The 115343-nt window shown below is 44.4% G+C and carries 99 protein-coding genes and 2 pseudogenes; 60 read left to right on the forward strand and 41 right to left on the reverse strand.

Translation table 11 applies throughout. The features are described 5' to 3' along the window. Both BCT34_RS24435 and BCT34_RS13615 read left to right on the forward strand, forming a co-directional pair. Positions 1-424, forward strand: a pseudogene (locus tag BCT34_RS24435) (hypothetical protein); the annotation flags it as partial. A 2-nt stretch (positions 425-426) separates the two neighbouring features. Then, a complete protein-coding gene (locus BCT34_RS13615; protein ID WP_076654961.1) occupies positions 427-2106 on the forward strand; it encodes a BatD family protein in 1680 nt (559 codons plus the stop codon). Positions 2107-2208: 102 nt separating this feature from the next. Here BCT34_RS13615 and BCT34_RS13620 read toward each other — a convergent pair whose 3' ends face one another. The 5 genes from BCT34_RS13620 to BCT34_RS13640 all read right to left on the reverse strand — a co-directional run bounded on the left by BCT34_RS13620 (position 2209) and on the right by BCT34_RS13640 (position 8271). Continuing rightward, a complete protein-coding gene (locus BCT34_RS13620) occupies positions 2209-4353 on the reverse strand; it encodes a GGDEF domain-containing protein (RefSeq protein ID WP_076654960.1) in 2145 nt (714 codons plus the stop codon). Between the two features lie 336 nt (positions 4354-4689). Then, on the reverse strand, positions 4690-5439 hold the full coding sequence (pstB, locus tag BCT34_RS13625; RefSeq protein WP_004732036.1) for a phosphate ABC transporter ATP-binding protein PstB: 750 nt from the start codon (positions 5437-5439) through the stop codon (positions 4690-4692). A 90-nt stretch (positions 5440-5529) separates the two neighbouring features. After that, positions 5530-6393, reverse strand: a complete 864-nt coding sequence (gene pstA, locus BCT34_RS13630) for a phosphate ABC transporter permease PstA (RefSeq protein ID WP_017064256.1) — start codon at positions 6391-6393, stop codon at positions 5530-5532. A gap of 15 nt (positions 6394-6408) precedes the next feature. Continuing rightward, the gene (gene pstC / locus BCT34_RS13635; protein WP_017064255.1) at positions 6409-7338 is read right to left on the reverse strand and encodes a phosphate ABC transporter permease subunit PstC; all 930 of its coding nucleotides are present in this window, start codon (positions 7336-7338) and stop codon (positions 6409-6411) included. Between the two features lie 111 nt (positions 7339-7449). Further along, positions 7450-8271, reverse strand: a complete 822-nt coding sequence (locus BCT34_RS13640; protein ID WP_076654959.1) for a phosphate ABC transporter substrate-binding protein — start codon at positions 8269-8271, stop codon at positions 7450-7452. Between the two features lie 463 nt (positions 8272-8734). On the opposite strand from BCT34_RS13640, the gene BCT34_RS13645 reads away from it, so the two are divergent. Next, positions 8735-10378 (forward strand): methyl-accepting chemotaxis protein, encoded by a 1644-nt coding sequence (locus BCT34_RS13645; RefSeq protein ID WP_076654958.1) that lies wholly within the window; start codon positions 8735-8737, stop codon positions 10376-10378. A gap of 91 nt (positions 10379-10469) precedes the next feature. Here the strand turns inward: BCT34_RS13645 and BCT34_RS13650 are convergent, their stop codons facing one another. Further along, positions 10470-11378: a lipase secretion chaperone gene (locus BCT34_RS13650; protein ID WP_076654957.1), complete on the reverse strand. Its 909-nt coding sequence runs from the start codon at positions 11376-11378 to the stop codon at positions 10470-10472. A 34-nt stretch (positions 11379-11412) separates the two neighbouring features. Then, complete coding sequence (locus BCT34_RS13655) at positions 11413-12354, reverse strand: triacylglycerol lipase (protein WP_076654956.1); 942 nt, start codon at positions 12352-12354, stop codon at positions 11413-11415. A 477-nt stretch (positions 12355-12831) separates the two neighbouring features. Here BCT34_RS13655 and BCT34_RS13660 point away from each other — a divergent pair, with 477 nt between their 5' ends. After that, positions 12832-14079 carry an SGNH/GDSL hydrolase family protein gene (locus BCT34_RS13660; protein ID WP_076654955.1) on the forward strand — a complete coding sequence of 416 codons (1248 nt, stop codon included), beginning with the start codon at positions 12832-12834 and terminating at the stop codon, positions 14077-14079. Positions 14080-14191: 112 nt separating this feature from the next. Here the strand turns inward: BCT34_RS13660 and BCT34_RS13665 are convergent, their stop codons facing one another. Beyond that, positions 14192-15523, reverse strand: coding sequence for a DEAD/DEAH box helicase (locus BCT34_RS13665; RefSeq protein WP_076654954.1), 1332 nt, complete (start codon positions 15521-15523; stop codon positions 14192-14194). A gap of 361 nt (positions 15524-15884) precedes the next feature. On the opposite strand from BCT34_RS13665, the gene BCT34_RS13670 reads away from it, so the two are divergent. Further along, on the forward strand, positions 15885-16151 hold the full coding sequence (locus BCT34_RS13670) for an Lpp/OprI family alanine-zipper lipoprotein (protein ID WP_076654953.1): 267 nt from the start codon (positions 15885-15887) through the stop codon (positions 16149-16151). A 184-nt stretch (positions 16152-16335) separates the two neighbouring features. On the opposite strand, the gene BCT34_RS13675 is transcribed toward BCT34_RS13670, so the two are convergent. Beyond that, positions 16336-17310, reverse strand: coding sequence for a L,D-transpeptidase family protein (locus tag BCT34_RS13675; protein ID WP_076654952.1), 975 nt, complete (start codon positions 17308-17310; stop codon positions 16336-16338). Positions 17311-17656: 346 nt separating this feature from the next. On the opposite strand from BCT34_RS13675, the gene deoD reads away from it, so the two are divergent. From deoD to BCT34_RS13695, 4 genes are all read left to right on the forward strand, one after another. Further along, on the forward strand, positions 17657-18367 hold the full coding sequence (gene deoD, locus BCT34_RS13680) for a purine-nucleoside phosphorylase (RefSeq protein ID WP_048661021.1): 711 nt from the start codon (positions 17657-17659) through the stop codon (positions 18365-18367). A gap of 82 nt (positions 18368-18449) precedes the next feature. Then, a complete protein-coding gene (locus BCT34_RS13685; protein ID WP_048661020.1) occupies positions 18450-19919 on the forward strand; it encodes a lactate dehydrogenase in 1470 nt (489 codons plus the stop codon). 186 nt (positions 19920-20105) lie between these two features. Further along, positions 20106-21575, forward strand: coding sequence for a hypothetical protein (locus tag BCT34_RS13690; RefSeq protein WP_076654951.1), 1470 nt, complete (start codon positions 20106-20108; stop codon positions 21573-21575). Continuing rightward, positions 21575-23155: a GGDEF domain-containing protein gene (locus BCT34_RS13695; RefSeq protein ID WP_076654950.1), complete on the forward strand. Its 1581-nt coding sequence runs from the start codon at positions 21575-21577 to the stop codon at positions 23153-23155. The genes BCT34_RS13690 and BCT34_RS13695 overlap by 1 nt, the downstream gene beginning before the upstream one ends. A gap of 29 nt (positions 23156-23184) precedes the next feature. Here the strand turns inward: BCT34_RS13695 and BCT34_RS13700 are convergent, their stop codons facing one another. Further along, positions 23185-24087: a DMT family transporter gene (locus BCT34_RS13700; protein ID WP_076654949.1), complete on the reverse strand. Its 903-nt coding sequence runs from the start codon at positions 24085-24087 to the stop codon at positions 23185-23187. 248 nt (positions 24088-24335) lie between these two features. On the opposite strand from BCT34_RS13700, the gene BCT34_RS13705 reads away from it, so the two are divergent. From BCT34_RS13705 to BCT34_RS13730, 6 genes are all read left to right on the forward strand, one after another. Beyond that, positions 24336-24731 (forward strand): DUF3302 domain-containing protein, encoded by a 396-nt coding sequence (locus tag BCT34_RS13705; protein ID WP_076653453.1) that lies wholly within the window; start codon positions 24336-24338, stop codon positions 24729-24731. Further along, positions 24731-25861: an HlyD family secretion protein gene (locus BCT34_RS13710; RefSeq protein WP_076677400.1), complete on the forward strand. Its 1131-nt coding sequence runs from the start codon at positions 24731-24733 to the stop codon at positions 25859-25861. Before BCT34_RS13705 ends, BCT34_RS13710 begins: the two co-directional genes overlap by 1 nt. A 355-nt stretch (positions 25862-26216) precedes the next feature. Next, positions 26217-26765 carry an ECF-type riboflavin transporter substrate-binding protein gene (locus BCT34_RS13715; RefSeq protein WP_076653460.1) on the forward strand — a complete coding sequence of 183 codons (549 nt, stop codon included), beginning with the start codon at positions 26217-26219 and terminating at the stop codon, positions 26763-26765. A gap of 6 nt (positions 26766-26771) precedes the next feature. Continuing rightward, positions 26772-28466: an ABC transporter ATP-binding protein gene (locus tag BCT34_RS13720; RefSeq protein WP_102300651.1), complete on the forward strand. Its 1695-nt coding sequence runs from the start codon at positions 26772-26774 to the stop codon at positions 28464-28466. Beyond that, positions 28463-29302 (forward strand): energy-coupling factor transporter transmembrane component T, encoded by an 840-nt coding sequence (locus BCT34_RS13725; RefSeq protein ID WP_102300652.1) that lies wholly within the window; start codon positions 28463-28465, stop codon positions 29300-29302. The genes BCT34_RS13720 and BCT34_RS13725 overlap by 4 nt, the downstream gene beginning before the upstream one ends. Before the next feature lie 224 nt (positions 29303-29526). Beyond that, on the forward strand, positions 29527-30003 hold the full coding sequence (locus tag BCT34_RS13730; RefSeq protein WP_102300653.1) for a TetR/AcrR family transcriptional regulator: 477 nt from the start codon (positions 29527-29529) through the stop codon (positions 30001-30003). A 62-nt stretch (positions 30004-30065) separates the two neighbouring features. Here the strand turns inward: BCT34_RS13730 and glgB are convergent, their stop codons facing one another. The 3 genes from glgB to BCT34_RS13745 all read right to left on the reverse strand — a co-directional run bounded on the left by glgB (position 30066) and on the right by BCT34_RS13745 (position 37244). Continuing rightward, positions 30066-32246: a 1,4-alpha-glucan branching protein GlgB gene (glgB, locus tag BCT34_RS13735; protein ID WP_076653509.1), complete on the reverse strand. Its 2181-nt coding sequence runs from the start codon at positions 32244-32246 to the stop codon at positions 30066-30068. A 175-nt stretch (positions 32247-32421) separates the two neighbouring features. Beyond that, positions 32422-34602, reverse strand: coding sequence for a 4-alpha-glucanotransferase (malQ, locus tag BCT34_RS13740; RefSeq protein ID WP_102300654.1), 2181 nt, complete (start codon positions 34600-34602; stop codon positions 32422-32424). A gap of 188 nt (positions 34603-34790) precedes the next feature. Continuing rightward, positions 34791-37244: a glycogen/starch/alpha-glucan phosphorylase gene (locus tag BCT34_RS13745; protein ID WP_069597239.1), complete on the reverse strand. Its 2454-nt coding sequence runs from the start codon at positions 37242-37244 to the stop codon at positions 34791-34793. A 567-nt stretch (positions 37245-37811) separates the two neighbouring features. Here BCT34_RS13745 and malT point away from each other — a divergent pair. The 7 genes and pseudogenes from malT to sstT all read left to right on the forward strand — a co-directional run bounded on the left by malT (position 37812) and on the right by sstT (position 46901). Next, the gene (gene malT / locus BCT34_RS13750; protein ID WP_102300655.1) at positions 37812-40520 is read left to right on the forward strand and encodes an HTH-type transcriptional regulator MalT; all 2709 of its coding nucleotides are present in this window, start codon (positions 37812-37814) and stop codon (positions 40518-40520) included. A 557-nt stretch (positions 40521-41077) separates the two neighbouring features. Beyond that, on the forward strand, positions 41078-41998 hold the full coding sequence (locus BCT34_RS13755) for a DUF368 domain-containing protein (RefSeq protein WP_076653036.1): 921 nt from the start codon (positions 41078-41080) through the stop codon (positions 41996-41998). A 189-nt stretch (positions 41999-42187) separates the two neighbouring features. Further along, entirely contained in the window at positions 42188-42628 is a 441-nt protein-coding gene (locus tag BCT34_RS13760; RefSeq protein ID WP_076653038.1) for a hypothetical protein, read from the forward strand. Continuing rightward, on the forward strand, positions 42625-43221 hold the full coding sequence (locus tag BCT34_RS13765) for an SCO family protein (protein ID WP_076653041.1): 597 nt from the start codon (positions 42625-42627) through the stop codon (positions 43219-43221). The genes BCT34_RS13760 and BCT34_RS13765 overlap by 4 nt, the downstream gene beginning before the upstream one ends. Positions 43222-43304: 83 nt before the next feature. After that, entirely contained in the window at positions 43305-43763 is a 459-nt protein-coding gene (locus BCT34_RS13770) for a copper chaperone PCu(A)C (RefSeq protein WP_076653044.1), read from the forward strand. A 465-nt stretch (positions 43764-44228) separates the two neighbouring features. After that, complete coding sequence (gene rsgA, locus BCT34_RS13775) at positions 44229-45293, forward strand: ribosome small subunit-dependent GTPase A (RefSeq protein ID WP_102300656.1); 1065 nt, start codon at positions 44229-44231, stop codon at positions 45291-45293. A 389-nt stretch (positions 45294-45682) separates the two neighbouring features. Then, a pseudogene (gene sstT, locus BCT34_RS13780) lies at positions 45683-46901 on the forward strand (serine/threonine transporter SstT). Positions 46902-47065: 164 nt separating this feature from the next. Here sstT and BCT34_RS13785 read toward each other — a convergent pair. The 3 genes from BCT34_RS13785 to BCT34_RS13795 form a co-directional block, all read right to left on the reverse strand. Further along, positions 47066-48286: a tetratricopeptide repeat protein gene (locus BCT34_RS13785; protein WP_076654189.1), complete on the reverse strand. Its 1221-nt coding sequence runs from the start codon at positions 48284-48286 to the stop codon at positions 47066-47068. Between the two features lie 297 nt (positions 48287-48583). After that, positions 48584-49186, reverse strand: coding sequence for a response regulator (locus tag BCT34_RS13790; RefSeq protein ID WP_076654191.1), 603 nt, complete (start codon positions 49184-49186; stop codon positions 48584-48586). Positions 49187-49197: 11 nt separating this feature from the next. Continuing rightward, the gene (locus tag BCT34_RS13795; protein ID WP_076654292.1) at positions 49198-51066 is read right to left on the reverse strand and encodes a sensor histidine kinase; all 1869 of its coding nucleotides are present in this window, start codon (positions 51064-51066) and stop codon (positions 49198-49200) included. A 222-nt stretch (positions 51067-51288) separates the two neighbouring features. Here BCT34_RS13795 and dsrO point away from each other — a divergent pair, with 222 nt between their 5' ends. From dsrO to BCT34_RS13810, 3 genes are read left to right on the forward strand one after another with little or no spacing between them, the layout of a single operon-like run. Next, positions 51289-52095: a sulfate reduction electron transfer complex DsrMKJOP subunit DsrO gene (dsrO, locus tag BCT34_RS13800; protein ID WP_076654193.1), complete on the forward strand. Its 807-nt coding sequence runs from the start codon at positions 51289-51291 to the stop codon at positions 52093-52095. Then, the gene (nrfD, locus tag BCT34_RS13805; RefSeq protein WP_076654195.1) at positions 52092-53225 is read left to right on the forward strand and encodes an NrfD/PsrC family molybdoenzyme membrane anchor subunit; all 1134 of its coding nucleotides are present in this window, start codon (positions 52092-52094) and stop codon (positions 53223-53225) included. The genes dsrO and nrfD overlap by 4 nt, the downstream gene beginning before the upstream one ends. Positions 53226-53239: 14 nt before the next feature. Continuing rightward, complete coding sequence (locus tag BCT34_RS13810; RefSeq protein WP_076654196.1) at positions 53240-56332, forward strand: tetrathionate reductase subunit A; 3093 nt, start codon at positions 53240-53242, stop codon at positions 56330-56332. A 237-nt stretch (positions 56333-56569) separates the two neighbouring features. On the opposite strand, the gene BCT34_RS13815 is transcribed toward BCT34_RS13810, so the two are convergent. Further along, complete coding sequence (locus tag BCT34_RS13815; RefSeq protein WP_076654197.1) at positions 56570-57499, reverse strand: LysR family transcriptional regulator; 930 nt, start codon at positions 57497-57499, stop codon at positions 56570-56572. A gap of 26 nt (positions 57500-57525) precedes the next feature. Beyond that, positions 57526-57966 (reverse strand): Lrp/AsnC family transcriptional regulator, encoded by a 441-nt coding sequence (locus BCT34_RS13820; protein ID WP_009845852.1) that lies wholly within the window; start codon positions 57964-57966, stop codon positions 57526-57528. A 140-nt stretch (positions 57967-58106) separates the two neighbouring features. On the opposite strand from BCT34_RS13820, the gene BCT34_RS13825 reads away from it, so the two are divergent. Continuing rightward, positions 58107-58691, forward strand: coding sequence for a LysE family translocator (locus BCT34_RS13825; RefSeq protein WP_076654199.1), 585 nt, complete (start codon positions 58107-58109; stop codon positions 58689-58691). Between the two features lie 52 nt (positions 58692-58743). Here the strand turns inward: BCT34_RS13825 and BCT34_RS13830 are convergent, their stop codons facing one another. Then, positions 58744-59133: a DUF1294 domain-containing protein gene (locus BCT34_RS13830; RefSeq protein ID WP_076654201.1), complete on the reverse strand. Its 390-nt coding sequence runs from the start codon at positions 59131-59133 to the stop codon at positions 58744-58746. A gap of 157 nt (positions 59134-59290) precedes the next feature. Here BCT34_RS13830 and BCT34_RS13835 point away from each other — a divergent pair, with 157 nt between their 5' ends. After that, positions 59291-61060, forward strand: a complete 1770-nt coding sequence (locus tag BCT34_RS13835) for an alpha-amylase family protein (RefSeq protein WP_076654203.1) — start codon at positions 59291-59293, stop codon at positions 61058-61060. A 68-nt stretch (positions 61061-61128) separates the two neighbouring features. Here BCT34_RS13835 and BCT34_RS13840 read toward each other — a convergent pair whose 3' ends face one another. Both BCT34_RS13840 and lamB read right to left on the reverse strand, forming a co-directional pair. Next, entirely contained in the window at positions 61129-61956 is an 828-nt protein-coding gene (locus tag BCT34_RS13840) for a MalM family protein (protein ID WP_076654204.1), read from the reverse strand. A gap of 165 nt (positions 61957-62121) precedes the next feature. Next, the gene (gene lamB / locus BCT34_RS13845) at positions 62122-63498 is read right to left on the reverse strand and encodes a maltoporin LamB (RefSeq protein ID WP_102300657.1); all 1377 of its coding nucleotides are present in this window, start codon (positions 63496-63498) and stop codon (positions 62122-62124) included. Positions 63499-63919: 421 nt separating this feature from the next. Between lamB and glgX the strand changes: the two genes are divergently transcribed. The 3 genes from glgX to BCT34_RS13860 all read left to right on the forward strand — a co-directional run bounded on the left by glgX (position 63920) and on the right by BCT34_RS13860 (position 68765). Further along, entirely contained in the window at positions 63920-65893 is a 1974-nt protein-coding gene (gene glgX / locus BCT34_RS13850) for a glycogen debranching protein GlgX (RefSeq protein ID WP_076654208.1), read from the forward strand. Positions 65894-66145: 252 nt separating this feature from the next. Next, the gene (locus BCT34_RS13855; RefSeq protein ID WP_076654210.1) at positions 66146-67888 is read left to right on the forward strand and encodes a diguanylate cyclase; all 1743 of its coding nucleotides are present in this window, start codon (positions 66146-66148) and stop codon (positions 67886-67888) included. A gap of 154 nt (positions 67889-68042) precedes the next feature. Next, positions 68043-68765: a tRNA (adenine(22)-N(1))-methyltransferase TrmK gene (locus tag BCT34_RS13860; protein ID WP_076654212.1), complete on the forward strand. Its 723-nt coding sequence runs from the start codon at positions 68043-68045 to the stop codon at positions 68763-68765. Positions 68766-68923: 158 nt separating this feature from the next. On the opposite strand, the gene BCT34_RS13865 is transcribed toward BCT34_RS13860, so the two are convergent. After that, on the reverse strand, positions 68924-69859 hold the full coding sequence (locus BCT34_RS13865; RefSeq protein WP_076654214.1) for an acyltransferase: 936 nt from the start codon (positions 69857-69859) through the stop codon (positions 68924-68926). A gap of 340 nt (positions 69860-70199) precedes the next feature. Between BCT34_RS13865 and BCT34_RS13870 the strand changes: the two genes are divergently transcribed. The 3 genes from BCT34_RS13870 (at position 70200) to BCT34_RS13880 (ending at position 72624) form a co-directional block, all read left to right on the forward strand. Beyond that, entirely contained in the window at positions 70200-71003 is an 804-nt protein-coding gene (locus BCT34_RS13870; protein WP_076654216.1) for a ferredoxin--NADP reductase, read from the forward strand. A gap of 72 nt (positions 71004-71075) precedes the next feature. Beyond that, positions 71076-71408 (forward strand): DUF1971 domain-containing protein, encoded by a 333-nt coding sequence (locus tag BCT34_RS13875; RefSeq protein ID WP_076654217.1) that lies wholly within the window; start codon positions 71076-71078, stop codon positions 71406-71408. 223 nt (positions 71409-71631) lie between these two features. After that, the gene (locus BCT34_RS13880; RefSeq protein ID WP_076654219.1) at positions 71632-72624 is read left to right on the forward strand and encodes a 2-hydroxyacid dehydrogenase; all 993 of its coding nucleotides are present in this window, start codon (positions 71632-71634) and stop codon (positions 72622-72624) included. Positions 72625-72743: 119 nt separating this feature from the next. Here BCT34_RS13880 and BCT34_RS13885 read toward each other — a convergent pair whose 3' ends face one another. The 3 genes from BCT34_RS13885 to BCT34_RS13895 all read right to left on the reverse strand — a co-directional run bounded on the left by BCT34_RS13885 (position 72744) and on the right by BCT34_RS13895 (position 76740). After that, positions 72744-73616 (reverse strand): patatin family protein, encoded by an 873-nt coding sequence (locus BCT34_RS13885; RefSeq protein WP_076654220.1) that lies wholly within the window; start codon positions 73614-73616, stop codon positions 72744-72746. Between the two features lie 216 nt (positions 73617-73832). Further along, a complete protein-coding gene (locus BCT34_RS13890) occupies positions 73833-75284 on the reverse strand; it encodes a catalase (protein ID WP_076654222.1) in 1452 nt (483 codons plus the stop codon). A 283-nt stretch (positions 75285-75567) separates the two neighbouring features. Continuing rightward, positions 75568-76740, reverse strand: coding sequence for a glycerate kinase (locus tag BCT34_RS13895; RefSeq protein ID WP_076654293.1), 1173 nt, complete (start codon positions 76738-76740; stop codon positions 75568-75570). Positions 76741-77165: 425 nt separating this feature from the next. Here BCT34_RS13895 and yiaK point away from each other — a divergent pair, with 425 nt between their 5' ends. The 13 genes from yiaK to BCT34_RS13960 all read left to right on the forward strand — a co-directional run bounded on the left by yiaK (position 77166) and on the right by BCT34_RS13960 (position 88510). Further along, entirely contained in the window at positions 77166-78167 is a 1002-nt protein-coding gene (gene yiaK, locus BCT34_RS13900; RefSeq protein ID WP_076654224.1) for a 3-dehydro-L-gulonate 2-dehydrogenase, read from the forward strand. Positions 78168-78191: 24 nt separating this feature from the next. Further along, a complete protein-coding gene (locus BCT34_RS13905; protein WP_076654226.1) occupies positions 78192-78680 on the forward strand; it encodes a TRAP transporter small permease in 489 nt (162 codons plus the stop codon). Next, the gene (locus BCT34_RS13910) at positions 78680-79960 is read left to right on the forward strand and encodes a TRAP transporter large permease subunit (RefSeq protein ID WP_076654227.1); all 1281 of its coding nucleotides are present in this window, start codon (positions 78680-78682) and stop codon (positions 79958-79960) included. Before BCT34_RS13905 ends, BCT34_RS13910 begins: the two co-directional genes overlap by 1 nt. 21 nt (positions 79961-79981) lie before the next feature. Then, positions 79982-80956, forward strand: coding sequence for a DctP family TRAP transporter solute-binding subunit (locus BCT34_RS13915; protein WP_076654229.1), 975 nt, complete (start codon positions 79982-79984; stop codon positions 80954-80956). 102 nt (positions 80957-81058) lie between these two features. Continuing rightward, positions 81059-81751, forward strand: a complete 693-nt coding sequence (locus BCT34_RS13920; protein WP_076654231.1) for an L-ribulose-5-phosphate 4-epimerase — start codon at positions 81059-81061, stop codon at positions 81749-81751. Positions 81752-81761: 10 nt separating this feature from the next. Next, positions 81762-82604 (forward strand): Cof-type HAD-IIB family hydrolase, encoded by an 843-nt coding sequence (locus BCT34_RS13925; RefSeq protein WP_076654233.1) that lies wholly within the window; start codon positions 81762-81764, stop codon positions 82602-82604. An 8-nt stretch (positions 82605-82612) separates the two neighbouring features. Next, entirely contained in the window at positions 82613-83101 is a 489-nt protein-coding gene (locus BCT34_RS13930; protein WP_076654235.1) for a YhcH/YjgK/YiaL family protein, read from the forward strand. Continuing rightward, positions 83101-84594 (forward strand): FGGY-family carbohydrate kinase, encoded by a 1494-nt coding sequence (locus BCT34_RS13935; RefSeq protein WP_076654237.1) that lies wholly within the window; start codon positions 83101-83103, stop codon positions 84592-84594. The genes BCT34_RS13930 and BCT34_RS13935 overlap by 1 nt, the downstream gene beginning before the upstream one ends. Further along, complete coding sequence (locus BCT34_RS13940; RefSeq protein ID WP_076654239.1) at positions 84587-85231, forward strand: 3-keto-L-gulonate-6-phosphate decarboxylase UlaD; 645 nt, start codon at positions 84587-84589, stop codon at positions 85229-85231. Before BCT34_RS13935 ends, BCT34_RS13940 begins: the two co-directional genes overlap by 8 nt. Before the next feature lie 7 nt (positions 85232-85238). Next, a complete protein-coding gene (locus BCT34_RS13945) occupies positions 85239-85997 on the forward strand; it encodes an IclR family transcriptional regulator (protein ID WP_076654240.1) in 759 nt (252 codons plus the stop codon). Positions 85998-86006: 9 nt separating this feature from the next. Beyond that, entirely contained in the window at positions 86007-86876 is an 870-nt protein-coding gene (locus tag BCT34_RS13950) for an L-ribulose-5-phosphate 3-epimerase (RefSeq protein WP_076654241.1), read from the forward strand. A 10-nt stretch (positions 86877-86886) separates the two neighbouring features. Beyond that, positions 86887-87210, forward strand: coding sequence for a hypothetical protein (locus BCT34_RS13955; RefSeq protein WP_076654242.1), 324 nt, complete (start codon positions 86887-86889; stop codon positions 87208-87210). An 88-nt stretch (positions 87211-87298) separates the two neighbouring features. Next, positions 87299-88510 (forward strand): MFS transporter, encoded by a 1212-nt coding sequence (locus BCT34_RS13960; protein ID WP_076654244.1) that lies wholly within the window; start codon positions 87299-87301, stop codon positions 88508-88510. A gap of 158 nt (positions 88511-88668) precedes the next feature. Here BCT34_RS13960 and BCT34_RS24440 read toward each other — a convergent pair whose 3' ends face one another. The 3 genes from BCT34_RS24440 to BCT34_RS13970 all read right to left on the reverse strand — a co-directional run bounded on the left by BCT34_RS24440 (position 88669) and on the right by BCT34_RS13970 (position 90357). After that, positions 88669-88806 (reverse strand): hypothetical protein, encoded by a 138-nt coding sequence (locus BCT34_RS24440; protein WP_162884311.1) that lies wholly within the window; start codon positions 88804-88806, stop codon positions 88669-88671. A gap of 246 nt (positions 88807-89052) precedes the next feature. Further along, a complete protein-coding gene (gene rpe, locus BCT34_RS13965; protein WP_102300658.1) occupies positions 89053-89718 on the reverse strand; it encodes a ribulose-phosphate 3-epimerase in 666 nt (221 codons plus the stop codon). A 33-nt stretch (positions 89719-89751) separates the two neighbouring features. After that, positions 89752-90357 (reverse strand): beta-phosphoglucomutase family hydrolase, encoded by a 606-nt coding sequence (locus BCT34_RS13970; protein ID WP_076654248.1) that lies wholly within the window; start codon positions 90355-90357, stop codon positions 89752-89754. A gap of 243 nt (positions 90358-90600) precedes the next feature. Here BCT34_RS13970 and BCT34_RS13975 point away from each other — a divergent pair, with 243 nt between their 5' ends. Beyond that, on the forward strand, positions 90601-90810 hold the full coding sequence (locus tag BCT34_RS13975; RefSeq protein ID WP_076654250.1) for a hypothetical protein: 210 nt from the start codon (positions 90601-90603) through the stop codon (positions 90808-90810). A 216-nt stretch (positions 90811-91026) separates the two neighbouring features. On the opposite strand, the gene BCT34_RS13980 is transcribed toward BCT34_RS13975, so the two are convergent. From BCT34_RS13980 to BCT34_RS14005, 6 genes are all read right to left on the reverse strand, one after another. Next, complete coding sequence (locus tag BCT34_RS13980) at positions 91027-91923, reverse strand: L-ribulose-5-phosphate 3-epimerase (RefSeq protein ID WP_076654251.1); 897 nt, start codon at positions 91921-91923, stop codon at positions 91027-91029. 8 nt (positions 91924-91931) lie between these two features. After that, positions 91932-92579 carry a 3-keto-L-gulonate-6-phosphate decarboxylase UlaD gene (locus tag BCT34_RS13985; RefSeq protein WP_076654253.1) on the reverse strand — a complete coding sequence of 216 codons (648 nt, stop codon included), beginning with the start codon at positions 92577-92579 and terminating at the stop codon, positions 91932-91934. A 4-nt stretch (positions 92580-92583) separates the two neighbouring features. Then, the gene (locus BCT34_RS13990) at positions 92584-93405 is read right to left on the reverse strand and encodes a pyridoxal phosphatase (RefSeq protein ID WP_076654254.1); all 822 of its coding nucleotides are present in this window, start codon (positions 93403-93405) and stop codon (positions 92584-92586) included. 23 nt (positions 93406-93428) lie between these two features. Then, a complete protein-coding gene (locus tag BCT34_RS13995; RefSeq protein ID WP_076654255.1) occupies positions 93429-94124 on the reverse strand; it encodes an L-ribulose-5-phosphate 4-epimerase in 696 nt (231 codons plus the stop codon). A 9-nt stretch (positions 94125-94133) separates the two neighbouring features. After that, a complete protein-coding gene (locus tag BCT34_RS14000; protein ID WP_076654256.1) occupies positions 94134-94601 on the reverse strand; it encodes a PTS sugar transporter subunit IIA in 468 nt (155 codons plus the stop codon). 77 nt (positions 94602-94678) lie between these two features. Continuing rightward, positions 94679-96481, reverse strand: a complete 1803-nt coding sequence (locus tag BCT34_RS14005; protein WP_076654257.1) for a PTS ascorbate-specific subunit IIBC — start codon at positions 96479-96481, stop codon at positions 94679-94681. 339 nt (positions 96482-96820) lie between these two features. Here BCT34_RS14005 and ulaR point away from each other — a divergent pair, with 339 nt between their 5' ends. The 4 genes from ulaR to BCT34_RS14025 all read left to right on the forward strand — a co-directional run bounded on the left by ulaR (position 96821) and on the right by BCT34_RS14025 (position 99742). Continuing rightward, positions 96821-97576 carry an HTH-type transcriptional regulator UlaR gene (gene ulaR / locus BCT34_RS14010; protein WP_076654258.1) on the forward strand — a complete coding sequence of 252 codons (756 nt, stop codon included), beginning with the start codon at positions 96821-96823 and terminating at the stop codon, positions 97574-97576. A gap of 122 nt (positions 97577-97698) precedes the next feature. Further along, positions 97699-98766 carry an L-ascorbate 6-phosphate lactonase gene (gene ulaG, locus BCT34_RS14015; RefSeq protein ID WP_076654259.1) on the forward strand — a complete coding sequence of 356 codons (1068 nt, stop codon included), beginning with the start codon at positions 97699-97701 and terminating at the stop codon, positions 98764-98766. 68 nt (positions 98767-98834) lie between these two features. After that, entirely contained in the window at positions 98835-99077 is a 243-nt protein-coding gene (locus tag BCT34_RS14020) for a hypothetical protein (RefSeq protein WP_076654260.1), read from the forward strand. Between the two features lie 203 nt (positions 99078-99280). Beyond that, complete coding sequence (locus BCT34_RS14025; protein ID WP_076654261.1) at positions 99281-99742, forward strand: hypothetical protein; 462 nt, start codon at positions 99281-99283, stop codon at positions 99740-99742. Between the two features lie 43 nt (positions 99743-99785). On the opposite strand, the gene BCT34_RS14030 is transcribed toward BCT34_RS14025, so the two are convergent. Further along, positions 99786-102017, reverse strand: coding sequence for a hypothetical protein (locus BCT34_RS14030; protein WP_076654262.1), 2232 nt, complete (start codon positions 102015-102017; stop codon positions 99786-99788). A 453-nt stretch (positions 102018-102470) separates the two neighbouring features. Between BCT34_RS14030 and BCT34_RS14035 the strand changes: the two genes are divergently transcribed. Beyond that, on the forward strand, positions 102471-103370 hold the full coding sequence (locus BCT34_RS14035; RefSeq protein ID WP_076654263.1) for a GyrI-like domain-containing protein: 900 nt from the start codon (positions 102471-102473) through the stop codon (positions 103368-103370). Positions 103371-103540: 170 nt separating this feature from the next. Here BCT34_RS14035 and BCT34_RS24630 read toward each other — a convergent pair whose 3' ends face one another. Together BCT34_RS24630 and BCT34_RS14045 are read right to left on the reverse strand one after the other, a co-directional pair. Beyond that, positions 103541-103843 (reverse strand): hypothetical protein, encoded by a 303-nt coding sequence (locus BCT34_RS24630; protein WP_241902776.1) that lies wholly within the window; start codon positions 103841-103843, stop codon positions 103541-103543. 49 nt (positions 103844-103892) lie between these two features. Then, positions 103893-104231, reverse strand: coding sequence for a Fis family transcriptional regulator (locus BCT34_RS14045; protein ID WP_076654264.1), 339 nt, complete (start codon positions 104229-104231; stop codon positions 103893-103895). A gap of 223 nt (positions 104232-104454) precedes the next feature. On the opposite strand from BCT34_RS14045, the gene BCT34_RS14050 reads away from it, so the two are divergent. From BCT34_RS14050 to BCT34_RS14080, 7 genes are all read left to right on the forward strand, one after another. Then, the gene (locus tag BCT34_RS14050) at positions 104455-105180 is read left to right on the forward strand and encodes an IclR family transcriptional regulator (protein ID WP_076654294.1); all 726 of its coding nucleotides are present in this window, start codon (positions 104455-104457) and stop codon (positions 105178-105180) included. Positions 105181-105238: 58 nt separating this feature from the next. Then, complete coding sequence (locus BCT34_RS14055) at positions 105239-106294, forward strand: TRAP transporter substrate-binding protein (protein ID WP_076654265.1); 1056 nt, start codon at positions 105239-105241, stop codon at positions 106292-106294. A 135-nt stretch (positions 106295-106429) separates the two neighbouring features. After that, positions 106430-106903, forward strand: coding sequence for a TRAP transporter small permease (locus BCT34_RS14060; RefSeq protein WP_076654266.1), 474 nt, complete (start codon positions 106430-106432; stop codon positions 106901-106903). Between the two features lie 9 nt (positions 106904-106912). Further along, positions 106913-108181, forward strand: coding sequence for a TRAP transporter large permease (locus BCT34_RS14065; RefSeq protein ID WP_076654267.1), 1269 nt, complete (start codon positions 106913-106915; stop codon positions 108179-108181). Positions 108182-108195: 14 nt separating this feature from the next. Beyond that, positions 108196-109341, forward strand: a complete 1146-nt coding sequence (locus tag BCT34_RS14070; RefSeq protein ID WP_076654268.1) for a mandelate racemase/muconate lactonizing enzyme family protein — start codon at positions 108196-108198, stop codon at positions 109339-109341. 133 nt (positions 109342-109474) lie between these two features. Then, entirely contained in the window at positions 109475-110383 is a 909-nt protein-coding gene (locus BCT34_RS14075) for a 2-dehydro-3-deoxygalactonokinase (protein ID WP_076654269.1), read from the forward strand. Beyond that, positions 110373-111011: a 2-dehydro-3-deoxy-6-phosphogalactonate aldolase gene (locus BCT34_RS14080; RefSeq protein ID WP_076654270.1), complete on the forward strand. Its 639-nt coding sequence runs from the start codon at positions 110373-110375 to the stop codon at positions 111009-111011. Before BCT34_RS14075 ends, BCT34_RS14080 begins: the two co-directional genes overlap by 11 nt. Positions 111012-111120: 109 nt before the next feature. Here BCT34_RS14080 and BCT34_RS14085 read toward each other — a convergent pair whose 3' ends face one another. After that, entirely contained in the window at positions 111121-112095 is a 975-nt protein-coding gene (locus BCT34_RS14085) for a Gfo/Idh/MocA family oxidoreductase (RefSeq protein WP_076654271.1), read from the reverse strand. Between the two features lie 3 nt (positions 112096-112098). Continuing rightward, positions 112099-112422, reverse strand: coding sequence for an antibiotic biosynthesis monooxygenase (locus tag BCT34_RS14090; RefSeq protein WP_076654272.1), 324 nt, complete (start codon positions 112420-112422; stop codon positions 112099-112101). A gap of 106 nt (positions 112423-112528) precedes the next feature. Here BCT34_RS14090 and BCT34_RS14095 point away from each other — a divergent pair, with 106 nt between their 5' ends. Then, on the forward strand, positions 112529-113386 hold the full coding sequence (locus tag BCT34_RS14095; protein WP_076654273.1) for a LysR family transcriptional regulator: 858 nt from the start codon (positions 112529-112531) through the stop codon (positions 113384-113386). 27 nt (positions 113387-113413) lie between these two features. Here BCT34_RS14095 and BCT34_RS14100 read toward each other — a convergent pair whose 3' ends face one another. Both BCT34_RS14100 and BCT34_RS14105 read right to left on the reverse strand, forming a co-directional pair. Then, entirely contained in the window at positions 113414-114622 is a 1209-nt protein-coding gene (locus BCT34_RS14100) for a crosslink repair DNA glycosylase YcaQ family protein (protein ID WP_076654274.1), read from the reverse strand. A 34-nt stretch (positions 114623-114656) separates the two neighbouring features. Continuing rightward, positions 114657-115304: a DsbA family oxidoreductase gene (locus BCT34_RS14105; protein ID WP_076654275.1), complete on the reverse strand. Its 648-nt coding sequence runs from the start codon at positions 115302-115304 to the stop codon at positions 114657-114659. Positions 115305-115343 lie beyond the last annotated feature (39 nt).

A 115343-nucleotide genomic window follows, 5' to 3' on the forward strand; every position in this document is an offset into this window, starting at 1 on the left:
AGGTCAGCAAGGTCAGCAAGATGATTCTTCGCAAGGCTCGCAGGATCAACAGCAAAACTCTGCAGACGATGAAAATTCGCAGAACCAAGCTGATAACCAATCTCAAAACCCAAACCAAGAGCAAGCCAAAGACCAACCGGGTGCGAAAACAGGTGAAGACGGAAGCGAACAAGCTGCTCAATCTAAGCAGTCGAGTAAAGCCGAGCAGTCAGAGGGTCAAGAGCAAGGTGAATCACAGCCTCAAAGTGAGAGCGCACAACAAGCTATTGCCCAAACCTCAGAGCAACCGCTATCAAATGACCCGGACATGCGAAAACTTGAGCAAGTCGAAAGCGCTCGTGACCCGAGCCAGCTGCTCAAAGCTCAAATGATTTTACAAGCACGACAAAAAAGTGCTCCTCACAACCAAAACAAAAAGTGGTAACCATGCAATTTCTTAACAAGCCATTTTTATCCATAGTCCTAACGTTGCTGTTGGGCGCTTTCTCGTCATTTTCTGCATTAGCGGCAACCGCTGTGGCGAGCGTTTCACACAATAGTGTCACCAAAGATGAAGTATTCCTGCTTAGAGTCACAACCAATGAAAAGGTCTCTTCAGATGCTCTAGATCTTACGGCTCTTCAAAAGGATTTCTATGTCGGCACTCCTAGCTTTGGGTCGTCGATGCGAATCATCAATGGTAGTCGTTCGGTATCAAGTGAGTGGAATATCAGCCTAGCTCCACTGCGTTTGGGCCAGATACAGATCCCTAGCTTTGATATTGAAGGGGCAAAAACCAAGCCAATCACCATCAATGTTGCCGTAAATAAAGCAGCACCAACTCAACATGATATGGCCGAGTTCAAGCTCAATCTAAGTAAGAGCTCGCTCTACCCACAAGAAGTCGCTGAGCTTGATGTAAAACTGATAATTAAAGCTGACCCAAGAAGACTGCAAGATCCGAAAATAGAGCCACCGAGCTCGCCGGGCTTAGATGTGAAACCTATTGGTGAATCGAAGCAATTTCAAGACGTTCTCAACGGGCAAGAAGTGACGGTCGTTCAACAGTCGTTCCATATCTCTTCACAAAAAGCTGGGGAATTTAAGTTGATTGGCCCGAAGCTAACAGGGGCGGTGGTTTACTCCACCAACAACTCAAGCACAACGCGTCTTTTCCAGCTCGATACACCAGTTGAAACCTTAGATGTAACGGTGAAGGACGTACCAAAAGACTACCAAGGTGAGTGGTTACCAACCTCGAGCTTCAAGCTGATTCAGCAATGGTCAGACAGCCAAGGCAAGGAACTAACCAATAACAATAGTTTAGATGGCGACAAGCAGAACATTGAAATGGAAGCGGGTGATTCTTTAACTCGAACCATCACAATGACGGCTAGCAACTTAACACAACACCAGTTGCCAAAACTAGACATCACCTACCCTAAATCGGTACGTGTTTATGAAGAGAAACCGCAGTTTGGCACAACTCAGTCAGGAGACGCTGTCGTGGTTTACAAGCAAGTATTGATTCCGAAAGAGGCTGGAAATATCTCGCTTCCTGACGTGTCTCAAACTTGGTTCAACACCGATTCGCAATCAGAACAAACCAGTAAAGCGCTGGGGCTAGAATTAGCGGTGAAGGCAAGTGACCGCGCGACGTCTAGCACACCACCAGTTACAGCACCACCAGCCCAACAAGTAAGCCCGACGGTTGTGACTGTTGATAGCCCAGGATTCTGGCCTTATCTCACTGCGCTGTTTGCCGCCTTGTGGTTGATTAACTCTGTGATGGCTTTCTACTTCTGGTCACGCCGTAGTACAGCGGTCACACCAAAGCACCAAGATGAACGTCAATCCGATACAGCAGAAGCTCTGATTAACGCGCTGAAAACGAAAGATGGCGTGATGACCAGAAGCTTGTTTGAACAATGGAAAGCTGAAAACCCAGATTTGAGTTGTGAGACGTTAAAAGTCGTTGAAGCCGAGCTAAACAAGCTCAATCTGACTCTCTATGGTGAAGCCAATTCAGCAAGCCAAGTATGGGATCCTGCTGAGGCAATCAAAGACGTTAAGAAGCCAAAACGAGTCTCTAGCAAAACGCGTAAAAGCACACTAGAAACACTTTAATTAACCAGAAAATATAACTGGCAGAAAAATGAAGCCGTGATGACCACCTTGTGAACATCACGGCTTTATTCGTTTTTACGATAGGAAGAAATAGGTACCAGACTAAGAAATTGAAACTGCGACCTTTTTTCGCTTTAAGGCAGAAACAATTCTATTTCTTCCAGAATCTTTCGCTTGATACAAAGCTTTGTCGGCCTTGCCATACAGTAAGTCGAAATCAAACTGGTGCTGATCAGAGGTTATCGATGCATACCCTACCGACGCGGTTAAATACTGACTGGTGCTGCTTTCACAATGGAGGATTTTCGCCTCTTCAATACATTTTCTAATCGACTCTGCACGCTGCTTAGTCTCAGAATGATTGGTGCCGATCATCAACAACATAAACTCCTCTCCGCCAATACGACAGAAGGTCTCTTGTTCATTGTATACATGGTTATTCAGTATCTTACCTATTGTGCGCAAAGCAGCGTCACCTTCGGTATGACCATAAACACTGTTGTACAAACCAAAGTGGTCAAGATCGACAAGAATCAACCCAAATGTGACTTCACTTTTCGAGGCAAACGCGCCTTGATCGTCACAATTTAAACCCTCTAAAACCTGAGACAACATTCGGCGGTTTCCAAGGCGTGTCAGCGGGTCGAGCTTAGAGATAATGTCCAACTGTTCATTCGCTCGTTCAAGCTCTTGAGTGCGCTTGCTTACCTCTTGCTCAAGCGTTTCATTGAGTTTTTTAAGCTCCTCTTGCGCCATGGTTCTTTGTAAAACCTCAGCAAGGCTAGAGGCAAAGATACGAATCACTTCACGCAATTGAGAGGTTAAAGGGCTGCGTGTTAACAAGTTATCTGCAGCAATAAACGCGATCGGCTCACCCGTGTTGGTGGTGAGCATAGTCATTGCCGTCCAACCCACCCCAACGATATTGAAGTCGTGATAGATAGGTACGGATTCTTCAAATGCAACTTGATTAGGGCAAGCTCGAGCCGCTGCGACGATGTCACGTTCCACCAGCTCAGATCGATAATAGGACTCATCGACAATATCGCCTTTAATGTCAGTACCCCAAGTGCCTTGCATGTAGCTGCATTGATTATCTGTCAGGAAAACCGCTAATCGGTCTATGCCTAAATGCTGAATAGCAAAACTGACCGCAGACTTACACACCGCACTCACGCTATCACAACGAGAAAGCTCAACCATACTCGAGTGCAGCATGCGTATATTCTGCTCTTGGCGTTTACGAATGTAGATCTGAGAAAGCAGAGAACCAAAGGACTCAAGCATCTGCTTTTGATAATTAGTAATTGGCGAGCGATGAATGTAGTTATCCATAGCAATCCAGCCGACAGGTTTATCCCCTTCACGCAAGATCAGCATCCCATTCCACCCCTGCCCGACCACTTTGCCTTCGGTGTAGAGTGGCGCTTGTTCAATAATGACTAAGTTGGTGTGGTTATCAGATAACGCCTCTATGTATTCGGCTTCAAGCTGGTGTAAATCATATTGAGTATGGTGTTCGCTGTTGGTTTTACCCGTTTCATCAGTGCCGTAAGTACCGCTGAAGCAGCGCTTTTTCATATCAAGTAGCATGAAGATCGCACGATCAAAGCCTAAGCGGTCGCGCACAGCTTCTATTGATGCTTTATAGAGAGCATCTAAAGATTCAGGGTTCGAGAGCTCTAACGCGATCTGATGAACCAGCTTCATATTCTCTACGAACAATTCGCGAAGCTTTATCTCATCAAGGTATTGAGCTTCGCGTGTGTCTCTATGCTTGATCTCAAGTGCCGCGTTTTTTTCTGCACGGATACACTGCCATCGCGCTGCTGCAAGTTGAAGAACATCAAGATCTTGGTCGAAGGTTTGATTGATCTTTTCGGCATCGCAATTTTGAACAATTAAATAAGTTCTGCAGGCAGGCGCGTTGTCGAGCATCATGATGAACGACTCCCCACCGAGTACTTTACTGTGCTCCCAGTTACAGGTATTGATTGCCATAGGCAGCACACCGTCTGCGGTGTCGAACTGTGAAACCCAAGGCCAAAATGTAGAAGGGTAATTCTCAAGAGAGGCTAACTCACCATGACAAAACAACGGCAACGAATCGCTTTCCGGTATCGGCTCAGCAAATATCCCAATCCCTTTTGGAGCAAGCATTTTAACCAAGTAGTCAAAAAGAGACTCAGCCAATAAACGGTGATCGCGCGTAGCAGATATTTGTTTTGCAAAGGCTTTTACAGGCACAGCTTCCGTCCATTGGCAATTGAGAATACAGCAAAAGTACAGAAGCCTTGATATGCAATCAATACAACTAAAAATGAGATGTTAAGCGGGTCGCAATTTCACTTTTTACATTATCACAAGCATGAGAAGGACTACAAAAATGGGATTTCCTGCCCAAGTTTTCATCGACAGTGGGACTTTTTTAGAGACATAAAAAAGCCCCACTTAAAGTGGGGCAAAACTTCCATCGCTTATAGTTATAGTGATAATTCTGTCGATCTATTCGATTATCTAACCTGCGTATCAGTTAGTGTGCGGGTTCAGCTAAAAAGCCAAACACGGCACTTGAATAATCAATTAACCAAAGTCACCGTTTACGTAACCTTTAGTACGATCATCTTTTGGTTCGCTGAAGATAACACTCGTTTCGTTATGCTCTACAAGCTCTCCCATAAGGAAGAAAGCTGTGCGGTCTGAAATACGACGCGCTTGCTGCATTGAGTGCGTTACGATGACGATAGTGAAGTCTTTTTTCAGGTCTTCCATCAATTCTTCAATCTTGTGTGTCGCGATTGGGTCGAGTGCCGATGTTGGCTCATCCATTAGGATTACATCCGGTTCCATTGCAATCGTCCGAGCGATACATAGACGCTGTTGCTGACCACCAGACAAACCAAATGCGTGTGCTTTAAGGCGGTCTTTTACTTCATCCCAAAGTGCCGCACTGCGCAATGAGCTTTCTACAACTTCATCAATGTGCTTCTTGTCTTTGATACCTTGAGCACGTAAGCCGTAAGCCACGTTCTCGTAGATGCTCATTGGGAATGGGTTTGGCTTTTGGAATACCATGCCTACACGAATACGTAGGTCAGCCACATCAATATTGCCGTAGATGTTTGTGCCATCCATATCCAGCTTACCTTTGATAGTAACGCCTTCAATTAGGTCATTCATGCGGTTCAAGCAACGTAGTAGCGTTGACTTACCACAACCCGATGGGCCAATCAGTGCTGTTACCTGACGAGTTGGAATTGGCAGGTTGATAGATTTAAGCGCTTGGTTGTCGCCGTAAAACAGATCTAGGTTCTCAATATCAAATTTGTTCATGTTCGTAATCTCTAAATTCTTAAATTCGTGTCTAGCTTGATGCTTTCTTTATCACGGGGGCTCTCTTTGTTATTGAGCCAGCTAATGAGCTTAGTAAGTTGCCGTGTTGAAGCGTCTCGCAATCAGTTTTGTAACCATGTTGATCAAGAGAACCAATACGATTAGGACAGTCGCCGTGCCGTAGGCTTGGTTCCACTCATCGATAGTAAATAGCTCTGTTGTCAGCTTATATAGGTGAACCGTTAGTGTACGGCCAGAATCGAATACCGACTCAGGAACACGTGCCACCATACCTGCTGTTAAAAATACAGGTGCTGATTCGCCAATTACACGACCAATACTAAGAATGACCGAAGTTAAGATACCTGGCATTGCACTTGGTAAGATCAAACGCCAGATAGTGTAGATTTTTGAAGCGCCAAGGCCGTATGAGCCTTCACGGTAAGTTTGTGGTACTGCCATCAATGCTTCTTCTGTAGTACGAATAATTACAGGAAGAATCAAGATACTTAGCGTTAGTGCACCCGACAAAATCGAGAAGCCAAGACCAAGAATCGAAACAAAGAAGGTCATACCGAATAGACCAAAGATAATCGATGGGATACCAGCTAGCGATTCAGTACAGAATCGAATCACTTTCACCAATCGGCTGCCTACTTTCGCATATTCAGTTAGGTATATCGCCGTCATGATACCTAGTGGCGCAGCTACCGCAATTGATGCTATTACCATGTAGATCGTGGCGATGATCATAGGGAAAATACCACGTTCTTCACCTGTACGAGTGTAATCGTCAGTGATGAAGTTCCAATCTACGTATTGCAGACCGTTCGATAGGATGTACCAAATAATCCAGAATAAGAAACCAACGGTTACAGCTGCAGCTGCCCAGATAAAGCCTTTTAAGATGTTATCTTTGGTTTGACGTGCTTGTTTTAGTTTTACGCGATCCATATTACTTATCCTCGCCTACTTCGCTTTTTCACGGTTAAGGTAAAGTAGAGCACCATTTAACATCATGATGAACACTAGAAGTACAACACCTGTTGCGTACAGTGCATTCGCGTGAACGCCACTTGCGTATGACATTTCAATCGCAATGTTTGCTGTCAGTGTACGAGCTGAGTCCAAAATACCTTCTGGCATTGCTGGCGCGTTACCCATAACCATGATGATTGCCATCGTTTCGCCAAGTGCGCGACCGATACCCAAAATCACACCAGTCATAATGCCTGAACGTGCAGCGGGAACGAGCAACTTAAAAATCGTGTAGATTTTCGAAGCACCCAGTGCAAGTGAACCTTCTTTGTATGTACGAGGTACAGCACGAATCGAAGTTTCAGAAACCGTGATAACGGTAGGAAGAATCATGATACCCAGAACAATGATACCTGCCAGGATAGTGTTACCCGCTGGTACTTGGAAAACGTTCTGAATCATTGGAACGATGATTACTAGACCGAAGAAGCCGTATACTACCGACGGGATACCCGCTAGAAGCTCAACTGCTGGTCGGATAATATCTGCTAGACGCTTTGGAGCAATCTCAGCAATAAAAATAGCGGTTAATACACCAACTGGCACACCAACAACTACAGCTCCAAGTGTCGAAACAATCGATGCAACAATCATAGTTGCAACACCGAATAGAGCTGGAGGTAACCAGTCAACACCCAGAACGATGCCAGAAACACCAGCCTCTTGGAATGCAGGGATACTCTCTGCAACGATAAAGTAAGCGATAACGGCTAGTGATACGATGCCGATTACAGCACTCGATAAGAACAAGCCGTGGAAGATTCTTTCTCTCCAGTCAATACGTTTCTTAGCACGTAGACTTGGCTTGTTGATTTGAGTCGCTTCAGTATTCATAAGCTTTTCACTATTTGCGATGGTCATATATAAAATCTCAAACTTTGTGGCTCAATAAGAGCTCGAAATAGACAAAGTTGAAAGAAAAGGCTCAGCCTAAATCAGGCTGAGCAATAATTAAGATTGAGTCAGTTAAGATTAGTTAACTGTGATGTAGCCTTTTTTAGCTGAGATAGCTTGAGCTTCGTCTGCAACCATCCAGTCTAGAAATTGTTGAGTTTCAGCTGATGGAGCGCCATCTTTGTAAAGAACTAGGAATGGACGAGCAACTTTGTAAGAACCGTTCTTAACGTTGTCTACAGTCGCAGCTGCGCCGTCGATAGTTAGAGCTTGAACAGATTCGTCAACTGTACCTAGAGAGATAAAGCCGATAGCGTATGGGTTGCTTGCTACAGAAACTTTAAGTGCGCCGTTACCGTTTGCAACTTGTGCACGTTGAGAGATAGCCGATACTTTCTTATCGCCAATTGTCTTCTTAAGCTTCATGATGTCTTCGAATGCACCACGTGTACCAGATGCAGTATCACGAGTGATTGCTACGATAGGCTTGTCTGCACCGCCAACATCTTTCCAGTTAGTGATGTCGCCTTTGTAAATTGAAGTGATTTGCTCAGCAGTTAGAGCAGATACTTCGTTGTTCGGGTTAACAACAACTGCGATACCGTCACGAGCGATTACTAGCTCTTTCAGGTCAGCTGTTTTTTCTTCTTCTTTTAGGTCACGAGAAGAAATACCAAGGTCAGCACTTCCATTTTTTGCTGCTTTGATGCCTGCAGAAGAACCTGGTGCTTGAATTTCGATGAACACTGGTTCGCCTTTATTCATGTAGGTTTCTGCAAAAACTTCAACCAGTGGAGAAGCACTGTTAGAGCCAACTACAGAGATAGTTTCTTTAGCTGAAGCTGTATTCACTGTTAGAGCGCCTAGTAGTGCGATTGCACCGATAACTGTCTTTTTCATCACAAATTTCCTTTAGTGGCGTTATTGCCGTAATGTTGTGTTTGCTTGAACGGTGCCCACTTTAGAATCCAAATGTGACAGTTGTGTTTCACTAAATTGAAGCCTATATGACAACTGCAATTTATTTTCTTGTTTTCTCTCTAATAGCTCCCCTTAAAGTAATACATTGCCTTGTTCTATAAGCACTGAGTATTTATTCCAATCAAATTAAAACAACCCGCTCAATTAACCACCACTACTGTTCTTTACCTAGAACATGGCCAGCCTTCCCCTTGTTAGCCATACCTTTATAAAGGTTAAAAGGCTTAATTGAACGATAAATAATCAATATTTATCAAATACCTATCGCATATATCTAAATCGAATCTATTACTGATTGAATTGTCAGTTTCATTAGTTAGAATCGCCAACTAATTCTAATAATAATTCTCATCTATTTATTTTAATCAAAGAGGGACATTACATGCGCCAACTTCTCAGTGGCTTATCTATAAAAATACAAATACTAATACCTGTACTCTTTTCCGTTGTCTTACTTTTAGCAGGTGTGATTATTGGTGGTGAAAAACTAGAAAGTGCATTCAAAGATGTATCAGTAGCGACCGATCAATTAATCTTACATAAAGAAGAACTCAGCGAAATCGTCGACAACAGCTATGGCATGCGTATCAAAGCGATCTACAGCCTATTCAATGCTGATGATGTAAAAACACTGGTTGAAACGCTAAATGAAAAGCGTGACCAGAACACTCGTCTACTGAATTCACTAAACACAGTGCCGGGCATGCAAGATGAAGTGACCGCGATGAACAAGGCGATGAATAACTATGTCGACTTTTCCCGCACCACCATGCTTCCTCTATTGAGAGCGAAACATGGCGATGCATCATTCTCTTCGGATTTTGAAAACCGTTACCAGATCGCAATCGACCAATACCGTCACGCGGGTAATGAAATGGTACAGGCGATCAATACGCTTTCTAAAAAGCTCAACCTGCTTGCCACCCAAGAAGTCGACATCAATGGCCAACAACATACCAGCACACTGGATACGGCGACCATTGCCCTGCTAGTGATTCTTTCAATCGCACTGTTCATCAGCTGGACGCTAGCCGGCATCATTGTTAAGCCAATCAGCAATATTCAAGAGACCATGCGTGAAGTAGCAAAAGGCAACCTGCTCGTTAAAGCTGAAGAGTATGGCAACAATGAGATCTCTCGCTTAGCAAAAGACGTCAACCAGTCGGTAGACCAACTGCGTGACACGGTAAGTTCACTGTCTCGAATCAGTATTGAAGTCGCTTCTGCTTCCACAGAGCTAGCAGCTGTAATGACACAATCAAGCGTGAATTCAGATCAAGAGAAGCAAGAAGTTGAACAAGTCGCTTCAGCAGTGAATCAACTGGAGAGCACAGCTTCTCATGTCAACGAGAATGCAGTTCAAGCTGATTCGGCCTCTAAGCAAGCTGACGAGATGGCGACACACAGCATGAGCTTGTTTAATGAAAGCAACAAAGCCAATGAACAGATGGCAATTCAATTGAGTGAAGCTGCCAATGTTGTAGGAACGCTAAAAGAGCACTCTGAGCAGATTGGTAAAGTGATTGAAGTAATTCAAAGCATCTCTGAACAGACCAACCTTCTTGCGCTTAACGCAGCAATCGAAGCCGCTCGTGCAGGCGAAAGTGGTCGCGGTTTCGCGGTTGTAGCCGATGAAGTACGAATGCTAGCGGCACGTACTCAAGACTCAACCAAAGAGATCCAAACCATCATTGAAGGTTTGCAGGTTCAATCTGGCAATGCCAACGAAAGCATGAGCAGTTCACTAGCAATGCTAGAGCACAACCAAACACTAGCTGGTGAAGTAAGCGAAGCACTTTCAGGCATTGCTAACTCGGTAACGGACATGACTGAAATAAACACTCAAGTAGCATCGGCAGCAGAAGAGCAAAGCCAAGTGACGTCAGACATCAACCGTAATATCTCAAACATCTACAGCCTAGTAAGCCAAAACGTTACCGGCATTACCCAAGCCGCAGCAGCAAGCCATGAGTTATCTAACTTAGCCGAGCAACAGAAACAACAATTGGGCTACTTTAAGGTATAGGGTTTAAGACGACAGATCGAAGCTGTATGTTCATAAAACTCACTTAGAAAGAAGAAACCAGCCATGATGGCTGGTTTCTTCTTTTTAAACACTACTGACCAGATTCAGCTGCTCTGATCCTTTCAATCGCCTCTACTCTTCTAATCTGTTTTGGTAGGAAATGGGCAGTCCGAAGTTGCGCAATCGTCTCTTGTTGTTCGGTTTGTGAGAGTGTTGAATCGTTCAAGACATCATTCCGTTCTACGAAGTAAACCTCTAAAGAGTCTTCAAAGGCCGCTCTTTGTTTATCTAACGCTTCGAGTCTTTGGGTCGCTTCTTCGCCGACAAGTTCACTTCTCTTTAAGTATTTATCTTGTTGATCAAGCCCCTCAGAGCTTGATAGTTGTTGAAGCAACACCTGATTCTGTTGGCTCGTTTGAACGTAATCGGGTTGCTCAGATAAATAAGACTCAAGCCTTTGCTGATATTCTGACTCGTCTAGCCCTTCTTGTTGCAGTAGTAACTTTTCTAAAGCGATTTCTCTCATGCGATTGTCATGAGTAAACAGAATACTTATCTCGCTCTGACTAAAGAATTGAACTTGGAGATCGAGTAACGCTTGATTAAGTGCACGTAAATCTACCGCTGAAATTGATGTGCTGTCGAACTGAACATCCAACGAAGCCAGTGCCGACTTGTACTCAAGATATTTAGTAAACAGTGCTTCGTCGACAACAACTGTCGGTGATTCTGCTTGGTGCTTTGCCACGTTGTCACGAATATCTTCGAGTGTTAATTCTGTATTGCCTGACACGAAATACTCCATCATGTCTTTGGCTGATGCATTATCGATTTCGGTATCTTGTTGAGAGGTTGCCTTCAAAGAGGAGGCGCTGTGTTCTATTTCTTTGTTTGTACTTAGCTCGTCTGTCTTTACAGGAAAAAAGTTTGGATACAAAAAGACCGCCGCTATACTCATCAGGGCTATCGTGGTTATCGACAAAATGGCGGCCTTTTTCATCATACTTTCCTTGTTTTGTTATTAAACGCTTGGCCTACAAACCAGCCAATTTCAATCGATTAGCATGCTGACGATAAAGAGTCACAGGATCGGTCTCAAACAAGTGGTGGATTCCCAATAACCCATTGATCTCATCTAAATGATTCATTTTGTAGTCATCACCTATAACTTTTCCCAAATGCGCGCTGCATGCTCCCACTAACCCGTCATTCGGTTCGTTGAAGGCTAAGCCTAGGATTGTCATTGCTCCATCGGTAGGATCAAGAAGGTTGGTAAAAGTAGAAGACCCAGTCCATGAATAGTAATAAACGCCGTTACTTGCTTGCCATTCACCATCACCGCACTCAGACGTCGGAACGCCTTCAGGGTAAAACTGATTAAATGCAAGCGAACCTTCAGTCGTTAAAGCTTCAAGAGATGCGAGACCGTCTTGGTCAAAATCCGTTCCACCAGATAACAGGTTGATGAGCGTCGTTAACCCACCAGCAAGTTTAACCGCAATACCTTCGGTGGCTGAGCCTTCAGGTACGGTTCCACGAACTAAATCTGCCACCTTAGAGCCTTTATGAACACCACCAATACTTGTCACTGATGCAACCAGATCTGGACGAACTGATGCTACATAGCGTGCTGTCGGTCCGCCATGACTGTGTCCAACCAGATTCACCTTGCTCGCTCCGGTAGCCGCTAAAAGTGTTTCTACTTGAGCCAATAATTGTTCGCCACGAACTTCAGAGCTGTTGGTCGCAGAAACCTGAGCGACGTATACGCTCGCGCCATCTTTTGTCAGCGATTCCGGTACGCCATAGAAATAGTCGACGCCTGCCAATGTATCGAAACCAAACAAGCCATGTACCAACACGATGGGATATTTTGTTTCAGTGTATCCGCTGACTTCTAATGCCGATGCGCTCGCTCCTGCATAGGCACCAAAACTGGATAGACAAGCTATCGTCCAAATTAATATCTTTTTCAATGCTCTCTCCTTAAACAGATTAGACCTCTGATGAGTAAAAGAACCGTAGCTGATGATTTTATAAAACAGAAAAGAGCAACTCAATATTTGTGAGATTGAACTGTAATTAAACAGTAGTGATTAACATCAATACAAACAGATTAGGACCTAAAGCCAAGATTTTAACTAATTGATTAAATTAACATTTAACGTAATCACATGAACTCGCACTTTCAATAAACGAATTAAAATATCAACCTAGCATTCGCAAAATTCAAAAGCTCAATGACAAACGTTCAAGCGTTTAAACCGTTATTTATCAACCACAAACTCGTTGAAAACTTGATACTTATGCCATTAACGATACGCCCAAAGCCTGAATATATTGACGTGAATTATTGATTTTAGATATAGGTCGTACCAGTTATTTACTTACCCACTTATCAACAAGCAACAACGTTTTGTTTGGCTCATCAAAATATAAAAGAGAATACAGTGATGAAAAATACGGCTTTAATACTCGCGTTAACTCTGCCTTTTGGCGCCTATGCTGCTGAAGACTCAATACCAACACCTGAATCCATAACATCCGCACAAGTTCTCAGTACACAGGGTTCAGAGACCTATTCGTACGTTAGATGCTGGTATAGAACCGATGCCTCTCATGACTCCCCTGTCACCGGTTGGAAATGGGCAAAAAAAGAGAATGGTGACTACTACACGATCAACGGATACTGGTGGTCTTCTGTTTCTTTCAAAAACATGTTCTACAGCGATACCCCTCAATCTGAAGTCAAGCAACGTTGTGAACAGACGCTCGATATCCAACATGATGTCGCAGACATCACCTATTTTGCGGCAGATAATCGCTTCTCTTACAACCACTCTATCTGGACTAACGGCAACGCGTTTCAAGCCAATAGCATCAACCGTATTGTCACCTTTGGTGATAGCCTGTCCGATACCGGTAATTTATTTAATGGCTCTCAATGGATTTTTCCGAACGCAGATTCGTGGTTTTTAGGCCACTTTTCGAATGGTTTAGTTTGGACTGAGTACTTAGCAAAAGCGAAAAATGTCCCTCTGTATAACTGGGCTGTAGGCGGCGCAGCTGGGACCAATCAATACGTGGCATTGACTGGTGTTTATGATCAAGTCACGTCTTATCTGACTTATATGAAAGTCGCCAAAAACTATCGCCCGGAAAACTCACTGTTTACTTTAGAGTTTGGGCTCAATGACTTTATGAATTACGACCGAGAAGTCGCCGATGTAAAAGCTGACTTTAGCAGTGCACTGATCCGCTTAACGGAATCTGGTGCAAACAATATTCTGCTGTTCACACTGCCCGATGCGACCAAAGCCCCTCAGTTCAAATATTCAACCGAGCAAGAGATCATCAAAGTTCGTGGCAAGATCTTAGAGTTCAACCAATTCATCAAAGCTCAAGCCGAGTATTACCAAAGTATGGGGAAAAACGTGGTGCTGTTCGACGCGAGTGCGTTATTCGCTAGCATTACCGATAACCCACAACAACATGGCTTTCGAAACGCTAGCGACGCTTGTCTTGATATCAATAGAAGCTCAGCGGCCGACTACCTGAAAAGCCACAGCTTAACCAATGATTGTGCCACCTATGGTTCAGACAGTTATGTGTTTTGGGGCGTGACGCACCCGACCACCGCCACTCATAAATACATTGCCGATCATATCTTAGCTTTTTCATTCTCGACATTTAATTTCTAAAAACGTCGGAGTGAGTAACCTAAGGTAGAACCTCTCGGAGGCATAAGTCAGGTACAAAAAAACCGCCATCACAGGCGGTTTTTTACGTTAGCTTTTGACTCATACGAGTTGGTTACTCATCGTCAGTTTTTGGCGCAACTTTCTTCTTAGGGATAAACACTGTATCACCCACTGCCACATTCTGGTGGAAGCTCTTATCGCGTTTAACTGGCTTCTTCGCAGTCTTCTTCGCTTGAGGTTTGCCCGCTTTCTTAGCTGGACCGCCCTTCTTGAAGGCTGGTTTACGAGGCTTGATACCTTTGAACTTACCTTTTAGACCTTCAAGTACAGAGAAAGTCAGATCCTGTTGCAGGTAAAGCTCAACGCGCTTGAAGCTGTCCCAGTCTTTTGGACCAACCAATGAAATCGCATCACCTTTGTTACCCGCACGGCCAGTACGACCAACACGGTGCACGTACTCTTCCGTATGCTTCGGCATATCAAAGTTGATAACATGGCTTACGTTTGGAATATCGATACCACGAGAAGCAACATCGGTAGTTACCAAGATCTTGTAAACCGCACGCTCAAACTGACTCATGATCGCATTACGCTGCGTCTGGTTTAAGTTACCACTCAGTGCAACCGCTTTAAGCTTCTTCTCATTCAGCTTATCCGTTAAGCGATCAGTATCAGCACGAGTTGCTGTAAAGATCATTACCTGGCGGTATTCAGCTTCTTCCAGTACACGGTCTAGAATCGCTTCTTTGTGATCTAGGTGATCACACAAGTAGAATTTCTGAGTGATATCAAGGTGCTGCTCGTTAGAAACACCCACAGAAATGCGCTTCGGTGCGTCTAGCATTTCATTAGCAATGTCGTTCACTTCAGCGTGATCCAGCGTTGCAGAGAACATTAGCGTCTGACGACGACGGTGCTTAGCCGCGTTTGCAATGCGACGCAATTCTGGAGCAAAACCAAGATCAAGCATACGGTCCGCTTCATCAAGAATGAGTGTTTCAACACCATCAAGGAACAATGAACGGTGCTCTAGGTGGTCGGCAAGACGGCCTGGAGTCGCTACGATAAAGCGAGGGTACTTACGCAGTGCTTTAACTTGGTCGTTAAAGTTTTCACCACCTAAGATAAGCGCCGCTTCATAAGACAGACCACCAAGCATGCTACGTAATTCGCCGTAAACTTGCTTCGCTAGCTCACGAGTAGGAGCCAAAATTACACCACGAGGATCTTTAGCAGAAAACGCTTTTGTTTTTAATGCCTTATGTATCATTGGCAACACAAACGCCAATGTTTTTCCTGATCCCGTTTTTGATGAAGCCAATAGATCCTTACCAGCAATAGCAACAGGGATCGCTTTTGATTGGATCTCTGTCGCCTTCTTGAAGTCGTAATGTTTTAAGTTCTTCAGTAAGCGGTTATCTAAGCCTAAATCTTTAAAGTGCAAAGGACTCTCCAGTCATGATGGTATTGAATAAAATTAATTTAACGTGACATGATACCGCGAAAGTACTTTATAAGGATAGAGATCACAGTAAATTTATCCCTTAATCTCTGCTTTACCATCCCTTCGTATGCATTGCTGGCAAAGGGATGCCTCTCTAAAACCAAATAAAAATCACCTTAAAATCTTTCATCTCATAAGTGAGACAGAACGTGATGCTCAGCTAATTACCTCAAAAATTTAGCAATTTCTTTAGTTATTGTTTTTGCAGTTAAAAAATTAGTCGCTACAATCATTAATGAAGCGACTATATGATAAAGAATGTATAGCGCATCTTTTGATGATAAATAAGCAAGGAGTTCTTATGAATAAGACGTTAATCGCAGCTGCAGCCTCAGTTTTCATTTTAGCTGGTTGTTCTTCAGAGCCAGAAGAATCTGCAATGTCAGAAATGGATCAACTAACTAACCAAGTGGCTCAACTTACAAGCGAAGTTGAAGCACTTAAGAGTGACAAAGCAGCCGCAGAAATGAAGGCTCAAGAAGCAGAAGCAGCCGCTATGGCAGCGAAAGAAGAAGCGGATCGTGCAAACGAACGTATCGACAACATCGCTGAGTCTTACACTAAGTAGTTTGAGATCTAAGCGCGATTAAGCTCTAGATTAAATAAGTCGTAAAAGTAAAAAGCAGTAATTAGATAGCACCACCTCTTAACGGAAGTGGTGCTTTTATTTAAAATGAAGAAAATGAAGAAAATGAAGAAAATGAAGATAAGGGAGAGAGGAAAGCCATAACGCTTTCCCAAAAACCATCGAATTAAAACTCAATCACTGGTGGTGCTATCTCTACAGGTACGCCGTTTTGAGCAAAGATAACCGCTTTCGCTTTTGAATTAGGCAGCTCTGCGTCTTCAAGCCACCATTTTAATTCCACAGGAATCTGTAGTGATTTCTTTGAACCATCACTTCGAGTTAATGGTTCATGCGCTTCAACAAACACACTTCTATCCGGCTCTAATGACACCTTAATCGGCTCATTGATAATAGTGACCTGTTCACCACGGTTTACTTGTTCAAAAAGCCACTCAATATCTTTAGGCTCCATTCGAATACAACCAGAACTGACTCGTAAACCAATTCCGAAGTCTTTATTCGTTCCATGTATCAAATAGTCGCCAGCGCCATACGCAAGTCTCAAAGCATACTCACCCAATGGATTTTCCGGCCCAGCGGGCACCACTCTCGGTAATTCAATGCCTTTTTCAAGATACTCTTTGCGGATTGAATTGGGTGGCGTCCATGTTGGATTCGGTCTTTTTTGGCTTATCTTGGTGATCATCTCCGGAGTATCGCGCCCGACTCGCCCAATCCCGACGGGAAAGACATGCACCAGATTTTTCTCAGGTTCAAAGTAATACAACCTTAACTCTGCAAGGTTGATGACAATCCCCTTTCTTGGGGTATCAGGAAGAATCAAACGACTTGGAATGCTTAACACATAGCCTTCCGCAGGTAGAAAAGGATCCACCCCTTTGTTAGCTGCCATTAAAGAGAGAAAACCAATATCGTATTGCTTGGCTATGATAGCCAAGGTTTCGCCCGCCGCCACTTCATGTTGCTGTATTCGTCCTACAATGCGGCTTTCTGTTGGTGGCAATTCAAAGGTCGCCGCAGATACCCACGATGAAGCTACCCCACAAGCAAGCAAAGTAGTTTTTACAACAAACGATGCGACCCTGTTTAGTCGTGTTTTTATTGACGGCAAAGGCACCGAGTTAGCGCAATACGACATACAAATCCTTGGTTCGTCTTTTATCAAAGTTTAGATTATCGCTGATTAAACGTCTCTACAACGTATTGTTGTCTCGAAACTAATAGGCAACAAGTTCATATGTCAGCCTTCTCCTTTCATTATCTCGCAATCTATCCATACAAAATCGATTGCCTTTAAGGTTTCAACATATTTAGTTATCAATATTAATAAAACTATAATGCTAGACCCATTTTGTGACTAAAGTCTCATGGACCCTCGTTTTAACTCGCTAATATTGCCTCAACAAAACGAATTCAATTCAACAGAATCGGTAATTGATTAAATCCTGTTCCTATAATTACCGTTTAAACTTTGGAGAACGACCATGGCTACACCTCATATTAACGCTCAAGCTGGTGATTTCGCAGAAACAGTACTTATGCCAGGCGACCCGCTTCGCGCAAAATACATTGCTGAAACATTCCTTGATGACGTGAAGCAAGTTTGTGACGTTCGCAACATGTTTGGTTACACAGGCACTTACAAAGGTAAGAAAGTTTCTGTAATGGGCCACGGTATGGGTATCCCATCATGCTGCATCTACGTACACGAACTAATCGCTGAGTACGGTGTAAAGAACGTAATTCGCGTAGGTAGCTGTGGCGCAGTACGTGACGACGTTAAACTAATGGACGTTGTTATCGGCATGGGTGCTTCAACAGACTCAAAAGTAAACCGTATTCGTTTCAACAACCACGACTTCGCAGCAATCGCTGATTTCGGTCTTCTAGAAGAAGCAGTAAACCAAGCACGTGCGCAAGAAGTTCCAGTTAAGGTTGGTAACGTATTCTCTGCAGACCTTTTCTACACTCCAGAAGCTGACCTTTTCGAAAAAATGGAAAAGCTAGGCATCCTAGGTGTTGATATGGAAGCAGCTGGTATCTACGGTGTTGCTGCAGACCTTGGTGCTAAAGCACTAACTATCCTAACAGTATCTGACCACATTATCCGTGGTGAAAAACTAAGTTCTGAAGAGCGTCAAAAGTCTTTCAACGACATGATGAAAGTTGCTCTAGAGACTGCAATCAACATCTAACGATTTGATAAAAGATACATTGAAAAGCGTTACCCCGCAGCCAGGCTCGCTTGGCTGCTCAAATAATCCCGAGGGGGAGATCGTGTCTAACGACAAGCTGCCAAAAGATGCAGATGGTTTGCAACTCAACTTTTGTAAAACATTGGCGTGTGACAACTTTGGCTTGAGCGATGCAAAACGGTATGTTTTGCAACACGCGAACCCTAAGCGTCCAGCGATGGTTTGTCGTGAATGTGGAGCTTTCCCCCCCTTACTTAACAATCGTGAAGTGTTAAGCGAACTTCATCGCCTAAGACAACTTCACAGCGATGGGCTCCCAGCTTGTCGTAATGATGATTGCGATAACTTCGGCTTATCGGTTCATACTCACAAACATCTCTATCATGCCTTCGGCTACAGTGGCGACAGGCAACGTTATCGATGCAAAGACTGCCAATCAACCTTCGTTGATAAATGGTCTGGATCCAATAAAAAACTCCAATTTCAAGAAAACCTCATGGGCTTACTGTTCATGGGCTATTCCGTACGCGAAATCTGTAGAAAATTAGAGATCAACCCAAAGACTTTTTATGATCATGTTGACCATATCGCAAGCCGTTGTCGTCGTAAATTGGCGATGATCGATGCACGATGGGTTAACCATGCGAAAGATTACGAGTTCGCATCTCACTACCAGCGTCTGCAGCCACAAAGTAACAACGGTGTGGTTTGGATAGCGACGGGTGAGGCGCATTCTGGCTACATCCTTTGCCAACACGTTAACTACTCTCAAAATGAAGAGCCGTCTGGGAATGTGGACCATAATCCTTATGATGATGTTGCACGCTTTGTATCAAAAGAGCACTCTTCAGAAGCGAATCTCGAACTGCCTCAGCCCTCTGACAAACTAAAAGAGCGCATTGAACAGCAGTACCAAGTGATTCTTGCGAGAGGTAACGTTGAGGACCCGATGGGTAACCTCACCACATTTAGCTACCCTTCAAAAGGCGCACTAATTCGACCGCCTTATACCTCTTATGCTCACTTCCTGCATGTGCTGGATATGTGTAATGAAGACAAACATGTCGCCATCTATATGCCACAAGATCCATTACTAAGATCTGCCGCTTTAAGCGTATGTTTGCCGCGTATTCAGAGTCAAAATATTGACCTTATGTATGTCGAGGAAGATTCAGGCTGGCAAGACGATCAAAGTTTTGAAAAGATCGACATCGTTCACATGAGTTGGTGGCGAGATCGTTGGGCTATTGCGAATCAGGGTGATAACCAGAAAGGTATTTGCTACCTAACAGGTAACAATCCAGAACCAAAACAGTGGTTTAATACGGCTTCAATTCAACAAACTAAGTTCTATCAACAGCGCTTCCAACTGTTATTTGATAGCTTTATTAATGAGCCCAGACGTAAGCTTCGTCCTGGGGGTATTCTTCCATTGCTCGACATATTTAGAGCTTGGCACAATCTGTGCTACCAAGATAAGCAAGGGCTCACGGCAGCGCAACGCTTAGGCGTAGCAGAGCAGCCATTGACTCTAAAGCAACTACTTTCATAGCAACAAAGCCTATAGATAATTATTCGGGAACTCATTGATTTTAAAGCAACAACATGAGGTAACACCCATAATTAGAAAAGATCGATGTTCCTTTGACGCTCTAAGAAAGATAATTGGTGCTTATCTCAAATTACACTCTTATAATGATTGTGTTATCAATATGTTCGATAATCATGGATCTAAGTCTTGGACAAAAATCAGTACCTTCTTGAAACAGAATTAGAAAAACTCAAAACTCGCGTCGACTCTGAGCCATCGGTGATCCTAGAGGTTGCCCAACAGTGCCTAGTCCGCTCAGAGCAAGTTCTGTTTGAAGAGGGTGCCATCCAGTCATTGATGTTAATGGCAAGGTGTAGCTGGAACCTGATGGATTACCAAAAAGGTTTGAAGTACATCAAGGAAGCCTACAAGCGACAAAGCCGATTAGATACCGACCTTTTTCTCCCTGAAATCCTCCATTTACACGCGCTCCAGTTCTGGGGACAAGCCAAGTACTACTCCGCCCAACAGTTTTGGATCAATGCTTTAGAGCAATCTGCATTGGTTGATGAAGTCGAAATTCAAATTGAATGTCTCATTGGTCTTGGCAATATTTGGCGAATGACCCACGAATATAAACTTGCGCGTTCTACTCACCAACTGGCCGTTAAAGTGGCTAACAACAGCCGCATTGGTTGGTTAGAAGGCAAAGCCAGAATATTGCTCGCATGGGATTACTACCTTCTCAATAATTATGTGGAAATGCTGTCGGTCTTGGACGGTGCAGAAGAAGCATTAAAAGACCACAAAGACAACACTTGGCATGCTGAGGTGTGGGACTTCCGTGGCCTTGCGCTGCTTGGTCTTGAGCGTTTAGATGACGCAGAGCGCGCCACTGCTAAAGCGCACAATCTGGCAGTGGAACACAACCTCGTTTGGATGAAGGCGCACTCATACATCAGCAGAGCGCGATTGGAGCTTCTTAGAAAAAGGCCTGAACAAGCAGCAGAATTACTCAGACTCGCTGAACAGTCTGCAAACGAGTTCGACAATGGCGAGTTGCTGAGCCAAATCTGTTACCAACAATCTTTGGTAGCAGAAGAAAACCAAGACTTCCAAACCGCACTCATCGCCTTTAAAAAGTACCGTCAATATTCTATCGGTATGCTCAAAGAGCAAACGACACGTGTTGGATTAGATAAAGCGCGCAGTTCAAAACGCCAACTAGAGCAGAGAGCACGAAAACTGATTAACCGTATTCGTGGTCAACATGAGTACGATTCTGAAAAACACCTCTCTTACGTGGTTTCTGAAACCTTTTGGTGGGAAAAGTTGGTGCTGTTTAAGACCGAACTTAAACGCTCGAACCACAGCATCATTATGTTCCACCATGTCGATACTGATTACTTAGATGTTTGTACCGAGATTGCTCATGCGTTATGTAACCAAAATGACTTCATCGCAAGGCTAAGTTCTGAACGTGTTGCCCTTATGCTTTCCGAAAAAGGCGAAGCGGCAGAGCAAACCTTCCAAACTCTCAGCACCATGCTTGATATCTATCCATGGCATAGAAAAGGATTAAAAGGTTCAAAACCAACCGTCAGCCTCAATGATATTTTGACGTTCCCGTTCACGCTTGAACAACTAGAAGAAGACGATGCTGAGGTAATAGAATAATGGAAACTCTATTAAGCAAGATCACAGACGCAGGTTTAGACCCTTCATCAGTATCAGGTGAAGAAGCGATCATCTTCTGGAACCACATTCGTCAGCACGTTTCGACAACACAAACAGAGCAAGCTCACTGCTTTATCATTAGCTCTGAATATCGTGCCGAGTTACAACAGAATCAGACCAGTATCGAAGAGTTGAGACTGGCACTCGACCTACTCCACCTTCCTGCCGATATCGAAGACATTCTGACAGTCAAAACCAGCTTAAGTGACCGCTTAGTTGAAATTGGCGATTACACGTCGGCACTCAGCGAATTTGTCAGCTCATCGACAATCGCGGTTGAACACGGCCATATTGATGAGTATGTCTTAGCAATTTTAGGCATGGGGAACCTGTGTGACTCCTATGGCGATCACAACAGAGCCCTTCGCTACTATCAAAAAATCAGCAGCATCGACCATGCGATAAGCAGTCGCTCACTTCGCCTCAAATTCAAGCTGCACATGGTGGCAAGCTTGCTCCTGCTCAACCGCGTAACTGCAGCCAGCGATTTGCTGAATGAGTGCGAGGAACTGAGTATATTAGTGAGTGACAAGTTACTCACTGCTCAAATATTGCTTTACCAAGCGAAGGTTCTGCGCGCTAAGAAAAAACACCATGATGCGCTACGCTGTCTATCTAAGATTCAGTATCCAGCCAACAGCACTCAAGCAAGTTGGCTCGCAACCATGACTCGTCTAGAGTTAGCACATTGCCTAAGCGCAATCGGCAAGCAAGACTACGCGAGCATGATTTTGTCGAGCACAAACAAGCGAGTGAAGACTCACTCATCTCCAGTGCTTGCGAAGCGATTCTACGACTCTCTGAGTGATGTCTGTATGAATCAAGGGCGTTTTCAAGAAGCGCTCAGCTATGAGAAGAAAGGCTACCGGATTGAAACCGATCTGATGAAGCAGATCCCGATCAGTGAGCTCGGTTCAAGCCAACTGCGCCGCCTATCGCGTTTTGAGTTACAACTCAAACTCATTCTCTCTGAACAAGAAAATAAAGAGCTTAAAGAGACAACTGAACAACACAAGAATGCGGTTGCTCAATTACAACAAGACGTATTCACCGACCCATTGACAGGGTTACATAACCGTCGCTGGTTAGATGTGAAACTCAAAGACATGCTGCTGCACGATACCTCTTTCGCACTGATGGTGATCGATATTGACCACTTTAAGTCTATCAACGATGAACTGAGCCACTTAGTGGGTGATAAAGCGATTGTTAGTGTGTCTCGAGAGTTGCGCTCATACTTCAAGTTCAGAGGGGCTTCTTGTGTCAGGTTTGGTGGAGAAGAGTTCCTAGTCATTCTAGAGAACACTGATCTTCCGAAGGCAGAAATGCACTCTGAAAACTATCGAGAGCGCATCTTCCAATTTGGGTGGCATGAAATACTTGGGGAGCGTGGTTTGACCGTGAGCATCGGTATCACTTTGCATCGAGACGGAGAGAATACTCAACGTACCTTCTATCGTGCCGATAAAGCGCTATACCGAGCTAAAGCCAACGGCCGAAATCAAGTGTGTACAGAATAGCGATGGCACTCTGCCATTTAGCCTGAACCTTATTGATAAAAAAACAGGGAAATACCAGCAAGGGCGGCAAGTGTACCAATGACACTTTGCTTTGATACCTTCTCCCCTTTCAACGCATAAATCACCAAAATAAAGACAGGGCTAGTCGCTATTAATGTTTGTGCAATCGCAGGGTTAGCATTCTTCAACGCCACTTGTTGAAGCCATAAGGCGAGAAACGTCCCAACAAAGATTGCCCCCAATAACCAAAGTTTATCGAGCTTGGTCATTTCCCATAAATCTCTTTTTATCGATGAGTACGGCTTCTTTTCAACGAAAGGGATAATCATCATCACAGCAAACACGCCAATCGTCAGGCGAATCAAAGCACCTAATAACGGTGGAATGTCACCTGCCACTAGTGCGTAATGAGAAATAACCACACCGGATGCCTGACAAACGCTCGCCACAAGTCCATAGCCAATGCCTCCCCACTGAGCTTTATCTTGAGAATCACCGCTCACCGATTTTGATGGTTGGAAGACGACGAAAGTTACGGCTAGCGTAGTAATCACAACACCGAGCCAGCTTTGCAATGTTAATGCTGCGCCAAGGAACATCAATGCCAGCACACCAGAAAGAGGTGGCGCTAAAGATTCCAGCAACAGAGTCTTATTGGCACCGATTCGTTTCAACGCCGCAAAATAGGCGCTGTCTCCAATCGCAATTCCAATCACACCTGAAATTGCCAATATCAGAAAATGGTTGGTACTCAATTCAAACTCTGGCATTGGGATAAGAGGCATCACTAGCAACATCATCCCAGACGCCACCACACCCTTAACAATATTCAATTGCATCGCAGAGAAGCGATGTCCAAATTGTCCATAAATCCATGTCGCACACGCCCATACTATCGCAGCACCAATGGCCGCCAATTCACCTATATACATCTGTATTTATCCTTTGTGGCTATGTACGTCTTAAAATCATTAGTGTCATTATTTCAACGGGACTACCTACAAGAACACCGAAATAGGCTCTTAAGATAAGATGAGATTTTATAAGATTCATCAATGCTTTTGTCCGCATTAGAAGCGACAACACATTATTTTCAACTTGGTAAATCATTTTTATAACAATTACTTGGATGATAGCGTAGTATATTTATAACTAATATCTAACATTACAAGGATCTGTTATGTTTTTAGACTACTTTGCACTCGGTCTACTGATTTTCGTAGCATTAGTCATCTTTTACGGCATCATCGTTATTCACGATATTCCTTACGAAATAGCGAAAGAACGCAATCACCCTCATCAAGATGCTATTCATGTTTCAGGCTGGGTTAGCCTATTCACCTTACATACTATTTGGCCATTTCTTTGGATTTGGGCCACGCTCTGGCGTAAAGATCGCGGTTGGGGTTTTGCCAAGCTTGAGGAAGAGCAACACGACATTCATCATCGCGTCGATATTTTAATTGATCAAGTTAGCACTCTTCAGGAAGAAATCGCTCAGCTCAAACAAGCGGGTACTACGCAAAAAAGCCCAGAGAAAAAAGCAAACAACGCTCAAGATCAGGAGGTTAAGTAATGGATTTACTGCTGATAATGACCTATGCGGCGCTTTGTATCACCATTTTCAAGGTGTTCAATATCCCGCTAAATAAATGGACAGTGCCTACTGCAGTACTTGGAGGTGTGATCATAGTAGGTACCCTAATCCTACTAATGAACTACAACCATCCATTTACGCAAATCGGTAACCAAGTTTACTCAACAACACCAGTCGTTTCAGGCGTTAGAGGTAAAGTTATTGAAGTGCCTGTAGAAGCAAACAAACCTCTGAAGCAAGGGGATATTCTTTTCAAAATCGACCCTGTTCCATTCGAAGCTGAGGTTGCAAGGTTAGAAGCCAAGGTAAAAGAAGCAAGCCAAGGTGCTCTTGGAATGGAATCTGAAGTGGCTGAAGCCGAAGCTGCAAAAATTAAAGCCATCGCGGAAAGAGATAAAGCCCAACGTGAGTTTTCTCGTTACAAGCGCGGTTACGACAGTGGCGCTTTTACCGAGCAACAATTAGACACTCGCAGACAAGCTTATAAAGCATCGGAAGCGGCTGTGAAAGTTGCAGATGCAAATCTAGAACAAACAAAGATAGCCTTGAACTCTGAAATAGGTGGCGAGAATACAGCGGTTTTAAGTTTATTAGCGGAATTACGTAAAGCTCAGTTTGATTTAGAACAAACCGTGGTTCGAGCTCCCACTGATGGATACGTTACACAACTAGCATTGCGCCCAGGTGTAATGGCAGTACCACTTCCTTTGGCTCCTGTAATGACGTTTGTTCACACAGAGGAACAGTTCTATACCGCCGCGTTTAGACAGAACTCCTTACAACGCCTACAACCGGGTTACGAAGCTGAGTTTTTGTTCAGAGCTTTACCAGGAAAAGTGTTTAAGGGACGTATTAATGAAGTGATTCCAGCTATCGGCGAGAGTCAATTCCAAGCTCGAGGTGCGTTACTTGGTACTGATGCCCTGCGTACTAGCGGTCGTGTATTTGTTACACTAAGCATCACAGATGACCTGTCTGATTACCATTTACCTATGGGTACCGCAGTTGAAGTTGCCGTTTATTCTGACAGCTTCACTCACGTGTCTATCATGCGTAAGGTCCTTATTCGCATGAAGAGCTGGCAAAACTATCTATACCTAGACCATTAACTGTACCTAGACCACTAATTATATCTAGACTACTAATTATATCTAGACTACTAAATGGTCGTAGATATACGACGAACCCGCTTAACACATTGTTAAGATGAATCAAAAGCCAGACCCGTTCTGGCTTTTTTGTTGTTTGATTAACCGTAAAATTGCGCTTTTTACACGATATTTAGGTGTTCAGATGGAATTTTAGACATCTAGACACTTACCTTCCCTTATGGAAGGGTTCTACTGTATAATGCGCGCCTTATTTTTTATATTTGCCTAAAAAACGTTCTCATTGAGACGCATATTAAAAATGGCGAATATTCGTTCTTTATTAAGCTTTATCTTTCAGTATTCGAGGTTATCTATGAACTTTTCAGCTAAAACAGTGGTCGTTATCGCCATTGGCGCGGCACTGTACGGCATTGGTGGTTTACCTATGTTTGGTGTTCCGGTGTTTGCGAACACGACATTGAAACCTGCAATGGCGGTGTTAGCACTGTTTTCTGTTTTGTTCGGCCCGATTGTTGGCTTCTTGGTTGGCTTTATCGGTCACTGGGTAACTGATTTGTTCGCAGGTTGGGGCGTGTGGTTAACTTGGGTTTTAGGCTCAGGCATCGTGGGCATGATCATCGGTTTATTCCCGATGATGACCAAAAACCGCCTTCAACAAGGCGAACTGCCAATGAAAGATTTTATCTTGTTTGTGGTACTTGCCCTTGCTGGTAACGTCGTAGGTTACGGCTGTTCTGCGTTCCTAGACACAATCCTATACGCAGAACCGTTTACTAAAGTCTTCACTCAACTGTCTATTATTGCTGCGGGTAACACTGTTCTGATCGCTGTTGTGGGCTTCCTGATCCTCAAATCAGTTGCTAAGCGCAATAAACAAAGCCGCAACCTGACTGAGGCATAAGCGATAATGACTATAGCATTTTCGAACTTCTCTTTTAGATATGAGTCGCTGGATAAACCGACGCTAAAAAATATCAATCTAAGGATAGAGAAAGGAGAGAAAATCGTCATTATTGGACCAAGTGGTAGTGGTAAATCTACCCTAGGTCAGTGCCTCAATGGCCTGATACCTCATGCAATCAAAGGTGAGGTAACGGGCTCTTTAGAGATCAACGGCAAGAGTATCTCTGAATTCTCGATGCACGATTATACCGAGCAAGTAGGTACAGTATTACAAGATACTGATAGCCAATTTGTAGGTTTGAGTATCGGCGAAGATATCGCTTTCGCACTCGAAAACCAGTTGATGTCGAACATTGATATGTACCCGCTAGTTAAGTCGACTGCAAAAATGGTCGACCTAGCGGACATGCTTGAGCGCTCACCTCATGACCTTTCAGGAGGTCAAAAACAACGAGTATCGTTAGCGGGCATCTTAGTTGATGACGTTGATATCTTGCTGTTTGATGAGCCACTAGCAAGCCTTGACCCTAAAACAGGCAAGGCAACGATTGAGATCATCGACCAGCTGCATAAAGAAACCAACAAGACTATCGTGATTATCGAGCATCGCCTTGAGGATGTTCTACATCGCGATATCGATCGTGTGATCTTAATGGAACGTGGTGAAATCATCGCGGATATGACTCCCGATGAAATCTTAGCTTCTGAATTACTTGATACACACGGTATTCGTGAGCCTCTCTACTTATCTGCGCTTAAAGCGGCGAAAGCGCCTCTGAGTAGCGAAGATAAGCTATCAAACCTCAAAGCTTTGGATTACAAAAGGTTCCGTCCTGCAGTTCAATCTTGGTTTGCTGAGCGACCTGCCCCGGTAGCAGAGAAGCAGTATCAACCTTTACTCGAAGTTCATGGTCTGACTTACTCTTACGATGGCGAAAAGAACGCACTCGAAGATGTGAGCTTCAAGATCGGTAAAGGCGAATTTGTTTCGATTTTAGGCAAGAATGGTTCGGGTAAGTCCACCATCACCAAACTCATCATGGGGGTGATCGATGCCGATTCAGGCTCTTCATATCTGAATGGTGAAGACCTGTCTGAGCTTTCAATCTTTGAGAGAAGTCAGAAAGTCGGTGTCGTGATGCAAAACCCAAATCATATGATCTCGCACCATATGATTTTTGATGAGATTGCTTTTGGTCTTCGTAACCGTGGCGTTACAGAAGATCTTATCAAAGAAAAAGTAGAGAACGTTCTTGCTCTTTGTGGGTTAAGTAAGTTCCGTCACTGGCCTATCGAAGCACTAAGCTACGGTCAGAAAAAACGTGTAACGATCGCATCAATCTTAGTATTAGAGCCTGAACTTCTCATCTTAGATGAACCGACAGCAGGTCAAGACTACCGCAACTACACATCCATGCTGGCATTCATCCAAAAGCTTAATCGTGATTTGGGTATTACTGTAGTAATCATCTCACACGACATGCATCTCGTTCTTGAGTACACCACACGTTCGATCGTAATCGCAGACAGCAAGTTGATTGCCAATGCCGCGATGACGGAAGTATTTAGTCAGCCATCACTTCTAGAACGTGCAAATCTTTGTACCACCAGCATTTATGAACTCGCGACTATGATGAAAATCGACGACACCAATGCGTTCATGCAGTACTTCATCGACTACGAGAGAAGCGCTCAATGAACGCATCAAAAGTAAAATTCGGCATCAATTACATTGATACAAAATCACCGCTTCATGCATTAAACGGCATCACTAAATTCGCACTTTTCTTAGCTTGGGTAACAGTGGTATTAACCACTTTCGACCTAAGATTGATTGTTGTGCTTATCTTAACTGGCTTATATCTCTTAAAGCTCACAGATGTGCCTGTGCGCGTTTATAAGCCTTTGTTAATTGGTACTGCTAGTGTTCTAAGCTTAAATGCTCTGTTTATGTATCTGCTAGCGCCACAACAAGGCACAGAGCTCATCGGTAGTGAAACTTTGTTGCTGACATTGCCGGGTAACTACTCATTGAGTCAAGAGACTCTGTTTTACTTAGTCACTGTCACGCTCAAGTACATGAGCATGTTCCCGATAGCGTTGATTTTTGTCTTCACAACGCATCCAACTGAGTTTGCAGCGAGCCTCAACCGTATCGGTGTTCCTTACAAGATCGCCTACGCGGTCAGCTTAACACTGCGTTATTTGCCTGAAGTTAAGAAAGACTTCATCAATATCATGCATGCTCAGCAGGCTCGTGGTGTAGAGCTATCAAAGAAAGCGCCTTTAATCACTCGTATCAAAAATGTGGCTAAGGTTCTAGGTCCACTGATTTTCTCTAGTTTGGACCGTGCAGACGAGATCTCTAATGCAATGACGTTACGAGGTTTTGGCCGACACAAAGCACGCACTTGGTATAGCTATGCACCTTTGAAACGTATCGACTTTGTTTGTTTGAGTGTCATCGCTTTTATCGTGGTGTTAGCTATTGCGAAACGCATTCTAGAGCCGCAGTTATTTTGGTATCCGTTCTAGCCATCTGAATTAGCAATTATAAACAAAGACTTTAAATAACACACCGCTCAATAGGGCGGTGTTTTTATTTATACCAAGACCTGACTGATAATTGAACCAATGACACAATATTGACTATTTTTAACGATAAATTGACCAGTTACTTACCCTTGGAGTTTGAGATTTAATTCAGAAACTCTTAATATACTGTGTTTACAGAATGTTACACTCAATAGAGATTTGTAATGGCTCGAATAACTCAAGTACAGAAATTAGAAAATCAAAAAAACTACGATAGCATCGTACTAAACCTTTTTCTGGCTGAAGGACATGAAGCACTAACTTATGCAAGGATTGCTCAGGAAATCGGCATTAGTTTAACTACGTTGCAAGGGTACTATCCTTCAACACGTGCAATTAGAACTGTCTTACATGAGCAGGTATTGGCTATTATGATGAAGTCATTAGACTTTTCAGATCAAGATTCGTTTTACAGCTCTTGGCAAAGTGCACTTGTAGAGAAACCTTTTAGGCACTCGATCAAATTGATGTTTTTTCATGCATCGCAAAACTGTGTTCCAGAAGAGTTCAACTTACAAGTTGAAGGTGAATTTCGCCAAAAGCTGACTGAAAGGTTCGGGGCTGATGCAAGGGCGATCATTGAAGTGGTCATTGGACGCTCACTATTACAACTCACCAATTTTAGTAGAACTCCAGCGTAAAACAGCAACTGACAACAAAAAAACGGGAGCCTTTCGGCTCCCGTCTTGTTTTAAGCTAGCGCTTATTTCAACTTATAGAATACTGTTGAAAGTGGCGGTAAACGCAGCTCAATCGAAGTGTCTAGCCCTTCGCTTTCTACTGATTCAATCTCAGCAGTCTGCTTCACTTCAAAACCACTGCCCGCATAATCAGTTGAGTCTGTATTCAACAGCAGCGAGTACTCACCTTTTGCAGGAACACCTAAGCGGAAATGCTCGTGAGGAACTGGTGTAAAGTTGGAAACCACCAATACACGCTCACCTGACTCACTGATACGCTCATGGGCAAGAATGCTCGCTTCTGCTGAATCTTGCAGACGCCATTCAAAACCTTTCGGGTCAAAATCAAGGTCGTGCATAGCAACTTCAGAGCGATACAAGTTATTCAGGTCTTTCGTCAAGCGCTGAACACCCTGATGACGTTCGTAATCTAGCAAGAACCATTGCAGTTGGTCGTCATGGTTCCATTCAGCCGTTTGACCAAATTCCGCGCCCATGAAGTTTAACTTTTTACCCGGCTGCGCATACATGTAACCCATGTAAGCGCGTAGGTTCGCCGTTTGCTGCCATTCATCGCCCGGCATCTTGTTATGAATAGAACCCTTACCGTAAACCACCTCATCATGAGACAGAGACAACACGTAGTTCTCACTGTGTGCATAAACCAGTGGGAAGGTAATGGTATCGTGGTGATATTTACGGTTGATTGGATCTTCTTGGATGTAAGACAAACTGTCGTGCATCCAGCCCATGTTCCACTTAAAACCAAAGCCCAAGCCGCCCATGAAAGTTGGGGCAGAAACACCTGGGAAAGCCGTCGATTCTTCAGCAATCGTCATCGCATTCGGGAAGTGCTTGTACACCTCTTCATTCATCCACTTGAGGGTTGCGATAGCGTCATAGTTTTCGTTGCCGCCGTCTGCGTTCGGAATCCATTGATCATGGCTGCGCGAATAATCGAGGTACAGCATAGAAGCTACAGCATCAACACGAATACCATCAATGTGGAATTGCTCGAACCAGTAGAGTGCATTAGACACTAAGAAACGACGGACATGTTCACGACCTAAATCATAAATATACGAGTTCCAGTCTTGGTGCCAACCACGACGTGGATCTGGATCGTGGAACAATGGCGTACCGTCGAAGTTTGCTAGACCGTGGTCATCACTTGGAAAGTGAGCAGGAACCCAATCAAGTACGACACCAAGACCCGCTTGGTGACACTGATCGACGAAGTATTTGAAATCATCTGGTGAGCCAAAGCGGCTTGTTGGTGCAAATAGGCCTACTGGCTGGTAGCCCCAAGAACCGTAGAATGGGTGTTCTGAAACTGGCATCAGCTCAACGTGCGTGTAGCCAAGATCCGTTAGATATGGGATCAGCTCAGCCGCAAGCTCGCGATAATTTAAGAATTCACCTTCAGCGTTGCGCTTCCAAGAACCTGCATGCAGTTCATAGAAAGAAAGTGCCTCTTTACGCTTTTGCGTTACAGGGCGATTCTGCCATTGGCTATCTTGCCACTCATAACGAGCGTGGTCATAAGTCACTGATGAGAACGATGGGTATTGCTCTGAGTAGAAACCCCATGGGTCAGCTTTGTGTGGTAAGCCTTCGCCATTTGGTCCTTTTAATTCAAACTTGTATTGAGCGCCCTCTTCCAGTTCAGGAATGAATAGACCCCACATACCATAATCGAGACGCTGCATTGGGTGGCGACGACCATCCCACGAGTTGAAGTTACCCACCAAGCTTGCCGCTGTTGCATGCGGTGCATACACCAAGAAGCGAGTACCTGAAATCGTCTGCCCATCACGCTCTAGCGTAATAAACTGAGCCCCCATGTGATGGTACATATCTTTAGGTGTATGAAGATCTTCATAGCTCGCATACAGATCGTGGTACTGGTAAGGATCATCGATGATCTGCTCTACCCCAGCCCAATCAACCGCAAGCTTATAGTGAGTGAAACGTAAGTCTCTCTCTTGCTTAAGAATGAAACCACTTTCACCCTCTCGCGCTAACTCAATACGAGGTTCCTTTCCAACAATCAACTCGACTTTATCTGCCCCAGGAATCCACACACGTAATGCACCTTGCTCAGAAGGTAAGTATGGTCCTAGAAATGCAAATGGGTCTGTGAAGCAAGCCTGTGATAGTTGGGTATATATTTGTTTTTGCTTTGAAATCGAACTTAGTTCCAAAACGTTTCTCCCTAACCAAACATCCAAAAAACATAATACAAAAATGCCCGCTATTAGTGCGGGCAATATAACGACGGTTTATTCTACCAGATGAGCATTCATTATTGAGTGACCGAGGTTGTAGTTTCGTATGGCGTAAGCAAAAAAACACCTAATTTCAAGTCACTCAACGTCATTACTTACCTGCTTTTTCTCGAACGTCTGTGAGCTTAGAAGCGATTCGGTTAACACCTTCGTGAGCAAAAATTTCGTCCAAGTTCATTGATAGTTTACGACGCCAGTTAGGGTATTCGTCGACCGTGCCAGGAATGTTTACTGGCTTATCCATCTCTAGCCAATCTTCAAGTTGGACGCTAAGCAGTGTTGAACCACCAGCCGCTACGTGCAGTTGAAGTGCCTCAGCAAGGTAAGAGTCCATCGGTACTTGGCTCGCATCGCGACCTACACCTTCAGGAAGGAAACCGTGCCATGCGACTGAATCTAAGATACCTTGCTTGCACTCTAGACGGTCATCGAACAAGGCTTCTAGTTGCTCAGCATCTGGGTATAAGCCAATCTCTTGGCCCATTTTCAAGTCATCACAGTGCCAGAAACCGCGAAGTGTTGGCATATCGTGCGTACACAGTGCCGCCATTGATTGTGAAGCGTAGTGTTTCGGTGAGATGAAACCACCATCTTCTTCTGATGTTTCGAAGAAGAACACTTTGTAAGAATGCACACCGGCATCAGCAAGAATGTCGACAATTTCATCAGGCACTGTGCCTAAGTCTTCACCGATAACGCTACATTGGTAACGGTGAGATTCAAGTGCCAGAATCGACAGCATATCTTGTACTGGGTAGTAGATGTACGCACCTTTAGTTGCGTTCTCACCCTTTGGAATCCACCACAAACGCAGTAGACCTAAAACGTGGTCAATACGCAATGCACCACAATGCTTCATGTTTGCACGAAGTAGCTTGATGTAAGCATCGTAGCTTGTCTCTTGCAGTACTTCTGGGTTTAGCGGAGGTAGACCCCAGTTCTGACCCAAAGGACCAAGAATATCAGGCGGAGCACCAATACTCGCGTCCATCACTAGGTTGCCTTCGTCAGCCCAAGTTTCGCTGCCTGAATCTGCAACACCTACTGCTAAGTCACGGTACAGGCCAACGGCCATGCCTTTCTCTTCAGCAAGAGACTGTGCATCGTTGATCTGGCAATCTGCTAGCCATTGCAGGTACATGTACAAGTGAACTTTCTCTAGGTTCTCTTTGATGTATTTCTGCGTTGCTGGGCTGTCGAATGTGCGGTATTTCTCAGGGAATACCGGCCATCCCCACATGCCAGAATCTTCTGCGTGCAGTTCACCATGTAGAGCATCAAACGCGGCTTGATGCATCAGGCTATCGCCACCCTCTTCTACGAAGGCTAAGAATGCTTGTGCACGGTCACTGTTCTTGTCTAGATGACGAGTCTTAAATTCTGCGAATAGCAGAGGCAAGATGCTCATCTTAAGCTCAGACACCTCGGTGTAGTTTACCCAGTGTGCTTCACGCGCTTTTTGTAGGCGCTGTTGGAACTCTGCGCTGCCTACTGTTTGTTGTGCTTCTGCACTCAATGCAAATTCAGGTACTGAGCTCACATCAATGTATAGGATGTTCAACCAGCGACGTGAAGACGGGCTGTATGGGCTCGCACCTTCAGGGTTCGCAGGGAACAATGAGTGAATCGGGTTTAGACCAACGAAATCACCACCGCGAGAAGCGATATCCGCAACAAGCTGTTTTAGGTCACCGAAATCACCAATACCCCAGTTGTGCTGAGTTCTTAGTGTGTACAGTTGAACACTTGGTCCCCATAGCTTTTTGCCTTGCTCGATTGGCGACTGCTTGAAACACGCTTTTGGCGTAATAATCAGCGTCATCTCGTAAGGCTTCTTACGGCGCTTACGGCTCACAATTAACTTGTGATAACCCCACGCCAAATCACTTGGCAATGCAAACACTAAAGGGCCACCCTCGGCACGCTCGTCACGAACGACTTGAGATTGAAGATAGCCTTCAAGTACCTCTCCTTGCTCGGTTTCTAAGCGCCAGCTGAACTCACTTTCACGAGCACTGACACCTAGGTTAAGCGCCACTTCTACTGGCTCACCATCACGCAAGACAAGAACTGGGTCTAGTACATCTTTTTTGTGTTTTCTTTCTGCTGACTTTAATAATGCATCATCGCTGCTTGTATCATAGCCCAATGAAGCCAATAGAGACGTGATAGTTTCGTCTGATACCTGTGCTTCATCGCCCCACGCACTAACGTAACTGTCGGCAATGTTTGCCATTTCTGCGACTTGTTTTAATACGGTCTGTTCTTTCATCGCTCTCTCCGAAAACGCTCTGACGCTTTCTATTTTGTAGGGTTGTTAATTTAATTTTTTACTAATCAATTAGCTTGTGACAATCGGTTTGTAAGCAGCTTGTTTAGAAACGACAAACCGTTAAGCCTTTCGTTTGCTCACAAGCTAATTGAGCCAAGGCAGAAACTGCCTTGGCTACTTTGGAAGTATTAACGGTTAACCGCTTCAAGTTTCCAGATGTTGTTCACGTAGTCGCGGATAGAGCGGTCTGATGTGAACTTACCAACCAATGCGGTGTTAAGAATCGCTTTCTTAGCCCAACCTGCTTGGTCTTTGTATTGCGTACCCATGTCTTCGTGCGCTTTCACGTAAGAGGCAAAGTCAGCAAGACATAGGTAAGGGTCACCACCGTCTAGCAGGCTATCAAACGTTGCACGTAGAAGACCTGGTTGACCTGGAGTGAACTCATCGCCAGTCAGTAGGTCTAGAGATGCTTTCAGTAGTGGGTCTGCATTGTAGTAGTCGTATGGGTTGTAGCCCTGAGCTTTCAGCGCTTGAACACCATCAACGTCTAGGCCGAAGATGTAGATGTTTTCATCGCCAACTTCTTCACGAATCTCAACGTTTGCACCATCCATCGTACCGATAGTTAGCGCGCCGTTTAGAGCCATCTTCATGTTACCCGTACCAGATGCTTCTTTACCCGCTAGCGAGATTTGTTGAGAAACGTCTGCTGCAGGGATGATGATTTCAGCCATGCTTACACGGTAGTCAGGAATGAATACCACTTTCAGTTTGTTACCGATGCGAGGATCGTTGTTGATCTTCTCTGCAATCTTGTTAACCGCGAAGATGATCTCTTTCGCTAGGTGGTAACCCGGTGCTGCTTTCGCTGCGAAGAAACATACGCGTGGCTCACACTCGAAACCAGGTTCGTTAAGAATACGGTGGTACAGAGATAGAATGTGTAGCAAATCTAAGTGCTGACGCTTGTATTCGTGTAGACGCTTGATTTGAACGTCGAAGATAGCGTTAGTATCTAGCTCGATACCCATGTTCTCTTGAACCCAATCAGCTAGGCGCTGTTTGTTTTCTTTCTTAACAGCCATGAATTCTTTTTGGAATTTCGCGTCTGTTGCAAACTTAGCGATGCCTTCTAACTGCTCAAGTTTTGCAGGCCACTCAGTGCCGATCTTGCCAGTAATTAGCGTAGATAGACCTGGGTTACAGAACTTCAACCAACGACGTGGCGTGATGCCGTTCGTTACGTTAGTCAGTTTACCTGGGAAGATTTCGTTGAACTCAGGGAACAGATCTTTCTTAACCAGTTGTGAATGAAGTGCAGCTACACCGTTTACTTTGTAAGAACCAATCACACATAGGTTTGCCATGCGAACCATGCGGTGGAAACCTTCTTGGATGATAGAAAGCTTCGCTTGTTTCTCACCATCACCAGGCCACATCTTGCGAACTTCTTGCATGAAGCGGTGGTTGATTTCAAAGATGATTTCCATGTGACGTGGAAGAAGACGGTTGATCAGTGATTCAGACCAAGTCTCTAGCGCTTCTGGAAGTAGTGTGTGGTTCGTGTAAGCGAACGTGTGAGCACTGATTTCCCATGCTTGATCCCAAGATAGACCTTTCTCGTCAATCAGGATGCGCATAAGCTCAGGAATTGCGATTGTTGGGTGCGTATCGTTAAGCTGAATCGTTTCTTGCTTAGGCAGATCTTCTAGAGAGAAACCTGCTGCTTCGTGACGACGTAGGATATCGCGAACAGATGCTGCTGAGTGGAAGTACTGCTGCATTAGACGCAGAGTCTTACCTTTCTCGTGGTTGTCGTTCGGGTAAAGTACTTTAGTGATGTTACCAGCATCGATTAGCGAGTGTTGCGCTTCGAAGTAATCACCGTTGTTAAAGCTTGCTAGTGAGAATGGTGCAATTGCCTGACATTCCCAAAGACGCAGTGGGTAAACCGTGTTTGACTCGTAACCCACGATAGGTAGATCCCAAGGCATTGCTTTTACTTCCATACCTGGAACCCAAGTACGTACTTCTTTACCGTCAATGAATTCAACTTCTACATGACCGTAAAAACCAATGTGCTGTGCTAGCTCTGGACGAGCTACTTCCCATGGGTAACCTTCAACACCGCGCCATGCGTCAGGTGCTTCTTGTTGGCGACCGTCTTGGAAAGACTGTTTGAATAGACCGTATTCATAGTGAAGACCGTAGCCTACTGTTGGGTATTCTTGAGCAGCACAAGAGTCCATGAAACAAGCAGCTAGACGACCAAGACCACCATTACCTAGTGATGGGTCGCGTTCTTCTTCTAGAAGGTCAGTCAGATTTTGACCTAGCTCTTCCATTGCATGAGTGATCTGTTCGTACAGACCCATGCTGATTAAGTTGTTACCAGTAAGACGTCCAATCAAGAATTCTAACGATAGGTAGTTAACGCTCTTCGCATTTTTGATTTTTTCATCATTTTCAGTTTCTAGCAGATCAAATGTTGTTAGTTCAGCTAGTGCACGACCCATTGCTAGGTACCATGCGCGGCTATCTGCATTTTCTATTGTAGTTGCGTAGGTTGCAGAAAGGTGCTTCTTAACGCTTTCTTGGAACGACACTTTATCGAAAGTTTTTTGCTGAGTTGGTTTCATTTCAGAAATCTCGCTTTTAATAGTTCTAATTCATCTGTGACATATCGTGCATGGTCACCAATAAGTAAACATCCTCCCGCTAACGCAACTGACTAGGAGTAGATGGGAGGGCGTAGGGGGCGTACCGACATAGGGTTAGTGATCTGACTCTCATGTTCTGACTTCGAACAAAAACTTGGAGTGACTAAGATCACAAGCTCCCGTTCGATAACTTACCTTCAATTGATGTGACTTTTATTTAAGCGGATTAAAGTCATTGTCAAATCTGACATTCAGATCACGAAAATATTTTCCAACTCTCATCTTTTGCATAGATTTCCGTGTGGAAATGAACAATGTCACATTCAAAAACCAACCCGTAACGTGAGCAAAGTCGCAAATAAAGGGCGTAGACATCCAAAAACATGCAGAAGCGCAAGGTTTCTGAGGAGGATCATAGTCGGTATCGTTTGGCTTCACGTAATATGAGTAAAGACTTAAGTAATTAGGCTAATGTCTTTGAACCGTACTCAACGATAGATTGAGATAATTCAGAACATAGCCACGGAATAGGTGAAAAACTTCGACATGTGGATCCCATCGAAACTGACTCGTCCCGGCCGCTTACATAATGCAATCCTACGACCTAGGGTGCTCGATCTGCTTCAAAATGCAGATTGCTATAAGCTCGTGTTATTCCGCTCTCCAGCGGGCTACGGTAAAACCACCATGGCTGCACAATGGTTAGTAGATAAACCCAATGTGGGTTGGTACAGCATTGATGATAGTGACAATGATGCCTTCCGCTTTATCAACTACCTACTTCAATCACTTAATAAAGCGACTCAAAATGCCTGTCCAAACGCCCAAAAACTGGCAGAAAAGCGACAATTTTCATCGTTGCATTCTTTATTGAGCGAAGTATTTGCCGAGATGTCTGAATTCCATCACGAATGTTTTCTCGTGTTGGATGACTATCATTTGGTCAACAATGACGACATCCACGAAGCAATGCGCTTCTTCCTCAAACACATGCCTGACAACCTAACGCTGGTTGTTACCAGTCGTGGTACGCCACCACTTGGGACAGCAAACCTGCGTGTTCGTGACTTAATGATCGAATTAGGCAATGATTCGTTAGCGTTTGATACCGAAGAAACCACACGCTTTTTCAACCAACGTGTTGCCGATGGCATTGATGACACGACGGCAGATAGCATTTGTAACTATGTAGAGGGTTGGCCTTCTGCACTGCAACTTATCGCGCTACAAGCACAACACCAAAAACGTACCCTTGCACAGTCTGCAGAATCGTTCTCTCACTTTAACCATGCCCACCTTTGGGACTACTTGGTTGAAGAGGTATTCGATCTGTTAGATAAAGAAACCCGACAGTTCTTGATGCAATGTTCTGTACTTGATCACTTCAACGATGAGCTTGTTTGCGCACTTACACAGCGTGAAGATGCACTCGGTATGATCGAGTCACTCAACCGTTTTGGGTTGTTCATCTATCCGCTTGAGGGCGAGAAAAACTGGTATCGCTTCCACAACCTGTTTGGTGAATTCCTAGCACATGAGCGTCAAGCTCGAATCCCTCAACAGGAAGCTGAGCTACATCGAAGTGCGGCAAAAGCGTGGATCAAACAAAATACGCCACACCAAGCACTGCGACACGCGCAACGCGCTGAAGATCCAGAACTGATCATTCAAATCCTGACTGAACACGGTTGGCCGATGTTCAACCAAGGTGAGTTGTCATCACTAGAGATGGCGATCAAGCAACTGACCACCGACCAACTTTACAGTGAGCCTAAGTTGTCTATGTTGCGTGCTTGGCTTGCACAAAGTCAGCACCGTTATGATCAAGTCGGTACATTGTTGGAGGAAGCTGAGACTCAATATCAAGCTCGAAACATTGAACTCGATACTCAGCAGCAAGGTCAATACAACGCCTTGCGCGCCCAAGTTGCCATCAACAGCAATGAACCTGAGAAAGCATTGGAATTGGCTGAGCTTTCGTTGAGTCAGTTGAACACCACCGTTTATCGTAGCCGCATTGTCGCAACCTCGGTTGTTGGCGAAGTGAATCACGTAATGGGTAACCTAAGCCGTGCGCTACCGATGATGCAGCAAACAGAAAAACTGGCACGCCAGTATCAGGTTTACCATCAAGCACTGTGGGCAATTCTGCAACAGAGCGAAATCCTGATTGCTCAAGGCTATGTTCAAGCTGCATTTGAGCTACAAGACAGCGCCTTCAAGTTGATTGAAGAGCACCAGCTGCAATATGTACCTCTGCATGAATTTTTGCTTCGTGTTCGAGCTCAGATCTTTTGGTGTTGGAACCGACTAGATGAAGCGGAAGAGTGTTGCTACAAGGGCTTAGATATCCTTGGTCATCACTCTCCGAGCAAACACCTTCACAGCTACTCAATGTTGGCTCGTATTTCACTAAGCCGCGGCGAGATTGATAAAGCGTCGAAGTTTATCGACCAGATACAGCACCTGTTGCGTCAATCAACTTACCACGTGGATTGGACAGCGAACGCTTCCCTTTCTTTGATTCTTTTCTGGCAAGTAAAAGGCGATAAAGAGGCGATACGTGATTGGTTGAGTGTGGCTGTTCGACCTGAATCGGCAAGCAACCACTTCTGCCAACTTCAGTGGCGCAACATCGTTCGTGCTCACATCATCTTAGAGCAATACGAAGAAGCCGAAGAAGCACTGACTTTCCTCAAGAGTGAGGCTCAGCGTTCACACCTGATTACAGATACCAACCGCAACTTGATCGTCGAAGCAGTGCTACGTACACAAATTAACGATGAAGACAGCGCACGCGTGCTACTTGAAGAAGCGCTTCATATGACTAACCAAACGGGTATGGTCGGTAACTTCTTGGTCGACGGTGGAACTATCGGGCATATCTTGGATAAGTTGAGCAACAAGCCAGGCTTGGGTGATTTAGAACGCCATCGTGCTCAACAAATCATGAAAGATATCTCCACAACCCAACGCAGCCGTTCAGTTCACTTCGATGAAGACTTTGTTGAGAACTTGGTTAATCACCCGAACATTCCTGAGCTTGTTCGCACCAGCCCACTCACTCAGCGTGAATGGCAAGTACTTGGTCTGATCTATTCTGGATTCAGTAATGAGCAGATCGCTCAAGAACTTGATGTAGCGGGTACCACTATCAAGACTCACATCCGTAACCTTTACCAAAAGCTCAACATTGCTAACCGTAAAGAAGCAATCAGCACGGCGGAGAACTTGCTGCAGTTGATGGGATACTAAAACGAATTCGAGATTCGAGAAAACATAAGCTAGTCACCTATGGTGGCTGGCTTTTTTTTCGCCTGGAGAATGGAGAATGGGGAGTAACCGATAAAAGCGAGATATAGCCAAACGACAGGCAAAAAAATAGCCAACCGCAATAATCGCGATTGGCTCTATATATTTGTGAACAAATCATAAGTTCACTAACAACGTCAGTTGGCTAGGTGACCCTCGGCTTAAGAAGGGTCAATGTATACAATGCAGTTAGCGTGCCAACTTTTATTCGACGTTTTATAAGCCCTGCATCGCATAAAAACCATGAATCTATCATGCGAATTGCAAAGTGCATTTGCATAATGCAACCAAGATGCAATATTGATAAGAGATCAGTTTCATCGCTGCTCTTAATGATAAATTACTAAGTGGTTGTAATTTAAATGTTAAGCAAATATTCACTTCAACTTATTGCCTTACAATTAATGGAGTAATAAAAGCCCTTCCTCAAAAGCATATTCATACTTTTTTTACACTAAAGTTTGTATACTGCACAAAATCATCCTCAACTCTATGAAGCAATGAACTACTTAAGTACTTTTTTCAAAGGCATGGCAATGGGCGCAGCCGACGTTGTTCCTGGCGTGTCGGGCGGAACCATCGCATTCATCACTGGTATCTACGATACACTACTAGAAAGCATTCGCAGAATTAACCCTAGCGTACTCGGCTTATGGAAACGCGAAGGCTTCAAGGCAGCATTTAACCATGTTAATGGTTTCTTCCTAATTTCACTGTTCGCAGGCGTATTCACCAGTATTGCGACATTCGCCAAACTGATTTCTTGGTTATTGGTCACCCACCCCGTTCCATTGTGGTCTTTCTTCTTTGGTCTGATCTTGGTGTCGGTTTTCCATATTCTTAAGCAAGTTGAGAAACGCGATATGATTCGATTCGTGTTTTTACTGCTTGGTGTTGCCTTCGCCTATAGCATTACTGTGCTCAAGCCACTGCAAATGGAGCCAACTAGCATCAACGTCTTGATTGCGGGTGCGATTGCTATCTGCGCGATGATTTTACCGGGTATCTCGGGTAGCTTCATTCTGCTATTGATTGGCATGTATGGCCCTGTTCTTGGTGCCGTTAAAGAATTTCAAATCGATGTGCTTGCCTTATTCCTTGGTGGCTGTGTGATCGGTCTACTGACTTTCTCGCACGTACTCTCTTGGCTATTGCGCTCATTCCGCGATTTCACATTAGTATTCTTAACCGGTTTGATGATCGGTACGCTACCTAAGATTTGGCCGTGGAAAGAGACCATCAGCTGGCGCACAAACTCAAAAGGTGAGCAAGTTCCTCTGATTCAAGAAAACCTTTCTCCGTTCGATTTTGAAGCTGTCACCTCTCAGCCTTCTCAGCTAGTCATGGCAATTGTGATGATGTTAGTTGCGATCGCCTTAGTTCTAGGGCTAGAAAAGTTTGCAGAGCGTAACGCTGACTAATCTGGAACATATTCAGAACGGATAGAACTTAGAAATACTCAGTTCACATCTCTATTAAAAACACAAAAGCGAAGCCAATGGCTTCGCTTTTTTAGTTCTACCATACGCACAAAATTGCTTTTTGATACAAGCACGTATTGAGGGGTGTGATAACATCGCCGCTCTTATAAAATTAGATGAGTACACAACATGCACTCTGCATTAAAGGTTGCTGCTCTTGGGCTCGCTCTCGTGGCAGGCTTTTATGGGCCGCAAACAATTAAACACTTTAAATCAGCGATGGAGCATACCTCTACTGACGTTAACTTAGACGATTACTGCATGCTTTCAACAATATCGTGTATGCAAAATGCGGTTGAGATGACACTCGATAGTGAGACGGCTCAGCCTCTAGTGCCAAGTAAAATCAAAGTAGTTTGGGAAGGCGCTGCCTCTAACACATTAATGTTGTCACTGACTGGTTTAGAGATGGAAATGGGCTCGGCACGTTTTCAATTAAAAAATATTGGCGACAATACCTATGAAGGTGACGTAATTTTACCTGTGTGCACCATGGATGAAATGACTTGGCTTGGCGAACTCACCGATGGTATTGAAACCGTTAACCCTGCAATAAGGATGGCAAGATGAGTAAGAATTGGTCGTTAGCATTAGTGGTAGCGTTTGTACTTGGTTTTGGTGTCAAAAGTTACCTTGATGGGCAAAACGAAGCTCAAGAACAACACGCAGCAAAACAAGAGTTATCTGCAACAACCCTTTTCGGTAAAGATAACCAACCAACGGAAATTTTTGACCAGACCGATGACAGAATTCGTATCGTTTACTTTGGTTTCACACGTTGCCCAGATGTGTGCCCAACTTCTCTAGCGATGTTAGCCGGAGCACTTAACCAAATTTCTGATGACGCAAAAGCCAAGATTCGCCCGATGTTTGTGTCGCTTGACCCTGAACGCGATGCAGCAGAAGCCTCGTACGAATACGCGCAATATTTCCACCCAATGATGGAAGGATTAAGTGGCCCGTTAGATGTAACAACTAGGCTTGCGCATAACTACGGTGTTATTTTCAGAAAGACCGAACTTGAAGGTTCAGAGCTGGAATACACCCTTGACCACAGCTCGTATTTTTATTTTTTAAAGCCCGACGGTACCTTAATTACTAAAGTGCCGCATACGTTAACGCCAGCGCCAATTGTTGAGGCCATCAACCAATTGACGCAGTAAAACGTAAAAACAAAGAACTTAACCAATAAAGTTCAAACATAAAGTCAGGTCCCAGACCAAAACATACAAATAAGGACAACAACATGAAGTTAAAAGCACTTGCTCTAGCAGGCTTATTGCTCACTCCTTTTGCTCACGCCAATAACGACATTATGGTTCATGACGCGTACGCTCGTGCAACACCGCCTTCAGCCGTGAACAGCGCGGTATTCACAACTCTGATGAACCACAGCGATAAAGATCGCGCTATCGTTTCTGCAACAACACCTGCAGCAGGCAAGGTCGAGCTTCATGATGTTATCGTGGATGGCGACGTAATGAAGATGCGCCAAGTTCAAGAGATCACGATCCCTGCGAATGGTGAAGCGGTACTTAAACCAGGTAGCCTACACATCATGTTGTTCGACCTAAAAGATGGTCTAAAAGAAGGCGAGCAGATCGAGATGACATTGACCTTTGCTAACGGCGAAAAACAGACCTTTGAAGCGCCAGTTAAGAAAGTAATGAGCGGCATGAAAAAGATGAATCACGATCATCACTAATCGTATTCACAATCAATGAAATAAATTAAGCCACGATGACTTCTCGCCACCGTGGCTTTTTGCTAAACTGAGCTCGCTTTTCATTCAAAGCCTGACCACATTAATAACCAAGGAGAATAGAAGATGATTGTAATGAACACACCAAAACTGGCAGTAAAAGTAACGCGCTAATTTGTTTGGTTAATCAAACTTAAACACCGATCTACCAACTTATCGTCATACATTGACGACCGCACACTTTTACCCGGTTTATTGTTGATCGTAATCGATCAATGTTTGCATGCCTGTAGCGCATGACTCGATCCGGGGTCCTATCTATTTGAATTCGACCCAAGCTCAAAACATTTTTGACGTCTCGATGCTTTTATCTCATCAACACTTTTTGATCTCGTCAATAACCTGAGATCTCACAAGATGTTAATGCTCTCATAAGAAAAGAAAGCTCGCACGTCTGGGTAAATAAACATGAATTCACAAAACGCATTTTCTCATCCAATGTCACTTCAACAACTTGGATGGCAACCTGTATTCCAACAACAACTGACACTCGAAGACTATGACCATTCCGTCATTGCTCGTATCGTCGCACATCACCGTAGTGGCTATACATTAGCTTCAGAGCAAGGCGAAATTGTTCTGCCCATCCACCAAAACCAACCAGCAATGACCGTTGGTGACTGGGTGATTTTGAACTCTGATCTGCAATTCGACCGTTTACTCGACCGTCAATCGCTCTTCCGCCGTAAAGCTGCCGGTAGTCGTGTAGCTGAACAATATATTTCAGCCAATATCGACACCGTTTTTATCGTGGTCTCGTTAAACAACGACTTTAATCTAAGCCGTATCGAACGCTACCTAGCGCTCGCCAATGAAGCACAGGTTGAAGCGGTTATCGTTCTGACCAAGAAAGACTTGTGTGACGATTACCAAGACAAAGTACAACAAGTGCAAAGCTTAGATCCGATGCTGATGATTGAAGCAGTGAACAGCCTTGACCAAGACTCGACCCAAGTATTGTCGCCTTGGTGTAAAACGGGCAAAACTATTGCTCTGATGGGTTCGTCTGGTGTCGGGAAATCGACGTTAGTCAACTCGCTGCTTGGGGAAGTTCAACAAGCCACGGGTGGCATTCGTGAAGACGACAGCAAAGGCCGACATACAACGACATCACGCTCACTGCACTTGCTAACATCGGGCGGCTTACTGCTCGATACTCCAGGAATGCGAGAGCTACAACTTGCTGACTGCGCTGAAGGCGTGAGTGAAACCTTTTCTGATGTTGAAGAATTAGCCATGCACTGTCGCTTCTCTGATTGCCATCATGAATTAGAGCCAGGATGCAAAATACGCAAAGCCATTGAGAGTGGTGAGTTGTCTGAGCGACGATTTAATAACTATCAAAAGCTATTACTAGAACAGGCCAGAAATGGCGCCTCGCTAGCAGAACAACGCGCGAACAGTAAGCAGCTTTCCAAGATGTACAAAACCGTTCAATCAGAAAGTCGAAATTTTAAAAAAGCTTCTGACTAAACCTTAGGTTAACGACTATAAGCTGTATTTGAGTCAAACTGAGCCCCATAGTGTTAAACACGTGGGGCTTTTTGTTTCAATTTGGTCTTCGTGTGACTATTTATGCACACAATGTTCTTATCAATAACCGTTTACATTTCAAATTTACAGTATATTGAATCTATTAGATGTCATTTTGCAGATTTATAGCTCAATGAAAATACATTTATTTAACATTTAGCTCTAAAAACACCACGTAGCGCAAACAATCACCCTAAAAGTAAACTATTCCTAGACACCCTCTTAGATCCCGCTAATATGACCGCCCATTCCACTAGTGTATAGTCGGATTTGGTACAACTTTATAAAAAGATACATCACTATAATAAATTAACAATTGCAGGTATTTTATGCAAAATCACAACATGCTCGCCCGCATCGCTCGTGGAAATCTCGTTCTACAGATCCTTGCTGGTATTGTTTTCGGTGTCGTTCTCGCCATGGTTTCTCCTTCAGCAGCTCAAGATGCAGGCCTTTTAGGTAGTCTGTTTGTTGGTGCTCTGAAAGCTGTTGCCCCAATTTTAGTATTCATTCTTGTCGCAGCTTCTATCGCAAACCAAAAGAAAGGTCAGCATACCCATATATATGCGTCCAATCATTGTGCTTTACCTGATTGGTACATTCTCTGCTGCACTGACTGCTGTCGTACTAAGCTTCATGTTCCCAACCACTTTGACACTGGTTGCGGGCGCTGAAGGTGCTAACCCTCCTCAAGGTATTGCTGAAGTTCTTCATACTCTTCTATTCAAGCTTGTAGACAACCCAGTTAGCGCTCTAATGAACGCGAACTACATCGGTATTCTTGCTTGGGCAATCGGTCTTGGCCTTGCATTGCACCACGCATCTGCGACTACCAAAGCGGTTTTCGAAGACCTAAGCCACAGTGTTTCGCACATTGTTCGCTTCATTATCCGTCTTGCGCCATTTGGTATCTTCGGCCTTGTTTCGACAACATTTGCTACAACGGGCTTCGATGCTCTGGCAAGCTACGGTCAACTATTAGCGGTTTTGCTAAGTTCAATGCTGATCATCGCTCTTGTGGTTAACCCACTGCTTGTATTTGTGAAAACAAAACAGAACCCGTACCCACTTGTACTGCAATGTATTCGTGAATCTGGTGTAACGGCATTCTTCACTCGTTCAAGCGCTGCAAACATTCCTGTGAACATGAATCTTTGTAAGAAGCTAAACCTGGACGAAGATACTTACTCTGTATCTATCCCACTAGGTGCAACGATCAACATGGCGGGTGCTGCAATCACCATCACTGTGTTAACGCTTGCAGCTGTACACACAATGGGTATTGAGATTGATATCTTTACAGCAATTCTACTCAGCCTTGTAGCTGCCGTATCGGCATGTGGCGCATCGGGTGTTGCTGGCGGTTCTCTGCTACTTATCCCTCTAGCATGTGGCCTATTCGGCATTTCAAACGATGTAGCGATGCAGGTTGTAGCGGTAGGTTTTATTATCGGTGTGATTCAAGATTCTGCTGAAACAGCGCTTAACAGCTCAACTGACGTCGTGTTCACTGCGGCTGTATGTAAAGCTGAACAAAACAAAGCTTAATAAACTTTTAGGTTTAGGTATTAGCTCTAAGCTCTAAGCTCTAAGCTCTAAAAGCAAATAGCATACAAGTAAAAAGGGAAGCATCAGCTTCCCTTTTTGTTATCTTGAGTTTCTCGATTAGAGCTATAATTGCCTATCAACAGCACACAGCCAGTGAGTGCAATCTACTGGCTTCTGTTCCAGTTAGACCCCACAGCGGACTGACTGAAGTCTAGAGGGTCACTATTCTGATTTGCGCGCTTCTCTGTTGTAGCATGTTCGGTAGTAGGTTGTTCGCTATAATCGATATTCGTATCTTGAGCATTCACCGTTTGAGTCTCTAAGCGGCTCGTATCTACATTCAACTCATTACCTTCTTCATCGAGCGCTTCTTTCACCTTCTTAGGAATTGGTATGTTGCGTTTGTAGAGCTTGTTGAGCGCTTTAATGATTGAGTGTTTAGTGATTGCTTCTTGGGTCAGCTTAGTCATGATCGGCTTAGTCAGAGCTTGTAAGCCCACGACGGCATCTACACCAAGCTCCCCACCTACTTTATCTCTCAAATGCTTAGCTTCTGAATAACCAAAATGAGCTGAGAGAAATAACCAGATGTAGGCAATAGCGTTACCGTGCTCACCATGGTCGATCCACGCTTCACCGGCTCTAAACATCGCTTCTGCACTGTTCTTTTCTGCGGCCGTCTCAAACCAGTAAACTGCCTCACCATGGTTAGGCTCAACACCAATACCGTTCAAATAACTCATGCCGAGTTTGATCTTGCCGTCTAAGTTATTTTTCTCTGCGGCCATCTGGTACCACTCGACAGAGCTTTCAGCCGAATAATCTGGATTTTCTTTGTCCAAACACCAATCACCAATAAACAGCATCGCTTCAGTATTACCACCTGTCGCAGACTCTTCGATATAGGTATAGCCTTTCGGGATGTTCTTATCGGTTCCACGACCAAAGACGAGCGCTTTACCCATCTCGAATTTCGCCGATACGTCATTGTCCAGGGCAGATATTGCCAACTGCCAAAAGTTGGCTTTCTCTCTTAAAATCAGGTCTTCTTTACGCTTCATACTCAAACGTACAATGCCGTACATGCCATTGATATTATCGAGTTGCGCTGCTTTATCGTACCAATACAGAGCTTCTTTAATATTGTTACGTTCCGCCTCCTTCGCCAAATACAGAATCGACGGTACATGTCCGGTTTCAGCTTTGAAATGACGCTCTTTTTGCTCTTGGATGCGTGCTTTTTCAATCGCCTTTCGGTAAGCGACAGCGCGAGCCTTACGCTCTTGTTCCAAGCGCTGCTTTCTTAACGATAAAGAGATCAGCCAGACGGCAACCAGTATTAACGAAAGAGCCGTTGCACCAATTGCGATTCCCATTGTACTCATAAAATATTTTAACCTAACTCGGTTGGTATCAGCCTCGGTGTCGAGGTGCTCTCAACCTATAGTGAATGTTTCGAATTACAGGGAAAAGCGCCGTTCTTAAAACGTTCCGCCCTAAAATGAACTTAGTTCAGTATCTCAGGAATACATAGCGATAAAAAGTCTACTGAGACCTATCCTTATGCACTCCATAAATGGTGTGATCTTGCTTCAATATCGATTACTTATGAAGACCACCTTTCATCAGAAAATCAATGGTAACGTTACTGATTTTCCATCCTTAATCTCGTACAATCGTGATTAGGTAAGCTGTCCATAAATGTATGCCAACTCAGCGACTGTTTTCGCAGAAAACTTCTTCATCAAACTCGCTCGATGCACTTCAACCGTTCTCATCGCGATACATAATTCATCGGCAATTTTTTGGTTGCGTTTTCCGTCGATGATCTGCTTAAGAATGTCGATTTCGCGTTCAGTCAATGATGCATACGCTTGGCGATACACATTCATATGTAAGTGCTTTTCAGAAGCCTCTAGCCCTTGCTTGATAGCCTCAGCCAATTCGCTGCCTTTAACCGGTTTTTGAAAGAAGTTCACCGCGCCCGCTTGTAAGGCTTCTACCGCCATTGGCACGTCACCATGACCCGTCAGATAAATCACCGAAAGTGGGCTCTGCGCTTTCACCATCAATTCATGAACTTGTTGCCCTCTCATTTCAGGCATTCGGCTGTCTAACACCACGCACCCAGCAGCACTCAAATCCACTGAATCCAGAAAGCTTGGGCCATCTTCATAGGCTGACACCGTGAAATCATGCTCTTCCAATAAGAACACCAATGAGTCGCGCATCGACTCATCGTCATCAACTACATAAACCGGCAACGTTTGATGAAGTTCAGACATAACAAGATTCCTTATGAATCATTTGAAAGAGAGAAAGGCAGTGTCACCGCGACATGGCAACCATGAGGAGTAAGTGAAATGATGGCCATTTGACCACTGTGGTCTTCAATCACGTCTTGGCAAATCGCAAGCCCTAAGCCCAAGCCGTTTTCTTTACTGCTCACAAAGGCTTGAGTGACTTGTTGCTCGGTAAAATCTAACCCCGTGCCGTTATCAATAATCGACAACATCATTTTATTTGGTTGATACTCGGTAATCACTTTAATTGTCGCCGGCTCACTGTTTTTTTTATCAATATCAGACACAACACTTTGTTCGCGCTGCTGTTGAGCATTGCACGCATCAGTCGCATTGTTGATTAGGTTTACTATCACCTGTTGCAAGCCCACCGGGTCAACGTTTAAATGAACAGGCTTGCCCACAGCATAGCGTTCAATGGTTATCTTGTGCTTCTGTAATCGAAATAGCAGTAGCTCGATGGTGTCGGTAAGCAGCTGCTCAATATCGGTCTGAGACTTCTCTGATGAGCGTTTTTTGATCATATTTCTCAAGCGTTGAATGATCGCATCTGCGCGATCTACTTGCGATTGGATCTTCTCGAATACCGGCTCAATATCTGTCAGCGGTTTATTCTTCGAAATTCGTAGTAGACCGCCTTCACTGTAATTGCGAATCGCTGCCAAGGGCTGATTGATCTCGTGTGCCAAACTGCTTCCTAACTCACCAACCACCGCGATTCGCTGAGAGTGTTCTAGCTGTTCGCTCTTGCTTTTCAGCTGGTGTAGCGTGGCTTCTAACTGCTTTTTGCTGCGGCTGAATTTGTACTCTAACCAAAAGTGGTAAGCATTCAGTAACACGACGAGAATAAAGAACGCCCATGCCCACTGTTGATTGTACTTGAGCCAGATTAACGCCTCTTTCCACCAAGGTTGTTGCAGCGGGTGCATGTCGAGTTGTTGATAAAGTTTGTCTATTGAAAGCAGGCTTGTGGGTGACGTCCAACCCGAAGCATTTGCCGCAATGGCGGGCGCACTGCTCTTTGGCATTGAAAACAGCACCTGACTCATCTGTTTAGCCAGCGCAGAAGAGGCTCGTTCTGTTTTAGCGAACGACCAATTGGGGTACAACGGTGTAGACACTTGGCATCGAAACCCTTCTGGAGCTTGATTCTCGATAATTCGATACTGCTCTGCCACCAGCAAACCTTCACTGATCATGTTCTCAACTAAACAGCTTGGTACGACTGCTGCTTCAATGTGTCCTTCCCGCAATTGATACAAACTGGCGTCGATTGGGAAACCTAAAAACTGGGTGTTAGAGAAAAAATGGTTGGGATTAAGCCCTTGTTGCATCACTTGGTAACGCATTGTTAAGTAACCACCAAATGCATTTTCAGATACTGCCGCAATCGGCTTACCGCTTAATTGTTCGAGCGAGATATAGGGTGACATTCTTCTCACCACCAAAGCAGAGCCAATACTTCGGGTATTACTGATGCTTCGATCTTCGAAGTTATGGCTAGTCATGGTCGCCATCCAAGAAAGGTCATACTGACGACCTAATCGAACCGCCTGACCCGGGTTGGTGATGACAAAGTCGACCTCAACACCTTTTACCGCGTCGGCCATCTCCTCCAAGTTGAAAGGCTTGAGAACAAAGTGTTTGCCAGGAATGCGCTCCGACAACCAGTCCATTGTTGGTTGCCAGCGCTGCTGTGCAGAAAGTTTACCTCGGATCGCCAGTACACCGACTTCAATAACCTGCTCAGACTCAACAGTGCTAGTCGTAATCTCTTGCTCCGTTTGATCTGCTAAACACATTTCTGCGGTTAGGCTCAACCAACAAAGGCTAACGATTGATATTAAGTTTCGGACTGTCACTGAAATCTCTTTCTCCACACTGACGGCATGTTGATCATTCAAATTGCGCATTGACGACACGTTAAATAGAGCCTTTAAAGAAAGCATAACAGCTAGATAGCGAAAACCACATTTGTTCTAGATCAACTTTGATCTGGGTATGTGGAAATCCACAATACCCGGCGTACGCCCAAAATCTCACAATGAGCTCAACAGAACGAATACCCATTTATAGGTACCAATATGGACTCATTGAAAAGACGGTTTCTCAGCCAATTCGGTAAGGTTTCCGCTGGTGCTGCGCTCATTCCAATTACTGGAATCAACACCGCAGTCGCAAACACAGCCATTCGCAATAACAACCAACCTGACCGTAAAGGCGAAGTAGGTAAACGCTACGCCATGGCGGTTGATCTACGCAAGTGCGTTGGCTGTCAGGCGTGCACTGTTGGCTGCAGCGTTGAAAACCAAGCGCCGATTGGCCAGTTCAGAACCACTGTAAAACAGTATGAAGTCTCCCTTGATGATGGTTCTATCGCTCAACAAGACGTGAAGTCGTTCATGTTGCCTCGCCTGTGTAACCACTGCGACAACGCGCCCTGCATCAAGGTTTGTCCTGTTCAAGCGACCTTCCAACGTGAAGACGGCATTGTGATGGTCGATAACGAACGCTGCGTAGCCTGTGCTTATTGTGTTCAAGCCTGCCCTTACGATGCTCGTTTTATTAATAACGACACACTGACCGCCGACAAATGTACCTTCTGCGCACACCGCCTTGAAGACGGCTTACTGCCCGCCTGTGTAGAAACTTGTGTCGGTGGCGCGCGTGTCATTGGCGACCTTAAAGATCCAAACAGCGAGATCAACCGCCTGCTTAATGAAAACCAAGACGACATCAAGGTGCTTAAGCCAGAGCAAAATACCAACCCACATGTTTTCTATATCGGCATGAACGAGCGTTTCGTTAGCCATATCGAAGGTCAACCTGCGATTTATGATCCAGCCGCCATCGATAACTCATCCTCTAGCAGACAAGGAGAGACAGCATGAATATCACCGAGGTGTTAGTTCCTGCCCAAGAGATCGCTTGGCTACCGTGGGCGGTTCAATATTTCTTCTACATCGGTTCGGCTTATGCGGCGGCTATTCTGTTTTTGATTGCACTGATATTCAAAAACTCAACCAGCCATCAATTCCGCTCTGCCCTTGTGCTTGTGATGGCCATCGGCGCGATTGTTGGGCCATTAGCATTAACCGGTGATTTGCACCAACCGGGACGTGCTTGGCACTTCTACGCCCACATCACGCCTTGGTCATGGATGTCGTTAGGCTCTCTGTTTCTACCTCTATTCTCTGGTCTGGCTATCGCGACTGCTTGGGTTTACCTGCGTGATGACATCGCACAACTTAAAGAGAGTGAAAACCCACTTCTAAAACGTTTGTCTTGGCTAACCCTAGGCCAATGGCAGGTTTCAACAAAACTGATGATTGCACTCGCTGCTACGACAGCTATATCGGGGCTAAGTATCGCGCTTTACACCGGTGCCGAGATTGCAATTTTGGCGAGTCGACCGCTTTGGCATCAACCGGCTTCTCCACTGCTTTGGTTTACGACTGCATTCTTTGCTGCAACGGGCTTAACGCTGTTGATTTGGGCTCTATTGCCTTCAAGCAAACCAAGCTTAAAACCAACAGACCTCGCTCTAGTACAAAGAACCATTACGTTAACAGGCGGCCTTGCCATCATTCTTACGTCGATTTGGGCATCTAACCATGATCACTTCAACCTGTATGAGAACGACGCTTGGGGCATTAATTTGGGCATCATGACCACCAGCATTTTGCTGTGCATGATCTTGGTTCTTCCGCTTCAACGTCTATCGCAAAGCAAGCTTGGAGTCATCCTTATTGCACTTGCGACCATGATTTCAGCATGGGCGGTGCGTTGGGTCACCATGATGGAAGTACAAACCATTCCACGTTTCGATGTGGGTGCATTCCCTTATGAACTGCCTATGGGTAGTGCGGGTTTACTCGGCATTGTCGGTATGTGTGGTCTTTGGTTAGCACTTGCTTTGTTCACCTCTGAAATCGTGTCTACTGGTTCTGGAACAAAAACAACATCAACTAAATCAGCTCCAAAAACATCATCACCACTTAACCGCTCACATAGCTTGTAGTCTGAGGAATCATCATGGATAACAAACGTCGTCAATTTTTGAAAACAAGCCTCGCTGCCGGTGGTGTTGGAGCTTTTGCTGCAGGTTATGCGACAACCACAAAACACATGGTTCACGGTGCTATCGATGGCACTGCGGGTAAAAAAACCAACCACATCCATCACGGCAATTCGCTAGAGACAGAATACAGTGTCGATAAGCAAGGTAAGATCTCGCCAAATCCAAACCAACGCGTGGCACCATCAATGTGTTTTGGTTGCTGGACACTGTGTGGCTTGCGTGTACGTATCGATAATCGCAATGACGAGATCTTACGTATCTCAGGTAACCCCTATCACCCGCTATCAAGTGATCAGCAAATCCCGTTCAAAACGCCGGTAAAAGACGCCTACATTGGCCTGTCTGGTGAATCAGGCATCAATAACTGCTCGACAGCCTGCGCCCGTGGTAATGGCATGTTAGAGATTCAAAACAGCCCATACCGAATCACTCAGCCGCTCAAACGTGTTGGTAAGCGTGGCGAAGGCAAGTGGGAACCAATCAGCTACGAACAGCTTATCTCTGAGATCACCGAAGGGGGTGACTTGTTCGGTGAAGGCGAAGTGGAAGGCTTACGTTCGATTCGCGACATCGAAACACCACTTGATCCGAACAACCCTGAATACGGTCCAAAAGCCAACCAATTGTTGGTGACTAATGCCGGTAATGAAGGCCGTGATGACATCTTGAAGCGCTTTGCATTCAACAGTTACGGTACACGCAACTTTGGCCACCACGGCTCTTACTGTGGCTACGCGTTCCGCGCAGGTTCAGGTGCGATCATGAATGACTTAGACAAGTTCTCGCACTTAAAGCCTGACTTCAACAATGCGGAATTCATTCTTTTTATCGGTATGTCTCCAGCTCAAGCGGGTAACCCGTTTAAGCGCCAAGCACGACAACTTGCTGAGGCGCGTACTAACGGAAAGCTCAGCTACACCATAGTGACACCAAGCCTTCCTGCAGGATCTTCCAGCCTTGCAGCGGGCGATCGCAACAACTGGCTTCCGATCAAACCGGGTACCGATTCAGCATTAGTATTAGGCATGATCCAATGGATCATCGAAAATCAGCGCTACAATCACAACTTCTTGTCTCGCCCGAGCGCACAAGCAATGCAAAAAGCCGGCACCACACACTGGTGTAATGCGTCTCACCTTGTGATCAGCGATGAAACACACCCGCAGAACGGACGTATGCTTCGCGCATCGGATATTGGTTTGTTAGAAACGGGTGAACCGATGTCTGACGATGATGCATTTATTGCACTAGATGTGACAACGTCACTATTGTCGTCACATATCCAGGTCGATGAAGCGGCGTTGTTTGTCGATCAAGATGTAGAAATCGATGGTCAGAGTGTTCGTGTGAAGTCTTCTCTACAAAGATTAAAAGAAGAAGCCTTCAAATATGACCTTGCTTACTACAGTGAGCAGTGTGAAATTCCACAAGACCAGATTATTGAACTGGCGAAACGCTTCACCAGCTACGGAACGAAAGCAGTTGTTGATACTCACGGTGGAAACATGCACACCAACGGCTTCTACAACTCGTTCTCTATCCTAATGCTGAACGCGCTGATCGGTAACATCAATGCAAAAGGCGGTGCAATGGCGAAAGCAGGCGGCTACCCAACTTCTGTTGCAGGCCCACGTTACGACTTTACTAAGTTTAAAGGTAAGACTAAGCCTAAAGGCGTGTTCTTGTCTCGCAGCAAATTCCCGTATCACAAGACCAGCGAATACAAACGTCGCGTTGCTGCAGGTGAATCTCCCTATCCAACACGCGCACCGTGGTATCCAATCTCAGCACCGCTTTTAACCGAGCATTTATCAGCGGCGATTGATGGTTATCCTTACCGAGCAAAGGCATGGATCAACCACATGGCGAACCCACTTTATGGTGTTCCAGGTTTAGATAACCTATTAGGCGAGAAGCTTAAGGCCCCAAAACAGCTTGGTTTGATCGTCTCTATCGATGCCTTCATCAATGAAACCACAGCACTATCAGATTACCTTGTGCCAGACACCGTCACCTACGAAAGCTGGGGGATGGCAACACCTTGGCATGGTGTTGCAACCAAGGCGATCACCGCTCGTTGGCCGATTGTTGAACCTAAAACCTCTTGCACTCAGGACGGTCGTGCCATCAACCTAGAGAACTTCTTTATTGATGTAGCAAAAACGCTTGGCTTAGGTGGTTTTGGCGACAACGCAATCAAAGACAATCAAGGCAACTGGCACGGTATTCATAGCGCTGAAGACTTCTACCTGCGCTCAGCAGCTAACTTAGCATTTGCAAAAGGCGGCGTACCGAATGTAGATGCTGAAGATATCGTTTGGTCTGGTCTAGAACGCCTTGTACCTTTGATGAACAAAACGCTTAAGCCTGAAGAGATGCTCAAAGTGGCGTACATCTTTGCGCGTGGCGGTCGTTTCGAAGACGCGACCAATGCCTACACCAATGAAACCATGAAGCACAAATGGACCAAACCATTGGCAATCTGGAATGAAAAACTCGGCACCTCTCGCAACACCATCAGTGGTGAGCAGTACATTGGCTGTCCGACTTGGTATCCACAAAAACTAGCAGACGGTACACCACTGGCAGAGCAGTTCCCAGCAAAAGAGTGGCCGTTTACCCTGACTAACTTTAAGTCCAATATTCATAGTGCGGTGTCTAACTTGTCACCACGCTTAGAATCTATCAAGGATGTGAATCCAGTTTACATTCACCCACAAGACGCCTCTTCGGCGAGCATCAAAACCGGTGACGTATTTGCGATCGAAACGCCGAGCGCAACCACAAAAGCGTTGGCGATGGTGATTGATGGCATAAAACCGGGAACACTAGGCTTTGAACATGGATTTGGCCACAAAGAACTCGGTGAGCGTGCGCACTGGATTGGTGACACACAACAACCCGTAAAAATGAAGTCAAACGATGGCGTTAACATCAATGATATTGGTTTAATTGACCCGACGAGAGAAGGCAAAGGCGTCATGTTGGATTGGGTTGTGGGCGCAGCGGCAAGACAAGCGCTTCCGGCTAAGATCTACAAAGTCTAGGCGTTACCACAACCATCAAGGCTACTACGGAAAAGAAGTCGATCGGAGTTCAAAAGCCTACCTAAATGGCAAAGAAGTGATTCACAACCACTAGTCTCGAGTTTTCATGAACAAGAGCGGCTCACGCCAGCTATAGCTGAGGTTTACATTGTAAATTAGTAATAGTTGTAATAATAAAGGAGCCAGATCGTCAAACGATCTGGCTCCTTTTTATGTTTGGTATACTTGAAAAGACAACTAACCTTGCTGCATCTTTTCCCATATCGTCGGAGAGCCAATATAGTCTTGAACCGTAGTAATGAATTCTTTAACTAGCTTGGTCTGCTTACGGTGCGGATAGACAGCGTAGATTGCGGTATCAGTGGTAGAGATCGGGTAATCAGGAAGCAAAGTGACTAAGCCCAGTTCTTTCATTGAGGCATATAGGTTTGATTGATCAAGGAAGCCATAGCCTAAGCCATCTTTCACGCAAGACACCATGGTTCGAACGTCACTCACCTTATAATTGCCACGAATTGTTAGGCTTTGGAAGGTATTACCATGCGGCTCTTCACTGATTCGAAGATGATCGACCGTCATATCGCCATTGGTATAAATCACCGCAGGTAGCGCGAGCAGATCTTGTGGAGTCTTCGGCTCACCATGCTCTTTCACAAAATCGTTCGACGCGACCAGCATGAAGTTACTATCGGCTATCTTCTTGGCAATCAAATTCGATTCCACCAACTTGCTAAAACGAAATGCGATATCAAACTGCCCGGCAATAATGTTGGCGATCTTGTCGTCCAACGACAGCACGATCTGAACATCTGGATACTTTCTCATGAATTGAGTGATGATAGGTTGCAGATATTGCTGACCAAAATAGATCGGTGAAGTAATTCGTAGAACACCTTTAGGCTCTGATTGGTAGGAATCAGCAATGCCTTGGATCTGATTAATGGTATCTTTCAACACATAGGTTTGCGCGAGAATATCTTCCCCTGCTGACGTCAAAGAAAACGAACGAGTAGAACGGTTGAGCAGCTGAACACCTAAATCTTGCTCAAGCTTTTTTATCTGTTTAGAGAGTGATGAGTTGTCCATATCATGCAAGGTTGCCGCTTTGGTAAACGATCCTTGTTGAACCACATCTAAGAACAATAACAACTGATTAGTATTGGGCACTGCGCCTCTCCTACAATAACACTCGATTAGCGTTCATCTTTAGGGGTATCCATCACAACCATAGTCGTTATGGATTGAACCTGAGCACATTCCCCAAGCACATCGGCATGAAACTTCTTATAGCCCGGCAGATCTTTGGTTTCGACTCTCAGCAAGTACTCGTTAGCGCCAGTAATGTTGTGGCATTCCACCACCTCTTTTTCCATACTGACGTGTTGTTCAAATTCCAACTGAGCCGCTTTGCTATGGCTTGATAAGCCAATTGAAACATAAGCAATAAAACCAACACCCATCAGCCCATTATCCAGAACCGCACGGTAACCTTGGATTATGCCTTTGCGCTCAAGATCTTGTACTCGTCTTAAGGTCGCTGAAGCCGACAAACCAATTCGTTCTGAAAGCTCAATGTTGGAGATTCTGCCGTCCAATTTAAGCTCTTGCAATATCCTTTCGTCAAATCTATCCATAAGTACTTATTATTGTGCAATTAGTGATAATAGAGGAAATAAAAGCACATAATTGCCTCACTTTCCACTTACTATGTTTCTCAACACGTGAAAGTCATGACCGGTCAGTCACTTCGTTCATTTTTTGCTGGAGAACCATTATGCCTTTAGAACAACTTAGCGCACTTGCCTTGTTTGCGTTTGTCTCGACCTTCACACCGGGTCCAAATAACATCATGCTCATGACATCAGGTGCCAATGTTGGCTTTGCCCGTACCATTCCGCATATGCTGGGCATTGCGTTAGGGTTCGCAGCCATGTTGCTACTGGTTGGCTTTGGGTTAATGGGCATTTTCAATGCATATCCCATTACCCACCAAGTCTTAAAGTACCTGAGCCTTGCTTACTTGGTTTACCTAGCAATTAAAATAGCAAAGAGCGGAAAAGCCAAAAGCACTGAGGCTTATAAACCAATGACCTTCATTGGCGCGGCAAGTTTTCAGTGGGTAAACCCTAAAGGTTGGTCAATGGCACTGACTGCGATTTCAGTGTATAGCAGTGGCAGCTCATGGTGGGAGCTTGCAATCATCGCAGCCATTTTTACACTAGCTAACCTGCCATCGGTAACCTTCTGGACGGCAGCAGGCAAGCAACTGCAACACTGGCTAACAACACCAGTACGTATCAAGAGCTTCAACTACGGTATGGCGGGCTTGTTGTTAGCCTCAACGATTCCAATGTTGTAACCCGATAACATCCCTAAGATGGTTAGTAAGTGATTGCTAACCATCAATTACATCAAAAGTACCCAATAACCTCGCTAAGCCAACGACCAACTATCGTCTGCCCACTCGGCGTTAACGTCCATATAAACGCTGCTACATTCATCGCCACAGTAAGCCAATAAATCGCTCTGAACGGCTGCTTTTGTGTTTTATGACGCAGCTTATCTTGTGCGATCAAAGCCCCCAACCAACCTCCAGCAACAGAAAAGATATGCAAGGTTTTCTCTGGCACGCGCCAATGACCATTAATCGCGGCTCGCTTGTCCTTCGCGTACACAAAAAACGTCACCACTCCGATAACCAAATACCACACCAACAGCGCTTTTGAACTTTCCGCAAACAACGCAGACACCGCCACCAGAACCAAATAAGTAATGACGATTTGAATAGATGAAGACAACATCAACTCCTTTTGGGTAACAGCTCACATACTGTGGCAATTACGCCCTGTAGATTTTGATAAGGATGAGTAAGGCATATTTTAATTCGGTTAGCCTGCCAAATAAAAACAAGCCCTTTCATCCCTACATAGCATGATGGAAGTTAAAGGAATTATAAATATGTACAACCAAAAGTACGCCATCTACCAAGTATTTACGCGTTTATTTGGCAATAAAAACACCCAACATGTTCCATGGGGCACAATCGAGCAAAATGGAGTTGGCAAGTTTAGTGATTTTACAGACAAAGCGCTGTCTGAAATCCGCAAACTCGGTATGACTCATATTTGGTATACCGGAGTTCCTCACCACGCGTTAATCAATGACTACAAACACATTGGTATTTCAGACGATCACCCGAGCGTGGTAAAAGGTCGTGCAGGATCCCCTTATGCGGTAAAAGATTACTACTCGGTAAACCCTGATCTCGCTGATAATCCTGATCGCAGTTTGGATGAGTTCGAGGCACTAATCAAAAGAAGTCATGACAACGGCTTAGAGGTGATCATCGATATCGTTCCAAATCACGTTGCACGTCATTATAAAGGCTTAAACAACCCGCAAGGCGTGGGTGACTTTGGTGCTCGCGATGACACAACACTCGAATACCATAGAGACAATAACTTCTACTACATCCCAAACAGCGATTTTGAAGTGCCAGAAACAGATCCCGCCTTTATTCCGCTTGTTGGTGAACAACACCCTAACCTAAACTCCCCGTTTATCGAGACACCCGCCAAATGGACCGGTAATGGCTCACGCTTGGCAAAGCCTAATTTCGACGATTGGTATGAGACAGTAAAGATTAATTACGGTGTGCGCCCTGACGGTTCCAAAGACTTCCCGGAATTACCAAGTGACTATGCACAGTGCGATTACCGAGATCACTTCGATTTCTGGAAATCAGTAGACGTGCCTAGCTCTTGGGTTAAGTTCCGCGAAATCGCTTTGTTCTGGTTAGACAAAGGCGTCGATGGGTTTCGTTACGATATGGCTGAAATGGTGCCTGTTGAGTTTTGGAGCTATCTCAACTCATCAATAAAAATGAAAAAAAACAATGCCTTTCTAATGGCAGAAGTGTATCAACCGGCCTTATACCGCGACTACATTCATCTAGGAAAGATGGACTATCTATACGACAAAGTAGACCTATACGATAGCCTCAAAGCCATCATGCAAGGTAAAGCTTCAACGGCTATCATCCCCGAAATCCAATATCAAATGATGGACATAGAACACCATATGCTGCACTTCTTGGATAACCATGATGAACAGCGCATCGCGTCGCCTGAATTTGTAGGTGATCCGAATATCGCTAAGCCTGCGATGCTCGTCAGCGCGTTATTAAGCAGCTCACCAACCATGATCTACTTTGGGCAAGAAGTCGGCGAACCGGGCGCTGAAAACGCAGGTTTTGGACAGCCCTCTCGTACCTCCATTTTTGACTACATCGGTGTCCCACAGCATCAAAAATGGATGAACCACGGCGCATTCGATGGCGGGCTACTAGACGATAACGAAAAGCAACTACGTCACTTCTATCAGAAGGTCATGAACTTTTCGCTCGAGCACTCTTCAATGACAGGACATTACCGAGACTTACACCAAAGCAATAATCTGAGTGACACAGTTTACGCATTTCTACGCTACAACAATAAAGAACTGACCATCATAGCGGCTAATTTCAACCAACATACCACCGAAAGTATCCATTTAAAGATTTCACATGACGTCATTCAGAAACTCAAATTAGTTGATGGCCGCTACATACTCAATGAGCATATTGAAGGCATCGCGCCACAAGTGCTCGAAGTAGAGAACAGTGTTGGAAGCTTTCATGTTGAATTGAAACCGCTAGCATCTTTGACTTGGGTGCTAGAGATTCATTAAGATAGAAAGGATAAACACCCGAAGTTAATTAAAAATAGATAACTGCTTCGGGTGTTGGGGGTCTATAGTTATTTCTTGTTAACAGCTTTTACAAATACTTCTTGCGCGCTTTCAATGCCAAGTGCTTTTGCTTCATCTAATAGGCTCAGAGCTTTTGGAATATTGTCTGTGTCTACCGCTGCTTGAATGGCATTATGGTAGTAAGTTTGTGTTTCTGGTTGAATCGTTTCAACCTTAGCTGCTGCCGCAGGTTTAGCGTTTGATTCACTGCTAGAACCAAATGAGAAGAAGCTCGCTTTATCAATAGTAACTTCTATTTTGCCTACGTTAGCATTTGGGATTGGGATATCTTTTACTTCTGGCAAATAGTTACCACGACCTTCTGCATCTAAACGAGCAGGGTGAATCACATCAGTAAAAGCACCAATCTCTTGTTGATCTGTGTAAACCACCAAGAAAACCGAATCTTCTGTACGAGGTGGGAAGAACTCTCTTTCTGCAACAAGTCTATTGCCTAAGTGCATTCTAGGCTTTTTATATTCAAAGTCGCCTTTGCCGTAGCTTTCCAACTCTTTACCGTTTGTATCATAGATAACTGCACGAGGGACAAATGCAGTGTCTCCAATCAAACTAGAAATTGTTAATGAATACTCGCCCCGATTCGCCGGAAGCTCAACCGCAACCACAGGGCTATTAATCGACTGATAGTTCAAGTATTGGCTTTCTGGCGTTACATCAAAAACTACAGAGCTAGGCAATTTCATTGCTGCAAACTGAAGACCAGCGATAGAGTTAACTTGTTCAGCTTGTGCCACTTGCACTTGCTCTACTACATGCGCAGATTGACAACCAGCCAACGCAACACAACCACTCAACATAAGAGCTTTAAAATACATAACCCTTCCTTCTTGTTATTTTTTTAAGAAATTTACTAACTTTAATTACCACAAAGAAAACTATTCACCTAGGGAACGATCCACTTATTCGTACATTCCTTAAAAAAATAGCCGACGCAAGCCGGCTATGAATTAGGACAGTTTAGGATTGGTTAAGCTAAGTGTTTACCACCAAGCTTCTGCTTGAATACCGAATACGTATTCAGTATCTTCATTTGTACCAAATGCGTCATCATTTTCAGTGTCTAGGATGTAAGAACCGTAAACACGAATTTCAGGGCGAGCCCAGAAGCTGTCACCCATAGCCCAAGCTTGAGCTACAGTGAATTTAGCATTACCGAAGTCTTCTTTAGCCGAACCGCCTTTCGCAATCTGTTCACCAGCATTGTAACCAGCTTCGAATACAGTGCGCATTGTGTCATTCCACTTATACATAGGACGAACCACAACTGAGTACTGGTCAATATCGAAATTTTGATTAGTGTAGTTGCCACTAGTATCTTTACCACCGATGTCGCTACCTGCTAGGTAAGCTAATTGGTGACCCATTTCCCAAGATTCGCCTAGGTTCATCACACCCCAGTTAATCAAGCGGTAACCGGTTGCGTCATTTTGAGCGCCAGAGCGGTCATACCATGCACCTGAACCACCGAAACTAGACATTTGAGCGCCGTAACCGTTAGTACCGTATTGAAGAACAGTTTGGTTAAAACCATTGTCCATACCTTGGTGAATGATACCAGTAACCATCAAACCATCATCAGCTTGAACATCTTGACCACTTGATTCAGTAGCAAAGTTGTAAGCTAATGCAACTTCTAGAGACGCATCAGACCACAGACCAATGTTTGCTAAGCGAACATCTGCGATATAACCGTTAACTGTTTCGCCTTTGTAAGCAGTTGCGTCTTCATAGTTACTAGCGTCATCTAACACTGCCTTTTCACAAGTTGCGCTACCTTTACAAGCTTTCAATTTCGCTTGTCCTGCTGCTGTTAATACTGCAGTTGTACCATTTTCAACATTTTGAGAGCCATTATCTTGAATCAGCGCAACAGAAAGCTTCTGGTCACCAATAGATAAGTTTTCAATACCACCACCGGTACCTGATGTGTTTAGGAAGTAAAAGTCAGTGATGTGGATATCTTTACGTTGGTAGTATGTTTTACCAGCCCAAAGCGTTGCTTCTTTGTCAGAAGCGATCACGCCTTTAGCTTTAACAGCAAATTGTGCAACGTTGAAGTCGCCGTCTTCCCAACCATTCGCGCCGTCTGCACCAGATGCAATCATTGACTCAAGACGCCATGTTTGCTCACCAGTTTTCAGTTCTTCTGCAAAACCAAACTCAGAGTAGTTATCATTTTCGTTACCTAGACGACCAATACCGTTTTTGTTTACAGATACGTCACCACCAGAATTTCCGCTGATACCAGTACCAGCACGCATGTAACCGTTAAAGTCAACAGCGAACGCAGAGCCAGCAGCTAGCGTAGTCGCCACTGCAGCAGCAATCAAACTTACTTTTTTCATTCTTAACTCCATTAAGGACGATTTATTTTAGGTTTTTATATTTTGCTCTCTTGCGGCAACCAAAGGCAGTTATGGTAGTCGTAAGATAGAGAGGTTTAGGGTTTCCCCTGATTCGTTTCAACGGGGTCAATATTAAGAGGGGATGACAAGTTTGACTTCCTCCACCCCTAACTAAATTAAGGGGGACTAGAGGGGAGTAGAAAATATACAGAACGGTATTTTAAAGAGGTAGATCACTTAATCTAGGAGGAGTAGACAGCACTCAGATCTAATTATTCAGCATAAGTGAGATCTACTTCAAATATATAATTTGAACTTCATCGATGAATTATTTTTTTAACCGTAATTATTCTGTGAAGTTGCTTGACCTTACTGTGACAAAGCCTTTTACTTATAGTTCACTGATGTCGATAAACGAACAAGAAATCAAGCAATGACTAGAACGCTCGCTCGCCCTTATCCACTAGGCGCAACGCTAGGTAACACTGGCTGTAACTTTTCAATTTATTCTCCCGACTGTAAATCTCTCTCTCTTGCTCTTTTTGACGAGAACAACGAATTCACTACTTATAAATTAGAAAATGAATACGCTGATATCAGATATGTCTTTATCGATGGCATTAAAGCGGGACAAAAATACGGTTTCATTGCAGAAACAGACAATGGCCCTATCCTGCTATCAGACCCATATGCCAAAGCAATAAGCGAACCGCTCGATTACGTCACGCCTTATTCCAATGAAAAAAGCTTCGCAATGGCGAAATGTGTTGTTGTTGATGACGCTTTCGATTGGCAAGACGTAGAAAAGCCACGCATTAGCCGTGAAGATACCGTTCTTTTTGAAACGCACGTAAAAGGCCTTTCTCAACTTCACCCAGAAGTCGCAGCCAATACTAAAGGCCGTTACTTAGGGTTGGTGAGCCCTGAAATGCTTGCGTTCTATAAGCAGCAAAATATCAACTCTCTACAACTTTTACCCGTTGCTGCGTGCATGCATGAGCCTCACCTCTTGGACATGGATAAAGTGAACTATTGGGGTTACAACCCATACTTGTTCATGGTGCCAGACCCTCGCTACGCAGAAAAAGACGCCGTTAATGAACTCAAAACCGCGATTCGCGAGCTTCACCGTAATGGTATCGAAGTTATTCTTGACGTGGTTTACAACCACACGGCAGAAGGTGGTGAAGGCGGTACAACCTTCAACCTAAAAGCGCTAGACAGCCGCTACTACATTAAACATGGCTGCCATTACGCGAACTTTACTGGCTGTGGTAACACGGTTGATCTCACTCACCAGCCAGCACTTAACTTAGTGATGGACACGCTTCGTTACTGGGTAAGCGAATTCCAAGTCGACGGCTTCCGTTTTGATTTGGCTGCCACACTGGGACGCGAAGGCGACAACTACAACCCTGAGGCCGCTTTCTTTAAAGCTGTAGCTCAAGACCCCGTACTAAAAGAAACAAAGTTAATTGCTGAACCTTGGGATATTGGCCCTAATGGCTACCAAGTGGGTAACTTCCCGTTAGGCTGGAATGAATGCAACGATAAGCTTAGAGACATCACGCGTAGCTTTTGGCGCGGTGACCAAGGCTACCTAAAAGAGTTTGCGACTCGCTTAATGGGGTCGCGTGATATCTACAGTGCAGCGCACTGGCCTTACAAATTGACCGTCAACTACATCACTTACCATGATGGCTTCACGATGCAAGATCTTGTCTCGTACAAGCACAAGCATAATGAAGAGAATGGTGAGAATAACCGTGATGGGCATGGTGACAACCGCTCTGAAAACTACGGTGTAGAGGGCGAAACCGAAAACCTGCTCGTTATCGCGACACGTGAAAAGCAAAAACGTAACTTCATGGCGAGCCTTCTGTTTGCTTTTGGTATCCCACATATTTTGACGGCAGATGTGTTATCTCATACCCAAAAAGGTAACAACAACGCTTACTGTCAAGATGGCGTAACCAGCTGGCTTAACTGGGAAGATTCAGAGCGAAAGACTTACTTCAAGACTTGGCTATCGGAAATGATATCTGCTCGTCAGCAATACATGGTGCCATTTATTAAGGCATTCAGTGGCGAAAAGCGTAACTCTAACCGCATCTTCTGGAGCCGTGTCGATGGCACACTCATGGAGCATGATGATTGGAACCGCTTAAGCTCAGTCGCTTTGCATCTTGGTATTGGTAAAGATGGTGATGAGTTGATTTATCTGATCAACCAAACCAACGCGCCAGCACGCTTTTCTTTACCTAGTGACCGCGAGCAAAACTGGGTGACTATTTGTGATACTAACCTGCGTAACGTCAAGCCAGGTCACGCAGAAGGTGAAATGTTGTTGTCGCCCACTTCGATGGCCATTTTGCACTACTCGCCAGATAAAACTGATTTGATTTGAGTTAAAGCTAAACCAGCTCAATAAAACACCAGAAACCATAGAAGCCAGTTATATATCTAACTGGCTTTTTTGTTGGCCGAATATCACAAAACTCATTCATTCATATGGAATCATTTGCATTGATGTGATTGCGAAAACTGTTTAGTATTGCCGTACTATAAAAATGAATCTATAACGTCTTTGGATATCATGGCTTTACCTAAAACATTAATACGGCTTTTTAAACCATACATTCTTTTATTAACTGGAGGGATGCTCTATCTTGCTGTGGCTCAGCTTGAAAAAGTAGAAACAGCAGCCACGGAACAATCATCATCAAACATCCGTATCGCAAGCTCCACCATTCGTTCCAACATCGAAGCCACATTCGGCAAGCTCTATTTTTTAGAAACCAGTCTAGGCTTACCTCAAACCGCTCCAATCGATGATCAAAAATTCAGAGAACTCAGTGATAATATTCTAAAAAGAACACCGAATTTCTCCGATATCGTTCGATACCAACCACAATCCCAACAATATATATCAAGTCGTGGGTTACCTCTCTCCCATGAACAAATTGACGCCATAAAATGGAACTCAATAGACAGTGTAGTTGAGGATTTCTACATATCTTCGATTTACCAAAAAGCAGATGGTCGCTGGGTCTTCGCAGTTAAACATACTGCGGAAAGATTGAACGAAGAAATATGGATTGAGTTTGACCTTTTGCATACCACACAAGGATTAAGAGACTTAAAAACGCTGAATCACGGCTACGTGTTTGTCGTTGATCGAGCAACAGAACGACTGGTTTTCCACCCAGACCCAAAACGTATCGGCTCTAAATCGGTCAGCTATCACGCAGGAATCAGTCACCAACTCTCACAAGGTGAAACCGTTGGTAAGCATGAATACTACTATCAAGATAACTTCAAAATATCAGTATTTGACGCCGACAACAGCTTGAATTGGGTATTCATCGCAGGCACTGATCGCCATGACATCTTAACGAGCTCACACCAATTTACGTTAACTGGTTTGGTGCTTGGTTCATTGCTTCTATTGTGGATTGGCGCAAACTATTTAGCTTATCGTTTGAATGTGTCTCTATCACAACTGAACAAAGTCGACGACCTTGTCAGCTTTAAACGAGAGCTAAAATCCATACTGGATAGCTTTACCTACCAAAAAGGCATTCAATTCTGTCTCTATCAGCCAGAGAACCACTCATTCAGTACCATCGACTATCACGGAAACAAATCAACAGTGCATTGCGACAAAGCCCTTGCAGAGCGATTGACACCAGACTCCATGGCTTACCGAAGTGGAAAATACGCAGACCCATTAGCGATTAAACTCAAAATACAGCAACGCCATTACTGCATTCCTTTGCACTCTCGTAAGCAGTTGATTGCAGTGCTCTATGTAAACGCAGGCTTACCGATCAGCCAGAGTATTTTAAGAATGATCCGAGATTTCACTGAGGTCTCTTTATCTAACTTATTGCTTCAACGTCAACTGAGTAGCAAAGATCTGATGACGCAGTTAGACAATAAAGCCAGTTTCAGTGCCACTATCGAACACTATGCGAGTGAGCCTGACACCTATGTTGCTCTGCTTGATATCGATAACTTTGACCACGTAAACCGAGCTTATGGTGAGAGCGTCGGTGACAAGATGATCAAGCTAACTGCAGAGTCGATACGTTACTACTTCCCTAAGCCGAAAGGTCTTTGCTTGGCACGTGTTGGAGGAAAGGAGTTCGCTGTATTGTTCAAAGCCAACGATGTGAAAGATGCCAAATTCCAGCTAGACCAGTGTCGAGTCGGAATCTCGGAGAAAACCATCGTCACTCCCGATATAAACTTGTCATTAGGGGTTAGTGTGGGGTACTCACAAATAGAGGGCGAAACAGACTCAGCCCTAGCACTAGCGGAACAAGCAAAGTTAATCGCGCAACAACTTGGTAAGAACCGAGTGGAAGGTCATATTAGAGCCGTTGCTAAAGCGTCGTAAGCGTACTTTAACGAGCTCGTCTCTATAGCTCCAAGTTCTGTCTCTAAAACTATCAAGCACCTAGGGTTTACGCCTTAGGTGCTTTTGTTTTTATAGAAAGTCATTACAATGCGCCTTCGACACCACAATATCCTTTTCTAACGACACGAGACTTATGAAGCTAAGTAACCGACTGCAAACTCTCCACTCACTTGTAAGCAATGACTACCAGCATATTTGGGACTGTTGTTGTGATCATGGTTTTTTGGGTGTTCAACTGTTGTCGGATAATAAAGCGCCTAAGATTCACTTTGTCGATATCGTCCCATCTTTGATGAGTGATCTTGAAGGCAAACTAGTGCGCTACTTTCCTCAAGGTGAAATGGCAGAACACAAAGCCACCAGCCAATGGCAAGTCTACTGCATGGATGTCGCAGCTATCCCGCTAGAGAAACATACAGGCAAACACCTGGTTATTATTGCGGGTGTCGGTGGCGATCTAACACAAAAGCTTGTGGATGATATTCATCGTGAACACCCAGACAAAGCGATCGATTTCTTACTTTGTCCAGTCCATCAACAATTTGAGCTAAGAAGTCATTTAAAGGCGCTCAATTTTGGGCTTATTGATGAAGTGCTGATTGAAGATAACCGACGTTACTACGAGATTTTATTGGTCAGTAATAACCAAGATAGTGTTGAAAAGAGCCAAACCATTCGCGAGATATCAAACGTCGGTGACAAGATCTGGACATCAAGTTGTGATGAACAGATGAAAGTATCACAGCAATACAAAGCCAAAACATTGCAGCACTACTTACGTATTCATCAAGGGCAAGAGAAGCAAGGCAAACCGAGCCAAGTGAAACACATCATCGAGGCCTACCAAGCAATTTAAACATGCGGTCTAGTTGAGCATCTTGGATTTAAATAATTAAAATAATAGTAAGTACTAACTTCACATTAAAAAGATGAATCAGGTTCAACAAAAAAGCCGATAGTTCAATGAACTATCGGCTTTTTTAATGCTAGCAACTTGGCTTAAGCACAGTGCTCTTACTGTTTACAAGCTGCATCAGGCTCGTCAATCGTTTCAACCTCAGAGGGCGTATCAACCCCATATACTGTATCAAGATAGGCGTCTTTCTCTTTCCAAGTGTTGTTCAACCAACTGTGAAAACGACGTTTAAATGCCTTATCTTCAAAGTAGTTACCATTCACGTTCTCATCCATTGGATGTAGTTTAATACGTACGACTACCTTAGTCATTTTGCCTTTCAGCATGTCTTCAAACGGAGATACTTGGTTTTCAGGGTAAGCCAAAGTGACGTCCACAATACCATCTAAGATTGGACCCATTGCCGATAAAGCAAACGCCACACCGCCGGTTTTTGGCTTCAATAGATGACGATAAGGGGTTTTCGCTGTCGCCAGTTTCTCGCGATTGACACGCGTGCCTTCCACAAAGTTGACCAAGGTGGTTGGTGCTAGCTTGAACTTTGTACACGCTTTGTTGATTGCATCGAAATCATCATTACGACGTTTTGGGTTACGCAACAAAAATTCACGAGAGTGACGTCTCATGAAAGGCATATCTAAGCCCCAGCATGCCAAACCAACAAAAGGGACATACAGAAGTTCGTGCTTAAGGAAGAACTTAGTCATCGGCATCTTGTCTTTTAGGATTGAAGACAAAATCACAATATCCGCCCAGCTCAGATGATTCGACATCATCAAGTACCACTGTTTGGTCGAGATATCTTCCCCACCTTCCACTTGCCACTCGATGTCGTTATTCACATTCAACATCCAAAGGTTGAGCGAAGCCCAGCACCAGAATGTGAAGTTAGCTAAGCGAGTATATGACTTTTGCACAACAGAGATTGGCAGAATCAGTTTGATGAGGCCAAAGAAGCTCACGGTAAACGCAGTCATTGCGGTATTAATGGTCACGAACAACACGTTCAAGCCCATACGAAGATTATCAAGCATAAAACACGGCTATATTGAGATCGAAAGCCGCCATTATACTCATCTGCAAAATATTCTCTTTAGTAATTAGTTGAATATCATAGGGGTCAAACCACTGGGCTAATTTGGCCTATCTCAAACGGCCTACTCATCGATCTTGCCCCAAATATAGCATCAATAAACATCGACAGAGTCATTTCAACTCAATTCTAGACAGGTCTAAATGACACCACTTAGGGTTTTAATCATCAAAGGTCTAGTATTGATAAGCATTCTCACTATTGGCATGGTACATGCAACTCTAAAATATAAATAGTTGAGTATCCTTAATGAGATAACTTCTCTACGTAAAGGTGATGATATGACAGATATTCCTCATGGTTTGGTAACCGGCAAAGTCTTAAACAAGACGGAATGGACAGATCAACTGTTCTCACTTCAAGTCAGTGCTCCTGTCTCTCCCTATCAAGCGGGTCAGTTCACGAAACTTGGCTTACTTAACAGTGAGGGGGAGTTCGTAAGACGCGCCTATTCGATGGTGAATGCGCCAGAGCACGAACAAGGTCATCAACATCTGGAGTTTTTGATTATTAAGGATCAGAACGGTCAGCTTTCACCTCAACTTCATGAGCTGAAAGCTGATGATGACATCTTTGTCGGTAAAGACCCAAGTGGCTTTATGACATTAGATGAGATCCCGGAGATCGCCGACGATCTATGGATGCTTTCAACCGGCACCGCGGTTGGGCCGTTTATCTCAATGCTTGAAAGCATGCAGATACAGCACAGGAATGGATTGGCTTTTGAAAAAGCCGCCTCATTCAAAAGTCTTGTACTGGTGCATGCCGTAAGAACAGAACAGGACCTGACTTATCGAGATCGTATCGATCAACTCGTTAAACACTTTCAAGGGAAACTTAAATATGTGCCAATTATTTCTAGAGAATCAGTCACCGGAACTTTGCGCGGACGAATCCCAAGCTTGTTGCTTGGAGGCGACCTTGAGCAAGCCGCGTCTGTCGCTTTCAATCAAACCCGCAGTTTCTTCTACCTGTGTGGCAATCCGCAAATGGTTCGTGACACAAGTGAAGCGCTAACCAGCTTAGGTTTCGAAAAACACTTACGCAGAAAGCCCGGTCAATTCAGCAGTGAGAACTACTGGTAAATAACGCCGTCACCCATTTAATAGCAACACAGAAACACAACTTTCAAAGAACAGTTAGAGAAGAGGTTTTATATGAGTCATTTACGTATTCCTTCACATTGGAAAATTCAACGTTCAACGCCATTCTTTACTAAAGACAACGTGCCTGCCGCGTTAATAAGCCATCACAACACGGCTGAGGGTGTGTTCGGTCAATTATGTGTTATGGAAGGTACGGTTACCTACCACGGTTTTGCAGACGCAGAAGCAACAGAACCAGAAGTCACCGTTGTCATCAATGCTGGACAATTTGCGACAAGTCCTCCGCAATATTGGCACCGTATCGAACTGAGTGACGATGCTCAATTTAATATCAACTTCTGGTCAGAAAAAGAGACCAAGCAGATGTTCAACACCCGAAAGTAAGATCCATTTAAGATTGATGAACTTGTAAGCAAGCTTCTTCGTAATGTGATTTTAAATGTTCAATAAATGAAGATGCAAAAATAGAATAACCATAGTAATTACAATGACTAATGGTGATAGACAAGACAAAAGAACTCTAGCACACTGAACAGAGTTGTTAGCTCTAACCCCGTATCAAATAGACATAATTGGGGTATTCATTTTTTAGGTAAGAGAGGAAGCCATGCTCAACATTGCTTTTTTTAGCTCAAAATCATACGACGAAAAATCATTTGAACTTGCGAAAGGCGAACTCAACGCTGAGTTTCATTTTCACGATTTTCGACTCACTACAACAACAGCAAAAATGGCGCACGATAACGAAGTTGTGTGTGCGTTTGTTAACGACGACCTATCGCGAGGCGTGCTAGAAATTTTAGCGCAAGGTGGTACCAAGTTGATCGCAATGCGCTGTGCGGGCTTTGATAAAGTCGACCTGGACGCAGCCAAAGAGTTTGGGTTACAAGTAGTACGAGTTCCTGCTTATTCACCAGAGTCGGTAGCAGAGCATACGGTCGGCATGATGATGTGTTTGAACCGTAAGCTTCACAAAGCATACCAACGCACGCGTGATGCAAACTTCTCTCTTGAAGGCTTGGTTGGCTTTAACTTTCACGGCAAAACCGTCGGTGTGATTGGTTCCGGTAAGATTGGCCTAGCGACCATGCGTATTCTGAAAGGTTTAGGTATGAACATTCTGTGTTACGACCCATATCCGAACCCTTTAGCGGTTGAACTGGGCGCTAAATATGTAGAGTTAGATCAGCTTTACCAAGAGTCTGACGTGATTTCTCTACACTGCCCTATGAGCAAAGAGAACTACCATTTATTGGATGCGAATGCATTTGAGAAGATGAAAGACGGGGTGATGATCGTCAACACCAGCCGTGGTGAGCTTCTTGATTCAACAGCAGCGATTGAAGCACTCAAACAAAGCAAGATTGGTGCACTTGGTCTTGACGTTTACGACAACGAGAAAGAGTTATTCTTCCAAGATAAATCTAACGATGTGATTGTTGATGACGTGTTCCGTCGCCTATCCGCTTGTCACAACGTATTATTCACAGGTCATCAAGCCTTCTTGACTAAAGATGCGTTGTTCAACATCGCGAATACTACGCTCACCAGTGTTGATGCCTTCTTCAAAGGCAACACCAGCGGCAATGAGCTCGTTTAATAACAAATTGAGTTAGTAGCAGATTGAGTTAAAAACAAACTAGGTCTACAGATACAAAGCCACGCTATTTTGATGTGAACAGCGTGGCTTTTTCGTTTATCCGATATTTCAAACAATTCCTATACGCAGAAATGACAATCTTCTGTGTCTAAACCATACACGCCTTTCCGAATAGCAAGATGCTCTTCACCGGCTTTTACACCCATCTCATAACCTGCATCAAGTGTCGATTGATCCATAGTCAAACGCTTCACCGCGAAGGCTTCTGGCGGCGCTATCACCTTAATGGTAGCATCTTTGGGCGGATTACGAATGAACTCCAGAGACTGGTTGTAGTTTTCAGCACGCACCGCCATCGACTCAGCAATATTTGGGAATTTCTTTAGCAGTTTTTTCAGCATCCATTGGTGCTTTTGAGGCTTCATTCGATAGCTTAAAGGATGAGAAAGGATTACCGTAATGTCTCGCGCACCACGGCGGTATGCTTCGCGAACCGGAATCGAATCCGCTACACCACCATCGGTATAGCAGCCACCCGAGAAGCACGGTGTTTCACGATAAGCAATAGGTAATGCGGTGGTCGCTTCAACCACGTTAGAAAGATTTTCTGGCTTGATATGATAGTAATCCGCACTGCCCGTATCGACGTTTGTGACAGCAGCGATAAGTGGGATACTTGAAAAAAGCTCTCCACAATCTAGCGGATAACGTTGATTGGATTCGTTCCATAACCATTTAACATCCACTAAGTTACCCCCCTTAGCAAAGCGGGCAGGATTAAAAAACGTCTTATCCGTCGCCATCGTAGTGATCACATCATAACTGCGTTTTGGTGCATGAGATAAGTAGCCAACCAAATTCGACACACCAGCAGATACGCCAATGGCAAAATCATAAGGACGGAAATCGTCTTGCATAAAGGCGTCCAAAACTCCGGCAGCAAAGATGCCTCTCATTGCTCCACCTTCAACGATTAATGCGCTATTACTCATCTCAAACTCTTCTACTTTATAAACTGATAGTCGTAGGATAATCCCATCACTCTGACAAAGATAATGGGATAGATTTATCAATTCGATAGGTAAAAACTATCAATACGAATAGGCTATTTTTCAAAGAGTTAGGGTTAGCGAATAAATGGCGAGATCAAAAAAGGCCATCGAGTAATGCACTCAATGGCCTTTCAATTATCTAATCAAGATGATGGATTACGACTTAAATTCGCTCACATCGATTTCAAGCAGTTTACCAATACCTTCACCGTATGCAGGATCGGCTTTGTAACAGTGTCTTAGGTGACGCAGTTGAATCTCTTTTGGTACGCCGCCTAGGTTACGAGCAGTGTTATCAAACAGAATTGCTTGTTTTTCAGGAGTCATCAGACGGAACAAGTCACCCGGTTGTGAGAAGTAATCTTCATCTTCGCGGTGATCCCAGTGTGCTGCGGCACCATCTAGGTTCAATGCTGGTTCAGCGAAGTCTGGCTGTTCCGCCCATTGGCCTTCATTGTTTGGCTCATAGCCAAGTGTGCTACCAAAGTTGCCATCGACACGCATTGCACCATCACGGTGGTAACTGTGTACTGGGCAACGAGGTGCGTTCACAGGAATGTGCTGGTGGTTAACACCTAAACGGTAGCGCTGAGCATCACCGTAAGCAAACAGACGACCTTGTAGCATCTTGTCTGGTGAGAAGCTGATACCCGGAACCACGTTCGCCGGGTTAAATGCCGACTGCTCTACTTCAGCGAAGAAGTTTTGCGGGTTACGGTTTAGCTCAAACTCACCCACTTCAATCAACGGATAATCGGCATGAGGCCAGATCTTAGTCAAATCGAACGGGTTGTATGGAACCTTCGCAGCATCTGCTTCTGGCATGATTTGAACTTTTAACGTCCATTTCGGGAAGTCTTGGTTATCAATGCTGTCTAGCAAGTCACGTTGGTGGCTTTCGCGATCGTCACCGATTACTTGTGCCGCTTCTGCATCAGAAAGGTTCTTAATGCCTTGCTGAGATTTGAAGTGGAACTTAACCCAGAAACGTTCGTTGTCAGCATTGATGAAACTGAACGTGTGGCTACCAAACCCGTGCATGTGGCGGTAAGTGGCAGGGATACCACGGTCACTCATCACGATGGTAATTTGGTGTAGAGCTTCCGGTAGAGAGGTCCAGAAGTCCCAGTTGTTTTTCGCACTACGCATGTTAGTACGAGGGTCACGTTTCACCGCGTGGTTTAAGTCTGGGAACTTAAGAGGATCACGAAGGAAGAATACTGGCGTGTTGTTACCCACCATATCCCAGTTGCCTTCTTCAGTATAAAACTTCAATGCAAAGCCACGGATATCACGCTCAGCATCGGCAGCTCCGCGCTCACCTGCAACCGTTGTAAAACGTGCAAATAAGTCGGTTTTTTTACCCACTTCTGAGAACAGTTTTGCCTTGGTGTACTTTGTGATGTCGTGTGTAACGGTAAATGTGCCGTAAGCACCTGAGCCTTTCGCGTGCATACGACGCTCTGGGATCACTTCACGATCAAAATGGGCCAATTTTTCCAAGAACCAAACATCTTGAAGAAGTTGAGGACCACGTTTGCCCGCAGTTTGAACATTCTGGTTATGAGCAACAGGACAACCCGCAGCTGTAGTTAGTTTTTTACTCATCATCAATTCCTTATTACCTTTTAGGTGCAGCATCTTTGTTGCACCGCCACTTCTGTATGGCAGTTATTCATCACACAAAACCACGCAGTAATTAAGGATATAGAATAAGCTTGAATCAAAGTAAAATATAATCGTTTGTATTTATCGTTGTCATGGGTAAAACCTATCAATTTAATGATCTAAATCATAATCATAATCATTCAATATTGATAGGAATATTTACAACTTAACAATCAACAGGTTACATGGCGTTACAAGTTGACCTCATGATTCATCAAACTCGCTATTTTTGAAAAATTTCGTGACCTAACCGTAAAGTCGCTGCAATATTTCTTGCCGTTCTAATCAAGTTGATATCAGCCTCTTGTAGTACTTTATCTAAGGTTTGAGATGATCTCACAGTACCAAACAAGCTACTCATTTCACCATAAAGCGCTTCTACTTCGGTGCCTAAAGATCCTGCAATACCGATGGTGGGAATACCTTGTAAACTTGCTCGCTTGGCAATGCCATAAGGTGTTTTGCCTTGTAAGGTTTGATTATCCATCTGGCCTTCACCGGTAATCACAAGGTCAGCACCTTTCAGCACGTCATCAGCTTGTAAAACATCAAGCACCATCTCGATACCCGGTTTGATCTGCATATTAAACAGCAAACCAAGCCCCATTGGAGCGCCACCAGCCGCGCCATAACCCGTACGATTTTGAACGGGAACATCGCCACTGACACAACCTTGTGTTTCCGCGACTTGAGCAAAGTTCGCAAGTGCTTTATCAAGCATCACGACTTGTTCAGGTGTCGCCCCTTTTTGTGGGCCAAAGATATGGCTAGCACCTTTATCACCACACAAGGGATTATCAACATCGCACGCCACAATAAGATCAATATCAGCGCAGCGTGAATCCAGACCTGAAAGGTCAATAGAGGCTAAATCCTTTAATGCAGCGCCACCTCGGCCAAGCTCTTGTCCATTGCTATCGAGCAAACATCCACCCAACGCTTGAACAATACCCGCACCACCATCGTTGGTCGCACTGCCACCCAATCCAAGAATAATCGTTTGAACGCCCTGCTTTATCGCTTCCAAAATCAATTGCCCGGTACCGAATGAAGAAGCCACCAAAGGGTTACGCTGCTCTGGCGCTAACAAATCCAAACCTGATGCCGCAGCAATTTCGACAAGTGCGGTTTTGTTAGGGTTGCTATCGGATGACTCAAGCATCGCCCATTCTGCCCTGACTAACGTACCCAATGGTCCTTCAACCTGACTTGTCCGCTTTTGCCCTGCTAAGCCTTGCAGCAAAACATCGACTGTACCTTCACCGCCATCGGCCAAAGGCAAGGCTACGTATTCAGCGTCTGGGAAGATTTCACGAAAGCCCTTTTCAATACACGCCGCCACCGAAACCGCCGATAAAGATTCTTTAAACGAATCTGGTGCAATAATAATTTTCATAAAAGTAAGCTCCAATGCTTGACGAATATCGACCAAGAAACAATTCCTAAACAAAAAACACTATATAGAAGACGGTTCAACAGTGCGTCTTCCCCTGTCTGAGTTTGACCATTCCCTCAGATTTCAACGCCACTATTTTACATTCAGTAAAGTTACGGTTTGCTCGAAACCCATAATTTGACAAGTTTAATCCGATGAAACTATCGAATTTCATTCGATTTAGTTCTAGAAACCAGATCATGGACACGCTTTTTGTTCCGTATTATGGAATCAAATAATCTTTTTGTTTCATTTTTTAACTCGTTAACAGTTATTAGAGAAAAACTTAATAAGAAAATAAAGCGCCACTTTGCTCACAGTATTAATTTGGAATCTCAACAATAATTAATTCCGCATTATGGAATTTACTTTATCGGAGAACAGAGATGCCTTTAGTATCCACTGAAAAGCTACAACAAGAATATGAACGAATCCTACTAGCTCGAGACATGAAACCAGAGATGGCAGCCAAGCTTGCCGCAGGTTTTGTTGAAATGGCGAATGAGGGTACTTATTCACACGGCATCAACCGTTTCCCAGTGTTCATTGACCAAGTAGACAAAGGTCAAATCAAGCTTAACGCAGAGCCTGAATGTGTGAACAGCATGGGTGCACTTGAGCAATGGGATTGTAATTTTGGCCCCGGCGTACTGAACGGCCTTATCTGTGCTGAACGTGCAATGGAGCTGGCTCGTGACTACGGTATCGGCATGGTGGGTATGCGTAACTCGAACCACTGGATGCGTGGCGGAGCATACGTTCTGAAAATGGCTCGTGAAGGCTTTGCTGGTATCGCATCAACAAACTCTATCGCAGTAATGCCAGCTTGGGGTGGTAAAGATCACCGCGTAGGTTCTAACCCTCTGATCATGGCGATCGCAGGCGATCCACCGGTCGTGGTTGACTGCTCAATGACACAATTCTCATACGGTCAACTGCAAAACTTCGTACTAGCAGACAAAGATCTTCCTGTTGTTGGTGGCTTTGACAACGAAGGCAACCTGACCAAAGACCCACACGTGCTTTGGGAAAATAAACGTCTACTACCAATGGGTTTCTGGAAAGGATCTTCAATGGCAATCGTGCTAGACATGATGCTAACCGCTATCACTGGTGGTAACTCAGTTCCAGCCCTAACCGAAGACATGGGCGGCGAATTCGGCGTTTCACAATTCCTTATCGCGATTGACCTGAGCAAAACAATGGGTGAAGGCCAATACGCACAAGAGATGAAGCGTATCCGCGACTATGTACTGGCATCTGAGCCAGCAGAAACAGGTTCAGTAATGATTGCAGGTTCTGAGATTCAGAACTTCATCGACAAGCACAACGCTGCTGGCGGTATTGAAATCAACGATGGAATCTGGGACCAAATTACGTCTCTGTAATTCGCCTGAGGTGGGGAAAGCTTTATGCAAAGTGTATTTAAGAGTATTTGGAAAAGTATCGACGTCATCATGGCCGTTATTCTGACTTGTATGATTGTACTGGTCTTCACAAACGTTGTGCTGCGTTACGGCTTTTCCTCTGGTCTTCGTCCCTCTGTAGAACTATCTCGCCTTGGTCTTGTATGGATTGTGATGCTCGGTGCAGCCGTTGTGCTGCGCCGAGGCGAACACCTCGCTGTTGCGGAATTTTCTGAAAGACTTTTCCCCAAAGCAGTGCCCGTACTAAGACGAATGTGTTGGGTGGTAGTACTGGTTTCAGTAGGCATGCTTTACATCGGTTCATACCGTCAAATGATGTCCAACTGGTCAGATATTTCTCAACTTACAGGGCTTCCTTCAGCATTATTTTATTTAGCTGGCGTGGTGTCAGGCGCGTTAATGGGAGTGATTGCGTTTGTTCGTATCTTCAACCCTGACTGGCAACTAGATAGCTTAGAAGAGGAGAAAGAATAATGACGTTAGCCATTTTCTTATCGGTATTGATTGTCTCAATCTTGCTTGGTCTTCCTGTCGCATTTGCACTGCTATTGTCTTCAATGGCACTGATGCTACACATGGACTTCTTTAGTGCAGACATTCTTGCGCAGTCTTTAATTAATGGTGTCGACAGCTTTACGCTACTCGCAATTCCATTCTTCCTAATTGCTGGTGAAGTAATGGCGTCGGGTGGCTTGTCGCAACGTATTGTTCGACTCGCTACTACGTATGTTGGTCACCGCCAAGGTGGCTTAGGTTACGTAGCCATCATGACTTCGGTTCTACTTGCCGGCCTTTCAGGCTCAGCGGTAGCAGATGCAGCAGCATTGGTAAGTATTCTTTACCCAATGATGAAAGCAGCAAAGTACCCAGAAGCACCATCTATGGGTCTACTAGCTTCAGGCGGCATCATCGCCCCGGTCATCCCACCTTCAATTCCACTGATTCTAGTCGGTGTTGCAGGCGGTATTTCAATCAAAAACCTATTCCTAGGCGGTATTGTCCCTGGCCTATTGATGGGTATGACATTGATGTTTGTATGGCGTTGGACGGTTCGTAAAGAAAACTTAGAAACTTCTGAGCGCGCAACAAAAGCAGAAAAACGAGCGGCACTCAAAGAGGGTATCTGGGCTCTGTTCCTGCCAGTCATCATCATTGTGGGTATCCGTTTCGGTATCTTTACCCCAACAGAAGCTGCGGTAGTGGCGGCAGCGTACGCAATCTTTATCTCAACGTTTGTTTATAAAGAACTGACGCTTAAAGGCTTTTATCACATTGTACTGAACGCAGGTCGCTCTACGGCAATGGTTATGTTCTTGGTTGGCTGTGCCATGGTGGCAGCTTGGCTGATTACTGTTGCTCAATTACCACAACAGCTTGCTGAAATGTTAGGTCCATTGGTCGATAGCCCTCGACTACTGATGGCCGTGATTATGCTGCTTGTTCTATGTGTTGGCATGGTGATGGATTTAAGCCCGACCATTCTAATTCTGGTTCCGTTATTGATGCCCGTTATCAAAATGGCGGGAATCGACCCAACTTACTTCGGCTTGTTGTTCGTTATCAACTGTTCAATTGGTCTGATTACGCCTCCAGTAGGCACCGTACTGAACGTAGTGTGTGGTGTAGCTCGAGTGCCAATGTCAACGGCTGTGAAAGGTGTATTGCCATTCATCGCTGCATACATGGCTCTACTAACACTGTTTGTCATCTTCCCTAGCATTATCACTGTGCCAATGTCGTTTGTCATTGGTTAATCCTCGACGGAGAAAATAATAATGAAAACCCTACTAAAAATGACTCTACTTGCTTCAACCATCGCGATGAGCGCTAACACGTTTGCGGCAACCACTCTAAAGCTTGCACACGCTGCACCAGAGTCTGATCTGCAACAAGACCTATCTCTTTTCTTTAAGAAAGAAGTAGAAGCTCGCTCAAATGGCGAAATCAAAGTCAACGTATACCCTCAAGGTCAGCTAGGCAGTGATAAGCAGATGATCGATGGTTCTCGTGCTGGCATCGTTGATTTAACTATGGTTGGTTTGAACAACTACAACGGACTGATGCCTGAATCAGCAGCCTTTACTCTGCCATTCATGTTCCCAGACCGCCAAACGGCATACAAAGTACTAGACGGTGAACCGGGCAAAGAAGTGCTTGCTAAGTTTGAGAAATTTGGTCTAAAAGGTCTTGGTTTCCCAGAGAACGGTTACCGCAACATGACCAACAACGAAAAACCTATTCGTGTTCCTTCTGATGTTGAAGGTCTGCAAATGCGTGTAAACGGCTCTAAAGCGCTGAACGATATGTTCAACGAGCTAGGTGCAAACCCACAACAACTACCAGTATCTGAACTATACACGGCACTTGAAACAGGCGTTGTTGATTCACAGGACCACCCGATTCCAGTAACGCTGTCGTTCAAGTTTGACGAAGTACAAAAGTACCTAAGCTTGACACAACACGCTTACTCACCATTGGTTCTGACGATGAACCTACGCAAGTTCAACAAACTAAGTGCTGAAGAACAAAAAATCATCGAAGAAGTATCGGCTGAAGCAGTCGCAATGCAACGTAAGCTAAGCGTTGAGAAAGAAGAGCAAATGATTTCTCAACTTGAAGCAAACGGTATGCAAGTTAACCGCGACGTTGATGGTAAAGCCTTCCAAGAAGCGATTCAACCAGTATGGAACGCATACATTGAGAAAAACGGTGATGTGATGATCAACAAGATCAAGGTTGCAGCTAAGTAAACCTAAAGCACATCAACCGATGAAGGCTGTCCAGCCAATCCACTGAGGCAGCCTTAATTTCCATCCTTCTGACTTCTACTTATTGAACATTGGCAAATCACTATGTACCAAGAATTAAAAGAACGCGTTCTCGCAGCTAACTTACAACTTCCTAAATACGGCCTTGTGACATTCACTTGGGGTAACGTCTCTGAAATCGACCGCGAGCGTGGTGTCATTGCGATTAAACCTTCTGGTGTTGAATACGATGTAATGACGGCAGACGATATTGTGGTTGTCGACCTTGAAGGCAATCGTATTGAAGGGACAATGAACCCATCTAGCGATACCGCAACTCACATTGAACTCTACAAAGCGTTTCCATCCATTGGCGGCATTGTTCATACCCACTCTCGCAACGCGACGATTTGGGCACAAGCAGGCCGAGACATTCCTGCGCTGGGTACCACACATGCCGACTATTTCTACGGCGATGTACCTTGCACCCGACTTCTCACCAAAGCAGAAATTGAATCGGATTACGAGAAAAACACCGGTCTTGTGATCATCGAAGAGTTCAACCAGCGCGATATTGATCCGCAAGCCATGCCCGGTGCCATCATCGCCGGCCATGCACCATTTACTTGGGGGCAAGATGGCTCAGACGCTGTTCATAACGCTGTTGTGATGGAAGAGATTGCCGCGATGGCAACCGCAACTCGCTCAATCAGCCCAGAGGTCGCGATTCAACCTGAACTGCTTGATAAGCACTACAACCGTAAACACGGCAAGAACTCGTACTACGGACAGAAGTAAGGCCTCGCACATGCATAAGTCATTACTGCACAAGTCTTGTAAACATGAGCTTCTAGCTCTCGATCTCGATGGAACCGTGCTCAACTCTCAGCACACCATCAGCCAAGAGTTAATCGACACTATCAAGAGCATCGCAAAAGACACACATGTGGTGATAGTGACAGGCCGTCACCATGTTGCAGCTAAACCTTACTACGAACAGTTGGGTTTATCGACGCCGATCATTTGCTGTAACGGTACTTATATATTTGATTACCAAAACAATACCGTTCTAGAAGAAAACGCCATCGACAAACAGATTGCTGCTGAATTTATCACGCTCTCTCAAGCGCATGATCTCAAGATGGTGATGTATGTGCGTGACGCCATGCTCTACTCAAAAAGTCGTCCTATCGAATACATGGAAGCGCTCCTTGAATGGTCAGAGACATTTCCACCAGCAAAACGTCCGAACATACAGAAAGTAGACAACTTCCATCATGAAGCCGCTACGTCTGAGTACGTTTGGAAGTTTGTCGTCGAGGGAGAAGTCAACCAATTCGCCAAACTTCCATTTGTCCAAGACCACTTTAATGGCGAGCGCTCTTGGATTGATCGTGTCGATTTCGCAGCGAAAGGAAACAGCAAAGGCAATGCGCTTACTCGTTACATCGAGCCGCTAGGCATCCGCCTTGAAGAGTGTGTTGCTGTCGGTGATAACCACAATGACATCTCAATGCTGCTAGCCGCAGGTCTCGGTATAGCCATGCACAATGCCGATGACACCGTGAAAAACACCGCAGACCTTGTCACAGACAAAAATAACGATGACAAGACTGGGCTCGCAGAGCTTTTAAGCCGCTTATTTAAATAGAGAATTTTATGCTAGTCGGAAATACTCAACCCTCTAAATTTACCCGAAGCTACCCTATCGCTGTTCAAAATATACTTGAGCATATCAATAGCCTAGATACTGATGCTTTAGCTATCGGGCGCCACACCCTGCCTGGTTTTGATGCAAACCAAGCTTGGTTCGTTGTACTGGAATATAAAAAAGAGCCACTCGCATGCTTTAAGCCAGAAGTACACAAGCACTACTCAGATCTGCAAATTGTACTTAAAGGTTCAGAGATCATGGCTTGGTCTAAAGACACAGGCGACCACAAGCTCGCAGAACCTTACAACGAACAGAGAGATCTGCAGTTTTATGAGTTCGAAGGTATTGAACTGAACTTTATTCATGCCAAACCACAGCAGTTCTATCTCTTCACACCCGATACCGTTCATATCACCAATATTGAAAATGACGACAGCTCGCTTGTCAGAAAGTTGGTGGTAAAAATTCACAATGACTTACTGGATGCCAAATAATGAATTACTACATCGGAATTGATTCTGGCGGTACCTTTATGAAAGCCGCTCTGTTCAATGCCAAAGGCGAACAGCAAGGCTTAGCACGCGTTTCAGCGAGCGTCATTAATGAAAAACAAGGCTGGGTAGAACGAGACCTAGACGCACTTTGGGGCAACGCTGTAGCGGTAATTAAACAACTGCTTGAATCCACACACGTTGAACCAACAGTCATCAAAGGCTTAAGTATTTCTGCGCAAGGTAAAGGCGTTTACCTGCTGGACAAGCAGGGGAACAATCTGGGCCATGGCATCATGTCGTCAGACTCTCGCTCGCTACCTATTGTCAAAGAGTGGTTAGAGCAAGGCAAGGCACAAGAGATTTACCCAACTACATTGCAAACCCTATGGACAGGTCACCCAGTATCGATCATTCGTTGGGTCAAAGAGAACGACCGTCAGCGCTACGACCAAATCGGTGCTGTCATGATGTCGCACGATTACCTACGTTATCGTTTAACAGGTGAAGTTGCCGCTGAACTGACCAACATTTCAGAAAGCAATTTCTTCAACTCCATTACGGGTGAATACGACAAAGCACTGCTGAAAACCTTTGGCATTGAAGAGATCTGGGATGCGCTGCCACCGGTAGTAAAACCTCAGCAGCAAGCGGGCAAAATTACAGCCGCTATCGCTAAAGAAACAGGACTTGCGCTAGGCACTCCAGTCTTTGGTGGTCTATTTGATGTGGTTTCAACGGCCATTTGCTCTGGTATCAACTCATCAGAAGATACCTTGAATTACGTAATGGGCACTTGGGCGGTAACCTCAGGTATTTCCAAACAAGTGACTCAAGAAGCGCACAACTTTGTCTATGGCCACTACGCTATCGATGGGGAATACATCATTCATGAAGCAAGTCCTACATCAGCAGGCAACTATGAATGGTTTGCCGACTACCTTGGTGAAGATGGCAAGCTCAACCATGCTCAGAATCAAGCCTTAGTCGATGCATTAGACCCGGCATCTAGTTCAGTCTACTTCGTACCATTCCTTTATGGTTCAAACCAAGGCTTAGGGCTTAAATCCGGATTCTACGGATTACAGTCTCACCACACTAAAGGCCAGCTAATTCAGGCGATTTGGGAAGGCATTCTGTTCTGCCACAACCTTCACCTTGAACGTATGCGTCAGCGTTTCCCGAAAGCTGATGTATTGAAAGTGACCGGTGGCCCTGCATCTAGTTCTGTTTGGATGCAAATGCTGGCAGACCTTACCGGAATGACGGTTGAAGTCTCCGACGTAGATGAAACAGGGTCACTTGGCGCAGCCATGATGGCTATGGTTGGCTCTGGTGAGTTTGCTTCTCTCGCGGAGTGTACGCGAAACGTTACCCACTCAGCCTCACGCATTGAGCCTAACCCAGCAAACTACGAAAAATATCAGAAAAAATACAAGCAATACCAACGACTGGTTCAGTTGTTTAAACAATTTGAGGATGGAATAGATGCCTAAACCTTTACTACAAATGGCACTAGATGCAACCGACATCAACACCGCTTTAGCTTCCATTGAACATGTTGCAGATAAGTTAGATGTTATTGAAATTGGTACGATTTTAGCCTTTGCTCACGGCGTAGACAGCGTAAGACTCCTACGAGAAAAGTACCCAAACCACACTATCGTATGTGATATGAAAATCACTGATGCGAGCGCAATTCTAACCCGCTTAGCAATGGAAGCCGGTGCAAACTGGGTAACTGTCAGCGCTGCTGCTCACATCGAAACCATCCGCTCAGCGAAGAAAGTCACCGATGAGTTTAACGGCGAAGTACAAATTGAGCTGTACGGCCACTGGACAATGGATGACGCACAAGCTTGGGTCGACATGGGCATTAAACAAGCAATTTATCACCGTTCACGTGATGCTGAACTAGCTGGTGTGAGCTGGACCGAAGAAGATTTGATAAAAATGCAGAAATTATCGGATATAGGAATTGAACTATCCATTACTGGTGGTATTGTGCCAGACGATCTGCATTTGTTTAAGAATCTGTCTGCAAAGTCATTTATTGCTGGCCGCGCTTTAGCCGGAAGCAATGGACGTGATATCGCAGAAAATTTCCATACTGAAATAGGTAAACACTGGTAGCACATTTATGAGTGAGCAAATTAAATCGTTGTCTAAAGCACTAACTGTTCTGGAATTCCTTGGGAATTATCCTAATGGCATTTCACTACAGAAAGTGTCTGAAGGGACAGGCTTCAATAAGTCTTCTGTCCACCGTATTTTGGCAACGTTTGAAGCCTCTGGTTATGTTGCTCAAATGTGCTCAGGCAAAGAATATCGCTTAACAATGAAGTTGGTTCAGCTCGGACACGCAGCCATCAACTCTGATGTCACAGGTACTGTTAAGCCTTACCTGTCTGAGCTGCTCGACGATGTGAATGAGACGGTGAACTTTCTCTCTTTTGACGCTGACAACATCATCTTCAAAGATAAGTTTGAGCCAGTAAATTCGGCATTTCGCACTCGCACATACGTCGGTTTGCACTCTCCTATGTACTGCTCTGCCGCTGGTAAATGCTACCTCGCGTTTAGCTCAGACACTGTGCGCGAAACCTACTGGCAGCGTAATGTCAGCACCATGAAGCCATTAACTGAGAATACGATTCTCGATAAATCTCAGTTTTTCGATGTTCTCGACAAGATCAAAGCGCGCGGTTATGCGCTTGATGATGAAGAGAACGAAGCGGGCATTTCTTGTGTTGCTGTCCCTATTTTCGACAAAAACAAATCCCCTGTATACGCGGTAAGTGTCTCTTCACTAACGCCAAAAATGAAAGCGTTAGGCTATGGAGAAATTGCCAACAAAATCCAAGACATCACGGCGCGTATAGAACAACAACTCTTTTAAGGAAAAAGAATGTTTGATTCTAAAAACAAATTCAGATTAGGTATTTACGAGAAAGCAATGCCGACTTCTCTCACTTGGGAAGAACGTTTTATTTATGCTAAAGACGCAGGTTTCGACTTTGTTGAAATCTCTGTCGATGAAACCGACGAGCGTCGTGCACGTCTCGATTGGTCAGACGAAGAAATTTACGAGCTTCGCCGCTTATGTGAAAAGCATCAAATGCCTTTCCAATCTATGTGTTTAAGCGCTCACCGTAAATTTCCATTCGGTTCTATGGATGAGGCAACTCGTACAGAATCTTTCATCATCATGGAGAAAGCGATTTCTCTTGCATACAAATTGGGTATCCGCTGCATTCAAATGGCGGGTTACGATGTGTATTACGAGCCACAATCTGCTGAAACCCATGCACGCTTTATCGATGGCATGAAGCAAGCGACAAAAATGGCAGAGCGCGCAGGTATTATGCTAGGCGTAGAGATCATGGATACGCCTTACCTCAACTCTCTGAGTAAGTTTGAAGTACTGAAACGTGAGATCCCATCTCCTTACTTCATGGCTTACCCAGATGTCGGCAATATTTCTGGTTGGAATTACGATGTATGTACTGAACTGAAGCTTAGCCGTGACCACTTAGTACAGGTTCATCTAAAAGACACGTTGCGCGTTTCTGAAACTTGCAAAGGTCAGTTCCGAGATCTTGTGATTGGTGAAGGCCAAGTCGACTTCCCTGCGATTTTCAAAACATTAGCTGACATTGATTACAGCGCACCATTAGTGATTGAAATGTGGGCACAAAATGACGACTGGTTGGAAGACATCAAGCAAGCAAAAGCAACCTTGAAATCTATCGCTAATCAATCTGGCTTTGACCTGTAAGGAAACGACCATGACAATTTTTCGCACCGCTTTTTTCGAAGCTGATTTAACTGAAGAACAAAAACAAGACTTCTACCAATATATGGAAAATGAAGTCGCACCGATCATTCGAACTTTTCCGAACAATCAGGGTTTAACACTTAATAAACCTGAAGCGATTGAAGCAGAAAGCCACAAAAACCTGCTACTTATGATGCAGCATAGCTACGAAAGTGAGTCTGCAATGGCGCAAGCACTCGACTCTGACGCTCGCATCAAAAGCATGCACGCAACTAAAGTGATCATTGAAAAATACAATATTCATGTTCATCACATTAATTTCGTGCGCGACTAACGGCCCAGTAGGCCATATACCGTAAAGTTCCAATCGAAAAGCAGGAGATCATCTTCTGCTTTTTTATCGCTATTTATAAGGAATCACTATGAGAGTATTCCCGTTAAAAGATGCCCCACTGGTCTTACTGTCTCTGATATTTTTTATCTGGGGACTAATCACCGTCTCAAGCAACTCACTCATTCCCTACTACAAAGAAGCTTTTGGTCTCGACTATAAAATGGCGATGTTGTTTCCAATGGCATTTTTTATCACTCGAGTGACTGTCTCTCTTCCAACGTCATTCGTAATGGCAAAAATCGGCTATAAACGTACTTTAAAGTACTGTTTGCTCTGGTGTGTATTAGGTTGTTTGGTGATGGCCTATCTAGTCCGCTCACAGGATTTAGTACTCACCTTGCTTGGCATCTTATTAATGGCGTCGGGGCTTTCTGCGATACAAGTCGTCAGCTCGCCTTATGTGTCTCTGCTTTCGACACCCGACAAAAGCGTGATTAGGCAAAGCATCGCAACAGCTTCTAACTCGATCGGTACAGTGCTGGGGCCTTTGGTCTTGAGTGCGGTGGTGGTCATAGCGACGAGTTATCAAATTGACAGTACTGCCGAACAAGTCTCCATTCTCTTTCTACTGATCGCACTCTTTTTCCTTGGTTTACTCGTATTTTTTCAGCGCATTGATGTCCCTGACATTAAGCCTAAACAGCTGACAGGCTTCTGGCGTGGGTTACTTACGTTATTGAAAAATCGTCCTTTCTTAAAATTGGCTCTGGTTCTTTTGCTCTACATTGGTGTTGAAGTGAGTTTTGGTACTTTCACTATCACCTATTTAGCGGACGACAAGTACGGTGGTTTAGGGCTCATCTCAGCCACTCAGGTCATTGCTGCGTATTGGGTCTTTATGTTTATTGGCCGTCTGTTGTTTGCCAAATTTGGCCACCGCCTGAACTCACACACGCTCTTTTTATGTTCATGCTTGGTTGCTATTGCTATCAGTATCGTCGCATTACTTTTTGATCACCTTTGGAGTGGCTATTTAATGCTGATGGTCGGCCTTTGCAACTCGACACTTTACCCAATCATTTATGCGCAAGCGCTTCAAGCTGCAGGTAAACAGAGCTCACAAGGTGCTGCGGTTCTGATCATGTGTTCTATTGGTGGAATTGTATTGCCTTTTGTACAAGCGAGCTTAATTGACGCATTTACGCTGAGTATGAGCTATGTTGCGCCAGCTTTGGCTTATATCGGCATGGTCGTGTTGTATTGGTCGGTGGTGAAGCACCAAGATAAATCAATCGCTTAAATAGCGTTTAAATATAACGAAGAGATAAAGATCAGCATGACTGCTGAAGAAAGTACAAGGGAAGCAAAGAGAGGTTGAATTGAGCTTGAACTAAGTTGTATCAGTAGGTGATATTGCATCACCCCTGATCACACTTAGCTAGTGTTTATCTGTTGAGATTAAACCCAAGCAGAAGCAACAAGTAGGATGATTGCACCCATAATTGCCGTAGACTTTGCAAAGAAAAGAACTTCATTCATTACAGAAGGTTTTACTAATGTTTTGCTGCTTTCGTTTGTGATTACTGTAGCATTCATTGTTCGTTCTCGTTGTTGTGTGATCTATGGCTAATTTTCCTCCTAAATGTGATTGAAGTCAACAATTTCTGTAGTTTTATTACATAACAGTAATTCGTTAGTTTGGTAACGCTAAAGATAAGCTAACCACACCTTAAGCCTCTTCTAGACAATATTCACTCTAGGTTGAGAGATACAAAAAAGGCTTGGAGCCCCCTTTGAACCAAGAGGAAACCAAGCCTGTGACTTGTCGAGCCTTTGTTGGCGCTACTTAGACAATTCCGCTCGCATCGCGTCAATTGCCCGCTGATAATCTTCACTATCAAAAATCGCCGACCCCGCAACAAACATGTCGGCACCGGCATCAGCAATCTCTTTTATGTTATTTACTTTCACCCCACCATCGACTTCTAAACGAATTGCACGCCCAGATTGGTTAATACGTCGTCTGATTTCACGCAGTTTATCTAGCGTCGCTGGAATAAACGATTGACCACCAAAGCCAGGATTAACTGACATCACTAAGATAAGATCCACTTTATCCATGATGTAATCCAAATGGCTTAATGGTGTTGCTGGGTTCAGCACTACGCCCGCCTGGCAACCACATTCTTTGATTAGCTGCAGCGTACGATCAACGTGTTCGGACGCCTCAACATGAAAAGTAATCATACTTGCCCCTGCCTTTGCAAAATCAGGGATCATTGAATCAACGGGTTTTGCCATTAAGTGGACATCAATAGGAGCAGTAATACCGTAATCACGCAGAGCCTTTAACACCGGAGCACCAAAGGTTAAGTTAGGTACATAATGATTATCCATTACGTCGAAGTGAATCACATCAGCACCTGCTGCAATAACATTTTCAACATCTTCGCCTAAACGAGCAAGATCAGCAGACAGAATGGAAGGCGCGATAAGGTAATCTTTCATGGGGTTCCTTGAAATCAGTATTGTATATTTGAGTTATTCGTTGTTGGCAGGTATGAACGTGGTGACGACACCCTCTTCCACCATAAAACAATCCATTCCGGCGCTACTCGCCGCTTGCTGCCCTATGAGTGTGTCTTCAAAAACAACACAATCACTTGGTAATACATCAAGTTGCTGCGCGACTTTTAAAAACGTATCAGGGTGAGGCTTGTGATTATCCACATCATCAGAGGTCACAAGCGCTGTGATCATTGAAGGAATGTCGGTGGTATCTAGAATAGCTTTGGCATGCTTAGCTTGTGCACCAGTGCCAATACCAACTTTTTTGAGCTGATAATAACGCTCTAGTATGGCGTAGGTTTCGGGTAATACGTCGCCCTTGTGCTCAATGGCTTCGAAGTTTGCTATTTTGTCTTTGGTGACCACTTGTGGGTCAAGAGATAGGTCGTATCGCTTCATGATCTCAAGCGTGGCTTTGCGTGATGGCATGCCACCCAGTTGATCCAACCATTCTTTGTCGTAAGGGATGTTGAACTTACTGCAGGTCAATTCCCAAGCATGAGCGTGGGCTACCATGGAGTTAACCAAGGTACCATCTAAGTCAAAGATAATTCCTTTATATTTGTCTAAATTCGGCATGAATTTTTCAATCCTTTTACCTCTTATATTAATAAGAACAGTGCATCGAAACTATCAATTCTTGTTGTGAATATGATCTCAGCCACCAATACGGTAAATAGTTTTTGCAGTAGTAAACAATGAGTGTTTTTACTCTTGAAATCCTATTTTGATCGGATCGACATCCGTTTTTGAGGAATACGTATAGAGTTGAATAAAATGAAAGTGATATAGTCCACCAAAATTCAAATTTGGAAAAATATCATGCATTCGACCGACGCAATTAAACTAGTGAAACTAGGCGTAAACATTGAGATATCAAAAGACTCTTCTCTACACCCAACTGACGCACTTGAAATAGTAAAGATTGCAAGTGAAATTGGTACTCAAGTTACCGTGAAGAAGAAGTACCACACAGATGTTCTAATGGAGATGGCTAAAGTAGGACGTGACCACATCACTATCGCTATTTAACCAACATCGATCTAGTTTCTACCATCAGATAAAGTAGAACGTGCAACATATTGGGGGCAATATGCTGCACGTTTTTTTGTCAGAAAGGAGCATGATTATTCTGACATTAGCGATGTTTGATTCGCTATTCGGTTAAGCCAACTGAGTTGCTATTTTGTTCTTGCTGCAATGCTTCAATCTAGACGATTCGCTTTCAAACTATTCATTTCCAAGCGACTAGCTTCCAAGCAATTCATTTCCAAACAGGGGCATGACACCTGTTTGACGGCAAACTTCGTTTAAGCGAACCTGAGCTTTCAAGATATTCTCTTTCCAGTGCTCATCTTGAGCCCACATTTCGATCACCAGCGGCACCACACATTCAGTTTCTTTCAATGTTTTGAAAATCGCATTGAAATCGACTTCTCCCTCACCTATCACTAAATCACGGAACTGCCCTTTATATTCAGGAGTGACACGATACGTATCTTTAAGGTGGATTTGGGTAATGCGTGGCTTACTCAGCTTAAGCTCTGTCACGATGTCATAATTCCAACCTGAGATGTTGCCTACATCTGGATACGCGGTGAAATAAGGCGAATCAATCTCACGGCTCAACACTTCAAACTTGCTTAGCGAGTTCAGGTAATCCGTGTCCATAATTTCAACCGCTAACATCACTCCAGCGCGCTCTGCCAGTTGTGCCGAGAGCTTCATACCTTCGATAAAACGCAGGTGTGTCGCTTTGTCTGCAGGTTCGTAGTACACGTCATAGCCTGCGAGTTGAATGGTGCGAATACCCAACTTGTACGCCAACGTAATGGCCTTCTCCATATGGATAACGGCTTGCTCTCGCACTTTCGGATCAGCAGAGCCAAATGGGAACTTGCGGTGCGCGCTTAAACACATCGACTGCAGCGGCACTTGATGCTCTTCACACAAACGGCGTAGGCCATAGACTTCTTCATCGCTCCAGTCTAAACGGCTGCGTCTTTCATCGGACTCATCGACTGAGATCTCAAGGAAGTCAAAACCTAACTCTTTCGTGGTTTTAAGCTTATCTTCCCAACTTAGGTCGTTCGGTAACGCTTTTTCATAAAGCCCGACACGATGGCGCGTTAAGTTTTGATACATAACGCCTCCTAGTTCCAGTAGCGGTTGATTTGTTCTTTCAGTGCTTCAGCGGTTTCTTGACCTTTTTCACCTGCTAGTGCGCGACCGGCAATGAAGGTTTTCGCTTTAATACCCTCAAATAGGTACAAATCTTCTGGCACGATACCGCCTGTGATAGAAAGCTCGATACCCAGTTCAGACAGTGCACGCATCTTCACTAAGTCCGCTTCTGTCCAGCCCACGCCTGCCAACTCAGCATCACGAGAACGGTGGTAGATCGCTTGTGTAATACCTAGGTCAACCCATGCTTGAGCGTCGTCCATAGTCCAGTTACCGTAGATCTCGATTTGAATTTCACCCTTAAATTCATCGGCAACCTTCTTACATGCGTCAATAGTTGCAATGTGCGCCGCCGCTGAAACCGTAATCCAGTCAGCACCCGCTTCAAATGCCATACGAGCCAGAATCGCGCCGCCATCTGTGGTTTTCATATCACACACTAAGATGTGATCAGGGTGGTTTTTGCGCAGTGTCGATACCGCAGTCATCCCTTCTGCGAACGCTAGAATTGTGCCTACTTCAATCACGTCTACATAGCTTTCAACGTTGTTTGCCACTTCAATTGCAGCAGGTAGGTTTGTTTGGTCTAGGGCGATTTGAATCATTGGTTTAGTCATGGTTTTATCCTTTAATTTGTTCACGTATTAGATGGGCAAGGCCATCTTGATTGTTATCTGTTTTGCATACGGCTTGAGCGTTCGATTTGACGGTGTCGTCAGCATTAAACATCGCTACGCCTAAGCCTGCGTATTGAAGCATTGATATGTCGTTGTGATTGTCGCCAATGGCAATCACTTGAGAGGGCTGAAAACCCAGTTCACTTACGTATTCAGCAAGGCGAAGGCCTTTACTATTACCCTTCGCGGCAAAGTCGATTCGGTTAGACCACGAGCGTTCACCGTTAAAATGATCTTTGATCCAAGGCGTTTGCATTAAGCGATCAACCGACTCTTGCTCCCCTTCCACCACAAACTTCCACACAAACTCGGTGCTCTTCGCCGTTTCAGAGAATGAGTCCACTCGATAGATGTTTGGCTTGTGGTGCTCAGGCGCTTGCTCAGCCCACTCTTCCAACGCCAACATGTAGGCGAATGGGTTGTAGTTGGAGTAAGTCATCGCATCGGTGATGTACATCACCATCTTCAGCTTGTGTTCCTGCGCCAGCTCGATAAACGTTTGAGCGGTCTCATGCTCAATGGCGTTCTGAGTTAAAACAGTCTCGCTTTGGTAGTCATACACGTACGTTCCGTTGCAGCAAATAATCGGAGTATCTAGCCCTAACTCATAGTAATAAGGCCTTGCTGCGGTGTGATGCCTGCCAGTCACGATCATCACGTGGCAATGCTGCTTCGCCTCTTGGATCGCTTTCTTCACTTCAGGATGGATAGTGTGATCATCGGTCAACACGGTTCCATCAAGGTCTAACGCCAATACTTGATACATCGCCTCTCCTCACATCACGCTTATTACTGCCCGTAGTAAGCATTTTCACCATGCTTACGTAGGTAATGTTTATCTGAAAGCTCAGGTTGAATCTTGATGCCACTGTTTAACGAGCGCGTTGCCAATGCCATTGCCGACACTTCTTCTAAAACCACCGAGTTATGTACGGCGTCTTTGGCATCTTTGCCCCAAGAGAACGGCGCATGCCCCGCAACAATCACACTCGGTACTGCCATCGGGTCGATACAACGTTGAACAAACTCTTCGATGATCACTAGGCCAGTGTTTTTCTCATACTGCTCCGCAATTTCACTGTTCGAGAGCTTGCGAGTACACGGAATATCTCCGTAAAAGTAGTCAGCATGCGTAGTACCCAGGGCTGGAATATCAATGCCCGCTTGTGCCCAAATGGTTGCACTACGAGAGTGGGTATGAACAATGCCGCCGATTTCTGGGAATGCTTTGTAGAGCTCCAGGTGAGTAGCCGTATCACTTGAAGGATTCAGCTTGCCTTCAATGATGTTGCCCTCTAAGTCTACGACCACCATGTCTTCAGCCGTCATGTCACTGTATTCGACACCCGATGGTTTAATCGCTATCACGCCATTAGTACGGTCAAACTCGGAAACATTGCCCCAGGTAAATGTCACTAAACCGTACTTAGGAAGCTGCAAGTTCGCCTCTAAAACACGTTGTTTCAATTGGCTATATTTAGACATATCGACTCCTTAAGCCGCTTCTGCTTGTGCAAGTGCCGTATCGATCAGGTTCGCCACATCTTGTGGTGTTTTACATGCACGTAGTTTTGAGAAATCTTCATCAAACTCGATCAGGTTCGCGACCTGCATCGTGCCTTCGATGTGCTCTTCTGAATCTTTACCAGCCAGGGTGATTAGCACATCTACAGGCTCGTCTACGTCATCAAATAGGATTGGCGTTTCTAATACCGTTAATGCGAAGCCTGTTTTGATCACGCCATCTTCTGGGCGGCAATGTGGTAGTGCAAATGCATCGTGAATGCAGATGTATGGGCCTTCAACAGAGATAGCTTTGATGATGGCATCGTAGTAACGCTCTTCAGCGACACCTGCTTTGACTAATGCATCGGTACCAATCTTGATAGCCGACTGCCAGTCTGTTGCTTTAGCGTTTAGTTGGATTGAGTTGTTTTTAATCAGAGATTCTTTCAAGTTCATTGGTTTGCTCACTTAATAATTTGTTATTAGAATTTTTTTGGTTGCCCGGTCGCCGCTTTGACGCCGGGCTAACTCGATTATTTGTGGAAGTTGTTTTCGATGATTGAAATCAGTTCATCACCAAAGGTTTTCACCATGATCATGTTCTTCACTGCTAACTGCTGCTTACCTTCCGGAAGGTTGGTAATCTTTTCAGCCAGCGCAACCGAAGTAACGATGATGTCGAATGAACCTAAGTGTGATTTGTAATCTGTGATTGCACTGTTGAACGTGGTGGCCGGTACGCCTTTCTTATCTAAGAACTCTTTGATTTTCTTAGAGCACATCATTGATGACCCTTGGCCAGAACCACAGCACACAAGAACTCGTACTGGTTTATGTTCGACTGCACTACCCGCCTGTGGAGCTTCAGCTACTGCTTCAGGCTTTGTCGGTACTGCGACTTCAACTTCTACACCTTCTGGTGTCACAGCTGTCATAGTTTGCGCATTTTGCGCTTCGCCATCTTCTTCAGCTCGTAGGGCTTTTGATGCGAAGTACATGTACACACCAGAAAGAGCGACGACAACAAAGAAGAACATGCTAGAGCTAGAGATACCTTGCATGATTGGTGGGAACACTAGTGCCCAGTCAGCCATACCCATCCAGCCGTTAAACTCAGTGCCTGATTGCGCGAAGATGTGAATCGCCCAAGCCGAACCAACCACCTCGATAATGCCCATCACGAAACAGATCTTCATGACCGCTTTCCAGCCACCGAAGTGGTTAGCGAAGACACCAATCGTTGCGTTAGAGAAGAACATTGGAATGAAGCCAGGAATAATCATGATTGGCGCATCAAAGGCCAACATCGCCAATACCGCGGTAAATTGACCCACAGCACCCCAAAGGAAGCCGAACACCATTGCGTTTGGTGAGTATGCGTAGATAGCGGCACAGTCAATCGCTAATACTGCGTTAGGGATTAGACGTTGAGAGATACCGTTGAACGCTTCAGAAAGCTCGGCAACGAACATACGTACACCCGTTACGATAACTTGAATCGCAACCGCGAATTTCAGACCTGTTTCGAAGATGTAGATTAACCAATGTGTGCTGCCTGCCATCTCTTGAAGGTTATCTAGACCGAAAGAGAGAAGGATAATGCCGAAGAATGCAGTCATGACCAAAGTAGTCGCAGCAATACTGTCGTGGAAGATGTGTAGCCATTTCGGTAGGTTGATGTGGTCAACACTGTCGTTCTTATCGCCTAACTTCGGAGCAACTTTAGTTGCTACCCAAGATGCAAACTGTTGTTGGTGACCAATAGAGAAACCCGCACCGCCAGTCACTTCTTGTGTCGGCTTGAACATGATGTTCGAAGAGATGCCCCAGTATAGAGCCATCAGAATTGCAGAGTAGATGATGGTTTCCCACATCCCCGCGCCAAGCACGAAGTAGAAAACCGCAATCAGACCAGCTTGTTGGAACATGATGTGTCCCGTAAGCATGATAGTACGAATACCAGTGATTCTGCGGAAGGCAACCAAAAGGATGTTAATACCCAGAGCCATAAGGACTGCGTACCCAACCCAAGAGTAATTGTCTCCCATGGTTTCCATTGTCGCCATCATGGATGTGTAAGGGTCGATTACCGAGCCTGTCAGTCCATGTATTTCACTCATCTTTTCAATAACAGGTTTAAAGCCTGCTACCAGTGTTCCCGCACCCACCTGAACAATCATAAAACCAACGATGGTTTTGATTGAACCGGAGATAACAGTTGTTGCGTCACGTTTGAGAAGGATGTAACCGAGACAAGTTACCATACCAAGCAACAAAGGTGCTTTGGTCATAACCTGACTGTAAAAAATATAGAAGATATCGTATAAGAACTCCATATCTTTACCCTAATATAATTTGTATTTTTAATGATTGTAGGATTCAGTGATGTCTTGTTTTGCTCACGAGTTAGACTTTAACAATCAAAAGTAATCATTCAATGCTCACTTGTGATTACTTTGATTTATATCAATTATCCACTCCTAGAATGTGGTTAATTGAGCATTGGATCACACTGAAAAATATAAAAATCAATAAAAACAATAACTTATAAAAACTTGTGATTGAGATCTTGTTTTATAACAGCGAGGATTTGACAATCATGAATGTGATTATTAGAATCAAAACAAATCAAAAGTAATCATCAAATTGTCACAGCGACAAATAGAGTGATAAATATGAACGAAGTGCAAAGACACAACGGCATCCTGTCGTTACTAGAAGAAATGCAGACGATTAACGTCTCTCATATTATTGATAGTTTTAGTGTTTCACCGGCTACCGCCAGACGTGATATCGCTAAACTAGATGAGCTAGGCAGGCTTCGAAAGGTACGAAATGGCGCCGAAAGAATAGAAAACCAAAAGAGAAAGTGGTCACCACTCAATATCAACAGTACTGAGTTTTATGAAGAGAAGGCTCAAATAGCGCATGCCGCTGCCGAGCTTTGTCAGGCGGGTGACACCGTAGTCATAAACTGTGGCTCAACCGCTTTCTTACTAGGTCAGCAACTGTGTGGAGAAGACGTTCAGATCGTGACGAACTATTTCCCACTCGCCAGCTACCTAATCAACGAAGATCATGACGACGTGATCATCATTGGTGGCCAATACAATAAGGCGCAAAACATCTTTCTAAACCCAGCACCAAACTCATTGGGTGGCTATGCCGGGAATTGGATGTTTACGTCTGGTAAAGGGTTAACTGATGCGGGTCTCTATAAAGCCGACATGCTAACAGCGGTTGCCGAGCAACAGATGTTAGAACAAGTCGACAAGCTTGTCGTTGTGGTAGACAGCTCTAAAGTTGGCCAAAGAACCGGAATGTTGTTTTGCAATGCCAAGCAAATAGACATTGTCATCACCGGTAAAGATGCCAATCCAGACGTGGTTAAAAAGATTGAAGCTCAAGGGACGCAAGTCATCTTAGTGTAAATCTAATGGGCTAACCCGCCTTCAAATAATAATAAATTTCAGCTCAGTGCCTTAGTCCAAATTAAGGCGCTCGGCTCCCTACATCCAAAATTAATCAAATTATTGAAATAAAAGGTATTATCATGAGCAATGTAAACGAAATCACTCGCGAGTCTTGGATCCTAAATACATTCCCTGAGTGGGGCACATGGTTAAATGAAGAGATTGAACAAACTGTAGTACAACCTGGCACATTCTCTATGTGGTGGCTTGGTTGTACCGGTATTTGGTTAAAATCAGAAGAAGGCGCAAACCTATCAATGGACTTCTGGTGTGGTACTGGTAAGAAAACACAAGCTGTTCAAAAAATGAAAAACCAACACCAAATGATGCGTATGGGTGGTGTTGAAGCGCTTCAACCAAACCTACGTACTGCTATTTTCCCTCTAGATCCATTTGCGATTAAAGAAATTGATGCAGTAATGGCATCACATGACCATGGTGACCACATCGATATCAACGTGGCAGCGGCGGTTCTACAAAACTGTGGCGATCACGTGAAATTCATAGGTCCTAAAGCATGTGTTGATTTATGGATGAAATGGGGTGTGCCAGAAGATCGCTGTGTTATCGCTAAAGTTGGCGACGAAATTAAGATCAAAGACGTCAACATCAAGGTTCTAGACGCATTCGACCGTACTGCTCTAGTGACACTTCCTGAGGGTACGTCTTCTATCGATAAAGATATTCTAGATGGTATGGACGACCGTGCAGTTAACTACTTAGTAGAAACAACAGGCGGCTCTGTATACCACTCTGGTGATTCTCACTACTCAAACTACTACGCTAAGCACGGTAACGACCACAAGATCGATGTGGCACTGCTTTCTTACGGTGAAAACCCACGTGGCGTAACAGACAAAATGACATCTTCAGATATTCTGCGTGCTGCTGAGTCTTTGAACTGTGAAGTGGTTGTTCCATTCCACCACGACATTTGGGCTAACTTCCAAAACGACCCACGTGAAATCGAAATGCTATGGAACATGAAAAAAGAGCGTCTTCAATACGGCTTCGCACCATTCTTCTGGCAAGTAGGTGGTAAGTACACTTACCCAACAGACAAAGGTCGCATGCATTACCAGCACTTCCGTGGCTTTGCTGACATCTTCAAGAATGATCCAGAACTGCCTTACCGCGCGTTCCTATAATCATTAACACCATTATTAACTAGGGAGCGATTCGCTCCCTTTTTTTATCATCGAATAAGGAGATTGATATGGTATTACGTGAGTTCAAAAAACACTTTAATCGTGGCGACCTGAAGGCAGCAATTGGTGTTGTATCACCCGGTGCCAACGGTTACTACTTAATGGTGAAAAGTCATAAGTGGGGCGTGAACAGCTTTCTTGAATCAGATAGAAAGATGCAACCCCGAGTGTTTAAAACTCAACAAGCTTTGTTAAATGCAGCTAAAGCGATCGGCTTTTCCTACCACTCGATTGATATCCAACATTTATAATAACGCGGTCAGACTTTTCGTTGATTCGGTAATCGAAGTACTTTCGCAAAACAACCAAACATTGAGAACCTGAATATTTCACATTAAAAAGCATCTGTTTATCTACTCGATAAAAATAATTCTTACAATTAAGTGTTTATATTTATTAATAATATCGTCAGTGAAAGGCATAATAGCCACGAATCCTTTTAACGAGTTTGGTTATGTTCTACAAGCGCCTTTTGGTATTGGTTTTACCCATTTCTATTGTCTTTTCTGCGCACGCTGAAACGTTTGGTGAGCGAATGGATCGCATAGAACAAGAGAATGTACTTGCGAAAACCATGAGTGAAGAACAGGTTAAATTGATACAAAAAGTCGTACAGACCAACCACTGCGCTAAAGTGGCATTAACCCACCACCAACGCATTTTGGGGCAATATAAGGTTGAGACATCTTCTTCTGAGTTATTCGTAAAATGGCGTCAACTCGGTAAGCAATTAGACAACCAATACGAGACAGATTACCCCGGCTACCCTAAGCATACTTTTCAAGAGTATCCTGCCGCTTCAAGTAAGGTGGATGGCTACCTCTTTGCCTTAATTGATAATGGATTAAACGAACAATCGTGGATCGCCAAAGAGTTCAAGCAATGCAAAAAGAATAAGCTGATATCCAGAACCTAAGCTTCTATTTGCTCTGATTCGAGAGTGTTCATTCGCATTGGAACTAATAAAGTAAGAACAACCCTTCATAGCCACCAATTTCTATTTCACTCACATACTCACCGATGTTGCCATTAACATCGACAGGCTTCATTGGGATATCCAGTGTGATAGTGAGTTTTTCTGCATCATAAAAGCTCGGATTCTTACCGTGGAAATCGGTGCGATAAAGCACCCGACCATTGTTGAACTCTCTCGCTAATACCATATCTTCAGGGCCACCAGCGACTACCCGGTTTTCAGATTGATACATAAAGTACGTGAACGTCGGCAATACATGCGTCATGCCATTGGGTAGATCGGCATGCACCATTTCATTCATTGAGGAATCGCCAACGATGGTGTAGTCAGCAGGCTGAGGTGTGGTTGTCGACAGCATCAGAGGAATAGGATCAAAGCCTGTCGGGATTTGATGACTCGGGTCTCCTAAATCAACCGCTAGTAACAGACTTGGTTGGTAGGCGATGTTTTTAGGGACACCACTTTGCCAGAAATTGTCGGCAGTCGTGTTACCACTTCCATAGACGTAGCCATTATTCCACTGATTAAAATAGCTATGCTGCGCATGACGATTAAGATGGTATATCGCTAAAGCTGAATATTGGTCTTGTTTCCAGTTCTCTTCGCTATTTCCAAAATACTGAACTCGTCCGTAACGTGTAGTCGCCTGAAAAATAACACTTTGCCCATTATAGGCGAGCGCTGAGTTATCCCAGAATTTAGATATACCCGAGTAACCACTAAATCCAGTAGACGGAAAAATATAGTGCTCTCTTAGATACAGAGATTCCGCCTCGCTAAGATGAGACTGCCCATTTCTACCCAGCAAGTTCGCCGTACCAATGTTCAACCCAATGGACGCATCACTTTCTAAGGCAGATAAATTCTTGAGAAAAGTCGAAAATTGTTGCTTGTAGAGGTCATCAGCTTCATTCGAACCCACGACTGCGCCTAGCTCTTGAACGTGCCCGCCAGAGTGAACATAGAACTGGTTCGAACCAATCAGCTTATTGGTGTCGTCGTTGTACGCGCCATTCAAACCTTGACTTGCCCAGCTTTGCTTGTAGTAGCGATGAATGGCGGATAAATAATCCGTGTTTGCAACGTTCGTTAACGACCAAGATGAATTCGCGCTCCACATTCGACCGAAGGGCACCACTCTTGATTCCCAACGAAAACGTGCGGTCGCGTTCTTATTGGTACGATTTCGATACTCACTTGGCGACAAGTAATTATCGCCATCTAGGTCTGCAGACACGTCAAAGCCACGGATTTTTCTCCACTGGCTAATAGCATTGCCATCCGGTGTTGGGGTCGGAGCGTCGGTTAATTTGACGGTTGGAAAACTGTTTTTGAGTTTCACTTCTTTTAAACGTGGTCTGTCGTCGGCGCTCTCGCTTTGCCAACGAACTCTCACAACGTATAAGCGTCCGCCATCTCTCAAAAAGGTTGAGCCAAAGTACTGGCCGCCGCCATAACTCGCCCCGCTCCCATCATGAGTTGTGGCTCTTACCCAGTTATCCGGAAGGTTCCAAATCACCGATTGGTTTTTGGTCATATTGAGCGTTTTGTCTTTCTTTACATCGAGCCTTTCCCACTGTGAAACCCTTCCGTGAGAATCAACAGTCGTTGGGTATTCAATCCAAAATTCACCGCTGCCAGCAAACTGTGAGAACTTAAAGGTCAGCCGTTCGAACTGCTCAGCATGATAGACATACAATGCCCCGCCCTGTTCGTAATTCTCGAACACATCGGCATCCCAAGGAGGCTCTTGATACAGCCAAAAGCCAGCGTGGTCTTCACTGGCTGTATAGCCCAAGATCATAGGTTTTCGGTTTAAAAGCGTCTTTTCACCGTGAGTTTTATCCACTTCGGCAATAACAGTATCTTCAGAAAAGTGCAGGAAGTAGTCTTCGAAATTGAGGCCTTCTATCTCAGCTTGGTTGCGGAGATCATCCTCCAACCAACCCGAGTTCATCGCCATGACTTGGTTATACATATAACCAATTGTCGTAGCCCGTTCATTGTCGGCTATGTCGGCATAAGCTCCGAACACAATATCACTGTTGGTAATTTCCCAATCAATGACAGCATTCATAGACATAGGGGATCCCGAAAGATCGGATCCAGCTTCATGTTGACCAGGCAATACCACCGCAGTACCAACAGCAAAAGAATAGCCAGTAGTGAAACATAGAGGTATGAGTGTGAGCAGCCCAGAAATGTATGTTTTCATTATTCAAATTTCCTAATCGATACTGTCATGCCTTAAATCACAAGACGAAAAGTCAGCCAACTTACGTGTCAATTTAGGAATCAAAATACGAAAAAAGTATCGACTACATGGCAGTATTGTTCAAGTGCTTGTCTGTATTGTTTCATCTATGGCTAAGGAAACGAGCAAATGCCGATTCAAAATCAATACATTAAAGAAAAGATAAATTTTTATGATTTTAATTTGATTTGGAAACCAAGCTTCTCAGGATGACGAAAAATCAACTCAGATTTTCTCAAAATGAGAATAAAGAGCCTTAAAAGGAGGAAGATTATCAGCCCCTAACACGCATAGTGGAACTTGAATTAGATGCATCCAATCTCAGTTTTAACGCCACAATGTTGAAACTCAATTTGGATAAGCTAGTCTCAGTCATCTAAACAAGAATGATGACAAAAGAGTGGTAAATAAGCGATGTACGTTGACTATCATAAGCGGCTCGTTCCAGTGATACGCTATTTAGAGAAACACTTTAACGATCCGCTCAATTTGATCGAAGTCGCGGCATTAGCTAACTTTTCACCCTACCATTTTCATCGTACTTTTAAGGCCGTTCAAGGCGAAACGCTTGCTGATTTTATCAGACGATTGAGACTCGAAGCGGCAGCCAACGATCTCTTCAAAACCAAGCAACCTATTATTAATATTGCACTCGATTACGGCTTCTCATCGTCTCAAAACTTTGCCAAATCCTTCAAGCAACACTTTGGCGTTACGCCTAGCGCATTTCGTGAATGCACAGACTATCAAGCGTTCAGCGATTTAACTCGAAATAGCAAGATTGGACACACGTTGCGCAAGAATGGAAACGATGCAGTTACGAGTAATTCATATACTGGCTCCGAACTTTCAACATGGAGTAAGACAATGAAAACGCAACAATTCGAATCATCAAAATTGGCGTATGTGCGAGTAACAGGCCCTTATGGACAAGGATATGAAGAACCTAGCGGCCGTCTTTATCAGTGGGCAGAAATGAAAGGATTATCAGGCAACACCTGCATGTTCATTTATCACGATAACCCAGAAATCACACCGACAGACAAGTGCCGAACAGACATTTGTTTAATGGTTCCAGAGGATGTCGAAGTACCCAGCGGTATCGAGCTAAAGGACTTTCCCGGCGGGCAATATGCGGTGATGAGACAAACGATCACCGAAATCGGCCAATATGCCAAAGCTTGGGATGATTTAATGAGTAACGTCATTAAGTCCGGTATTGAAACAGACGATCGACCTTGTTTTGAGCTTTACCACAGCTACGATCCACAAACCCAACATTCAGACGTCAGCTTCTGTACCGCAATTAAGTAACGACAATCAAAGCCTACCTCGCGTAGGCTTTCTTCTCTTTAGTTCGCCTACCAACGGCTTTGTTGATTAATCAAGTTTATAGATGGGGCTATCTCGTTTCGTAGATTTTTAGTCAAATCAGTGAGAACAAATATTAGTAGACACCAGTAATGTCATGGCCCAAACGGATTTCATCCATCACTTGACGCTCGAAGCACTTTCCTAACGCGTACAATAAAAAACATCACCACACACGCGGTATAGAGCTTACCTACCAATAAACCGATATCGATCAACTGAGTTTCTTGCTTAATTAGACGTTGATACTCAGTATCAGAGAGGTAAGGATCGTCAAAGGGGACAACGTTAATCCCCCACATAAACCAAACAAACCAAACGACACCTCCTGCGAGCAGCCACAAGGCGAGTATTATCAGTTGCTCGAACACACCTAGCAGTGTGTTCTTATTAAGCGATATCTGAGCTTTTTTCATTTCACGACCTTTTCTCGCGACACAGGAGGCTCTTATAGAAGCAAGAGTATTAAAGCCTTTTATTCCACTTCCCTTGATGGTCTCGGTCGCAACTTTCTTGCGTATCGTAACTGACGTGCTTATCGATATTCTTAAGTTGAATCCCAACTTGATTGAACGCTTTTTGGATAACCCTAGAGACACTCTGTTGACCTTCGCTATTTAGGAAATTCGTTCTATCTTGGTTGGTATCGAATACACAGACAATTTTCAAACTTTGTGGGAATGAAGAGAAGTTGACCGAGTGAGTCACCCACAAAAAACCATCGAAGCCTTTCAGAGTGTCTTCACAAACATCATTTAACACATCTCTGATTTGATTTTCGATCTTCTTATCTGATTTACGCATCCGGTCAGGTTCCTATTTAACACCTTAAAAAATAAGGTTTTTCGGTCAAGTTAGTCTCAGCTGGTATTGGACACTGTAGGTGTTTCAAATGCAAAGTATTTGTATCAAACTCAAAAATTCCACAATGTGGGACTATTGTTTCACAAAGTGGAATGTTGATAGTTATCACATTATCAATGCCGAACTCTCGCTATATTTCTACCATACAACGAGAGGCGGTTTTATGAGCAAGTTACAAGGTAATCAAGCATTGGTAAAAGCGATCGCTGTCATCGACTCGATTGCTGAAGGTAATCGACAACTAAAAGACGTATGCGAGCATTTAGAATTACCAAAATCGACCGTGCACCGAATTATCCAAGGCTTGATAGAAGCTCGTTACATCCGCGAAGTAAAAGGAATTGGACTGGTATTGGGAACCAAAATGATCCAGCTTGGTATCCGTGCTCAACAAGACATGCCTCTCAAAGAGATTGCCAAGCCTTTTATACGCGAGCTTGCTGCACGAACTAAAGATACTGTGCATTTAGGCATCAAAGATGAAGACCAAATCTTCTACCTAGATAAGATCCCAGGTGAGCGTGCGATTCAGCTGCGTTCACAAGTGGGAGATCGGCTACCAATGTCCGCAACGGGGATTGGAAAAGCGCTAATGATTGATATGCCAAAGATGGAATGGATTCGACTTATTTCATCGCAAACTAATCACGACGTTGAGTCGATGCTAAAAAGAATGAATGAATATTCTAAGCATGACTATAGCTATGACTTAGAAGACAACGAAGATCTTGTACGCTGTGTTGCCGTGCCAATTCGAAATAAATATAACAATATTATTGCGGCTATATCAGTCACCAGCATTAAAGAATATATGTCTGACGAAAGAATGAAGGAATTAATTCCTATTATTACTGAATATTGTCAGAAAATATCCAAGCAACTTAATTAACCCTACAAGTGTATGTAACGTACACTTTATATAAATAATAAATTAATCAGGTACGACTATGTCTAGAACAGGAAAAATTCTAGCCATTGGTGGGGTGTTTGTCGCCTCAATCATTGGTACAGCTATTGCTACAAATTCTCAAGGAAATAACCAGTCGAGTATTGCGGCGGGTGAATCCCAAGTTCAAACACTGCGCTTTAGCATGAGTTCCAATAACAAACATCCTATTTATGATGGCGCGGCTAAGTTTAAAGAAATTGTTGAGAAATTTACCGAACTGAAGGTAGATATCTACCCTTCGGCACAATTAGGTGATGACCGTGCAGCCATTGAAATGTTGCAATTGGGTACGCTTGACGTATCTATCCCATCGACTGGCCCACTGGCTAATTTCTATCCTGAATACAATGTGTTCGACCTTCCTTTTATGATCACCAGTGAAGCAGTCGCAGACAAAGTACTTCGCAGTGAATTCGGTGACGACATGCTAAAAAGGCTAGAGTCAAAAGGCCTAGTTGGCCTGGATTTCTGGGAAAATGGCTTTCGTCACTTAACGAATTCGCGCCGCGCTGTAACATCAATTGACGATGTAAAAGGGCTAAAAATCCGCACCATGGAAAGCCCCCTTCACTTAGATGCTTGGAAGGCAATGGGCGCAACCCCAACACCAATGGCCTTCAACGAACTATTCACCGCACTACAGCAAGGTACAGTGGACGGACAAGAGAACCCATACCCAAATATCGCGCTGAACAACTTGTTCGAAGTACAAGAAACCTTATCGAATACAGGGCATGTATACACGCCATTGGCATTAATTGTTAGCCAAGCAACATGGAACAAGCTGAGCCGTCACGACCAAAGAGTCTTGCGCCAAGCGGCAATTGATGCAGGCGACTACGAGCGACAGGTAAACCGAAAAGTAAACCTAGAAAGCCTAGACGTTATCAAACAAAACATGGAAGTGGTAACACTGACTCCTGAAGCTCTTGTTGGTTTCCAAGAAGCAACCAAACCGGTTGTTGAAAAGTACACACCAATCATTGGTAAAGATGTGGTCTCCGCTTTCCAAGAGCAGATCAAAAAAGCAGAAAGCGAATTAGCCGCTCAGTAATTTAAGTCATCACTTTACGTTTAGACCATTACATTATTAATGCTGACTATTTTAACACTCAAATCTCTATGATTATTAATAATAGTTCACCAATAATCAATAAATCTAAGTAATAAGTGTACAAGGAATCTTATTATGTTGAATTGGTTAGATAAGTATTTTGAAAATACGATAGCCGTAATACTGCTCGTTATTATGACCGCAGCAATATTCTTACAAGTAGTATCCAGAACATTCGATTATTCAATTGCTTGGACTGAAGAATTAGCTCGTTATTGTTTCATTTGGCTTGTTTATATCGGTATCAGTTTTGCAGTCGCAAAAAAGAGCCATATTAAAATAGAAGCAATATCTATGTTAATTGATGATAAAGAAAAGAAGTGCCTTAGTCTATTTTCAGATTTCGTATTTTTAGTGTTCTCTATAGTTATTTTATTCAAATCTACGCAGATGGTAGCGAATCTCTACCATTTAGGTCAGACATCACCAGCACTTGGACTACCGATGTGGATCGTTTACTTGGCAGGTCCAGTTGGATTTGCACTTACAACACTCAGATTGATTCAACAGATGGTCTCGACCACTGAAGACATCAAAGCAATGAAATAGGAGGTAATCATGTCAGTATTTATTTTATTTGCGACGTTCGCACTGCTCGTTATTGCCTCTGTGCCGATTGCTATATCACTGGGCATGGCGACACTACTCACCATCATTTCAACGGGTACGTTAAGCGTCGACTTCCTTGTGAGTACCTTAATTACCTCTGTTGACTCCTTCCCGATCATGGCAGTGCCATTTTTCATATTAGCGGGTGACATCATGGGCAGCGGTGGTATTTCGCAGCGTTTGGTGAACTTCGCTAATTCACTAGTGAAAAACATCACAGGTGGCTTCGCGATTGCTTCGATCATTACTTGTATGTTCTTCGCGGCTATATCTGGCTCAGGGCCAGCAACCGTTGCTGCTGTCGGCGGCATTATGATCCCAGCGATGATCAAGTACGGTTACAACAAAGGGTTCGCAACTGCAGTTGTTACTGCGGCAGGTGCGATTGGTGTAATGATTCCACCTAGCATCCCTATGGTGATGTACGGCGTGTCTGCTGGTGTATCCATTGGCGATTTGTTCATTGCAGGCATCATCCCAGGCATCTTGGTATCGCTTTGTTTGATGGCTTGGGCATACATCTACTCTAAGAAGAAAGGTTACAAAGGATCAGACGAACCGTTTAGCTGGAAAGAGGTGTGGGCTCAATTTAAGCACGCTCAACTCGCTCTGCTTATCCCGGTAATCATTCTTGGTGGTATCTACGGCGGTATTTTCACGCCAACAGAAGCAAGTGTAGTAGCGGTGGTTTATGGCCTTGTTGTGAGTCTATTTGCCTACAAAGAAATTACCTTTAAAGACCTACCAAAAATCTTCACTAAATCGGTGATTACTTCCGTGATTGTGTTGTTGATTGTAGGTACCGCGACTGCCTTTGGTAAGTATTTAGCACTTGAGCAAATTCCAACACAAATTGCTAACGCGATGCTTGAGTTCTCTGATAGCAAGGTGATCTTCATTATCTTGATGGTAGCACTACTGCTTGTCGTTGGTTGCTTCATGGAGACGGTAGCAGCAATCATTATCCTGACGCCAATTCTGGTTCCAGTAGCCATGTTATTCGGTTTCAACCCAGTACACATCGGCATCATCATGGTAGTGACACTAGCAATAGGGTTTATCACGCCTCCCCTAGGTCTAAACTTATTTGTTGGCTCAAGTGTTTCTGGGGTCTCTGTTGAGAAGCTTTCCAAAGCCATCATTCCGTTCTTCCTAGCCATGATGTTCGCGTTAACGCTGATTGTATTTATTCCTCAGATCTCTTTGATTCTGATTTAAGTAAGGTATTTATTGTGAAAATTATTGATGTCATTCCACACGCAATCTCAGTTCCATTAGAGAAGCCGTTTTATTTCGCCCAAGGCTGGGTTCATAACCGTAGCTCAATGATCATCGAAATTGTTACCGATGAAGGTGTAGTCGGTTTTGGTGAAGCTTTATGTCATGGCCTGCAAAGCCCACACATTGCTGCAGCATTTATTGAACATACCTTTAAGCCAATCCTACTCGGACGCAGCCCTTTTGACGTAGAAGTGCTTTGGGAGGAGATGTACAACGTGACTCGCCCATACGGTCAAGGTGGTTCTGCGGTGAACGCGATCAGTGGTGTTGATATTGCTCTGTGGGATGTCATTGGTAAGGCTCTCAATAAACCGATTCACTCTCTCATTGGTGGTGCTTTCCGAAAGGAAGTCACCCCATACGCCACTGGCTTCTACCGCGTTGCTGACGCGAAATATCCAGAAGCCGCAATTGAAGAAGCACATCGCTATGTCGATGGTGGCTTTGAAGCGTTCAAACTCAAAATTGGATTTGGCGTAGATGAAGACATCGCCTTCATTCGTTCCATTCGTGAAGCCGTTGGCAATGATGTGAAGATCATGGCTGATGCTAATGGAGCGTACAACGCCGCTGCTGCACGTCGCATCATCAAAGAAACAGAAGAGTTCAACTTGTATTTCTTAGAGGAGCTGTTAGCTCCAGAGGACATTGCTGGCTATCAAGAAATCAAGAACCTTTCTAAGACTTATATCACCGCAGGTGAGCAACTGTTCGGAAAAATGGGCTACCGCCCTTGGCTTGAACAGAGAGCGTTAGACGTGATTCAACCGGATCTATGTTCTTCAGGTGGTATCACAGAATGTAAGAAGATCGCGGCAATGGCGCAAGCAAACCACACAATGATGATTCCACACGTGTGGGGCTCTGGCATTGGTATTGCTGCCTCTTTGCAGTTTATTGCTTCACTACCAAGCTCACCACTGTCACTCAACCCTATCGAGCCAATGCTTGAGTTTGACCAGTCTTCACACCCATTCCGCAAAGATCTCATTTGCGATGGCATCAAGATGGAAAATGGCAAGGTACAAATCTCTACCAAACCGGGCATCGGTGTCGATGTGAATACCGACATCATCAAGCAATACAAGGTTAACTAAAGAGGCAAAGTTAACTAAATAAACAGAGTTAGTTAGACCTGAAACGTTAGCGGTTCGACAAAGTAAACCGATAAAAAGTACATCAACTAAACCTAAAACTGCGCGCCTTAGGGCGCGTCTGTGAGCTGTAATTATGAATCAAAAAAACAAAATCAGTTGGCTAATTCTAGACTGGGGAACGACAAACTTTCGTGCCTTTGCCATGGATGAACAAGGACAGGTCGTTGATAAAACAGAGCGCAAAATGGGGCTACTGCAGGTTGAAGATGGAGCCTTTGCAATCGAGCTTGAATCTTTACTGAGTGAGTGGCTCGGCGAATACCAGAGCTTTCCAATTTATATGGCTGGCATGGTGGGTTCTGCACAAGGCTGGGTTAACGTCCCTTATGTTTCCACTCCAACTAATGTGGAATCCTTGGCTCAAAACACCCATCAATTCAACCTCCCTTGGGGAGCAAAAGCCACCATCATCCCAGGAGTCAGCCATTGTGATGAGCATGGCTGCTACGACGTCATGCGTGGTGAAGAGGTTCAGTTATTTGGACTTATTGAGTTGTTAGGCAAACCAACGCTTGAAGCAGCCTTTCCGGGTACTCACAGCAAACATGCAAATATTGAATCGGGCAAGTTAGTCTCGTTTTCAACCTACATGACTGGCGAGCTTTTCTCTGCACTGTCGACACACACAATCCTAGGGCGTGGCTTACCTGAACAAGTGAGTTCTAACGCTGCTTTTGTGAAAGGGGTAGAGGAAAGCTCGAACCCGTCAATCACTAATCAACTCTTCAAAGCCAGAACGCATCGTCTATTCGGAAACCTAAAAGAAGATGAAGTGTTTGATTACTTATCAGGGCTGTTAATCGGCAACGAAGTGCGAGAACTGCATCAAGAAAGCATCTACTTAGTTGGCGGAAGAGCCCTATCTGGACGTTATGACCAGGCATGTCGTCAGCTAAACAAAACAAGCGAATACGTGAATGGCGATGACACTTTCATCGCTGGAATGTTAAAAATTAAAGAGGCAATGAATAATGACCAATAAAGACTTTAACCTAAATGATCACTTACCACTTGTTGCCATTATTCGTGGTGTAGAACCGGCAGACTGTATTCGTGTAACACAGATTTTAATTGAGGAAGGCTTCTCAATGATTGAAGTGCCATTGAACTCACCAGATGCATTGACCAGCATTAAAATGCTAGTCGAACATTTCGGTGATCAATACTTAATTGGCGCGGGTACCGTTACCACACCAGAAAAAGCACAAGCTGTGATTGATACAGGTGCAAACCTAATCGTAACACCAAACTTTAACGAACAGGTCGTGAAAATGTCAGCGGCTGCAGGTTGCGTCAGCTTCCCTGGCGTTGTTACGCCAACAGAGGCGTTCGCTGCACTTTCTGCTGGTGCGACGGGGTTAAAACTATTCCCTGTTTCAGTGCTTGGCCTTGATGGCTTTAAAGCGCTGAATTCTGTGCTGCCTTCCGAAGCTATCTGCTTACCAGTAGGCGGCATCAACCCTACCATCGAGAGCATGAAACCTTACTTAGACATTGGTGCGAAAGGCTTTGGTTTAGGAGCGTCACTGTACAAGCCAGGCTTATCTGACGACGAGATTCGCGCCAATGCAAGAGCTTTCAATACCGCCTTCAAAGCCTCTATAGCTTAATTAAACTAGCCCGAAAAGTAAGCAGAACCAAAATACGGCTCATATTTGTCTATGTGAATTTTTTATTAAGTCATACACAACAACATGAGTCGTATCTTTAACTAAAACACTAGCCCGCCGCTAGTTCCCAATCGGTCAGTAACTTCATGATCATACGAGAGTCTTGATGAGTCGTCATTGGCGCAGCAAGTTGTGTGTCACATCGCTCAACCGCTTGGCGAATATTACGCACTTGATAATAGAACCCGTCGCCTTGTCCTTCGACTTTCACTTCACGTGTCGACGTTTCGTATATCTCAACAGTGAACGAGTTTTCTTCGGCCGGTAACCATGGGTTGGTGTCAAGGGTGATGCAGCCTTTGCTACCTACAATCGTGAAGCCATGTTTTAATCCGTGGTCTTCTGCTGTATGGATTTGAGCGGTGAAGTGGTCATTGAAACGCATCAATGCCGAAGATTCACAGATATTGCCATCTTGACCTCGTCGACCTATTGCTGAGATCTGCACATCATCAAATACGCACTCACCAAATTGCTGCTGCGCGACAGAGTGAATCAGAGACATCGGGTAACAACCTAGGTTGTATAATGCACCCTTGCTTTCTGGGTTCACAAACTGATCAATCGCAGCTACGTATGAACCTTGGATTGAGCGCACTTCGCCAATCTCACCTGTCGCTAATTCTTGATGAAGCTTGGCAATCAATGGATGGTTTAAGTACATCAAACCTTCTGCGAAAAATACGCCCGCTTCTTTCACCGCTTGCAGAGCTTGTTCGGTTTTTTCCATATCAACTGATAACGATTTTTCACACAGAATTGCTTTGCCTTTTTGAGCGGCTTTAATCACGTACTCGTGGTGAACGTGGTTTGGTAGAGCAATGTAGATGATCTCGACTGACTCATCTTCAATCAAAGCTTCATAGCTGTTGAAGGTTCGTGTTGGCTGGTACTGCGCCGCAAATTCATTGAGTGTTTTCTCTGTGCGTCCAGCAACGGCATACAGCTCACTTTGAGCATCGCCTTTAATCGCATCGGCCATTACGCCTGAGATAAAGCTGGTTCCTAATATTCCCCATTTCATGGCTTACTGCTCCTGCTTTTTTGTTTCAGCTGATTCAAGTTGCGTTTCGAACGCTTGAACTAACTCAGTAATATCACGCTCGATAAACGCTTGAGTGTGAGGCATTCCAAAGTGCTGATTGATCGCTTCACGGTTAACGTATTGTTCCAGCAAGATCACTCGATCGCTTTGGTTTGGGTCATAGGTTGCTATTGCTTGTAGGCAGCCCGGTTCACTCTGCATGTCTAAGCAAAACTGTTCGATAGCTTCTACTGCAGCATCACGTTCAATGTTCGTTTTAATCTTAAGTTCGGCAGTGACAAAGATAGTTTCGTTCGTTTGAGGCATTTCACGCTCTTATTTTAGTTAATTATCGGTTTGCCATTAATATAATTAACCCCTAATAATTGATAAACTCACGTTTTGTTTATTGTTTATCAACCAAGGGTGTTTAATGGATAAGTTAACCAGCATGAAGGTCTTCGTTTACGTGGTCGAGCAAGGCAGCTTTCGCAGTGCCGCAAACCACTTCAACCTCTCGGCGACCATGATCAGTAAACATGTCCACCACCTTGAAACGAGCCTCAATTCTCAACTGATTCATCGCACCACACGTAAGCAGTCTTTAACCGATTCAGGTCAGCTTTATTATCGAGAATGTAAGCGAATTCTTGAAGACATCAGCAATGCTGAAAACCTAATTCAAACCTTGGAGAACCAGCCACAAGGGACGGTAAAGATAAACTGCCCGGTTACCTACGGGAACAAGGTGCTTGCCCCGATTGTGGCTAAGTTCCTCGCGCATCACCCAACGATTAATATCGAACTCGTGCTGAACAACGACCTTGTCGATCCTTATTCATCCGATATTGATTTGATTGTGCGAATCGGTGACCTGTCTGATTCCAGTTTAGTCGCCAGATACTTAGGGGATTATGAGATGTGTTACTGCGCGGCTCCTGAGTACCTTAACCAACATGCTGAGATCCGCGTGTTGGAAGATCTCGCGCAGCATCCATCGCTTGGGTTCAGTTACAGCAGTCAAGTTCCTCACGCCACACCGAATAAAGAACGCGTGCGCTTGATGTCGAATAATGGGGATGTATTGCGATATGCCGCCCTACAAGGCGTAGGCGTATTGTTACAGCCGACTATCTTAGTTGCCGAAGAAATTGAGCGTGGAATGTTATTGGAGATCTTGCCCGGCATGGCACCTTTCCCTAAGCCGATTCACTTGCTCTACAAAACCAAGCAACTGTCGTTGAAGAACCGAACCTTTGTCGAGTTTTTATTAACCTCTCTTTCTGAGTAACTAAGCGCTTTCTAAACGACAAAACCGCTAGGCTGTTTGCCAATGGCTCATCAAGCACTTGCCAAGATCTGAAGGCGTGGTGTTATGGACGATCATCTCATCACATTGGTTGAACACCATGAAGTGTTTGAGTTCATCGCATAAGGCATGAACCAATGACTCATGGTTTTTAATTCGCTCTTCAACAACCAAGTTGCGAATATTGAGCAAACCACTCTTCCTGTCGACCTTGCAATCCATTCGTGCCACCAGCTCACCTTGCCACAGAATCGGTAAGCTAAAATAACCAAACTGACGCTTAGCTTCAGGTACATAACACTCAAGAAGGTAATCAAAGTTGAACAATGATTGCATTCGCTTACGTTGAATCAAGAGGTTATCGAACGGAGACAGTATCTTTAACTTTGTTCTGGAAAGGGGCTGATTCAACATTTCAAAAGCATCCGGCAGCACATAATAATCAGAGCCTTGAACACTCACTTTCATCACTTGTTTATCTTCAAGCATCTGTTGGAGTGTTTTCTGTATCAGTGGTTTCGTGTTCTTAAGGAGATAACTCATTTCCGACGCTATTCCCACACCATTAGCTTCTAAATAACGCGTTATTAGATGCTCGATGTACTCTTGTTCCGTTGGTTCTGAGGTATCAATGCCACTCGGAAAAACTCGTTCGGTTAGGTCATACACCTTATGGAAGTTCACTCGGCTCGGCACCATTAAGTCGCCTTGCATGAACAAGGTCTCTAACGCTTGCTTGGCCGGTTTACCGCCCCACCCGCCGGGATTTGGTCTATCGCCTTCAAAGTCTTTCGCCATCAATGGTCCTTCGCTCTCAATACGTTTGAGAACATGCGCCATCAGTGCGTCGTCTTTTTTATACCAATGCTTGAGCTTACCGCTTGCGAATCCATTCTTTCGATGCAGGCTGAAGCGGTAGTCACGCATAGGCAGATAAGCGGCAGCGTGCGACCAATACTCAAACACTTCTCGACGCTCTAACAGCTTATCCAGATGGTTAAGTTGGTAGTCTTGATTGCGATTCCACAGCGTATGATGGTGAGCTCGCTGAATCACCGAAATGGTATCAATTTGCACATAGCCAAGGTTTTCAATCGCAGACAGCGTATTCGACAAGGCGCCGCCATTACGTTGCTTTTTAGGCGGCAGCTTCTTAGGCGGCAATTTTTGCGAAAGCAGTACAATCTTTTTCGCTTGAGCGAGTGACAATGATTCCATGTAATTCAGACTCTAATTGATACCAATAATCGGCTTATGATTCAGCAATAAGTTCTTGAAAAATTTGCTTGTACGTTTCGACCGTCTGCGCACCAGTGACAGCACTCTTGCGATTGAATACCACGGTAGGAACTGCTGAGATCCCCATGCGTTGCCATTCAAACTCTTGCGCTTCAATCTGCTTCAAGTTGTCGGTGTTCTTTAGGCGCTTTAGTGCCTTCGTTGAATCTAGCCCAACCGCTTCAAGTTCTTGTGCGATAACCTCAAGATCAGACAGATCTTTCTGCTCTGAAAAGTGAGCCGTAAAGAAGCGAAGCTTTAACTCCGTCTGTTTACCGTGCGCTAGAGCAAAATCGAGCAGCACATGCAGATGACGTGAATTGACCATTCTCATGCTGTCATAGAAATTGAAATCGAAACCAACCGCTTTGCCACGCGCCGCAAGTTGTTCTCGTGAACTTTGGCTCTCTTCTGCGCTAGAACCGTATTTTCTCATGATATGGTCACGCAGGTTTTCACCCTCTTGCGGCATATCAGGGTTAAGCTCAAACGGCTGCCATTCGAGTTCAATCTGACTTTCTAAACCAAGTTCCGTAACGGCTTGCTCTAAGTTTTTGTAACCGACCACGCACCACGGGCACATTACGTCAGAAATAATATCGAGTTGAAGTTTCTTGCTCATCGTCATTCCAAATGTGGTTGATAAGGCGTATCCAATATA

Source organism: Vibrio sp. 10N.261.45.E2 (genome assembly GCF_002875705.1).
Classification (GTDB): domain Bacteria; phylum Pseudomonadota; class Gammaproteobacteria; order Enterobacterales; family Vibrionaceae; genus Vibrio.

What these genes read in the sequence shown, in the direction of transcription:
- BCT34_RS13875 (WP_076654217.1), top strand. Translation starts at nt 71,076, where the DNA reads ATGAGTCATTTACGTATTCCTTCACATTGGAAAATTCAACGTTCAACG.
- BCT34_RS13975 (WP_076654250.1), top strand. Translation starts at nt 90,601, where the DNA reads ATGCATTCGACCGACGCAATTAAACTAGTGAAACTAGGCGTAAACATT.
- malT (WP_102300655.1), top strand. Translation starts at nt 37,812, where the DNA reads ATGTGGATCCCATCGAAACTGACTCGTCCCGGCCGCTTACATAATGCA.
- BCT34_RS13890 (WP_076654222.1), bottom strand. Translation starts at nt 75,284, where the DNA reads ATGAGTAAAAAACTAACTACAGCTGCGGGTTGTCCTGTTGCTCATAAC.
- BCT34_RS13820 (WP_009845852.1), bottom strand. Translation starts at nt 57,966, where the DNA reads ATGGATAGATTTGACGAAAGGATATTGCAAGAGCTTAAATTGGACGGC.
- BCT34_RS13915 (WP_076654229.1), top strand. Translation starts at nt 79,982, where the DNA reads ATGAAAACCCTACTAAAAATGACTCTACTTGCTTCAACCATCGCGATG.
- BCT34_RS13980 (WP_076654251.1), bottom strand. Translation starts at nt 91,923, where the DNA reads ATGTATCAAAACTTAACGCGCCATCGTGTCGGGCTTTATGAAAAAGCG.
- nrfD (WP_076654195.1), top strand. Translation starts at nt 52,092, where the DNA reads ATGAATATCACCGAGGTGTTAGTTCCTGCCCAAGAGATCGCTTGGCTA.
- BCT34_RS13650 (WP_076654957.1), bottom strand. Translation starts at nt 11,378, where the DNA reads ATGAAAAAGGCCGCCATTTTGTCGATAACCACGATAGCCCTGATGAGT.
- BCT34_RS13725 (WP_102300652.1), top strand. Translation starts at nt 28,463, where the DNA reads ATGAACGCATCAAAAGTAAAATTCGGCATCAATTACATTGATACAAAA.
- BCT34_RS24440 (WP_162884311.1), bottom strand. Translation starts at nt 88,806, where the DNA reads ATGAATGCTACAGTAATCACAAACGAAAGCAGCAAAACATTAGTAAAA.
- BCT34_RS13830 (WP_076654201.1), bottom strand. Translation starts at nt 59,133, where the DNA reads ATGTTGTCTTCATCTATTCAAATCGTCATTACTTATTTGGTTCTGGTG.
- BCT34_RS14045 (WP_076654264.1), bottom strand. Translation starts at nt 104,231, where the DNA reads ATGCGTAAATCAGATAAGAAGATCGAAAATCAAATCAGAGATGTGTTA.
- BCT34_RS13950 (WP_076654241.1), top strand. Translation starts at nt 86,007, where the DNA reads ATGTTTGATTCTAAAAACAAATTCAGATTAGGTATTTACGAGAAAGCA.
- BCT34_RS13755 (WP_076653036.1), top strand. Translation starts at nt 41,078, where the DNA reads ATGAACTACTTAAGTACTTTTTTCAAAGGCATGGCAATGGGCGCAGCC.
- BCT34_RS14050 (WP_076654294.1), top strand. Translation starts at nt 104,455, where the DNA reads ATGAGCAAGTTACAAGGTAATCAAGCATTGGTAAAAGCGATCGCTGTC.
- BCT34_RS13910 (WP_076654227.1), top strand. Translation starts at nt 78,680, where the DNA reads ATGACGTTAGCCATTTTCTTATCGGTATTGATTGTCTCAATCTTGCTT.
- malQ (WP_102300654.1), bottom strand. Translation starts at nt 34,602, where the DNA reads ATGAAAGAACAGACCGTATTAAAACAAGTCGCAGAAATGGCAAACATT.
- BCT34_RS14090 (WP_076654272.1), bottom strand. Translation starts at nt 112,422, where the DNA reads ATGCCTCAAACGAACGAAACTATCTTTGTCACTGCCGAACTTAAGATT.
- BCT34_RS13960 (WP_076654244.1), top strand. Translation starts at nt 87,299, where the DNA reads ATGAGAGTATTCCCGTTAAAAGATGCCCCACTGGTCTTACTGTCTCTG.
- BCT34_RS14030 (WP_076654262.1), bottom strand. Translation starts at nt 102,017, where the DNA reads ATGAAAACATACATTTCTGGGCTGCTCACACTCATACCTCTATGTTTC.
- BCT34_RS13710 (WP_076677400.1), top strand. Translation starts at nt 24,731, where the DNA reads ATGGATTTACTGCTGATAATGACCTATGCGGCGCTTTGTATCACCATT.
- BCT34_RS13720 (WP_102300651.1), top strand. Translation starts at nt 26,772, where the DNA reads ATGACTATAGCATTTTCGAACTTCTCTTTTAGATATGAGTCGCTGGAT.
- BCT34_RS13810 (WP_076654196.1), top strand. Translation starts at nt 53,240, where the DNA reads ATGGATAACAAACGTCGTCAATTTTTGAAAACAAGCCTCGCTGCCGGT.
- BCT34_RS13860 (WP_076654212.1), top strand. Translation starts at nt 68,043, where the DNA reads ATGAAGCTAAGTAACCGACTGCAAACTCTCCACTCACTTGTAAGCAAT.
- BCT34_RS14000 (WP_076654256.1), bottom strand. Translation starts at nt 94,601, where the DNA reads ATGAACTTGAAAGAATCTCTGATTAAAAACAACTCAATCCAACTAAAC.
- glgX (WP_076654208.1), top strand. Translation starts at nt 63,920, where the DNA reads ATGACTAGAACGCTCGCTCGCCCTTATCCACTAGGCGCAACGCTAGGT.
- BCT34_RS14065 (WP_076654267.1), top strand. Translation starts at nt 106,913, where the DNA reads ATGTCAGTATTTATTTTATTTGCGACGTTCGCACTGCTCGTTATTGCC.
- BCT34_RS13670 (WP_076654953.1), top strand. Translation starts at nt 15,885, where the DNA reads ATGAATAAGACGTTAATCGCAGCTGCAGCCTCAGTTTTCATTTTAGCT.
- BCT34_RS13825 (WP_076654199.1), top strand. Translation starts at nt 58,107, where the DNA reads ATGCCTTTAGAACAACTTAGCGCACTTGCCTTGTTTGCGTTTGTCTCG.
- BCT34_RS13660 (WP_076654955.1), top strand. Translation starts at nt 12,832, where the DNA reads ATGAAAAATACGGCTTTAATACTCGCGTTAACTCTGCCTTTTGGCGCC.
- BCT34_RS13765 (WP_076653041.1), top strand. Translation starts at nt 42,625, where the DNA reads ATGAGTAAGAATTGGTCGTTAGCATTAGTGGTAGCGTTTGTACTTGGT.
- BCT34_RS13935 (WP_076654237.1), top strand. Translation starts at nt 83,101, where the DNA reads ATGAATTACTACATCGGAATTGATTCTGGCGGTACCTTTATGAAAGCC.
- BCT34_RS13615 (WP_076654961.1), top strand. Translation starts at nt 427, where the DNA reads ATGCAATTTCTTAACAAGCCATTTTTATCCATAGTCCTAACGTTGCTG.
- BCT34_RS13930 (WP_076654235.1), top strand. Translation starts at nt 82,613, where the DNA reads ATGCTAGTCGGAAATACTCAACCCTCTAAATTTACCCGAAGCTACCCT.
- BCT34_RS14105 (WP_076654275.1), bottom strand. Translation starts at nt 115,304, where the DNA reads ATGAGCAAGAAACTTCAACTCGATATTATTTCTGACGTAATGTGCCCG.
- BCT34_RS13920 (WP_076654231.1), top strand. Translation starts at nt 81,059, where the DNA reads ATGTACCAAGAATTAAAAGAACGCGTTCTCGCAGCTAACTTACAACTT.
- ulaR (WP_076654258.1), top strand. Translation starts at nt 96,821, where the DNA reads ATGAACGAAGTGCAAAGACACAACGGCATCCTGTCGTTACTAGAAGAA.
- BCT34_RS14095 (WP_076654273.1), top strand. Translation starts at nt 112,529, where the DNA reads ATGGATAAGTTAACCAGCATGAAGGTCTTCGTTTACGTGGTCGAGCAA.
- BCT34_RS13790 (WP_076654191.1), bottom strand. Translation starts at nt 49,186, where the DNA reads ATGTCTGAACTTCATCAAACGTTGCCGGTTTATGTAGTTGATGACGAT.
- rsgA (WP_102300656.1), top strand. Translation starts at nt 44,229, where the DNA reads ATGAATTCACAAAACGCATTTTCTCATCCAATGTCACTTCAACAACTT.
- BCT34_RS13940 (WP_076654239.1), top strand. Translation starts at nt 84,587, where the DNA reads ATGCCTAAACCTTTACTACAAATGGCACTAGATGCAACCGACATCAAC.
- BCT34_RS13695 (WP_076654950.1), top strand. Translation starts at nt 21,575, where the DNA reads ATGGAAACTCTATTAAGCAAGATCACAGACGCAGGTTTAGACCCTTCA.
- BCT34_RS13995 (WP_076654255.1), bottom strand. Translation starts at nt 94,124, where the DNA reads ATGTCTAAATATAGCCAATTGAAACAACGTGTTTTAGAGGCGAACTTG.
- BCT34_RS13745 (WP_069597239.1), bottom strand. Translation starts at nt 37,244, where the DNA reads ATGAAACCAACTCAGCAAAAAACTTTCGATAAAGTGTCGTTCCAAGAA.
- BCT34_RS13770 (WP_076653044.1), top strand. Translation starts at nt 43,305, where the DNA reads ATGAAGTTAAAAGCACTTGCTCTAGCAGGCTTATTGCTCACTCCTTTT.
- BCT34_RS14035 (WP_076654263.1), top strand. Translation starts at nt 102,471, where the DNA reads ATGTACGTTGACTATCATAAGCGGCTCGTTCCAGTGATACGCTATTTA.
- BCT34_RS13945 (WP_076654240.1), top strand. Translation starts at nt 85,239, where the DNA reads ATGAGTGAGCAAATTAAATCGTTGTCTAAAGCACTAACTGTTCTGGAA.
- deoD (WP_048661021.1), top strand. Translation starts at nt 17,657, where the DNA reads ATGGCTACACCTCATATTAACGCTCAAGCTGGTGATTTCGCAGAAACA.
- BCT34_RS13870 (WP_076654216.1), top strand. Translation starts at nt 70,200, where the DNA reads ATGACAGATATTCCTCATGGTTTGGTAACCGGCAAAGTCTTAAACAAG.
- dsrO (WP_076654193.1), top strand. Translation starts at nt 51,289, where the DNA reads ATGGACTCATTGAAAAGACGGTTTCTCAGCCAATTCGGTAAGGTTTCC.
- BCT34_RS14080 (WP_076654270.1), top strand. Translation starts at nt 110,373, where the DNA reads ATGACCAATAAAGACTTTAACCTAAATGATCACTTACCACTTGTTGCC.
- BCT34_RS13990 (WP_076654254.1), bottom strand. Translation starts at nt 93,405, where the DNA reads ATGTATCAAGTATTGGCGTTAGACCTTGATGGAACCGTGTTGACCGAT.
- BCT34_RS13645 (WP_076654958.1), top strand. Translation starts at nt 8,735, where the DNA reads ATGCGCCAACTTCTCAGTGGCTTATCTATAAAAATACAAATACTAATA.
- BCT34_RS13855 (WP_076654210.1), top strand. Translation starts at nt 66,146, where the DNA reads ATGCTCTATCTTGCTGTGGCTCAGCTTGAAAAAGTAGAAACAGCAGCC.
- BCT34_RS14025 (WP_076654261.1), top strand. Translation starts at nt 99,281, where the DNA reads ATGTTCTACAAGCGCCTTTTGGTATTGGTTTTACCCATTTCTATTGTC.
- BCT34_RS13640 (WP_076654959.1), bottom strand. Translation starts at nt 8,271, where the DNA reads ATGAAAAAGACAGTTATCGGTGCAATCGCACTACTAGGCGCTCTAACA.
- BCT34_RS13840 (WP_076654204.1), bottom strand. Translation starts at nt 61,956, where the DNA reads ATGTATTTTAAAGCTCTTATGTTGAGTGGTTGTGTTGCGTTGGCTGGT.
- BCT34_RS13760 (WP_076653038.1), top strand. Translation starts at nt 42,188, where the DNA reads ATGCACTCTGCATTAAAGGTTGCTGCTCTTGGGCTCGCTCTCGTGGCA.
- BCT34_RS14100 (WP_076654274.1), bottom strand. Translation starts at nt 114,622, where the DNA reads ATGGAATCATTGTCACTCGCTCAAGCGAAAAAGATTGTACTGCTTTCG.
- BCT34_RS13955 (WP_076654242.1), top strand. Translation starts at nt 86,887, where the DNA reads ATGACAATTTTTCGCACCGCTTTTTTCGAAGCTGATTTAACTGAAGAA.
- pstC (WP_017064255.1), bottom strand. Translation starts at nt 7,338, where the DNA reads ATGACCATCGCAAATAGTGAAAAGCTTATGAATACTGAAGCGACTCAA.
- rpe (WP_102300658.1), bottom strand. Translation starts at nt 89,718, where the DNA reads ATGAAAGATTACCTTATCGCGCCTTCCATTCTGTCTGCTGATCTTGCT.
- BCT34_RS13895 (WP_076654293.1), bottom strand. Translation starts at nt 76,740, where the DNA reads ATGAAAATTATTATTGCACCAGATTCGTTTAAAGAATCTTTATCGGCG.
- BCT34_RS13730 (WP_102300653.1), top strand. Translation starts at nt 29,527, where the DNA reads ATGGCTCGAATAACTCAAGTACAGAAATTAGAAAATCAAAAAAACTAC.
- BCT34_RS13785 (WP_076654189.1), bottom strand. Translation starts at nt 48,286, where the DNA reads ATGAGTACAATGGGAATCGCAATTGGTGCAACGGCTCTTTCGTTAATA.
- BCT34_RS13885 (WP_076654220.1), bottom strand. Translation starts at nt 73,616, where the DNA reads ATGAGTAATAGCGCATTAATCGTTGAAGGTGGAGCAATGAGAGGCATC.
- BCT34_RS14085 (WP_076654271.1), bottom strand. Translation starts at nt 112,095, where the DNA reads ATGAAATGGGGAATATTAGGAACCAGCTTTATCTCAGGCGTAATGGCC.
- BCT34_RS13675 (WP_076654952.1), bottom strand. Translation starts at nt 17,310, where the DNA reads ATGTCGTATTGCGCTAACTCGGTGCCTTTGCCGTCAATAAAAACACGA.
- pstB (WP_004732036.1), bottom strand. Translation starts at nt 5,439, where the DNA reads ATGAACAAATTTGATATTGAGAACCTAGATCTGTTTTACGGCGACAAC.
- BCT34_RS13970 (WP_076654248.1), bottom strand. Translation starts at nt 90,357, where the DNA reads ATGCCGAATTTAGACAAATATAAAGGAATTATCTTTGACTTAGATGGT.
- BCT34_RS13865 (WP_076654214.1), bottom strand. Translation starts at nt 69,859, where the DNA reads ATGCTTGATAATCTTCGTATGGGCTTGAACGTGTTGTTCGTGACCATT.
- BCT34_RS13835 (WP_076654203.1), top strand. Translation starts at nt 59,291, where the DNA reads ATGTACAACCAAAAGTACGCCATCTACCAAGTATTTACGCGTTTATTT.
- BCT34_RS13700 (WP_076654949.1), bottom strand. Translation starts at nt 24,087, where the DNA reads ATGTATATAGGTGAATTGGCGGCCATTGGTGCTGCGATAGTATGGGCG.
- BCT34_RS14020 (WP_076654260.1), top strand. Translation starts at nt 98,835, where the DNA reads ATGGTATTACGTGAGTTCAAAAAACACTTTAATCGTGGCGACCTGAAG.
- BCT34_RS14075 (WP_076654269.1), top strand. Translation starts at nt 109,475, where the DNA reads ATGAATCAAAAAAACAAAATCAGTTGGCTAATTCTAGACTGGGGAACG.
- BCT34_RS13925 (WP_076654233.1), top strand. Translation starts at nt 81,762, where the DNA reads ATGCATAAGTCATTACTGCACAAGTCTTGTAAACATGAGCTTCTAGCT.
- BCT34_RS14005 (WP_076654257.1), bottom strand. Translation starts at nt 96,481, where the DNA reads ATGGAGTTCTTATACGATATCTTCTATATTTTTTACAGTCAGGTTATG.
- BCT34_RS13880 (WP_076654219.1), top strand. Translation starts at nt 71,632, where the DNA reads ATGCTCAACATTGCTTTTTTTAGCTCAAAATCATACGACGAAAAATCA.
- yiaK (WP_076654224.1), top strand. Translation starts at nt 77,166, where the DNA reads ATGCCTTTAGTATCCACTGAAAAGCTACAACAAGAATATGAACGAATC.
- lamB (WP_102300657.1), bottom strand. Translation starts at nt 63,498, where the DNA reads ATGGAGTTAAGAATGAAAAAAGTAAGTTTGATTGCTGCTGCAGTGGCG.
- BCT34_RS13985 (WP_076654253.1), bottom strand. Translation starts at nt 92,579, where the DNA reads ATGACTAAACCAATGATTCAAATCGCCCTAGACCAAACAAACCTACCT.
- ulaG (WP_076654259.1), top strand. Translation starts at nt 97,699, where the DNA reads ATGAGCAATGTAAACGAAATCACTCGCGAGTCTTGGATCCTAAATACA.
- BCT34_RS14060 (WP_076654266.1), top strand. Translation starts at nt 106,430, where the DNA reads ATGTTGAATTGGTTAGATAAGTATTTTGAAAATACGATAGCCGTAATA.
- BCT34_RS13715 (WP_076653460.1), top strand. Translation starts at nt 26,217, where the DNA reads ATGAACTTTTCAGCTAAAACAGTGGTCGTTATCGCCATTGGCGCGGCA.
- BCT34_RS13905 (WP_076654226.1), top strand. Translation starts at nt 78,192, where the DNA reads ATGCAAAGTGTATTTAAGAGTATTTGGAAAAGTATCGACGTCATCATG.
- BCT34_RS24630 (WP_241902776.1), bottom strand. Translation starts at nt 103,843, where the DNA reads ATGAAAAAAGCTCAGATATCGCTTAATAAGAACACACTGCTAGGTGTG.
- BCT34_RS13705 (WP_076653453.1), top strand. Translation starts at nt 24,336, where the DNA reads ATGTTTTTAGACTACTTTGCACTCGGTCTACTGATTTTCGTAGCATTA.
- BCT34_RS14055 (WP_076654265.1), top strand. Translation starts at nt 105,239, where the DNA reads ATGTCTAGAACAGGAAAAATTCTAGCCATTGGTGGGGTGTTTGTCGCC.
- pstA (WP_017064256.1), bottom strand. Translation starts at nt 6,393, where the DNA reads ATGGATCGCGTAAAACTAAAACAAGCACGTCAAACCAAAGATAACATC.